Origin of the sequence: Variovorax sp. PvP013 (assembly GCF_050435945.1) — a bacterium.
Lineage (GTDB): Bacteria > Pseudomonadota > Gammaproteobacteria > Burkholderiales > Burkholderiaceae_C > Variovorax.
The window spans coordinates 55641-166839 of sequence record NZ_JBNDLF010000001.1 but is presented as its reverse complement, the minus strand read 5'-3'; the positions used below and the strand labels follow the sequence as shown (position 1 = coordinate 166839).

At 71.4% G+C, this 111199-nt stretch carries 110 protein-coding genes and 1 pseudogene (2 of these 111 only partly in view); 60 read left to right on the top strand and 51 right to left on the bottom strand.

Annotated features, from left to right (window positions below; translation table 11 throughout):
* From ABID77_RS00835 to ABID77_RS00820, 4 genes are all read right to left on the bottom strand, one after another.
* On the bottom strand, positions 1-125 hold the beginning of the coding sequence (locus ABID77_RS00835; RefSeq protein WP_429589536.1) for a TonB-dependent siderophore receptor. The gene continues 2119 nt to the left of window position 1, outside the view; only the first 125 of its 2244 coding nucleotides appear in the window; its start codon is at positions 123-125; its stop codon lies off the left edge, out of view.
* Positions 126-382: 257 nt separating this feature from the next.
* A complete protein-coding gene (locus ABID77_RS00830) occupies positions 383-769 on the bottom strand; it encodes a VOC family protein (protein WP_429589533.1) in 387 nt (128 codons plus the stop codon).
* 99 nt (positions 770-868) lie between these two features.
* Positions 869-1504, bottom strand: coding sequence for a response regulator (locus ABID77_RS00825; RefSeq protein WP_429589530.1), 636 nt, complete (start codon positions 1502-1504; stop codon positions 869-871).
* Positions 1501-2304 carry a sensor histidine kinase gene (locus ABID77_RS00820; protein WP_429589527.1) on the bottom strand — a complete coding sequence of 268 codons (804 nt, stop codon included), beginning with the start codon at positions 2302-2304 and terminating at the stop codon, positions 1501-1503. The genes ABID77_RS00825 and ABID77_RS00820 overlap by 4 nt, the downstream gene beginning before the upstream one ends.
* 299 nt (positions 2305-2603) lie before the next feature.
* On the opposite strand from ABID77_RS00820, the gene ABID77_RS00815 reads away from it, so the two are divergent.
* From ABID77_RS00815 to ABID77_RS00790, 6 genes are all read left to right on the top strand, one after another.
* Complete coding sequence (locus tag ABID77_RS00815; RefSeq protein ID WP_429589524.1) at positions 2604-4079, top strand: sensor histidine kinase; 1476 nt, start codon at positions 2604-2606, stop codon at positions 4077-4079.
* A complete protein-coding gene (locus ABID77_RS00810; protein ID WP_429589521.1) occupies positions 4064-5461 on the top strand; it encodes a sigma-54-dependent transcriptional regulator in 1398 nt (465 codons plus the stop codon). Before ABID77_RS00815 ends, ABID77_RS00810 begins: the two co-directional genes overlap by 16 nt.
* An 80-nt stretch (positions 5462-5541) precedes the next feature.
* On the top strand, positions 5542-6708 hold the full coding sequence (locus tag ABID77_RS00805) for an SLC13 family permease (protein ID WP_429589518.1): 1167 nt from the start codon (positions 5542-5544) through the stop codon (positions 6706-6708).
* A 212-nt stretch (positions 6709-6920) separates the two neighbouring features.
* Positions 6921-7994: a hypothetical protein gene (locus ABID77_RS00800; RefSeq protein WP_429589515.1), complete on the top strand. Its 1074-nt coding sequence runs from the start codon at positions 6921-6923 to the stop codon at positions 7992-7994.
* A 66-nt stretch (positions 7995-8060) separates the two neighbouring features.
* Complete coding sequence (locus ABID77_RS00795) at positions 8061-8720, top strand: hypothetical protein (RefSeq protein WP_429589512.1); 660 nt, start codon at positions 8061-8063, stop codon at positions 8718-8720.
* 20 nt (positions 8721-8740) lie between these two features.
* Positions 8741-10021: an MFS transporter gene (locus ABID77_RS00790; protein ID WP_429589509.1), complete on the top strand. Its 1281-nt coding sequence runs from the start codon at positions 8741-8743 to the stop codon at positions 10019-10021.
* Here the strand turns inward: ABID77_RS00790 and ABID77_RS00785 are convergent.
* A complete protein-coding gene (locus ABID77_RS00785) occupies positions 10012-12270 on the bottom strand; it encodes a putative bifunctional diguanylate cyclase/phosphodiesterase (RefSeq protein ID WP_429589506.1) in 2259 nt (752 codons plus the stop codon). The genes ABID77_RS00790 and ABID77_RS00785 overlap by 10 nt on opposite strands.
* Before the next feature lie 108 nt (positions 12271-12378).
* On the opposite strand from ABID77_RS00785, the gene ABID77_RS00780 reads away from it, so the two are divergent.
* The 4 genes from ABID77_RS00780 to ABID77_RS00765 all read left to right on the top strand — a co-directional run bounded on the left by ABID77_RS00780 (position 12379) and on the right by ABID77_RS00765 (position 16058).
* The gene (locus ABID77_RS00780) at positions 12379-13374 is read left to right on the top strand and encodes a Bug family tripartite tricarboxylate transporter substrate binding protein (protein WP_429589503.1); all 996 of its coding nucleotides are present in this window, start codon (positions 12379-12381) and stop codon (positions 13372-13374) included.
* Positions 13375-13456: 82 nt separating this feature from the next.
* On the top strand, positions 13457-14002 hold the full coding sequence (locus tag ABID77_RS00775) for a hypothetical protein (RefSeq protein ID WP_429589500.1): 546 nt from the start codon (positions 13457-13459) through the stop codon (positions 14000-14002).
* On the top strand, positions 13989-14672 hold the full coding sequence (locus ABID77_RS00770; RefSeq protein ID WP_429589497.1) for a hypothetical protein: 684 nt from the start codon (positions 13989-13991) through the stop codon (positions 14670-14672). Before ABID77_RS00775 ends, ABID77_RS00770 begins: the two co-directional genes overlap by 14 nt.
* Before the next feature lie 33 nt (positions 14673-14705).
* Positions 14706-16058 carry an FAD-dependent oxidoreductase gene (locus tag ABID77_RS00765; RefSeq protein ID WP_429589494.1) on the top strand — a complete coding sequence of 451 codons (1353 nt, stop codon included), beginning with the start codon at positions 14706-14708 and terminating at the stop codon, positions 16056-16058.
* Positions 16059-16089: 31 nt separating this feature from the next.
* On the opposite strand, the gene ABID77_RS00760 is transcribed toward ABID77_RS00765, so the two are convergent.
* Together ABID77_RS00760 and ABID77_RS00755 are read right to left on the bottom strand one after the other, a co-directional pair.
* On the bottom strand, positions 16090-16803 hold the full coding sequence (locus ABID77_RS00760) for a DUF899 family protein (RefSeq protein ID WP_429589491.1): 714 nt from the start codon (positions 16801-16803) through the stop codon (positions 16090-16092).
* A gap of 68 nt (positions 16804-16871) precedes the next feature.
* A complete protein-coding gene (locus ABID77_RS00755; protein ID WP_429589488.1) occupies positions 16872-17567 on the bottom strand; it encodes an alpha/beta fold hydrolase in 696 nt (231 codons plus the stop codon).
* Here ABID77_RS00755 and ABID77_RS00750 point away from each other — a divergent pair.
* The 5 genes from ABID77_RS00750 to ABID77_RS00730 all read left to right on the top strand — a co-directional run bounded on the left by ABID77_RS00750 (position 17566) and on the right by ABID77_RS00730 (position 20320).
* Positions 17566-17715: a hypothetical protein gene (locus ABID77_RS00750; RefSeq protein ID WP_429589485.1), complete on the top strand. Its 150-nt coding sequence runs from the start codon at positions 17566-17568 to the stop codon at positions 17713-17715. The two genes, ABID77_RS00755 and ABID77_RS00750, sit on opposite strands and share 2 nt — an antisense overlap.
* The gene (gene maiA / locus ABID77_RS00745; RefSeq protein ID WP_429589482.1) at positions 17712-18419 is read left to right on the top strand and encodes a maleylacetoacetate isomerase; all 708 of its coding nucleotides are present in this window, start codon (positions 17712-17714) and stop codon (positions 18417-18419) included. The genes ABID77_RS00750 and maiA overlap by 4 nt, the downstream gene beginning before the upstream one ends.
* Before the next feature lie 167 nt (positions 18420-18586).
* Positions 18587-19432 carry an alpha/beta fold hydrolase gene (locus ABID77_RS00740; protein WP_429589479.1) on the top strand — a complete coding sequence of 282 codons (846 nt, stop codon included), beginning with the start codon at positions 18587-18589 and terminating at the stop codon, positions 19430-19432.
* Positions 19429-19770, top strand: a complete 342-nt coding sequence (locus ABID77_RS00735) for a cupin domain-containing protein (protein WP_429589476.1) — start codon at positions 19429-19431, stop codon at positions 19768-19770. Before ABID77_RS00740 ends, ABID77_RS00735 begins: the two co-directional genes overlap by 4 nt.
* A 4-nt stretch (positions 19771-19774) precedes the next feature.
* Positions 19775-20320 (top strand): GNAT family N-acetyltransferase, encoded by a 546-nt coding sequence (locus ABID77_RS00730; RefSeq protein ID WP_429589473.1) that lies wholly within the window; start codon positions 19775-19777, stop codon positions 20318-20320.
* Between the two features lie 11 nt (positions 20321-20331).
* Here ABID77_RS00730 and ABID77_RS00725 read toward each other — a convergent pair whose 3' ends face one another.
* Both ABID77_RS00725 and ABID77_RS00720 read right to left on the bottom strand, forming a co-directional pair.
* A complete protein-coding gene (locus ABID77_RS00725) occupies positions 20332-20907 on the bottom strand; it encodes an ATP-binding cassette domain-containing protein (protein ID WP_429589470.1) in 576 nt (191 codons plus the stop codon).
* Positions 20908-20963: 56 nt separating this feature from the next.
* Positions 20964-22184 carry a hypothetical protein gene (locus ABID77_RS00720; protein WP_429589467.1) on the bottom strand — a complete coding sequence of 407 codons (1221 nt, stop codon included), beginning with the start codon at positions 22182-22184 and terminating at the stop codon, positions 20964-20966.
* Positions 22185-22538: 354 nt separating this feature from the next.
* Here ABID77_RS00720 and ABID77_RS00715 point away from each other — a divergent pair, with 354 nt between their 5' ends.
* Complete coding sequence (locus tag ABID77_RS00715; RefSeq protein WP_429589464.1) at positions 22539-23018, top strand: VOC family protein; 480 nt, start codon at positions 22539-22541, stop codon at positions 23016-23018.
* A gap of 142 nt (positions 23019-23160) precedes the next feature.
* The gene (locus ABID77_RS00710; RefSeq protein WP_429589461.1) at positions 23161-23742 is read left to right on the top strand and encodes a sugar O-acetyltransferase; all 582 of its coding nucleotides are present in this window, start codon (positions 23161-23163) and stop codon (positions 23740-23742) included.
* 58 nt (positions 23743-23800) lie between these two features.
* Here the strand turns inward: ABID77_RS00710 and ABID77_RS00705 are convergent, their stop codons facing one another.
* The 10 genes from ABID77_RS00705 to ABID77_RS00660 form a co-directional block, all read right to left on the bottom strand.
* Entirely contained in the window at positions 23801-24415 is a 615-nt protein-coding gene (locus ABID77_RS00705) for a TetR/AcrR family transcriptional regulator (protein ID WP_429589459.1), read from the bottom strand.
* Between the two features lie 23 nt (positions 24416-24438).
* Positions 24439-25143, bottom strand: a complete 705-nt coding sequence (locus tag ABID77_RS00700; RefSeq protein ID WP_429589456.1) for a glutathione S-transferase family protein — start codon at positions 25141-25143, stop codon at positions 24439-24441.
* Between the two features lie 209 nt (positions 25144-25352).
* On the bottom strand, positions 25353-26300 hold the full coding sequence (locus ABID77_RS00695) for a 2-hydroxyacid dehydrogenase (RefSeq protein ID WP_429589453.1): 948 nt from the start codon (positions 26298-26300) through the stop codon (positions 25353-25355).
* Positions 26301-26350: 50 nt separating this feature from the next.
* Positions 26351-27352: a tripartite tricarboxylate transporter substrate binding protein gene (locus ABID77_RS00690; RefSeq protein ID WP_429589450.1), complete on the bottom strand. Its 1002-nt coding sequence runs from the start codon at positions 27350-27352 to the stop codon at positions 26351-26353.
* A 2-nt stretch (positions 27353-27354) separates the two neighbouring features.
* Entirely contained in the window at positions 27355-28083 is a 729-nt protein-coding gene (locus tag ABID77_RS00685; RefSeq protein WP_429589447.1) for a ribonuclease activity regulator RraA, read from the bottom strand.
* Between the two features lie 128 nt (positions 28084-28211).
* Positions 28212-29234 (bottom strand): Bug family tripartite tricarboxylate transporter substrate binding protein, encoded by a 1023-nt coding sequence (locus ABID77_RS00680; protein ID WP_429589444.1) that lies wholly within the window; start codon positions 29232-29234, stop codon positions 28212-28214.
* 29 nt (positions 29235-29263) lie between these two features.
* A complete protein-coding gene (locus tag ABID77_RS00675) occupies positions 29264-30298 on the bottom strand; it encodes a Bug family tripartite tricarboxylate transporter substrate binding protein (protein ID WP_429589441.1) in 1035 nt (344 codons plus the stop codon).
* A 54-nt stretch (positions 30299-30352) separates the two neighbouring features.
* Positions 30353-32137: an L-arabinonate dehydratase gene (gene araD, locus ABID77_RS00670; RefSeq protein WP_429589438.1), complete on the bottom strand. Its 1785-nt coding sequence runs from the start codon at positions 32135-32137 to the stop codon at positions 30353-30355.
* 308 nt (positions 32138-32445) lie between these two features.
* Complete coding sequence (locus ABID77_RS00665) at positions 32446-33528, bottom strand: LacI family DNA-binding transcriptional regulator (protein WP_429589435.1); 1083 nt, start codon at positions 33526-33528, stop codon at positions 32446-32448.
* Positions 33525-35966 carry a PAS domain S-box protein gene (locus ABID77_RS00660; RefSeq protein WP_429589432.1) on the bottom strand — a complete coding sequence of 814 codons (2442 nt, stop codon included), beginning with the start codon at positions 35964-35966 and terminating at the stop codon, positions 33525-33527. Before ABID77_RS00660 ends, ABID77_RS00665 begins: the two co-directional genes overlap by 4 nt.
* Before the next feature lie 145 nt (positions 35967-36111).
* On the opposite strand from ABID77_RS00660, the gene ABID77_RS00655 reads away from it, so the two are divergent.
* Positions 36112-36516, top strand: a complete 405-nt coding sequence (locus tag ABID77_RS00655) for a transporter substrate-binding domain-containing protein (RefSeq protein ID WP_429589429.1) — start codon at positions 36112-36114, stop codon at positions 36514-36516.
* A complete protein-coding gene (locus ABID77_RS00650) occupies positions 36513-37811 on the top strand; it encodes an acetyl-CoA hydrolase/transferase family protein (RefSeq protein WP_429589426.1) in 1299 nt (432 codons plus the stop codon). Before ABID77_RS00655 ends, ABID77_RS00650 begins: the two co-directional genes overlap by 4 nt.
* Positions 37812-37824: 13 nt before the next feature.
* Here the strand turns inward: ABID77_RS00650 and chrA are convergent, their stop codons facing one another.
* Complete coding sequence (gene chrA, locus ABID77_RS00645) at positions 37825-39093, bottom strand: chromate efflux transporter (RefSeq protein ID WP_429589423.1); 1269 nt, start codon at positions 39091-39093, stop codon at positions 37825-37827.
* A gap of 278 nt (positions 39094-39371) precedes the next feature.
* On the opposite strand from chrA, the gene ABID77_RS00640 reads away from it, so the two are divergent.
* The 3 genes and pseudogenes from ABID77_RS00640 (at position 39372) to ABID77_RS00630 (ending at position 42336) form a co-directional block, all read left to right on the top strand.
* Complete coding sequence (locus ABID77_RS00640; protein ID WP_429589420.1) at positions 39372-39641, top strand: hypothetical protein; 270 nt, start codon at positions 39372-39374, stop codon at positions 39639-39641.
* Positions 39642-39706: 65 nt separating this feature from the next.
* Positions 39707-41279 (top strand): annotated as a pseudogene (locus ABID77_RS00635) (M20/M25/M40 family metallo-hydrolase).
* Positions 41280-41322: 43 nt separating this feature from the next.
* Entirely contained in the window at positions 41323-42336 is a 1014-nt protein-coding gene (locus ABID77_RS00630) for a 2-hydroxyacid dehydrogenase (protein WP_429589417.1), read from the top strand.
* A 55-nt stretch (positions 42337-42391) separates the two neighbouring features.
* Here the strand turns inward: ABID77_RS00630 and ABID77_RS00625 are convergent, their stop codons facing one another.
* The 6 genes from ABID77_RS00625 to ABID77_RS00600 form a co-directional block, all read right to left on the bottom strand.
* Complete coding sequence (locus ABID77_RS00625; protein ID WP_429589414.1) at positions 42392-43375, bottom strand: Bug family tripartite tricarboxylate transporter substrate binding protein; 984 nt, start codon at positions 43373-43375, stop codon at positions 42392-42394.
* Positions 43376-43477: 102 nt separating this feature from the next.
* Positions 43478-43978: a nucleoside deaminase gene (locus tag ABID77_RS00620; RefSeq protein WP_429589411.1), complete on the bottom strand. Its 501-nt coding sequence runs from the start codon at positions 43976-43978 to the stop codon at positions 43478-43480.
* 34 nt (positions 43979-44012) lie between these two features.
* A complete protein-coding gene (locus ABID77_RS00615) occupies positions 44013-44864 on the bottom strand; it encodes a class I SAM-dependent methyltransferase (protein WP_429589408.1) in 852 nt (283 codons plus the stop codon).
* Entirely contained in the window at positions 44861-45787 is a 927-nt protein-coding gene (locus ABID77_RS00610; RefSeq protein ID WP_429589405.1) for a substrate-binding domain-containing protein, read from the bottom strand. The genes ABID77_RS00615 and ABID77_RS00610 overlap by 4 nt, the downstream gene beginning before the upstream one ends.
* Positions 45788-45899: 112 nt before the next feature.
* Complete coding sequence (locus ABID77_RS00605; protein WP_429589402.1) at positions 45900-46661, bottom strand: SDR family NAD(P)-dependent oxidoreductase; 762 nt, start codon at positions 46659-46661, stop codon at positions 45900-45902.
* Positions 46662-46683: 22 nt separating this feature from the next.
* Complete coding sequence (locus ABID77_RS00600; RefSeq protein ID WP_429589399.1) at positions 46684-48123, bottom strand: mannitol dehydrogenase family protein; 1440 nt, start codon at positions 48121-48123, stop codon at positions 46684-46686.
* Between the two features lie 127 nt (positions 48124-48250).
* Here ABID77_RS00600 and ABID77_RS00595 point away from each other — a divergent pair, with 127 nt between their 5' ends.
* The 7 genes from ABID77_RS00595 to manD all read left to right on the top strand — a co-directional run bounded on the left by ABID77_RS00595 (position 48251) and on the right by manD (position 54352).
* Positions 48251-48985 carry a FadR/GntR family transcriptional regulator gene (locus tag ABID77_RS00595; protein ID WP_429589397.1) on the top strand — a complete coding sequence of 245 codons (735 nt, stop codon included), beginning with the start codon at positions 48251-48253 and terminating at the stop codon, positions 48983-48985.
* Positions 48986-49158: 173 nt separating this feature from the next.
* Positions 49159-50007 carry a substrate-binding periplasmic protein gene (locus tag ABID77_RS00590; protein WP_429589394.1) on the top strand — a complete coding sequence of 283 codons (849 nt, stop codon included), beginning with the start codon at positions 49159-49161 and terminating at the stop codon, positions 50005-50007.
* Between the two features lie 84 nt (positions 50008-50091).
* Positions 50092-50943, top strand: a complete 852-nt coding sequence (locus ABID77_RS00585) for a substrate-binding periplasmic protein (protein ID WP_429589391.1) — start codon at positions 50092-50094, stop codon at positions 50941-50943.
* Positions 50944-50965: 22 nt separating this feature from the next.
* Positions 50966-51631: an amino acid ABC transporter permease gene (locus tag ABID77_RS00580; RefSeq protein ID WP_429589388.1), complete on the top strand. Its 666-nt coding sequence runs from the start codon at positions 50966-50968 to the stop codon at positions 51629-51631.
* Complete coding sequence (locus tag ABID77_RS00575; protein WP_429589386.1) at positions 51628-52287, top strand: amino acid ABC transporter permease; 660 nt, start codon at positions 51628-51630, stop codon at positions 52285-52287. Before ABID77_RS00580 ends, ABID77_RS00575 begins: the two co-directional genes overlap by 4 nt.
* A complete protein-coding gene (locus ABID77_RS00570) occupies positions 52284-53066 on the top strand; it encodes an amino acid ABC transporter ATP-binding protein (RefSeq protein ID WP_429589383.1) in 783 nt (260 codons plus the stop codon). The genes ABID77_RS00575 and ABID77_RS00570 overlap by 4 nt, the downstream gene beginning before the upstream one ends.
* Before the next feature lie 71 nt (positions 53067-53137).
* Positions 53138-54352 carry a D-mannonate dehydratase ManD gene (manD, locus tag ABID77_RS00565; protein ID WP_429589380.1) on the top strand — a complete coding sequence of 405 codons (1215 nt, stop codon included), beginning with the start codon at positions 53138-53140 and terminating at the stop codon, positions 54350-54352.
* A 52-nt stretch (positions 54353-54404) separates the two neighbouring features.
* Here the strand turns inward: manD and ABID77_RS00560 are convergent, their stop codons facing one another.
* Both ABID77_RS00560 and ABID77_RS00555 read right to left on the bottom strand, forming a co-directional pair.
* On the bottom strand, positions 54405-55406 hold the full coding sequence (locus ABID77_RS00560; RefSeq protein ID WP_429589377.1) for an NADP-dependent oxidoreductase: 1002 nt from the start codon (positions 55404-55406) through the stop codon (positions 54405-54407).
* Between the two features lie 114 nt (positions 55407-55520).
* Positions 55521-56354 carry an SDR family NAD(P)-dependent oxidoreductase gene (locus tag ABID77_RS00555; protein WP_429589373.1) on the bottom strand — a complete coding sequence of 278 codons (834 nt, stop codon included), beginning with the start codon at positions 56352-56354 and terminating at the stop codon, positions 55521-55523.
* Between the two features lie 131 nt (positions 56355-56485).
* Between ABID77_RS00555 and ABID77_RS00550 the strand changes: the two genes are divergently transcribed.
* Positions 56486-57118, top strand: a complete 633-nt coding sequence (locus tag ABID77_RS00550) for a TetR/AcrR family transcriptional regulator (protein ID WP_429589370.1) — start codon at positions 56486-56488, stop codon at positions 57116-57118.
* Between the two features lie 66 nt (positions 57119-57184).
* Here ABID77_RS00550 and ABID77_RS00545 read toward each other — a convergent pair whose 3' ends face one another.
* The 5 genes from ABID77_RS00545 to ABID77_RS00525 are packed head-to-tail and all read right to left on the bottom strand — an operon-like array spanning position 57185 to position 63344.
* The gene (locus ABID77_RS00545; protein WP_429589367.1) at positions 57185-57502 is read right to left on the bottom strand and encodes a hypothetical protein; all 318 of its coding nucleotides are present in this window, start codon (positions 57500-57502) and stop codon (positions 57185-57187) included.
* A 16-nt stretch (positions 57503-57518) separates the two neighbouring features.
* Positions 57519-59420 carry a TRAP transporter large permease subunit gene (locus tag ABID77_RS00540; RefSeq protein WP_429589363.1) on the bottom strand — a complete coding sequence of 634 codons (1902 nt, stop codon included), beginning with the start codon at positions 59418-59420 and terminating at the stop codon, positions 57519-57521.
* A 43-nt stretch (positions 59421-59463) separates the two neighbouring features.
* Entirely contained in the window at positions 59464-60477 is a 1014-nt protein-coding gene (locus ABID77_RS00535; RefSeq protein ID WP_429589360.1) for a TRAP transporter substrate-binding protein, read from the bottom strand.
* Between the two features lie 33 nt (positions 60478-60510).
* The gene (locus tag ABID77_RS00530) at positions 60511-62178 is read right to left on the bottom strand and encodes an acyl-CoA synthetase (protein ID WP_429589357.1); all 1668 of its coding nucleotides are present in this window, start codon (positions 62176-62178) and stop codon (positions 60511-60513) included.
* Complete coding sequence (locus ABID77_RS00525) at positions 62175-63344, bottom strand: acetyl-CoA acetyltransferase (RefSeq protein WP_429589354.1); 1170 nt, start codon at positions 63342-63344, stop codon at positions 62175-62177. The genes ABID77_RS00530 and ABID77_RS00525 overlap by 4 nt, the downstream gene beginning before the upstream one ends.
* A gap of 133 nt (positions 63345-63477) precedes the next feature.
* Between ABID77_RS00525 and ABID77_RS00520 the strand changes: the two genes are divergently transcribed.
* The 5 genes from ABID77_RS00520 (at position 63478) to ABID77_RS00500 (ending at position 68403) form a co-directional block, all read left to right on the top strand.
* Positions 63478-64308 carry an IclR family transcriptional regulator gene (locus ABID77_RS00520; RefSeq protein ID WP_429589351.1) on the top strand — a complete coding sequence of 277 codons (831 nt, stop codon included), beginning with the start codon at positions 63478-63480 and terminating at the stop codon, positions 64306-64308.
* A gap of 76 nt (positions 64309-64384) precedes the next feature.
* Positions 64385-65182, top strand: coding sequence for an SDR family NAD(P)-dependent oxidoreductase (locus ABID77_RS00515; RefSeq protein WP_429589348.1), 798 nt, complete (start codon positions 64385-64387; stop codon positions 65180-65182).
* Between the two features lie 20 nt (positions 65183-65202).
* Positions 65203-66075, top strand: coding sequence for a PCC domain-containing protein (locus ABID77_RS00510; RefSeq protein WP_429589345.1), 873 nt, complete (start codon positions 65203-65205; stop codon positions 66073-66075).
* Between the two features lie 111 nt (positions 66076-66186).
* Positions 66187-66945 (top strand): extracellular solute-binding protein, encoded by a 759-nt coding sequence (locus ABID77_RS00505; protein ID WP_429589342.1) that lies wholly within the window; start codon positions 66187-66189, stop codon positions 66943-66945.
* A 6-nt stretch (positions 66946-66951) separates the two neighbouring features.
* The gene (locus ABID77_RS00500) at positions 66952-68403 is read left to right on the top strand and encodes a DHA2 family efflux MFS transporter permease subunit (protein WP_429589338.1); all 1452 of its coding nucleotides are present in this window, start codon (positions 66952-66954) and stop codon (positions 68401-68403) included.
* On the opposite strand, the gene ABID77_RS00495 is transcribed toward ABID77_RS00500, so the two are convergent.
* From ABID77_RS00495 to ABID77_RS00470, 6 genes are all read right to left on the bottom strand, one after another.
* On the bottom strand, positions 68375-69460 hold the full coding sequence (locus tag ABID77_RS00495; RefSeq protein ID WP_429589335.1) for an SDR family oxidoreductase: 1086 nt from the start codon (positions 69458-69460) through the stop codon (positions 68375-68377). The genes ABID77_RS00500 and ABID77_RS00495 overlap by 29 nt on opposite strands.
* A gap of 253 nt (positions 69461-69713) precedes the next feature.
* Positions 69714-70502 (bottom strand): zeta toxin family protein, encoded by a 789-nt coding sequence (locus ABID77_RS00490; RefSeq protein ID WP_429589332.1) that lies wholly within the window; start codon positions 70500-70502, stop codon positions 69714-69716.
* Positions 70503-70521: 19 nt separating this feature from the next.
* Entirely contained in the window at positions 70522-70776 is a 255-nt protein-coding gene (locus ABID77_RS00485; protein WP_429589329.1) for a hypothetical protein, read from the bottom strand.
* A 75-nt stretch (positions 70777-70851) separates the two neighbouring features.
* Positions 70852-71883, bottom strand: a complete 1032-nt coding sequence (locus ABID77_RS00480; RefSeq protein ID WP_429589326.1) for an L-idonate 5-dehydrogenase — start codon at positions 71881-71883, stop codon at positions 70852-70854.
* Positions 71884-71912: 29 nt separating this feature from the next.
* Complete coding sequence (locus ABID77_RS00475; protein ID WP_429589323.1) at positions 71913-72695, bottom strand: SDR family oxidoreductase; 783 nt, start codon at positions 72693-72695, stop codon at positions 71913-71915.
* On the bottom strand, positions 72692-73735 hold the full coding sequence (locus tag ABID77_RS00470) for a 2-hydroxyacid dehydrogenase (RefSeq protein WP_429589319.1): 1044 nt from the start codon (positions 73733-73735) through the stop codon (positions 72692-72694). The genes ABID77_RS00475 and ABID77_RS00470 overlap by 4 nt, the downstream gene beginning before the upstream one ends.
* 216 nt (positions 73736-73951) lie before the next feature.
* Here ABID77_RS00470 and ABID77_RS00465 point away from each other — a divergent pair, with 216 nt between their 5' ends.
* Positions 73952-74941, top strand: coding sequence for an SAM-dependent methyltransferase (locus tag ABID77_RS00465; protein WP_429589316.1), 990 nt, complete (start codon positions 73952-73954; stop codon positions 74939-74941).
* Here ABID77_RS00465 and ABID77_RS00460 read toward each other — a convergent pair.
* On the bottom strand, positions 74938-75612 hold the full coding sequence (locus ABID77_RS00460) for an RraA family protein (protein WP_429589312.1): 675 nt from the start codon (positions 75610-75612) through the stop codon (positions 74938-74940). The two genes, ABID77_RS00465 and ABID77_RS00460, sit on opposite strands and share 4 nt — an antisense overlap.
* Before the next feature lie 40 nt (positions 75613-75652).
* Positions 75653-76861 (bottom strand): aspartate transaminase, encoded by a 1209-nt coding sequence (locus ABID77_RS00455; protein WP_429589309.1) that lies wholly within the window; start codon positions 76859-76861, stop codon positions 75653-75655.
* 192 nt (positions 76862-77053) lie between these two features.
* Between ABID77_RS00455 and nac the strand changes: the two genes are divergently transcribed.
* A complete protein-coding gene (gene nac / locus ABID77_RS00450) occupies positions 77054-77992 on the top strand; it encodes a nitrogen assimilation transcriptional regulator NAC (protein WP_429589306.1) in 939 nt (312 codons plus the stop codon).
* 33 nt (positions 77993-78025) lie between these two features.
* Here nac and ABID77_RS00445 read toward each other — a convergent pair whose 3' ends face one another.
* Positions 78026-79780: a methyl-accepting chemotaxis protein gene (locus ABID77_RS00445; RefSeq protein ID WP_429589303.1), complete on the bottom strand. Its 1755-nt coding sequence runs from the start codon at positions 79778-79780 to the stop codon at positions 78026-78028.
* A 365-nt stretch (positions 79781-80145) separates the two neighbouring features.
* Here ABID77_RS00445 and ABID77_RS00440 point away from each other — a divergent pair, with 365 nt between their 5' ends.
* The 20 genes from ABID77_RS00440 to ABID77_RS00345 all read left to right on the top strand — a co-directional run bounded on the left by ABID77_RS00440 (position 80146) and on the right by ABID77_RS00345 (position 98929).
* Positions 80146-80622 (top strand): acetyl-CoA carboxylase biotin carboxyl carrier protein, encoded by a 477-nt coding sequence (locus ABID77_RS00440; protein ID WP_429589300.1) that lies wholly within the window; start codon positions 80146-80148, stop codon positions 80620-80622.
* 4 nt (positions 80623-80626) lie between these two features.
* A complete protein-coding gene (gene accC, locus ABID77_RS00435) occupies positions 80627-81991 on the top strand; it encodes an acetyl-CoA carboxylase biotin carboxylase subunit (RefSeq protein ID WP_429589297.1) in 1365 nt (454 codons plus the stop codon).
* On the top strand, positions 81988-82659 hold the full coding sequence (gene pxpB / locus ABID77_RS00430) for a 5-oxoprolinase subunit PxpB (protein WP_429589294.1): 672 nt from the start codon (positions 81988-81990) through the stop codon (positions 82657-82659). The genes accC and pxpB overlap by 4 nt, the downstream gene beginning before the upstream one ends.
* Positions 82656-83684, top strand: coding sequence for a biotin-dependent carboxyltransferase family protein (locus ABID77_RS00425; protein ID WP_429589291.1), 1029 nt, complete (start codon positions 82656-82658; stop codon positions 83682-83684). The genes pxpB and ABID77_RS00425 overlap by 4 nt, the downstream gene beginning before the upstream one ends.
* Before the next feature lies 1 nt (position 83685).
* Positions 83686-84147: a biotin/lipoyl-containing protein gene (locus ABID77_RS00420; RefSeq protein ID WP_429589288.1), complete on the top strand. Its 462-nt coding sequence runs from the start codon at positions 83686-83688 to the stop codon at positions 84145-84147.
* 22 nt (positions 84148-84169) lie between these two features.
* Positions 84170-84934, top strand: coding sequence for a LamB/YcsF family protein (locus ABID77_RS00415; protein WP_429589285.1), 765 nt, complete (start codon positions 84170-84172; stop codon positions 84932-84934).
* Positions 84935-85112: 178 nt separating this feature from the next.
* On the top strand, positions 85113-85865 hold the full coding sequence (locus tag ABID77_RS00410; protein ID WP_429589282.1) for an SDR family oxidoreductase: 753 nt from the start codon (positions 85113-85115) through the stop codon (positions 85863-85865).
* Positions 85866-85904: 39 nt separating this feature from the next.
* The gene (locus tag ABID77_RS00405) at positions 85905-86606 is read left to right on the top strand and encodes an amino acid ABC transporter permease (RefSeq protein ID WP_429589279.1); all 702 of its coding nucleotides are present in this window, start codon (positions 85905-85907) and stop codon (positions 86604-86606) included.
* A 13-nt stretch (positions 86607-86619) separates the two neighbouring features.
* Entirely contained in the window at positions 86620-87375 is a 756-nt protein-coding gene (locus ABID77_RS00400; RefSeq protein ID WP_429589276.1) for an amino acid ABC transporter permease, read from the top strand.
* Positions 87376-87498: 123 nt separating this feature from the next.
* Positions 87499-88233, top strand: a complete 735-nt coding sequence (locus tag ABID77_RS00395) for an amino acid ABC transporter ATP-binding protein (protein WP_429593200.1) — start codon at positions 87499-87501, stop codon at positions 88231-88233.
* Between the two features lie 52 nt (positions 88234-88285).
* The gene (locus tag ABID77_RS00390) at positions 88286-89128 is read left to right on the top strand and encodes an ABC transporter substrate-binding protein (protein ID WP_429589273.1); all 843 of its coding nucleotides are present in this window, start codon (positions 88286-88288) and stop codon (positions 89126-89128) included.
* A 109-nt stretch (positions 89129-89237) separates the two neighbouring features.
* Complete coding sequence (locus tag ABID77_RS00385; protein ID WP_429589270.1) at positions 89238-89861, top strand: biliverdin-producing heme oxygenase; 624 nt, start codon at positions 89238-89240, stop codon at positions 89859-89861.
* Entirely contained in the window at positions 89858-92080 is a 2223-nt protein-coding gene (locus tag ABID77_RS00380) for an ATP-binding protein (RefSeq protein WP_429589267.1), read from the top strand. Before ABID77_RS00385 ends, ABID77_RS00380 begins: the two co-directional genes overlap by 4 nt.
* 229 nt (positions 92081-92309) lie before the next feature.
* Entirely contained in the window at positions 92310-93251 is a 942-nt protein-coding gene (locus tag ABID77_RS00375; RefSeq protein WP_429589264.1) for a dihydrodipicolinate synthase family protein, read from the top strand.
* Positions 93252-93304: 53 nt separating this feature from the next.
* Positions 93305-94438 carry a branched-chain amino acid ABC transporter substrate-binding protein gene (locus ABID77_RS00370; RefSeq protein WP_429589261.1) on the top strand — a complete coding sequence of 378 codons (1134 nt, stop codon included), beginning with the start codon at positions 93305-93307 and terminating at the stop codon, positions 94436-94438.
* A gap of 14 nt (positions 94439-94452) precedes the next feature.
* The gene (locus ABID77_RS00365; RefSeq protein WP_429589257.1) at positions 94453-95397 is read left to right on the top strand and encodes a 4-hydroxyproline epimerase; all 945 of its coding nucleotides are present in this window, start codon (positions 94453-94455) and stop codon (positions 95395-95397) included.
* 5 nt (positions 95398-95402) lie between these two features.
* Complete coding sequence (locus ABID77_RS00360; RefSeq protein ID WP_429589253.1) at positions 95403-96503, top strand: NAD(P)/FAD-dependent oxidoreductase; 1101 nt, start codon at positions 95403-95405, stop codon at positions 96501-96503.
* Complete coding sequence (locus ABID77_RS00355; protein ID WP_429589250.1) at positions 96500-96799, top strand: (2Fe-2S)-binding protein; 300 nt, start codon at positions 96500-96502, stop codon at positions 96797-96799. The genes ABID77_RS00360 and ABID77_RS00355 overlap by 4 nt, the downstream gene beginning before the upstream one ends.
* On the top strand, positions 96796-98103 hold the full coding sequence (locus tag ABID77_RS00350) for an FAD-dependent oxidoreductase (protein WP_429589247.1): 1308 nt from the start codon (positions 96796-96798) through the stop codon (positions 98101-98103). The genes ABID77_RS00355 and ABID77_RS00350 overlap by 4 nt, the downstream gene beginning before the upstream one ends.
* Positions 98104-98248: 145 nt before the next feature.
* Positions 98249-98929, top strand: a complete 681-nt coding sequence (locus tag ABID77_RS00345; protein ID WP_429589243.1) for a GntR family transcriptional regulator — start codon at positions 98249-98251, stop codon at positions 98927-98929.
* Between the two features lie 149 nt (positions 98930-99078).
* On the opposite strand, the gene ABID77_RS00340 is transcribed toward ABID77_RS00345, so the two are convergent.
* The 8 genes from ABID77_RS00340 to ABID77_RS00305 all read right to left on the bottom strand — a co-directional run bounded on the left by ABID77_RS00340 (position 99079) and on the right by ABID77_RS00305 (position 108662).
* Positions 99079-100293 carry a YbfB/YjiJ family MFS transporter gene (locus ABID77_RS00340; RefSeq protein WP_429589240.1) on the bottom strand — a complete coding sequence of 405 codons (1215 nt, stop codon included), beginning with the start codon at positions 100291-100293 and terminating at the stop codon, positions 99079-99081.
* A 79-nt stretch (positions 100294-100372) separates the two neighbouring features.
* Positions 100373-104017, bottom strand: coding sequence for an AAA family ATPase (locus tag ABID77_RS00335; RefSeq protein ID WP_429589237.1), 3645 nt, complete (start codon positions 104015-104017; stop codon positions 100373-100375).
* 46 nt (positions 104018-104063) lie between these two features.
* Positions 104064-105323 (bottom strand): metallophosphoesterase family protein, encoded by a 1260-nt coding sequence (locus ABID77_RS00330; RefSeq protein WP_429589233.1) that lies wholly within the window; start codon positions 105321-105323, stop codon positions 104064-104066.
* A 225-nt stretch (positions 105324-105548) separates the two neighbouring features.
* Positions 105549-106016, bottom strand: coding sequence for a DUF6691 family protein (locus ABID77_RS00325; RefSeq protein WP_429589230.1), 468 nt, complete (start codon positions 106014-106016; stop codon positions 105549-105551).
* Positions 106003-106416: a YeeE/YedE family protein gene (locus ABID77_RS00320; protein WP_429589227.1), complete on the bottom strand. Its 414-nt coding sequence runs from the start codon at positions 106414-106416 to the stop codon at positions 106003-106005. Before ABID77_RS00320 ends, ABID77_RS00325 begins: the two co-directional genes overlap by 14 nt.
* Positions 106413-107708: an O-acetylhomoserine aminocarboxypropyltransferase/cysteine synthase family protein gene (locus tag ABID77_RS00315; RefSeq protein ID WP_429589224.1), complete on the bottom strand. Its 1296-nt coding sequence runs from the start codon at positions 107706-107708 to the stop codon at positions 106413-106415. The genes ABID77_RS00320 and ABID77_RS00315 overlap by 4 nt, the downstream gene beginning before the upstream one ends.
* A 70-nt stretch (positions 107709-107778) precedes the next feature.
* A complete protein-coding gene (locus ABID77_RS00310; protein WP_429589221.1) occupies positions 107779-108030 on the bottom strand; it encodes a hypothetical protein in 252 nt (83 codons plus the stop codon).
* 443 nt (positions 108031-108473) lie between these two features.
* Entirely contained in the window at positions 108474-108662 is a 189-nt protein-coding gene (locus ABID77_RS00305; RefSeq protein WP_429589218.1) for a DUF2158 domain-containing protein, read from the bottom strand.
* 74 nt (positions 108663-108736) lie between these two features.
* On the opposite strand from ABID77_RS00305, the gene ABID77_RS00300 reads away from it, so the two are divergent.
* Entirely contained in the window at positions 108737-109072 is a 336-nt protein-coding gene (locus tag ABID77_RS00300) for a hypothetical protein (protein WP_429589216.1), read from the top strand.
* Positions 109073-109986: 914 nt separating this feature from the next.
* Here the strand turns inward: ABID77_RS00300 and ABID77_RS00295 are convergent.
* Positions 109987-110346: a helix-turn-helix domain-containing protein gene (locus ABID77_RS00295; RefSeq protein WP_429589213.1), complete on the bottom strand. Its 360-nt coding sequence runs from the start codon at positions 110344-110346 to the stop codon at positions 109987-109989.
* Between the two features lie 103 nt (positions 110347-110449).
* Here ABID77_RS00295 and ABID77_RS00290 point away from each other — a divergent pair, with 103 nt between their 5' ends.
* Positions 110450-110959, top strand: coding sequence for a hypothetical protein (locus tag ABID77_RS00290; protein WP_429589210.1), 510 nt, complete (start codon positions 110450-110452; stop codon positions 110957-110959).
* Between the two features lie 231 nt (positions 110960-111190).
* On the top strand, positions 111191-111199 hold the 5' end (the start) of the coding sequence (locus ABID77_RS00285) for a hypothetical protein (protein WP_429589207.1). 207 nt of this gene lie beyond the right edge of the window; only the first 9 of its 216 coding nucleotides appear in the window; the start codon lies at positions 111191-111193; the stop codon falls past the right edge of the window.

The window sequence follows — 111199 nt, the reverse complement described above, 5'->3', positions numbered from 1 at the left end:
AGGCCGGCGACCGCCAGCGCCAGCGTGCCGAGCCGGAACACGCGCTTGGCGGGCAGCGTCGAAGGCGGGCGGGCGGCGCGTCGGAAGGAACGGCGGGAGGAAGGTCGGGAAAGGCGTGTCGTCATGCGGCGGGTCCTGTGGCGGCGGGGTTCATGCCGCTGGACTCGGAAACGCTCGCGCGACGTCACGTCGCGCGGGGAGCAAGCGAGCCAACGGCTGGAAGGCTGGCTGCACCGGGGGTGACCCCTGCCGGTCGGACGACCGGAACGCGATGTGGCTGGAAACGGAAATTGTAATTTGCTCCCGGATTCACCGATCCGGGCGGGGCACGCTTCCCGACTTCAGGCGCCGTGAAGCGGTCGTCGTCGGGCGGGCCCGGTGCCTAGCGGAAGATCGCGCAGAGCTTGTTGCCGTCCGGGTCGCGCACGTAGGCCAGGTGCATCGGCCCCATGCCGCCGTCGCGCGGGCCGGGCGGCTCCTCGATCGAGGTGCCGCCGTGGGCGACCGCGACGTCGTGGAAGCGCTGCAGCTGCTCGGGCGAGCCGCACTTGAAGCCGATGGTGCCGCCGTTGGCCGGGGTCGCCGTCTGGCCGTCGATCGGCTGGCTGACGCCGAAGCTGTTGCCGGCATGCCGCCAGAAGAGCCGGACGTGGCCGGAGGCGGCCGTGTTGCGCACCGCCGGACCCGCGCCGAGCACGCCGAGCACGGCGTCGTAGAAGCGCTGGGACCGTTCGATGTCGTTCGATCCGACCATGACGTGGTTGAACATGCCGATGTCTCTCTTTCCTGTTCGTTGGAGGGGATTCGCGGCCCGCGTCGTCGCGGGCTTTTTCAGTATGGCATCCGGCCCGCGCGACCGCGCCCCTGCTCAGACCAGCTGGTTGCGGATCGCATAGACCGTGACGGCCGCGTTGTTGGGCAGGTTGAGCTTCTCCAGCACGCGCGAGCGGTAGACGCTGACGGTCTTCGGGCTGAGCTTGAGTTCCTCGGCGATGTCCGACAGGCGCTTGCCCGAGGCGATCATGGTCAATGTCTGCAGCTCGCGGTCGGAGAGCACCGAATGCGCCAGCGTGTTCTCCTGCGCCGGGCGCGACACCGTCTCGGCCAGCATCTGCGCCACCTCCGGCGTGACGTACTTGCGCCCCTGCGCCACCAGGCGCGTGGCGGTGATCAGCTCGGCGGGGTCGCCGCTCTTGCTGACGTAGCCATGGGCGCCGGCCTTCAGGCAGCGGATCGCGTACTGCTCCTCGGGAAACATCGAGACCACCAGCACCCGCACCGCCGACTCGGCATCGGCCAGCGCCGACAGCACCTCCAGCCCGCCGCGCCCCGGCAGGGCCAGGTCGAGCAGCAGCACGTCGCAGTGGACGTGGCGCAGCAGCTCGCGCACCTCCGCGTAGCTCGCCGCCTCGCCCGTCACCCGCACGTCGACGGCCTCCTGCAGGGTCTGTCGAATGCCGCGACGCACCAGGGCATGGTCGTCGCAAATCACCACATCGATCATCCGGGTCTCCCATCCACGCCGTGCGCTTCCTCGTCGTCGTACTCGTCGCCATCGTCCGCCCCCCTGCGCGGCGGCGCGGGCATCGTCAACCGCACCGCCGTGCCCCGGCCCGAGCGGCTGTCGACGGCGAGGTCCCCGCCGGCGTCGCGGGCGCGTTCGGCCAGTCCGCGCAGGCCGAAGCCGCCGCCGGCGACCGGATCGCCCTCGTGCCCGCGGGATTCCGGCGCCGTGCCGAGGTCGAAGCCGGGGCCGTCGTCGCGCACCTCCAGCCACATCGACGCGGCGTCGCGGCCGGACGACAGGGTCACGGCGCTGCCGGGTGCGTGGCGCGCGACATTGGCCAGCGCCTCCTGCACCGTCCGGTAGACCGCCAGCCGCGCGGGCGCCGGCAGGGCGTCGAAGTCCGACGACACCTCGAAGGCCACTGGCCGCCCGTGGCGCTGCTCGAAGCCGCGCACCAGCGCGCGCAGCGCCGGCATCAGGTCCTCCGACAGGTCGGGCGGGTACAGGCCCCAGACCAGGCGCTGGGTCGCGGCCATCGCCTGGCGCAGCGCCTCGTGCGCCGAGGCGACGTGCGCCGCCGCCTCGGCATGGTCGGGGTGGCGCGCCACCCAGGCCAGGTCGAAATGCGCCGCGCCCAGCGCGCTGCCGATGTCGTCGTGGATCTCGCGCGCCAGCGCGCTGCGCTGGGCTTCCAGGAGATCCTGCACGACGCCGGGCACGAGGTCGTCCACGCCCCGCGCCGCCATCGGCAGGACGGCCGGCAGGTGAGGAAACGGCGTGGGGAGGGACCTCGGCATCGTGGCGGGATGATAGTTGACGAATGTAACCAACCTTGTCAGAAAACGACGGCGAGCATGCGCTCACCTCGCATGCGGCGCAGGCGCGCGAACGCGGCGTCCCGCATCGCCGTTCGTCGAGGGGCCGGGCTCGCGGCCGTCCCCGGCACCGCCGGAGTTCGTCGGGCTTCCCGCGATGACGGCTGACGGTGCGGATCGCATCGCCTCGGCTATGGTGCCGCCCACCCGGCTCCGGCACCCCGCCGAGCCGGTCGGCACCACAACTCCAAGAACGCCGCCTGCGCGGCACCGAACGTCCCATGAGATCCCTGCGCGGCCAACTGGTCTTCTTCTGGCTGCTCCTGCTGGGCGTGTGCGCGGCCCTGGCGGTCGTGATGGTCACGCTCTACCGCAGCAGCGTCGGCGTGCAGATCGCCACCGGCAGCGCCGTCGCCGAACGCGCCTGCCGCGAGATCGCGACGCGCTATGCCCGCTCCCTGCCGGCCCCCCTGCCCGCGCGGCCGCAGCTCGACCTGCTGCAGGTGCTGCTGCAGCTGGTGCTGCTGGAGGCGCCGCAGGTCGAGGGCGGCGTCTGGCAGGTGGCCGACGGCCTGGTGGCCTATGCCTATCCGACCTACGAAGGCGGCGGCGCGAAGCGCGACATCCCGGCGGCCGAGCAGCCGCTGATCGTCGAGACCGCCCGGCAGGCCGCGCGCACGCGACAGGCGCGGACCGACGTCGTGCGCGGCAGCCGCGAGGCCCTGATCGTCACGGCCTGCCCGCTGGCCGCGACCGGCGACGACCTGGCCGCCTGGACCATGACGCGCACCCACGCCGGCGCGCTGGACGCCCAGGCCAGCGTGCGCGCCGGCCTGGTCGCGCTGATGGCGGCGGTGATCGTCTCCGGGCTCTGGCTGGGGCTGATCCTGCGGCGCGGCCTGCGCCACGTGCAGCGGCTCGAGGCGAGCCTGGCGCGGGCCGAGGGCGACGTGGTGCCAGTGCTGGAGGCGACCGGCGTGCGCGAGCTCGACCGCATCGTCGACGGCTTCAACCGCTACCGCCTGCGCTTCGAGGAGGCACGCGCGACCCTGCGCGAGGCCGCCCGCCAGCGCAGCCGCGACCAGCGCCTGGCCGCGCTCGGCCGCATGACCGGCGGCATCGCCCACGAGATCCGCAACCCCATCGCCGCCATGCGGCTGAAGGCCGAGAACGCCCTGGCCGGCACGCCCGCGCGCCAGCCGGACGCCCTGCGCGCCATCGTCGGCCAGATCGACCGGCTCGAAGGCCTGGTGCAGAGCCTGCTGGGCCTGGTGCAGCCGCTGGTGCTGGCGCCGCGCGCGGTCGCGCTGCCGGCCTGGCTCGACGAGCGCGCGGCGGCGGTCGAGGCGCGCGCGACCGCCGCGGGCGTCGAGGTGGTCGTGCGGCACGACGGCCCGGCCACGGCCGTGTTCGATCCGATGCACGTGGCGCGCGCCGTCGACAACCTGCTGGACAACGCGGTGCGCCACACCCCGCGCGGCGGCCGGGTCGTGCTGGCGGCGTCGCGCGACGATGCCGCCGCGACGGGCCCCGCCCCGGCGCCGCTGCGGCTGCGCGTCGACGACACCGGCGCCGGCGTGGACGAGGCCCTGCAGTCGCAGCTCTTCGAGCCCTTCGCCACCGGCCGCGCCGACGGTACCGGCCTCGGTCTGGCGCTGGCACGCGAGGTGGCGCTGGCCCACGGCGGCGACCTGCGCCACATCGCGCTCGACCCCGGCACCCGATTCGAACTGGAGATCCCATGGCGCGCCTCCTGATCGTCGACGACGACACCGCCTTCCGCGAGACGCTGGCCGAGACGCTGCAGTCCCTCGGCCACGACACCGTCGAGGCCGGGAGCGGCCACGCCGCGCTCGACGTCCTGCGCGGCGGCGGCGCGCGCTTCGACGCCGTCTTCCTCGACCACCGCATGCCCGGCCTGGACGGCCTGCAGACGCTGTCGGCCATGCGCTCGACGCTCGCGCGGGTGCCGCCGGTGATCGTGCTGACGGCCTACGCGAGCGGCGCCAACACCATCGAGGCGATGCGCCTGGGTGCCTTCGACCACCTGGCCAAGCCGATCCGCCGCGACGCCGTGGCCGAGGTGCTGGCGCGTGTCCTGCGGGTGGAGACCGGCGAGCCGGCCGGCCGGCCGGCACCCACCGATGGCGATGCCGACGGCGAAGCGCCCGACGAACTGATCGGCCCGAGCGCGGCGATGCGCGAGGTGCACAAGCGCATCGGCATGGCCGCGGCCAGCGCGGCGCCGGTGCTGGTGCTGGGCGAGACCGGCACCGGCAAGGAGATGGTGGCGCGCGCCCTGCACCGCCATTCGGACCGCGCCGGCGCGCCCTTCGTGGCCATCAACTGCTCGGCCATCCCGAAGGAGCTGCTGGAGAGCGAACTCTTCGGCCACGTGCGCGGCGCCTTCACCGGCGCCACCGGCGAGCGCGCCGGCTGCTTCCGCGCGGCCGACGGCGGCGTGCTGCTGCTCGACGAGATCGGCGACATGGCGCTGGACGTGCAGGCCAAGATCCTGCGCGCGCTGCAGGAGGGCGAGGTGACGCCGCTGGGCAGCCACCGCACCGTGAAGGTCGACGTGCGCGTGGTCGCGGCCACGCACCGCGACCTGGCCGCCGCCGTGCGCGACGGACGGTTCCGGCAGGACCTGCTCTACCGGCTCGACGTGCTGTCGATCCGCGTGCCACCCCTGCGCGAGCGGCGCGACGACATCGCGGCGCTGGCCGGGCACTTCCTGCGCCGCGCCGCCGCGCCGGACGCGCCCAAGGTGCTGTCCGAGGGCGCGGTGCGCCGGCTCGTGGGCCACGGCTGGCCGGGCAACGTGCGCGAACTGCGCAACGTCATGGCGCGCTGCCAGGCCCTGGTGCGTCATCCGGTGATCGGCGCGGCCGACCTGCCCTTCGACGCCGATGGATCGCCCTCGCCAGCCCCGCCGCCGGGCGCGGGCGGGACGGCGTCCGGCGCGCTGCCGGCCGAGTGGCTCGGCGGCGAGCTGCCGGCCGCCGTCGAGCGCCTGGAGCGCCTGCTGATCGCCGACGCGCTGGGCCGCGCGCAGGGCAACCGCGCCGAGGCCGCGCGGCGCCTGGGCATCCACCGCCAGCTGCTCTACCGGAAGATCGCGCAGTACGGGCTCGAATGACCGGAGCGCCGACCCACCGCCACGCCGCCGACATCGCCATCGCTTCCAATCGCCCCCTTCTCGTTTCCGCCTCGCATCCCATGACCGATTCCGCCGCCACCGCCGACCCTGCCCGCTCCGCGACCTCCGCGTCCGCCCCGGACCCCGCCGAGGGCGAGGCGCCGCCCGGCGGCAACGGCCTCCTGTGGGTGCTGGTGGCGGTGGCGGTCGTCTTCGCCCTGCTGCGCCCGCGCGCCCCGCTCGACTACGTGAGGCTGGTCGACTGGCAGACCGTCGGCGCGCTGGCCGGATTGCTGGCGATCACGCAGGGCGTGGAGAAGAGCGGCATGCTGCAGGCGACCGCGCAGCGGCTGCTCGCGCGCGTCACCAGCCTGCGCGCCCTGGCGCTGCTGCTGGTGGGGGCGGCCGCCGTGCTCTCGGCCCTGGTCACCAACGACGTCAGCCTGTTCCTGCTGGTGCCGCTCACGCGCGTGCTGGCCACCCAGGCGCACCTGCCGCTGGCCCGGCTGGTGGTGCTGGAGGCGCTGGCGGTGAACGCCGGCTCGGCCCTCACGCCGATCGGCAACCCGCAGAACCTCTACCTCTGGCACCGCTCGGGCGACAGCTTCGTCGGCTTCATGGGGATGATGGCGCCGACCGTGGCGATCGTCCTGTTCTGGCTCTTCGTCGCCACCTGGCTGCTGGTGCCGAAGACGCCGGTGACCCTGCGCGCGGGCACCGAGGCGGCCGGCGTGCAGCCCCGGCTGCTGACGCTCGCGGGCGCGCTGTTCCTCGTCTTCGTGGTCGCGCTCGACCGGCACTGGCTGCTCGCCGGCCTGGGGATCGTCTTCGGTGCCTTCCTGCTGCTGTACCCGCGCGTGCTGCGCGGGGTGGACTGGGCGCTGCTGGCGATCATCGCGCTGATGTTCGTCGACCTGCGCCAGCTCGGCGAGCTGCCGGTCGTCGCCGGGCTGCTGCACCAGTGGCCGATCGCCGAGGGCTGGCACGCCTACCTGGCGGCCATCGCCGCCTCGCAGGTGATCAGCAACGTGCCCGCCGCGATCCTGCTCGACGGCCCGGTGCGCGACCTGCCGGCCCTGGCCGCGGGCGTGACGGTCGGCGGCTTCGGCTGCGTGCTGGGCTCGCTGGCCAACCTGATCGCGCTGCGCCTGGCGCGGGTGCCCCACGGACTGCGCGAATTCCACAGGATCAGCATCCCGTTCCTGCTGGTGTGCGCGGCATCGGCGGTGTGGCTGCGGATGGGCTGAGGCGGCTCGGATGCCGACGACAGGGCGCCCGCGGAAGCCACCGGCGGAGGTCCGCCGGAGGTCCGGCGAACGTCCGGAAAACGGACGTTCGGTTGTCCGCGTTTCATGCAGCCGCGCGGTTCGAAACGACGCAAGTCGTTGATCCACAAGGAAACGTCCGCTGGCACGAAGCGTGAGAGTGTGAAGTACGTCACATCCAAAGGAGTTCTTCCATGCGACCGTCCCTTCGTCCCGCCGCCTTCGCGGCCCTGATCCTCCTCGGCGCCGGCACCCTGGCCCAGCAGGCCTTCGCCGACGCGCCCACGCCCGACACCCCGCCGGCCCCGATGTCGTCGGCCACGACGCCACCCCCGCCGCCCGCCGGTGCCGACGCCCCCCGTGGCCGCGCCGAGCGCGCCGACCCTGCCGGTCCCGCCGGCCGACCCGCACCGGCCGACCGCATGGGCCGCGCCGGTCCCGCCGACGGCGCCGCGCCGGCCGACCGCCCGGGTCGTGCCGGCCCTGCCGGCCGCGCCACGCCGCCGCCCGCCCCCACGGCCGATGCCGGCGCGCGGATGCCGGTCCTCACCGGCCGCGTGCAGCGCTGGCTGGTCAATCCCAACGGCGAGGTCGACGGCCTGCTGCTGGCCGACGGCACGCAGGTGGCCTTCCCGCCGCACCTGTCGGCCGCCGCGCAGCAGTTGCTCAAGCCGGGCGACGGCGTGCGCGTGGCCGGCTGGCGCACGCCCGACGCGCCGGTGGTGCGCGCCTCGAGCCTGACGGCGACGGCCAGCGGCCGCAGCCTGGCCGACACGCCGGCCTCCGCCAGCCCGCCGCCCCCGGCGCCGCGCGACCCCGGCGCGCTCACCGCCATGAGCGGCAGCGGCCGGATCGCCCGGCTGCTCCACACCGGCCGGGGCGACGTCAACGGCGTGATCCTGGACGACGGCCTGATCGTGCGCTTCCCGCCGCACGTCGGCGCCGAGCTGGCGTCCTCGCTGCAGCCGGGCGCCACGATCAGCGCCAAGGGCTGGGGCAGCCGCGGCGCCCAGGGCCGCGCCTTCGAGGCGACGGCCATCGGCACCACGGCCGCCGACATGCGCGAGGTCTTCGCCGGTCCGGGCCGCGCGCCCGGCGCGCCGCGCGGCCCCGGCGCCGCGGGCGGTCCGCGCGCTCCCAGTGCGCCGGGCGCCGCGGCGGCTCCCGACGCACCCCGCCCCGCCCCGCAGGCCGGCGCCGTGCCGCCGCCTCCGCCGGGCGCGCCGTCCGCATCGAACGTGCCGGTCGCACCACCGGCCGGCGCCTGAGCCGCCGCCGTGCCGCTCCCCGTTTCCCGCTTCCCCCGCTTCATGTTCACCTCCCCGAAAGCTCCCATGCCCCACACCCGCGACCCCATCGCAGCCCTCGATGCCCAGGAGGCGCACGACGCCGAACGGGCCCTGAAGGCCCGTGACGCCCAGCCCGATCCCGAGGGCGGAACCGAAGCCGAGACCGAGGCCGCCGACGCCGTCGACGTCTGGGCCGTCGAAGGCGTCTTCCAGCAGCTGGTCTACAGCCCGAAGGGCGCCGTCGAAGGCGTGCTGATCGACACCGACGGCATTCCGACCCAGTTCGTCACCGACCCGCACGACGCGCCGACCACCGAGCTCCTCGCGGCCCTGAAGCCCGGTCAGACGCTGGTGCTCGAAGGCATCGACGCCGGTCCGTCCCCGAAGGGCGAATCGCCGCACGCGGTCTACCGGTTCGAGCGCCTGGCCGCCGTCGACGGCCGGCCGCCCGAGCCGGCGCCGCCGCACGCCAGCGTCTCCGGCAAGGTGGTGCGCCTGAACCACGCCCGCCACGGCGCGCCCAACGGCGTGCTGCTCGACAGCGGCGACTTCGTGCACACCCGGCCCGACGGCTTCGAGACGCTGGGCTTGAAGGTCGGCGACACGCTGGAGGCCGAAGGCCCCGCCCGGCCGCTGGCCACCGGCACCGGCCGCGTGATCGAGGCGCACCGCGCCAACGGCCACGCCCTCGCCCCCCGTCGCTGACGACACCCGAGGAGCCCGCCATGGCCGCCACGCGCGATCGATCGTCCTCCCTGCTGGCACTCACGATGCTGGCCTTCTTCATGGCCGACGTGCGCGACGGGCTCGGTCCGTTCCTCGCGACCTACCTGCAGGAGAACCACGTCCGCCAGGACCTGATCGGCTACACCATGACCGCCGGCGGCCTGGCCGCCGTGGCCATGACGCCGTTCGCCGGCGCCTGGGTCGACCGCTCGACGGCCAAGCGCGCCATGACGGCGGCCTCCGGCGTCGCCGTCCTGGCGGCCAGCGCGCTGGCCTTCACGACGCTGTCGGCGCCGCTGCTGATCGCCTCGCAGATCGTCACCGGCCTCGCGGGCGCGCTGCTGGCGGCGGCGCTGGCGGCGCTGACGCTGGGCCTGGCGCGCTCGGAGGGCTTCAAGCACCAGACCGGCCGCAACGAGGCCTTCAGCCACGCCGGCAACATGATCTCGGCCGTCGGCGCCGGCGCGGTCGCGCACCTCTTCGGCGCGCCGTGGATGCTGGCCGTGATGGGCGCGATGACGCTCGGCGCGCTGCTGGCGGTGCGCACCATCCGCGCCGAGGACATCGACCACGAGGCCGCGCGCGGCGACGAGCCGCAGGACCCGCCGCCCGAGCCGACGGCCACCGACCCGCAGGGCCACGAGCGCATCGGCGCGCTGCTGAAGAACAAGGGATTGCTGCTGTTCGCGCTGACGCTGGCCTTCTTCCACCTGGGCAACGCCGCGATGCTGCCGCTGATCAACCAGCGCCTGGCCGCCACGGTGGCCGACTCGGCGCCGCTCCTGTGGACCGGCATCGCCATCGTGGTCGCGCAGCTCACCATGATCCCGGTGGCGCTGTGGGTGTCGCGCAGCAAGCGTTTCGACGTCGCCTGGTTCGTCTACGCCGCGATCCTGGTGCTGCCGCTGCGCGGCGCGCTGGCCTATGCCTTCGCCAGCCAGTGGAACAACATCCCGGTGCAGATCCTCGACGGCCTGGCCGCCGGCGCCATGGGCGTGGCGACGCCGCTGCTGGTGCAGCGCTACGTGCGCGGCAGCGGCCGCTTCAACACCGCGCTGGGCTTCGTCATGACGCTGCAGGGCGTCGGCGCGGCGCTCAGTCCGGGCATCGCCAACGTCATCGTCGGCGCCGAGGGGCGCTTCGGCCTGGCCTTCATGTGCCTGGCCGGCGCGGCCCTGCTGGCGCTGCCGGCGTTCTGGCTGGCCCAGCGCGGCGCGCCGTCGCAGGCGCCGGCCGACGCCGGCGCCGCGGTCGCGCGCGGCGCCGCCCCTCAGGCCTGAACGGCGGCGGCGGATTCGAGTTCGGGTTCGGGCGCCGGCAGCGCGGCGAGGAATGCCGGTGCCGGCAGCGCGGCGGGCGACCGCGGCGCGCCGAGCGACCACAGCGCCATGGCGCCCGCCGTCATCGGCCGGGCGTAGAGGAAGCCCTGGAACTCGTCGCAGCCCATGGCCGCCAGGATGTCGTGCTGCGCCTGGCGCTCGACGCCCTCGGCCACCACCCGCAGGCCCAGGGCGTGCGCCAGCCGGATCACCGCCTCGACCACCGGGCGCGAATCCTCCCGGGTGTCGAGGTCGGCGACGAAGCTGCGGTCGATCTTGAGCTGGCGCGCGGGCAACTGGCGCAGGTAGCTCAGGCTCGAATAGCCGGTGCCGAAGTCGTCGATCGACAGGAAGACGCCGATGCCTTCGAGCCCCTGGAAGGTGCGCTGCGTGGCCGCGATGTCCTCCATCGCGACCGACTCCGTGATCTCGCACATCAGGCGCGCGGCCGGCACGTCGTGGCGCAGGAGCGACCGCTCGATGCGCTGCGCCAGGCCGCTCTCGCGCAACTGCAGCACCGACAGGTTGACCGCCACGTTCAGGTGCAGGCCCTCGGCGCGCCAGGCCGCGATCTGCCGGCAGGCCTCGTCGATGATCCAGTCGCCCAGGCGCACGATGAGGCCGAAGCGCTCGGCCAGGCCGATGAACTCCAGCGGCGCGAGCATCCCGCGCTCCGGGTGGTTCCAGCGCACCAGCGCCTCCACGCTGTCGACCCGCCCGGTGGCGCCGTCGAGCTTGGGCTGGTAGTGCAGCTCGAACTGGCCGAGGTCGACCGCGCGGCGCAGGTCGCTCTGCAGTTCCAGCTGGCTGTGCGCGTCGGCCCCCATGTACGACTCGAAGATCGCGTAGTTGCCGCCGCCGGTGCGCTTGGCCGCGTACATGGCCGCGTCGGCGTTGGCGATGAGCTTGTCGGCCTCGCCCTCGAGCGGGTGGATCACGATGCCGATCGAGCAGGCGATCTGCACCTGCTTGTCCAGCACCTCGAAGGGCGCCGACAGGCTCGCCAGGATGGCGTTGGCCGCCTGCGCGCAGTCGGCGACGTCCTGGATGCCTTCGAGCAGCACCAGGAACTCGTCGCCGCCGATGCGCGCGACCGTGTCGCCCTCGCGCGCGAGCGAGCGCAGGCGATCGGCCGTGGCGCTCAGGATGCGGTCGCCGGCGACGTGGCCGAACGAGTCGTTGACCGGCTTGAAGCCGTCGAGGTCGATGAACAGCACGGCGATGCGCTCCTCGATCTGCAGCTGGTTGGCGCGCGCCATGCGCCGCAGCGCGTGGTTCAGGCGGTCCTCGAACAGCACCCGGTTGGGCAGGCCGGTGAGCGCGTCGGTGAAGGCGCGCCGCGAGAGCTCGGCGTTGGCCGACTGCAGCTGCGCGTTCGATTCCTCCAGCGAGCGCGACAGGCGCCGCGCCACCACCTGCAGCCGCGCCTCCAGCAGCGAGGTGAACAGCGTGCCGCCCAGCAGCAGGCACGAGGCCACCACCACCAAGCCCGTGAGGCCGGCGCCGCTCAGGGCGTCGGCGCTGCGGCACACCGAGCCGACCGGGAAGCTCGCCGCCGCCATGCCGGTGTAGTGCATGCCGCAGACCGCCAGGCCCATCACCAGCGCGGCCAGCAGCTGCACGCCCAGGCGCCGCTCCTGGCGCTGCCGCACCAGCGCGAAGATGCCCATCGCCGCCGCCGAGGTGCCCACCGCGATCGCCGCCGACAGCGCGACCGTGCCCCGGTCCCAGACGATGCCCGGCGCCATGTCGAGCGCGGCCATGCCCGCATAGTGCATGGCGCAGATGCCCGCGCCCATCGCCAGCGAGGCGATGCCCAGCCGCTTGACGCTGAAGTCCTTCTGGCTCGACACCCACAGCGCGATGCCGGAGGCGGCCACCGCCACGGCCCAGGACGCCAGCGTGAGGTTGCCGGCGAAGCCCAGCCGGATCGGCAGCGAGAAGCCCAGCATGCCGACGAAGTGCATCGCCCAGATGCCGGTGCCCATGGCGACCGAGCCGACCGCCCACCAGACCTTGTCGAGGCGGTCGTCGGCACGGCGCACGCGCTGGGCCAGGTCGAGCGCGACGAAGGCCGCCAGGGTGGCGATCAGCAGCGAGGCCGCGACGATCCACGGGTCGTGGCCGGTCGGGAGGTAGGGCGAAGGTGAGTTCACAATTGCCGAGGATACCGTTTGTATCCAAATGTCAAAAGGGAAATCCCCCGGCATCGCGACCCATCGTGTGCGGTTCTCTACGATGACGGCCTTTCCGATCGACGCGACGCCGACGCCGCATCGATCGCCATCGACCCTCTTCGACGCCGCCACGGATCCCGCATGGACCTCCTTCCTCCCTCCCGCGCACGCCGCGCCGTGCTCGCCGCCGGCCTCCTCGGCCTGGCCGCCCCGGCCTTCTCGCAATCCGCCGCCGCGCAACCCGCCGCCTGGCCGACGCGCCCGGTGCGCCTCCTGGTGGGCTTTCCCGGCGGCTCCACGCCCGACATCGCCGCCCGCGTGCTGGCCGAGCCGCTGTCCCGGGCCCTGGGCCAGCCGGTGGTGGTGGACAACAAGCCGGGCGCCTCCGGCAACATCGCGGCCGACGCCGTGGCCAAGGCCACCGACGACCACACCCTGGGCATCGTCATCAACGGCAACCTCACGTCGTCGAAGATGCTCTATCCCCGGCTGCCCTACGACCCGGCGAAGGACTTCACCGAGCTGTCGCTGATCGCCACCGCGCCGCTGATGCTGGTGGCCGCCGGCGACGTTCCCGCCGGCCGGGACTTCCTGGCGGCCGCCCGCGCCTCCGGCACGAAGTGGAACTACGGCTCGGTGGGCGTCGGCTCGGTCGGCCACCTGGGCATGGAGCTGCTGAAGGACCGCGTGTCCGGCCTGGACGCCCAGCACGTGCCCTACGCCGGCAATCCGCAGGTGGTGACGGCCATGATCGGCGGCCAGGTGCAGCTGGCCCTGGTGCCGCCGGCCATCGCCATCCCGCAGGTCAGGGCCGGCAAGCTCCGTGCCATCGGCCTGACCAGCGGCCGCAGCACCCTGGCGCCCGAGTACCCACCCCTGACCGATCTGGGCGTGCGCGACTTCGACCTGGAGGTGTGGACCGCCCTGCTCGGCCCCGCCGGTCTGTCGAACGCCGCCAAGGCCCGCATCACCCGCGAGATCGCCGTCGTCATGAAGAACCCCGAGGTGCGCCAGCAGCTCTTCGACAAGGGCTGGCAACCGGTCGGCACCTCGCCCGAGGGCCTGCGCGCGCGCGTGCGGCAAGAGGCGGCGATCATGGGGCGGATCATCCAGGCGCGGGGGATCACGCTGCAGTGAGGGCGAGGGATCGGCGGCGCCTTGCGGAACGGCCGGTCCTCGGCGATATTCGCAATTCGCGAATCAAGAATATGGCGGCTGCATGGATGTCAAACCGCAGGATCTTCTCGTGCTGCTGAAGGTGGCGGCACATCCACCCCAGCGCTGGACCTATGCCGCGCTCGGCACGGCCCTGGCCATGAGCGCATCGGAGGTACACGCCAGCGTGCGGCGTGCCGTGGCCAGCGGGCTGGCCGTGGCACCGTCGCGCGGCGAATGGTCCCCGGTGCGTCCAAGCCTGCTGGAGTTCATGGTGCATGGCGTGCGCTACGTCTGGCCGGTCACCGTGGGCCCGGTCAAGCGCGGCGTGCCGACCTCCTTCGGCATCGAGCCGCTGTCCAGCCAACTGACGGCGGCACCGGGCGAGGCGCCGGTTTGGGCGCACCCCTCGGGCAGTGCCAAAGGACCCACGTGGTCGCCGCTGTATCGCACGGCCGCGCAGGCCGCGCTGGCCGATCCGGCCCTGCACCGCCTGCTGGCGTTGCTCGATGCCTTGCGTGCTGGTCGCAGCCGCGAACGCGCACTGGCTGCTCAATTCATGCAAGCCGCATTGACGGCCGAACCCGCGCAAGCCGATGCGCTCCGCTGACCCGAACTTGGCGCAGTTGCGTCGCATCGCCAAGGCCCTGGGCGATCTGCGCGAGCAGATGGTCTTCGTGGGCGGCGCGGTGGCCGGCCTGCTGGTGACCGATCCGCTGGCCGATGGCGTACGCGCCACGCGGGACGTGGATGCGGTGGTCAACGCGGACTGGCTCGGCTTCCACCGCATCGAGGAGCGGATGGCGCAACTCGGCTTCATGCGCGACGCGGGCAGCGAAGTGATCTGTCGCTGGATCCACAAGGCCTCGGGCCTGCTGTTCGACCTGATGCCGGTCCAGCCCGAGGTGCTGGGTTTTTCCAATCGCTGGTATCCCTATGCGGTGGAGACGGCGGAACCGGTGGATCTGGGCGAGGGCATCGTCATCCGCCTGGTCAGTGCCGTGGCTTTCGTGGCGACCAAGCTGGAAGCCTTCGCCCATCGTGGCGGTGGAGACTTCCTGACGAGCCATGATCTGGAAGACGTCATGAACATCGTCGACGGGCGCGAGGAACTGGTGGTGGAAATGGCAGCAGCGCCCGAGGCGTTGAGAAGCGCGTTGTCTTCCTCGCTGGCCACGCTGCTGGCGCACCCGGATTTCGCGAACGTACTTCCAGGGTTGATCGCCGAGCCGGAACGCGCGGACTTGGTGATGGGCCGCCTGAGGAGGCTGAGCCGATAAGCGAACTTCGCCCGAGCGCCACTGAACATTCCCATGAACACCACCCACCTCCCCGAACCCGCCCGCCTGCTCCCCGTCTTCGGCGAATACGACGTGGTCGTCGTCGGCGGCGGCCCGGCCGGGCTGGCGGCCGCGACCAGCGCGGCGCGCCATGGCGCGCGCACCCTGCTGGTCGAGCGCTACGGCTTCCTCGGCGGCATGGGCACCGCCGGCGGCGTCACCAACTTCGCCGGGCTCTACGCCCGCCACGACGGCGCGATGCGCCAGGTGGTGCACGGCGTGGTCGACGAGCTGTTCGAGCGCCTGGAGGCGCTCGGCGGCCTGAACCGGCCGCAGGACGGCATGCAGGGCCGCATCCGCGTGCGCTCCTACGACACCTCGGCCTACAAGTGCGCCGCCGACGGCCTGCTGCTCGCGGCCGGCGTCGAACTGCTGTTCCACGCCCACGCGGCGGCGGTGCTGATGGACGGCGCGCGCATCGCGGCGCTGGTGGTGGAGACCAAGTCCGGCCGCCAGGCGATCCGCGCCGGGGTCGTCGTCGACGCCTCGGGCGACGCCGACGTGGCGGCCTTCGCCGGCGTGCCGCACGCGGTGGGCGACGGCCACGGCAGCGGGCTGTTTCCGACCACGATGTTCCGCGTCGGCCATGTCGATGCCGAGGCGGCGCTGGCGGCGGTGGGCGAGTTCAAGGCCATCAACGACGTGATGGAGCGCGTCCAGCGCGAGCATCCCGGCCGCTACCGCTTCCCGCGCCAGGGCGCGATCCTGCGGCCGCAGATCGAGCCGTCCGAATGGCGCGCCAACGTCACGCAGCTGAAGAACGCGCAGGGCCGCGCCATGAACGGCGTCGACGCGCGCGAACTCTCGGCCGGCGAGGTCGAGGGCCGGCGCCAGATCGTCGACTACTTCGCCTTCCTGCGCGAGCAGGTCGACGGCTTCGCCGACGCGCGCATCGTCGAGATCGCGCCGCAGGTGGGCATCCGCGAGACGCGTCGCATCGACGGGCTCTACGCCCTGAGCGGCGAGGACATCGTCGGCTCGGCGCGCTTTCCCGACGCCATCGGCGTCAACGGCTGGCCGATGGAACTGCACGCCGACGGCGGCGTGGAATGGCGCTTCCCGCGCGACGCCGACCGCGCCTTCAACGACCTGCCGTGGCGCATGCTGGTGCCCCGGGGCGTGGACAACCTGCTGGTGGCGGGCCGCTGCGCGTCGATGACGCACGAGGGCCAGTCGGCCGCGCGGGCGAGCGGCGCCTGCTTCGCGATGGGCCAGGCGGCCGGCACGGCGGCGGCGCACGCCGGGCGCGCGCCGTTGCGCGAGGTCGACACGGCACTGCTGCGCGAGCGTCTGCGCGCCGACGGGGTCTGGCTGCCGGACGCCTGACGCTCCGGCAGCTCGACGACGGCCCGACGGATCAGTCGTCGAGCTTCGGATACCAGCCGTCGCCGCGTCCGCCCGGCGTCAGGTCGAGGAGGTTCCACAGCGGCGTCGGGTCCGGGGCGCCGCGTGGGTCCTGGCCGGGGTCGGCGGTGCCGCCCAGCTCGGAGCCCCAGAAGTGGCGCACCGTGCCGTCGCGCCGCTCCCAGACGTCGAGCGCGGGCATCTCGCTGCCGTCGGGAAGGAGGCCGCGGTAGTCGCGCGCGAAGTCGTCGCCGACGGTGGCGTAGAAGCGCAGGTTGCGCCAGCCGCGTTCGCGCGCGTGCGCCATCTGGCGCGCCACCGGCGAGCGGCCGATGACCGCGAAGGCGACGCGCTGCGCGAGGTGGCGCACCGGCACGTCGAGCGCGCCGAGGAACGACGTGCACATCGGGCAGGCCCGCTCGCGCTCGGGGCCGAACATCCAGAAGTACGTCACCAGCGTGTCGTGCGCGCCGAACAGGTCGGCCAGTCCGACCTCCCGGTCGCGCTCGTCGACGAAGCGGTAATCGCGCGCCGCCCCGCCCGGCGGCAAGGCGCGACGCAGGGCCGCCACGCGCTCGATGTGGCGCCGCAGCTCGATCTCCTCGGCCAGCAGCGCGGTGCGCGCCGCCCGGTAGGCGGGGCTGTCGTTCGGATAGGGCCGGCTCGCCTCGGCGGCGAGTTCGGCGGCCGGTTTCAGGGACTCCGGGGGTGTCGATGCGGTGGTCACGGCACAACTCCTCGCCTCGGTGCGTCGGTCCCCGGTGCCCGATCTCCGAGGGACCGATCGGCGGGGCGTCAGAGGCCCGCGTCGTCCAGCAGGCGCTGGAACCGCGCGGCGGACTCGGCGGGCTTCTCCAGTGTCGGCAGGTGGCCGCAGGCGGTCAACACCTCGAAGCGGGCCCGGGGCAGGCCCTCGGCGAGCGCGCGGCCGACCGCCACCGGCGCGAGCGCGTCCTCCTCGCCCCACAGCACCAGCGCGGGCATCGTCAGTTCGCCCAGGCGCGAGGCGACCTCGTCGCGCGAGCCCGTGGCGCGCGCCTGCGCGGCGCCGGCCGCGCCGCCCACGCGCGCGGCCATGGCCTTGAAGGCGGCGGCCTCGGCCGTGGCTTCCTTGCGCACCACCAGGCCGGCGAGCAGGTCGAACACGGCCTCGGGCGTGGCTTCGAGTCCGCCGGCGAGGTCGGGGCCGCCGGCCTGCGGCGCGGCCGGGTTGCAGCCCATCAGCCACAGCGCCACGACGCGCTCCGGCGCGGCCAGCGCGACCTGCAATGCCAGGTTGCCGCCATAGGAGGTGCCGACCAGCACGAAGCGCTCGGGCGCGCGCGCCAGGATGTCGGCGGCGCTGTCCGCCAGGCTGGGTTTCGGCGACATCAGCACGTGCGCATCGATGCGATCGCCCAGGCGGTCGACGACGTCGCGGTAGAGCCCGTCGTCGCACAGGAGCGCGGGAATCAGGACGACGGGCACTGAGGGGGAGGAAGAAGTGTTCATGGAAGAGGCTTTGGGTGAAAAAATCGCCGTGATCGTCGATGCGATCGACTCGTTTGTCGCCTCGCGACCCGGCACCGGGCAAGCCGTCCTTCACCCGCTGCGCTTGTCGTCGTCCTTCCAGAACCTCACAGGAACACGCCCCCCATGACATCCCCCGACCACGCCGTCGACATCGACATCGACACCGACCGCTTCGAGCTCTACTCGTACTGGCGCACCTCCGCCACCTACCGCGTGCGCGTCGCCTTCAACCTCAAGGGCGTGAAGCCGAAGGAACACGACGTCGACATCGACGGCGGCGAACATCGCGGCGAGGCCTTCCTGAAGATCAACCCGATGGCCGCGATCCCGGCGCTGATCGACCACGGCCCCGGCCAGCCGTCGACGCCGTTGACGCAGTCGCAGGCGATCCTCGAATTCCTGGAGGAGACCTACCCCGAGCCCCCGCTGCTGCCGGCCGACGCCCACGGCCGCGCCCGCGTGCGCTCGCTGTCGGCTCTGCTCGCGGCCGACACCCATCCGCTCATCACGCCGCGCATCAAGAAGTACCTGACGACCACCGGCGGCTTCGACGACGCCGCCTGGCGCGCGTGGCAGATCCACTGGTTCGGCACCGGCCTGCGCGCGCTGGAGCAGCGCCTCGCGAACGAACCCGGCACCGGCCGCTTCTGCCACGGCGACACGCCCGGCATGGCCGACATCTGCCTGGCCAGCGTGGTCGCCGTGATGCGCGTGTTCAAGATCGAGATCGAGGGCATCCCGACGGTCATGCGGATCATGGCGGCGTGCGAAGCGCTGGATGCCTTCGCCAAGGCCGATCCCCTGAAGCAGGCCGGCGCACCGGGGCAGTAGCTCACCCCCAGTCTTCGCGCACTGCGTGTCGCTTCGCCAACCCCCTTCCAGGGGGCGATACCTGGGGACCGGCGGAGCCGGTTCCCCGGTATCCCCGGCTTAATGCAGTACTTCGGTTTCTCTGGTTTCATCGCGTTTGCAACCCACCTTTCTGAAGGAGACCTTCCATGCCCCGAATCAAGATCGCCGCCCCGACGGGCGAGCCCGTCGAACTGCACTACGAGGACCACGGCAACGGCCGGCCGGTCGTGCTGATCCACGGCTGGCCGCTGAGCGGGCGGTCGTGGGAAGCGCAGATGGGCGCGCTGGTCGAGGCCGGCCACCGGGTCATCGCCTACGACCGGCGCGGTTTCGGCGCCTCGTCGCAGCCGTGGTCGGGCTACGACTACGACACCTTCGCCGCCGACCTCGACGCCCTGCTCACGCAGCTCGACGTCACCGGCGCCACGCTGGTGGGCTTCTCCATGGGCGGCGGCGAGGTCGCGCGCTACGTGGCCAAGTACGGCACCGCGCGCATCGCCGGCGCCGTGTTCGCGGGCGCCGTGCCGCCCTACCTCTACAAGAGCGAGGACAACCCCGACGGCGGTCTCGACGACGCCACCATCGGACAGTTCGAGACCGGCGTGAAGACCGACCGCCTGGCCTTCCTGGAGGACTTCTCGAAGAACTTCTTCGGCGTCGACGGCAAGCTGCTGGTGAGCGAGCCGATGCGCCAGTACGCCGTGCGCATCGCCTCGACCGCCTCGCCCAAGGGCACGCTGGACTGCATCGCCGCCTTCGGCCGCACCGACTTCCGCGACGACCTGAAGCAGTTCGGCGACCTGCCCACGCTGGTCATCCATGGCGACAGCGACGCCATCGTGCCCTTCGAGGTCAGCGGCAAGCGCACGCACGAAGCGATTCCCGGCAGCACGCTGGCATTGATCGAGGGCGCGCCGCACGGCTTCAACGTGTCGCACGCCGAGGAATTCAACGCGCACCTGCTCGCCTTCCTGGGAAAGCTGCCGCAATGACGACCGCGACGACCACCACCCCTCATCCCGCCGCCGCGACGGGCGTCGGCGCCATGGACCGCACCGACTTCAAAGTCTTCGAGTCCCAGGCGCTGGCCGCCGGCTACGACGAGGCCCTGGTGCGCCCCTGGGCGCCCAATGCCGTCATCGAGCACCACGCGCACCCCTTCGACGCCGACGCGGTGGTCACCGAGGGCGAGATGTGGCTGACCTGCGGCGACGAGACGCGCCACCTGCGGCCGGGCGACACCTTCCAGTTGCCGAACGGCACGCCGCACGCGGAGCGCTACGGGCCGGAAGGCGCGGTCTACTGGGTGGCGCGGCGCAATCCGCGGTGACGCGATGTCGGACGTCCACGACGGCGAGGGCTCGCGCAGGTCGTCCGGTGAAGAAGGCATGAAGATTCGTCGGTTCAGGCCCGGTGACGAGACGGCACTGTTCCGTGTCCACGTCACCGCCATCCGCGAGATCGCCGCTCGCGACTACACGCCCGAGCAGATCGAGGCCTGGCTGCCCATGGACACGGACATGGACGCGTGGGCCGGACGCATGCGAGCGCTGCGGCCTTTCGTCGCCGAACTGGTGGGTGAGATCGTCGGCTATGCGGATCTTCAACCCGACGGGCTCATCGATCACTTCTACGTGTCGGGCGACCATCCGCGCCGGGGCATCGGGACGCGGTTGATGACGCGCATCCACGAAGAGGCCTGCGTGCTCGGTCTGACGGCATTGACTTCCCATGTGAGCAGGACGGCCGAGCCGTTCTTCGCGCTCCATGGATTCCGGGTGGTCGAGCGGCGTTTTCCGACGAGGCGTGGGGTGGTGCTGGAAAACGCGTCGATGCGCAAGAGACTGCAGCAGCACGACGACGGGCGTGATGCCCACTGAACGCCTTCGACTCAGACGACGCGACCGGCGGACTGCAAGCTGGCGAACGGAATGACGTCCGCGCCGACGGCACGGGCGAAATCGGCGTCGTGCGTCGACATGACGACCACGGCGGTCTCCCGCAACGCCAGCAGTTCGTCGACGAGCACGCCGCGGGTCACGCGGTCCAATGCATTGCTGGGCTCGTCCATCAGAACCACCGAGGGATTCCCGATCCATGCGGCGGCGAGCAGCATCTTCTTCTGCGTGCCGAGGGACATCTGGCCGAACCGCGTCCGAAGGTGCGGCTCCAGGCCGAAGCCTTCGACCAGCGCGTCGACCCGTTCGTCGACGCGCGTGCGCTTCGCCCGGGCGACCAGGTCCAGCAGGTCGCGTCCGAGCATGAATGGATAGACCGGACAGTCGTCGGGGACGAAGGCGAGCCGCTCCTTCGCACGCTCCGGGTTCGTCAGCAGGTCGTGACCGTCGATCGTCACCGTCCCGGCATCGGGCGCCTGGACACCCGCCAGGATCGTCAGGAGCGTCGACTTCCCGATGCCGTTGGGTCCATGCAGGGCATGTATCCCGGGCGCGAAGACGTGGTTCATGCGATCCAGCACCTTTCGCCCGGCGAATGCTTTCGAGATGTCGTCGATGCGAAGCGTCATGGGGTTCGGGCAATCAGGAGGTTGGCGGCTGCGAATGTCCAGCCCGCGGAAAGCAGTGTGCTGGTCACCACGGCGTGGCGCCTGGAGAAGCGCTGAGGAACACGAAGCAACGCGACGAGCAGGAGGAAGCTCGCGACGGCGGCCACCGCGATTCGTCCGGACACGCCGGCGTCGATCCGCAGCGATGCCGCCAGCACGATCGCGAACGGCAGGGCGAAGCCCATGACGGCCGTCGTGTCCACGCGCATCCACCACCAGGTCCGAAGCGGCAGTGCGGCCATGTAAGGATGCGCGGCCTCGTGAGCCAGTTGGAGGGGCTGGTACAAGCCGCTGATCGCCAGCGCCAGGACGCCGAAGGCGATCAGCACCAGGGGGAGGCATCGGCCGTCGAAATCCCAAACGCTCATCAGGCCATGGGCCGCGAAGGTGACGAGCAGGCAGCAGAAGAAGGTGCCGAGCGTCGCCGGCCGGTTCTGGCCGTACAGGATGCCTAACGCCAGGCGGTCGCCCGGCGGCAGGATGCGGACAGCGCCGCCCAGACGTCGCCGTCCCCAAACCGTCAGTCCGACCATGATGAGCGAAAGGCCGCGTGGCGGCGCCGGCACATCGGTCAGCAGGGCGCGGATCGAGATGGCGACGGTCGGCACCATCAGCGCGATCGTCCATTCCGCTGGCAGTCCCAGCAGGAACGCGGTCCACAGGTCCACGGCCAGCAGTGCCGTCCATGCACGTCCGCGGCCGTCCAGGACCGCATGCTGGGCGCACCATTGCGTCGCAAGGAGGAACGCGATCAGCAGGGCACCGCGTACGGCATCTGCTGCCGCGACGCCCGGCATGCCGAGTGCGATACCCGCGGCCAAGAAGGGAATGAGCAAGGGCGTGTTGCCGACCAGGAGCACGACGGAGTCCAGGCGCCGCCGTGAGGAGGCCGGGATGGGAAGCGATTGCAGGTAGCGTGCGAACGGCCCGCCTCGGAGCTGGTCCTGCTGCATCAGCGCCCACAGCATCCAGCAGCCTTGCCACAGGCCGATGACGAACAGACGCCACGGCACGCCGTGGCCCGGGTCGAGCAGCACCAGGACCGGATAGGACGCCACGCCCAACAGTGATCCACCCACGGGCACCAGCGTTCCGGTCAGCAGCAGGATGATCTGCCAACGTCGAAGCAATACCAATGCGGTGGCCTCGCTGTACCACCGCAGGCGCATCGCCAGCAACCGCCCCATCATTCAGAGACTCGCCGTCGCCGAATGCCACCGACGATGGCGCTGCAAGCTCCATCCCGTGATCTCGACTGCCATGTCTTCTCGATCCTTCCCACGTTCCGCCCTCGATCGCCCGGGCCAAGCCGCGGATTCTGCCCGAGGGGTGGAGGGGTGGACGGCTGGTTCCGGCCCGGACGCGGTCTTCGGTGCAGCCGGATCCGCGGCGAGTCCGCGCGCTATCGCAAATCCCTAAATACGTCGACGACACCGATCGCCAGAATCGAAAGCCCGGCAACGTCCGGGCATTGGAGCCTTCCCACGCGGCGGCGCCGTCCTCCGCATGTCCACCTCTGCAGGAGACACCCCATGACCCCCAAGAACACCCTCTGCCTCTGGTTCGACGGCACCGCCGCCGAGGCCGCCGCGTTCTACGCGGCGACCTTCCCCGACAGCGCCGTCGGCGCCGTGACCCGGGCACCCGGTGACTTTCCGGCCGGCGCGGAAGGCGACGTGCTGGTGGTCGAGTTCACCGTCGTCGGCATTCCCTGCATCGGTCTCAACGGCGGGCCGCAGTTCAAGCACAGCGAGGCCTTCTCCTTCCAGATCGCGACCGACGACCAGGCCGAGACCGACCGGCTGTGGAACGCCATCGTCGGCGACGGCGGCCAGGAGAGCGAGTGCGGCTGGTGCAAGGACCGGTGGGGGCTGTCGTGGCAGATCACGCCGCGCGTGCTGACCGAGACGATGGCCGGGCCGGACCGGGCGGCGGCCAAGCGGGTGTTCGACGCGATGATGACGATGCGGAAGATCGACGTCGCGGCGATCGAGGCGGCGCGGGCGGGTTGAGGTTCGCCGGCCGTTCGAGCGCCGCGGCCCTCACCCTGCCCTCTCCCGCAGGGAGAGGGAAAAGACGCAGCCCGATGCGGCGTGTCGGGCTTTCATCCATTCATCCATCCATCCATCCATCGTTCCTCGACGAGAGCGCTTCATGACCCAGCACACCACCGACCCGACACCCCTCGCCGCCACCCAGAAACAGAGGATGCTCGCCGGCGAGCTCTACGACGCCGGCGACGAGGAGATCCAGGCCGATCTGGCGGCCACGCGCGAGTGGCTGGTGCGCTACAACGCCGCGCTGGGCATGGACTCGGCGGACCGCCGCGTGCTGCTGGCCGAGCGCTTCGGCGCGGTGGGCGACGGCTCGACCGTCCGGCCGCCCTTCCATTGCGACTACGGCTTCAACGTCGAGCTCGGCGCCGGGGTGTTCCTGAACTTCGGCTGCGTGATCCTGGACGTGGTGAAGGTCGCCATCGGCGACAAGACGCAGATCGGCCCCAACGTGCAGATCCTGACGGCGGACCATCCGAGGAGCGCGGCCGAGCGCGAGGCCGGGCTGGAGTTCGGCCGGCCGATCCGCATCGGGCGCAACGTGTGGATCGGCGGCGGCGCGATCCTGCTGCCGGGCATCACGGTCGGCGACGACGCGGTGATCGGCGCGGGCAGCGTGGTCACGCGCGACGTGCCGGCCGGCACCACGGTGGTCGGCAACCCGGCGCGCGTGCGGGGTTGAGGGTTCCGCTGGCCGCGCGGCGCATGGCGCCCGGGGACGCCGCCGCCGGTGCCTCGCGCTAGGCCGGCAAGAGGCCGGCCACGCGGTAGCTGTCGACGAGGGCGTCGAACAGCGCGATGTCCGAGCGGCCCCGGGCGAGCATCTGCGCACCGGCGACCGCCGCGAAGATCGCGCGCGCGCGCGCTTCGGCGGCGTCCGCCTCGCACACCTTCGCGGCCACCAGCAGCCGGCCGAGCCAGGCGATGTTCACGTCGGCGAACAACCGGATCTCCGACCGGACCTCGGCCGGCAGGTTGTCGGTTTCCGCCGCCATGACGCTGCCCAGGCAGAGCCGGTTGTCGGCTTCCAGGGAGCGACGGAAGATTTCCGGGAACCGGCCGAGCGCGTCGATCGGACGGGGGCTTTCCTCCGCGATCGCCTCCAGCGCGGCGGCACCGTCCTCCCAGTACCGCCGGGCGACCGCCGTGGCCAGGTCGGCCTTGCCGGGAAAGTGGTAGTAGATGCTGGCCGCCTTGATCCCCACCTCCTCGGCGAGTTCGCGCAGCTTCAGGCCGCCGTAGCCGTGCAGCTGCGCCCTCCGCTTGGCGCTCAGCAGGATCGCTTCGCGGGCGTTGGGGTTCGCGTCGCGCCACTGTGCTCGGGGCGGCGGCGAGGGAGGGGTGCGAGGCGCCATGCGATCGACTCGGACAAAGGCGGTTATTTCGCCCGCGCATCCAGTTCCGGGATGCCGCTCTGGCCGTCGGCATAGGCGGCCTGGAAGGCGGGGCGCTGCTGCCAGCGCTTCCAGTAGGCGTCCAGGAACTCGAAGCGTTCGTCCAGCGGCGTGGCGTTGACGGGGAACTTGGAGAAGGCGATCGCGGTGCACAGCGTCGTGTCCGAGAAGGTCGGCGCGTCGCCGCCGATCAGCCATTCGCGGCCGTCGGACAGGTGCCGGTCGACCAGCGCGGCGTGCGCCACGGCCTCCTTGCGGCAGTGCTCGCCCCAGGCGTCGTTCTTCGTCATCTCGAGCTTGAAGCCGAGGCCGGTGTGCAGCACGTGGAAGGCCGTGGTGATGCGATAGAGGATGTGGACCCAGATGCGGTTGTCCCACATGCTGTCCAGGCCCTGCTCCAGCGCGCTCTCGCCCATGATCTTCCGGCCGGGATAGGCTTGGTCGAGGTAGCGGGCGATAGCGGCCGTCTCGGACAGCGTGGAACCGTCCGCCAGCCGGAGCGTCGGCGTCTCGCCCCAGGGATTCATCTTCAGGTGACGCCAGCCGCGCTGCTCGCCCCCCGGTGCCATGTCGTAGACGGTCTCGTCGAAGTGGTGGGCGATGCCCTTCTCGTGCATGAACAGGCGCAGGCGTTGCGGATTCGGGAATGCCGAGGGCGAGGTGAAGAGAGCCAGGGAGTCAGCGGACATGGGGTGGTCGGAGAAGTTTGCGGGGAACGTGCGGAGGGCGTACCTGCCTAACAGCAGTTAGGCGAATGTAGCGGACTCTTCCGTCCCTGTCCACCGGGCCCGACGCGCGTCGCACCGACGGTCGTCCGGGCTTCGCGTCGCCGACGACGCCGGGGTCCGTGGCGACGGACCGCAACGTCGATGCCGACGACGGGTCCGGTTCGCCGGCCTCAGGCGGCCGCGCTGACCATCGGCTTCCCGGCCAGGAAGGCGGCCAGGTTGTCCTCCACGCGCTGCGCCATGGCGGCGCGGGTCTCGTGCGTGTTGCTCGCCAGGTGCGGCAGCAGCACGACGTTGTCGAGCGCGAACAGGGCCTCGGGCACGTTCGGCTCGTCCTCGAAGACGTCGAGGCCGGCGCCGGCGATGCGCTTGTGTTGCAGGGCCTCGACCAGCGCCGCCTCGTCGACCACCGTGCCGCGCGAGATGTTGACCAGGTAGCCCCGCGGGCCGAGCGCGTCGAGGATCTTGCGCGAGACCAGGCCGCGCGTCTCGGCGCCTCCGGCGCTGGCGATCACCAGGAAGTCGGCCCACCCGGCCAGCGCCTCGAGCGAGTCGGCGTACACGAAGTCGACGTCGTCGAGCTCGCGGCGGTTGTGGTAGCGCACCTCCATGTCGAAGCCCGAGGCGCGGCGCGCGATCACGCGGCCGATGCGTCCCATGCCCAGGATGCCGAGCTTCTTGCCCGAGACCTTCGTCGCCAGCGGGAACGGGCCCTTCTTCCAGTCGCCCCGGCGCACGAAGCGGTCGGATTCGGTGATGCGGCGCGCCACGTCCATGACCAGCGCGAAGGCGGTGTCGGCGACGCAGTCGTTGAGCACGTCGGGCGTGTAGCCGACCGCGATGCCGCGCGCGCGCGCCGCGTCGAGGTCGATGGCGTCGAGGCCGACGCCGAAGCTGGAGATGACCTTCAGCGCCGGCAGCGCCGCGATCGTCTCGGCGTCGGCGCCGAAGCGCGCCGAGGTAACGAGCGCCGTGAACTCGCCGCCGCGCGCGGCCAGGAAGGCCTTCGGATCGGCCTCGTTCCACAGGCCGTGGACGTCGTAGGTCTCGGCGAGACGGGCTTCGAGGGCGGGCAGCAGCCGGCCGTGCTGGAGGACGCGGGTCTTGGGAGTGGTCATGGAAGGAGGTTCGGGAATGGATGGTTCGACGGGCACGTCGCGTGGGGTTCCTACTCCGGCTGGATGCCGGCGTTCTTCGCCACCCTGGCCCACTTGACCATCTCGGTGCCGATGAAGTCGCCGAACTGCCTGGGCGTGCCGCCGCCGGGTTCGATGCCGTTGTCCTGCAGCGTCTTGCGCACGTCGGGCATGGCGAGGATCCTGTTCACCTCGGCGTTGAGCCTGGCGACGGTGGCCGCCGGCGTGCCGGCCGGCGCGAGCAGGCCGCCCCAGGTGCTGGTCTCGTAGCCGGCGATGCCGGCCTCCTGCATGGTCGGCACGTCGGGCAGCACCGACGAGCGCCTGGCCGTCGTCACGGCCAGCGCGCGCAGGCGGCCGGCCTTGATCTGCACGTTGGCCGCGGCCACGGTGTCGAACATCAGCGAGGTGCGCCCGCTGACGAGGTCGGGGTGCGCGAGCGTGCTGCCCTTGTAGGGCACGTGCGTGAGGTCCAGCCCGGTCATGCTCTTGAACAGCTCGCCCGAGAAGTGCGGCGCGCCGCCGTTGCCGCTCGACGCGAAGGACAGCTTGCCGGGGTTGGCCTTGCCGTAGGCGATCAGCTCCGCCACCGACTTCACCGGCAGTTCCGGCGAGACGATCAGCACCAGCGGCACGACGTGCGTCAGCGCCACGGGCTCGAAGCCCTTGACGGTGTCGAAGGGCAGCTTCTTCACCATGCTCGGGTTGATGGCGTGGCTGCTGGCCACCAATGCCAGCATGTGGCCGTCCGGCGGGCTCTTGGCGACCAGGTCGGTGCCGATGATGCCGGTGGCGCCGGCGCGGTTGTCCACCACCACCGGCTGGCCCCAGGCCTCGGTCAGCTTCTGGCCGATGAGCCGCGCGGCCAGGTCGATGGCGCCGCCGGGCGAGGCCGGCACGACGATGGTGATCTGCTTGGTCGGGTAGGCGGCGGGGCCGGCGGCCGGCGCGGTCTGCGCGATGGCGGTCGGCATGCCGGCGAGGGCCAGCACGGCGGCGGCGGAAGCGGCGGCGACGAGGGTGCGGCGGCGCATGCTCAGATCCCCTTGGCCTGGCGCCAGACGTCGAACGCGGCGCGCGTCTCGGCGTTGGGCGGGTAGGTGCCGGCGAGCCTCGCGCCGCCCTCGACGCGTTCCAGCACGAAGGCTTCCATCTTCTCCTGCTCGACGGCGTCGCGCGCGACCTCCTCGGCCAGGTGCGACGGGATCACGACCACGCCTTCGTCGTCGCCGACGATCACGTCCCCCGGGTACACCGCCACGCCGCCGCAGCCCACCGGCACGTTGAGGTCGATGGCGTGGTGGTGGATCAGGTTCAGCGGCGCGCTGCCGCCCGCGCAGTAGACGGGGAAGTCCATCCGCGAGATCGGACCGCTGTCGCGCACCGGGCCGTCGGAGACCAGGCCGGCGGCGCCGCGCACCTTCAGCCGCGTCGTCAGGATCTGCCCGCCGGAGGCCACGCGCGTCTCGCCGCGGCAGTCGATCACCAGCACGTGGCCCTCGGGCACGCTCTCGATGCCCTTGCGCTGCGGGTGGTTCGGGTCGTCGAAGGCGCTGATCTGGTCGAGGTCCTCGCGCGCCGGGATGTTGCGCATCGTGAAGGCCGGCCCGACCAGGTTGCCCCCGCTGGGCGTCGTCAGCCGCGCGACGCCCTGCAGGTAGACGTTGCGGAAGCCCCGCTTGAACAGCTGCGTGCACAGGGTCGCCACGCTCACGTGGCGCAGGCGTTCGCGGGTCTCGTCGGAAAGGGCGGTCGGTTCGGTCATGGTGGCAAGGCTCGAAGAGGGTTGAGAGATGTGATGCGGGAACAGCGCGGAACCGGCTTCGCCGGGCCGCTGCTGTTGCCCCCCGGAGGGGGTTGGCGAAGCGACACGCAGTGCGCGAAGACTGGGGGTCAGTCGGGACTGGCTCCGGATTTACGGACCAGTTCGCCCCAGCGGGGAATTTCTTTTTGCATCAATGCCGCCAGCTGCGCCGGCGAGCCGGCCACCACGTCCATGCCGAACTGGTCGGCCAGCTTGGCCTTGACGTCGGGCATCTGCAGGATCTTCGCGATCTCGCTCGACAGGCGCTGCGCGATCGGCGCGGGGAGGTTCTTCGGCGCGTAGACCGCCTGCCACGACGCCATGTCGAAGCCCGGCACGCCGGCCTCCTGCATCGTCGGCAGCTGCGGCACCAGCGCCATGCGCTTGGCGGACGTCACCGCCAGCAGCTTCAGCTTGCCGGCCTGCACCAGCGGCAGCGCGGCGGTGACCTGGTCGAACATGAACGCGACCTGCCCCGACGACACGTCCAGCATGGCCGGCGGCGTGCCCTTGTACGGGATGTGCGTGAGCTTCACGCCGATGGCCTCGGCCAGCATCTCGCCGGCCAGGTGCGTCGAGGTGCCGGCGCCCGACGAGGCGAAGGTGCGCTTGGTCGGGTCCTTCTTCAGCAGCGCGATCAGCCCGGCCACCGAGTCGACGCCCAGGTTGGGGTCGACGATCAGCACGTTGGGCAGGAAGGCCACCAGCGAGATCGGCTCGAAGTCCTTCACCGGGTCGTAGGGCAGGTTCTTGTACAGGCTGGCGTTGATGGCGTGCGTGCTGATGGTGCCGCCGAAGAGCGTGTAGCCGTCGGGCTTGGCCTTGGCGACGTAGGTCGCGCCGACGGCGCCGGCCGCGCCCGGGCGGTTGTCCACCACCACCGGCTGGCCCAGCGCCTCGCCCAGCTTCTGCGCGACGACGCGGCCGATGACGTCGGTCGAGCCGCCGGGCGTGAACGGCACGACGTAGGTGATGGCGCGCGTCGGCCAGGCGGCGGCGTCGGCCTGCGCGAACGCGGCGAGCGGCACGGCCGGCAGCGCGGCGAGCGCGGCGCCGGCGCGCAGGACGGCGCGGCGGCCGATGACGGAGGACGGCATGGAGGGTGTGTGCATGGGGGCGACGATGGGGTGGGAGACGGGGTTCACTCGACCTTGACGCCGCGCGTCTTGATCACCTGGCCATAGCGCTGCTTGTCGGCGTCGATGGTCTTCTGCAGTTCCGCCGGCGTGCCGCCGCGCGGCGTGGCGCCCTGGGCGATCAGGGCCTGCTGCATGTCGGGCAGCGCCACCACGTCGCGGACGTCGGCCGAGACCCGGTCGAGCAGCGCCTGCGGCGTGCCGGCCGGCGCCAGCAGCGCGACCCACGAGCCCGACTCGGCGTTGGGCACGCCCAGTTCGGCCAGCGTGGGCACGTCGGGCATGGCCGGCGAGCGCTGCGCGCTGGTCACGGCCAGGGCGCGCAGCTTGCCGGCCTTGACGTAGCCCGAGGTCTCCAGGATCGAGGCGAACAGCATGTCGACGTGGCCCGCCATCAGGTCGGCCATGGCCGGGCCGCCGCCCTTGTAGGGCACGTGCACGAACTTCACGCCCGCGGCCTGCTGGAAGATCTCCGCCGTCAGGTGCGGCGAGCCGCCGCTGCCGGAGCTGGCATAGGTGAACTTGTCGGGCTCGGCCTTGGCCAGCGCGATCAGCTCCTTGGGCGTCTTCGCCGGCACCTTCGGATTGACGACGAAGGCGAAGGGCAGCTCGGCGAACAGCGACACCGGCGCGAAGGCGCGGTCGGCGTCGTAGGGCATCTTGTAGAGCGACGGGTTGATCGACTGCGTGCCGACGTTGCCGATGAGCATCGTGTAGCCGTCGGGTTTGGCCTTGGCGACGGCCTCCGCGCCCACCAGCCCGCCCGCGCCGGTGCGGTTGTCCACCACCACCGACTGGCCCCACTTCTGCCCGAGCCGCGTGGCCAGCAAGCGCGCGGCGATGTCGGTGCCGCCGCCGGGCGCGAACGGGACCACGAAGGTCACCGGGCGCGTCGGCCAGGGCGCGGGCTGGGCGGCGGCCGGGCGCGGCCCGACGCCGCACAGCAGCGCGGCGGCGGCCAGCGGCAGCAGCGCCAGGGCCCGGCGCACGCGCGGCGCCGGGCGGTGGGCGGCCGGGGAATGGAGGGAGGTCTTCGCCATGGGTCGTCGTCCTTTTCGGGGGTCTCGGTGTCTCGTCGTCGGGTCGACGAACCGTCAGTGGATGTCCGGCTCGCCCCGGCCGGCCGGCACGGCCCGCGCGGTCTCCGCGCCCTGGCCGTCCGGCGCCGCCGGCTCGACGTAGTCCGGCGCCAGGAAGTCGAAGTCGCAGCCGCTGTCGGCCTGCTGCACGTGCTTGAGGAACATCACGCCGTAGCCGCGGCCGAACTTCGGGATGGGCTTCTTCCACTCGGCGCGGCGGCGCGCGATCTCCTCGTCGCTCACGGCCATGTCGATGCGGCGGGCGTCGACGTCGAGCGTCACCAAGTCGCCGTCGCGCACCAGCGCCAGCGGGCCGCCGACGTGCGACTCGGGCGTCACGTGCAGCACGCAGGCGCCGTAGCTGGTGCCGCTCATGCGGGCGTCGCTGATGCGCACCATGTCGCGCACGCCCTCCTTCAGCAGCTTCTGCGGGATCGGCAGCTGGCCCCATTCGGGCATGCCCGGCGCGCCCTGCGGGCCGGCGCTCTGCAGCACGATGACGCTGTCCTTCGTGATGTCGAGGTCCGGCAGGTCGATGCGCGCGGCGAGGTCGTCGTAGTTGCGGAACACCACCGCCGCTCCGGTGTGGCGGCGCAGGTGCTGCTCCATCGCGGCGGGCTTGATGACGGCGCCGTCGGGCGCGAGGTTGCCGCGCAGCACGGCCAGGCCGCCGCTCTCCAGCAGGGCCCGTTCGCGCGGGCGGATGACGTCGGCGTCGTAGACCTCGGCGCCGGCGATGTTCTCGCCCAGTGTCCTGCCGTTGCAGGTCATCTGGCCGCCGTCGATGAGGTCGCCCATGCCGGCGAGGAAGGCGCGCAGGCCGCCGGCGTAGTAGAAATCCTCCATCAGGTACTTGCCGCCGGGGCGCAGGTTGGCCGTGACGGGCGTCTCGCGCGCCAGCTCGTCGAAGCGCGCCAGGTCCAGCGGCACGCCGGCGCGCCGCGCCATCGCGATCAGGTGGACGATGGCGTTGGTCGAGCCGCCCAGGCCCAGCACGGCCTTGACGGCGTTGTCGAAGGACGCGGCCGTCAGGAAGTCCAGCGGCTTCAAGTCCTCCCACACCATCTCGACGATGCGCTTGCCCGAGTGCGTGGCCATCATGGCGTGGCGCGAATCGGGCGCCGGAATGGACGAAGCGCCCGGCAGCGTCAGGCCCAGGGCCTCGGTCGCGCTCATCATGGTGCTGGCCGTGCCCATGGTCATGCAGGTGCCGGGCGAGCGCGCGATGCCGTCCTCCACGTCCTGCCAGTCGTCCTCGGTGATGTTGCCGGCGCGCAGCTCGGCCCAGTACTTCCAGGTGTCGGAGCCCGAGCCGAGCACCTTGCCCTTGTAGTCGCCGCGCAGCATCGGCCCGGCGGGCACGAAGATGGTCGGCAGGTTGTTGGCCAACGCGCCCATCACCAGCCCCGGCGTCGTCTTGTCGCAGCCGCCCATGAGCACCACGCCGTCGGCCGGATAGGAGCGGATCAGTTCCTCCGCCTCCATGGCCAGCAGGTTGCGGTAGAGCATGGTGGTCGGTTTCTGGAACGCCTCGCCCAGGCTCATCGCCGGGATCTCCACCGGGAAGCCGCCCGCCTGCCAGACGCCGCGCTTGACCTCCTCCACCCGCTGCTTGAAGTGCGTGTGGCAGGAGTTCATGTCGCTCCAGGTGTTGAGGATGGCGATCACCGGCTTGCCGAGGTAGTCGTCGCGGCTGAAGCCCATCTGCGCCGTGCGCGAGCGATGGCCGAAGCTGCGCAGGTCCTTGACGCCGTACCAGCGGTGCGAGCGGAGGTCTTCGGGTGTCTTGCGTGAGGTCATGGGGAGGGAGAGGAAAAGGCCCGGCGGATCGTCCGCCATCGGATGTTAGCGCTGTCATTCGATCTTAAGCAGGAACCATCGCATTCACTCACCGGGTTTTCCAGGGGTCGGATCCGAGGCCGCCCGCCTCGCCCTTGGGGAGCCATCGACTCCCCCGAACTCAACGGCAGACCGTTAGCAGATTGGCTTCAGAACCGTCACAACGCCATGCCAGAAGTACCGTGGAGCCGGCTCCGCCGGGCCGCCGGTGCTGCCCTCGGAAGGGGGTGGGCGCTGCTACGCGAAGCGAGCAAGCCTGGGGGCGAGCCTCATGCGCTGTCGCGTGCAACGACGGAGAAGCCCAGGTCCACGACCTTCGGCGCCACCTCCCGCCCCTCCGCCCGCTCGACGATGCACAGCGCCGCCCGCCGGCCGATGGCCGTGCCGTCGATGCGCACGGTGGTGATGGCCGGGTGCGCGTGGCGCGCGAAGGCCAGGTCGCCGAAGCCGATCACGCCGACGTCGTCCGGCACGCGCAGGCCGCGCGCCTGCGCCTCGGTGATCACGCCGTGGGCCAGCACGTCGGAGCTGCAGGCCAGCGCGTCGATGGCCACGCCGTTGTCCAGCAGCTCCGCCAGGGCCGAGCGCCCCGCCCCCAGCGTGGTGGGCGCCGGCACGCGGTGGACGGGCAGCGACAGGGATTCGCCCGCTTCCGCCGACGCCGACCCGGTCTCGGAGACGGCCTCGGCCCGCAGCAACCGCCGCCACGCCTGCTCGAAGCCCGCGCGCCGCAGGTCGGCCCGCCGGTCGTCGCCGGTGACGATGGCCGGCCGGCGATAGCCCCGGCGGTGCAGGAATTCCGCCGTCGCCGCGCCGACCTCCTCGTGCGAGAAGCCCACCAGCATGTCGATCGGCGTCGGCGTCAGGTCCCAGGTCTCCACCACCGGGATGCCCGAGGCCAGCAGGCGCCGCCGCCCCGCGGCCGAATGCATGATCCCCGTGAGCACGATGCCGTCGGGCCGGCGCCCGACGATGGCGTCGATCAGCGCGTCCTCGCGCGAGCGGTCGTAGCCGCTCTGCCCCAGCATCAGCTGGTAGCCGCGCTCGGCCAGGGTCTCGGTCAGCGCCTGGACGGTCTCCAGGAACACCGGCCCGGCGATGGTCGGCACCAGCGCCGCCACCAGCCGGCTGCGGTTGGACGCCAGCCCGCCGGCGAGCAGGTTGGGCACGTAGCCGGTCTGCGCCACCGCCAGCCGCACCTTCTCGCGCGTCTCGGGCGACACCCGATCGGGTGTGTTGAGCGCGCGCGAGACCGTGATGGCGGAGACGCCGGCGAGGCGGGAGACGTCGGCGAGGGTGACGCCGCCGCTGCCACGGCGCGGCGCGCGGCCGGCGGGGAGCGACGCGCTCAACGCGGCCCCGCGCCCGGCGCCGGCCCCGCGTCGATCAGCGCCTTGATCGTCGCGCCCAGCGTCTCGATCGGGAACGGCTTGGTCAGCACGTGCATGCCCGGCTCGAGCCGCCCGCCGCCCAGCACGCTGGTCTCGGCGTAGCCGGTGATGAACAGCACCTTCAGGTCGGGGCGCCGCACGCGCGCGGCGTCGGCCATCTGGCGGCCGTTCATGCCGCCGGGCAGGCCAACGTCGGTGACCAGCAGGTCGATGCGCGCGCCGGATTGCAGCAGCTTCAGGCCCGCCGCGCTGTCCTCCGCCTCCAGCGCCACGTAGCCGAGGTCCTCCAGCACCTCCCCCACCAGCATCCGCACCGAGGGCTCGTCGTCCACCACCAGCACCGTCTGGCCCTCGCGGGCGCGCGCGGCGTCGGTGGGCGCCGGGGTGGCGTCGTCGCCGTCGGCCTCGCCGTGGTGGCGCGGCATGTACAGCCACACGCGGGTGCCCCGCCCCACCTCGGACTGGATGCTCACCTGCCCGCCCGACTGCTGCGCGAAGCCGTGGATCATCGACAGCCCGAGCCCCGTGCCCTCGCCGATCGGCTTGGTCGTGAAGAAGGGCTCGAACACCCGCGCCACCACGTCGGGCGGCATGCCGGTGCCGGTGTCGGTCACGCACAGCGAGAGGTAGGGCCCTTCGGGCAGGTCGTGCGCGGCGGCGGCGGCGGCGTCCAATGCCACGTTGGCGGTCTCGATCGCGATGCGCCCGCCGTCGGGCATGGCGTCGCGCGCGTTGATGCACAGGTTGAGCAGCGCGTTCTCCAGCTGGCCCGGATCGATCAGCGCCGGCCAGAGTCCGGCCGAGCCGACCACCTCCAGCGTGATGGCCGGTCCGATCGTGCGGCGCACCAGTTCCTCCATGCCGCTGATGAGCTGGTTGACGTTGGTCGGCTTGGGCGTGAGGGTCTGCCGGCGCGAGAACGCGAGCAGCCGGTGGGTGAGTCCGGCCGCGCGCCGGGTCGCGCCCTGGGCCACCTGGATGTAGCGGTCGAGGTCGTCGAAACGGCCCTGCCGGGCGCGCACCTTCATCAGCTCCAGCGAGCCGGAGATGCCCGCGAGCAGGTTGTTGAAGTCGTGCGCCAGCCCGCCGGTGAGCTGGCCGACCGCCTCCATCTTCTGCGACTGGCGCAGCTGCTCCTCGGCGCGCATGAGCTCGGTGGTGCGCTCGACCACGCGCTGCTCCAGCGTCTCGTTGAGCGCGCGCAGCGCCGCCGCGTTGCGGTCGCGTTCCTCCTGCAGGGCGCGGCGCTCCTGGACGTCGAGCAGCACACCCGGGAAACGCAGCGGCGTGCCGTCCTCGGCGTGGTCGACGCGGCCGTTGGCCTCGATCCAGTAGTAGCGGCCGTCGACGCGGCGCACCCGGTACTGGTGGGCGTAGGCGCCGCCGCGCCGGACCGCCTCGTCGATGGCGGCGGCGAGTCCGGGCTTGTCGTCGGGGTGGACGGTGGCCACCACCTCCTCCAGGCTCAGGCCGGTGCGGCCGAGCTCGGGGTCGAGGCCGAAGGCCGTCGCGAAGGCCTCGTCGACGGTGAAGCAGTCGGTCGGCAGGTCCCAGTGCCAGGTGCCGATGATCGCCCCCGCCGCCAGCGCGAGCTGCACGCGCTCGGCGTTCTCGCGGGCGATCGCCTCGCTCGCGCGAAGGCGTTCCTGCGCCGTGCGCCGCTCCGTGACGTCGTTGAAGAAGATCGCGATCTGGCGCTCGGCGGGTTCCCCCACGCGGATGGCGCGCACGTCGAACCAACGCTGGAAGGCCTTGGCGTAACTCTCGAAGTTCGCCGGCTCACCGGTCCAGGCGACGTGCCCGTAGGTGTCGAACCAGAAGCGCTCCAGGTCGGGCGCGAACTCGGTCACCCACTTGCCCCGCAGGTTGACGCCGGCCTGGCGCTCGAAGGCGGGGTTGGCCTCGATGAAGCGGTAGTCCACCGGCCGGTCGGCCTCGTCGAACTTCACCTCCACGATGGCGAAGGCGGTCTCGACCGTCTCCAGCAGCGTCCGGAAACGGTCCTGGAACTCGCGCAGCTGCCGGCCGTCCTCGTGCTGGCGCGTGCGGTCGCGCAGGATCTTGACGTAGCCGCGGTGCGTGCCGGCCTCGTCGCGCAGCGGCATCAGCTCGCCGGAGGCCCAGAAGCGGCTGTCGTCGCGGCGCACGTGCCAGCGTTCGTCGCTGGCCCGGCCCTGGACGGTCGCCAGCCGCATCTCCTCGCGCGGGCGGTCGCGGGCCCGGTCCTCGGCGGTGAAGAGGCGCTCGACCGACGCGCCGACCATCTCCTCGGCGCGCCAGCCGAAGATGTTCTGCGCGCCCCGGTTCCAGTCGGTGACCCGGCCCTCCAGGTCCGTGACGACGATCGCGAAATCGATGGCGCTTTCGATGACTTGCTGGAGGTGATGGCGCGCGGGCATGGGGTGGGTGGCGGGGCCTGGGGTGCGTTGCGGGAGCGGGACGGCGGGGGTGGCGGTTTGTACACCAGCGCCGGCGAGGCGGACGTCGGCGCCCGCGCCCGGATCGCGACGGCATGGGACGGCACGACGGAGCCACGCCATCGACATGGCGAACCACGTCGTGGCCAGGGCCGAGCCGGTGCCCGTCGCCAGCGCCAACCGCATCCCGTGCCCGCCGACCGGCAAGGTCGACATCGTCCTGTCCACGCTGGGCAGGACGCCCGAGCGCGAGCGGGTGATCGACTTCGCCCGTTCGTGCTCGCCCTTCTTCCAGGCCGTGTGCACGCCCAGGGGCATGCCTCGCGCGGCAGAACCCCGGCCTGAACGCCGGATACAAGCTGCCGCCGAAGGACAGCCCAGCCGCAACGGCGACGTCGACAAGCTCTCGACCAAGTGGCTCGGGCGGCCGGCGGGCGACCTGCCGGTCTGGGCCAGGCCGTCGCCCTCGGCGGCCGATGCGCGAAACCACGCATCGACACCCGGCCTGTCTTCGTCGAAGAATGGTCCATGAATCCATTCCATTCGATGTACCTCGAAAAGCGCATGTCCGCCGCCGACGCGGCGGGCCTGGTGCGCGACGGCGACGCCATCGTCGTGCCCACCGGGGTCGGCGAGCCGCCGATGCTCCTGGCGGCGCTGTCCGAGCGGCGCCTCGAACTGCGCGACGTCCGGGTCAGCCAGATCCTGGCGATGCGCAAGTACGCCTACCTCGACCCCGCGACCACCGCGCACGTGCGCCACGTGGCCTACTTCTTCGGCGGCGCCACGCGCGCCGGCGGCCAGGCGGGCTGGGTCGACTTCATCCCCAACCACTTCTCCGAGATCCCGGCGCAGATTGAGCGCGGCCGGATCGGCGCCGACGTGGTCTTCAGCCTGGCCTCGCCGATGGACGCCGAGGGCAACTTCGCGCTCAGCCTGGGGGCCGACTACACCATGGCGGCGGTGGCCAAGGCGCGGGCGGTGGTGCTGGAGGTGAACCCGAACGTGCCCTTCGCCTTCGGCGACTGCCACGTCCACGTCTCGCGGGTCGCGGCGCTGGTGGAGGACGCGTCGCCGGTGCTGGAGGTGGGCCTGCCGAGCATCGGCCCGGTGCAGGTGGCGATCGCCAAGCATGTCGCCGACATGATCGAGGACGGCTCGACCCTGCAGATCGGCTACGGCGGCATCCCCGACGCGGTGGTCATGCAGCTCGCGCACAAGCGCGACCTGGGCATCCACACCGAGATGATCGGCGACGGCATCCTCTCGCTGGTCGAGTGCGGCGCGGTCACCAACAGCCGCAAGAACCACCATCCGGGGAAGATGGTGGCGACCTTCGCGCTGGGCTCGCGGCGGCTCTACGACTTCATGCACCGCAACCCGATGCTGGAGATGCACCCGGCCAACGTCACCAACGACCCGATGCTCGCCGGCCTCAACGACCGGCTGGTGGCCATCAACGCCACGCTGCAGGTCGACCTGCTGGGCCAGTGCGGCTCCGAGAGCCTGGGCTCGGCGCCCTTCTCCGGCACCGGCGGGCAGGCCGACTTCACCCGCGCGGCCAACCGCTCGCGCGGCGGCAAGGCCTTCATCGTGCTGCCCTCGACGGCGCGCCAAGACACCCTCTCGCGCATCGTCCCGGTGCTCGCGCCGGGCACGCACGTCACCACCAGCAAGAACGACGTCGACCACGTCGTGACCGAATACGGCGTCGCGCAGCTGCGCGGCAAGTCGGCGAAGCAACGGGCGGCGGCGCTCATCGGCATCGCCCACCCGGCGTTCCGCGACGCGCTCGCGGCGCAGGCGCGGATGCTGCACCTGCTCTGAGAGCCGGGGGCGATCAGCCGCCCAGCATCCATCCCGTCGCCGCCGCCAGCGCGACGACCACGACGGGCGACACCCGGCCGACCACCAGCAGCCCGAACGCCGCGAGCCCCAGCGCGACGTCGGCGTTCGAGCGGATGGCGCCGGTCCACACCGGGTCGTACAGCGCCGCCAGCAGCACGCCGACGACGGCCGCGTTGACGCCCGCCAGCGCGCGCCGCGCGCCCTCGCGCCGGCGCAGCGACTCCCAGTACGGCAGGGCGCCCGCCACCAGCAGGAAGGCCGGGACGAAGGTGACCGCCAGCAAGGCGAGCCCGCCGGCCCAGCCGCCGAACGGATGCGGCATGACGGCGCCCAGGTAGGCGCTGAAGGTGAACAGCGGTCCCGGCACCGCCTGCGCCGCGCCGTAGCCGGCGAGGAAGACGTCGTTCGACACCCAGCCGCCGGGCACGACGCCGGCCTGCAGCAGGGGCAGCACCACGTGCCCGCCGCCGAAGACCAGCGCGCCGGCGCGGTAGAAGTCGGCCACGACGCCCAGCGCCGGCGACGCCAGCGCCGTGGCCGCCAGCGGCAGCGCGACCAGCAGCGCGGCGAACAGGCCGAGCAGCAGGCCGCCGGTGCGCCGGCCCGGGCCGGCGGCGCCCGCGCCGTCCGCAGGTTGCGATGCCGATGCCGAAGCGCCGGACCGCGGCAGCCACCGGCCCGCGAGACCGCCCGCGACGATGGCGGCGATCTGCCCGCTCGCCGTCGGCAGCATGAGCACGCCGATGGCGGCGGCGATGGCGAGGCCCGCGCGCGGCCGGTCCGGGCACAGCGACCGCGCCATGCCCCACACCGCCTGCGCGACGATGGCGACCGCGACGACCTTCAGCCCGTGGACGGCGCCCGACTGCGCCAGCGCCTGCCAGCGCGCGATCCCGGCCGCGAACAGGATCAGCGCCACGGCCGAGGGCGCCGTGAAGCCCAGCCACGCCGCCAGCGCCCCTCCCCAGCCGGCGCGCCGCAGCCCGATCGCCATGCCGACCTGGCTGCTCGCCGGCCCGGGCAGGAACTGGCACAGCGCCACCAGGTCCGAGTAGCGCGCGTCGTCGAGCCAGCGGCGGCGCTCGACGAACTCGGCGCGGAAATAGCCCAGATGCGCCACCGGCCCGCCGAAGGAGGTCAGGCCGAGCCGGAGGAAGGCGAGCAGGACCTCGATCACCGTGCCGCGCGCGGCGGAATCGTCGCCGGGGATGGCGTCGCCGTCGGCGGCGGGCGGCAAGGTCGCGGGATCGGAGGACGGCATGGGAATCCGGTGAGGACGGTGCGTTCGACGCGCCGGATGGCGGGCCGCTCGGCATCGATTCTCGGAGATCGCAAGGGCCGGCGCGGCGCCGTGGCGATGCCGTGGCGATGCCGCGGCGACGATGCGGCCCGTGCCTCCCCGACCCGGAACCTGCTTTCCTGCGGACACATCAGCTTTCAGATGACACGGGTCAGCGACGACTCCTCGTGAAAATTCCCGTCGCGGTGCCAGCCGGCATCGACGACCCAACGACCCACGATTCCGAAGAGGTGGTCCCCATGAACAAAAGCATCCTCGCCCTCGCGGCCATCGGCATCGCCTCCACCCTCGCCGCGTGCGACGTCAAGAAGACCGCCGAGGGCAACGTCACGCTGCCCAAGTACGAGAAGACCCAGTCGGGCGACGTCACCCTGCCCAAGTACGACGTCACGGCGCCCAAGGTCGAGGTGACCGAGGAGAAGAAGGTCGTCACCGTGCCCACGGTCAAGACCGAGGAGAAGGTCATCGAGGTGCCCAAGGTCACGGTCACGCCGGCCAAGGACCGCTGAGGCCGTCGCGGACCCGGGCGGCGCGGTCCCGCGTCGCCACGGGCGTCGGGGCGTATCCTGGGTCGATGACCCGCCCATTCCGCCCTCTCCACCTCTTTCGTCCCACCCTTCCCGCCGCGCTCGCCGCGCTGGTCCTGACGCTCGGCGCCACCCACGCGTCGCGGGCCGCCGAACTCGCGCCCGCCGACGCCGCGACGTTCGCGCAGGCCACCTACCGCGACTACTTCGACCTCCTCGCCCTGCCCAACGACGCCATCGTCCCGGCCGACGTGCGCAAGAACGTCGACTGGCTCGAAGCCGCCTTCCGCCGGCGCGGCTTCGCGACGCGGCAGCTGGCCAACGACGGCAAGCCGATGCTGTTCGCCGAACTGCCCGGCGCCGACCCGGCGCGCAGGACGGTGCTGTTCTACATGCATCTCGACGGCCAGCCGGTGATCCCCGCCCAGTGGGCCCAGAAGAGCCCGTGGACGCCGGTGCTCAAGCAGCGCGACGCCCAGGGCGAGTGGCGGGAGATCGACGCCGCCGCGCTGCTCGACGCCCGGGCCGCGTTCGATCCGGAATGGCGCGTGTTCGGCCGCTCCTCGGCCGACGACAAGGCGCCGATCATGATGTTCCTGGCCGCCATCGACGCGCTCAAGGCCCGGGGCGCGGCCGCCGGCGTCAACGTCAAGGTCCTGCTCGACAGCGAGGAGGAGAAGGGCTCGCCCACCATCGGCAAGGTGATGCAGGCGAACCTCGCGCTGCTGCGCACCGACGCCATCGTCATCCACGACGGCCCCATGCACGCCACCAACCGGCCGACGCTGATCTTCGGCAACCGGGGCGCGGCGGCGGCGCGGCTGACGGTCTACGGCGCCAAGGTGCCGCTGCACAGCGGGCACTACGGCAACTACGCGCCCAACCCGGCGCAGCGGCTGGCGACATTGCTGGCGTCGATGAAGGACGACACCGGCCGCGTCACCGTCCCCGGCTACTACGACCGCGTGAAGCTCGGCGAGGCCGAGCGCCGCATCATGGCCGCCGTGCCCGACGACGAGGCCGCGATGCGCCGCCGCCTGGGCATCGCCCGGGCCGACGCCGTCGGCGCCAACTACCAGGAGGCGATGCAGTACCCCTCGCTCAACGTGCGCGGCATGGCCTCGGCGGCGGTGGGCGACAAGGTGGCCAACATCGTGCCCGACCAGGCCGTGGCCGATCTCGACCTGCGCACCACGCCCGACTCCGACGCGAAGTACCTCGGCGGCCTGATCGAGGCCCACCTGCGCAAGCAGGGCTATCACCTGGTGCCCGGCGCGCCGAGCGACGAGGACCGCGCCCGCCACGACCGGCTCGCCACCTTCACCTACCAGACCGGCGGCTCCGACGCGGCCGGCACGCCGATCGACTCGGCCGTCGGCGCCTGGGCCTACGGCGCCATGACCGAGGCCTTCGGCCGCGCCCGAGCCGGTGCGCATCCGCATGATGGGCGGCACCGTGCCCACGGCCGAGATCGTGGAGGCGCTGCGCGTGCCCTTCGCCATCGTGCCGCTGGTCAACGCCGACAACAACCAGCACGCGGCCAACGAGAACATGCGCATGGGCAACTACGTCGACGGCATCCGCACGATCTACAGCCTGCTGACGAGCCCGTTGCGCTGAAGAACCCGTCCCGATCGACATCACGCCTCACGCAAGGACCTCCATGACCCGAACCGCCGTCTTCAGCGCCCGTGCCTACGACCGGCGCTTCCTCGACGAGGCCATGGCGCGCCATGCCGACGCCGAGCGCAGCGAACTCGTCCACGTCGAGGCCACGCTCGGTCCCGACACCGCGGTGCTGGCACGGGACTGTGACGCGGTCTGCGTGTTCGTCAACGACCGCCTGGATGCGCCCACGCTGGCCGCCCTGCACGCATCGGGCGTGCGCGCCGTGCTGCTGCGCTGCGCCGGCTTCAACAACGTCGACATGGCCGCCGCCGCGCGGCTGGACTTCTTCGTGGCGCGGGTGCCGGCCTACTCGCCCGAGGCCGTCGCGGAGCACACCCTGGCGCTGGTCATGACGCTCAACCGCCACACGCATCGTGCCTTCAACCGCGTGCGCGAGGGCAACTTCATGCTCGAGGGACTGCTGGGCACGACCCTGCACGGCAAGACCGTCGGCGTAGTGGGCACAGGGCGCATCGGCCTGGCCACGGCGCGCATCCTGCACGGCATGGGCTGCCGGGTGCTGGGCTGCGATCCGACGCCCTCGGCTGCGTTCGAGGACCTGGGCCGGATGGTGCCGCTCGACGTCCTGCTGGCCGAGTCCGACGTCGTGACGCTGCACTGCCCGCTGACCGAGGCCACGCGGCACCTGATCGACGCCCGCGCGCTGGCGACGATGAAGCCGGGCGCGATGCTAGTCAACACCTCGCGCGGCGCGCTGATCGACACCGGCGCGGTCATCGACGCGCTTAAGTCGCGCCGGCTCGGCCAGCTGGCGATCGACGTCTACGAACAGGAGAGCGAACTGTTCTTCCAGGACCACTCGGGCGAGATCATCGACGACGAGGTATTCCGGCGCCTGATGAGCTTTCCCAACGTGCTGGTGACGGGCCACCAGGGCTTCTTCACCGTGGAGGCGCTGCGCGAAATCGCCGAGGTGACGCTGCGCAACCTGCGCTGCTTCATCGACGGCACCGCCTGCGCCAACGCCGTGACCGCGCCGACGCCGTGACGCCCCGGGGCGGCCGACCCGGGACCTGGCCCCGACGCGACGCCCCGCCCGCGCCTCACATCCGGATGCCGGCGGCCTTGACCGCCGGGCCGAGCGTGTCGACCTGCTGCCTGACGAAGGCACCGAACTGCGCCGTCGTCTCCGGCCGGGCGACGATGCCCAGCTCGGCCGTCTTCTTCTGCACCTCCGGCATCGCCAGCACCTCGTTGCAGGCGGCGTGCAGGCGCGCGACGACGTCGGCGGGCAGCTTCGCGGGGCCGGAGAGGCCGAAGAAGTTCTCCAGCACCAGCTTCGGCTGGCCCACCTCGGCGATGGTCGGCACGTCGGGCAGCAGCGGCGAGCGCTGCGCGCCGGTGACGGCCAGCGGCACCAGCTGGCCGGACTTGAAGAACGGCACGTAGGCGGTCACGACGTCGATGCCCACGGGAATGGTGTTGGCGATCAGGTCGGTGGTCATCGGCGCGCCGCCGCGGTAGGGCACGTGCACCATCTGGATGCCGGTCGCCTTCTTCAGCAGTTCGCCGTGGATGTGGCCGATGGAGCCGGGGCCGCCGGAGCCGAACTCGATCTGGCCGTCCTTGCGCGCCTTCTTCTCGAAGTCGGCGTACGACGCGATGCCCGAGGGCTTGCTCGCCATGAGGACGAGCGGCGCGCCGCCGAAGTAGGCGATGTGCGTGAAGGCCTCGACCGGGTCGTAGGGCTGCTTCTCCAGCGCGAAGGGACCGAGCGCGATCGGCGTGCTGTTCGACAGCATCAGCGTGTAGCCGTCGGCCGCCGCCGCCGCGACCTGCGCGCCGCCGATGGTGCCGCCGGCGCCCGGCTTGTTGTCGACCACCACCGCCTGGCCGAGCCTGCGCGCGAGCTGCTCGGCCACCACCCGCGCCAGCACGTCGCTGGCGCCGCCGGGCGGGAAGGTCACGACGATCTTGACGGGCCGGTCGGGCCATTGCGCGAAGGCGGGCAGCGCGGCGGCGGCCGTGCCGGCGGCGAGCGTCCTCAGGACATGGCGGCGCGAGATGGACGGGAGGTGGAAGTTCATGGCGGGAGCTGGTGAGGTGGTTCGACGTCGCGCCGCACGCGCGGCGCGCCGGTCCGGACCGAAGCAGGAACCGCGCCCGCGCGACCCCGCGCGGCGCCTGCCTCAGCCGCCCGAGATCGCGCGCCAGGCCTCGTACAGGTCCTCGTCGGCCTCGTCGCGCACCGGCAGGCCGACGAGCCGGGTCTCGCGCCGCGCCGGCGGGCGCGCGATCTCGTCGTAGCCGCGCATCGCCGACAGGCCGTACGCCGCGCCGGTCTCCTCGTCGTAGGCGTAGTACACCGCCGCGACGCCGGCCAGGTGCATCGCGGCCAGGCACATCGCGCAGGGAAAGCCGCTCGCGTAGACGACGCAGCCGCTCAGGTCGGTGCCGCCCAGGGCGCGGGCCGCCGCGCGCACGGCCTGCATCTCGGCGTGGGCCGAGGGATCGCACAGCGCCTCGACCTCGTTGACGGCGCGCGCCAGCACCTGCCCTCGGCGCACGAGGACGGCGCCGAACGGCCAGGTGCGCCGCTCGCGCACGTTGCCCATCGCCAGGCGGATGGCGTCGCGCAGGTGGACCGCGTGGCTTGCGTGGTCGGCGGGTTCGTCGCGGTGCGGGGTCATGCCGGTCTCCTCGTGTCGGATGGATCGAAACGGATCAGGGCGCCTTGCGAAACACCACGACGTGCTGCCACGGCAGGCCCGGCGCGGTGCGCTCCCAGGTCAGGGCCTGGACCTCGGCCTCGCGGCGGATCTGGGCCTCGCTCATCTTGTGCAGGGTCTTGATCGGCACGGCCGGGTCCTCGGCGCGGTACTCGACGAAGACCACGCGGCCGCCCGGCTTCAGGGCGCGCACGATGCTCGCGAGCACCTCGTGCGGGCGGGCGAGTTCGTGATACACGTCCACCATGACCGCCAGGTCGACCGAGCCGGGCGCGAGGCGCACGTCGGTCTCGGTGCCGAGCGACGGCTCGATGTTGGCCAGCCCTTCCCGCCTGGCCGCCTGGCCGAGCAGCGCGACCATCTCGGGCTGGACGTCCACCGCCAGCACCCGGCCCGAGGGCGCCACCGCGCGCGCCATGCGCCGCGACAGGTAGCCGGTGCCGGCGCCGACGTCGGCGACCACCAGGCCGGGGCGCAGGTCGAGCAGGCGCAGCAGCACGTCGGTGCGCTCTTCCTTCTCGCGCTCCTCGCGCTCCAGCCAGGCCGCGCCCTGCCAGCCCATGACCCGCGAGATCTCGCGCCCCATGTAGCGCCGGCCGATGCCGTCGGCGCTCGGCGGCGCGGCGGTGTAGCGATCGGCCGGGGCGGCGGACCCCGCCTCGGCCGGTGGCGCGGCCGGCGACGCGACCGCGCCCCGGGCCGGCGCGATCGACGGCGCGAGCAGCAGCGCGGCGATCAGCCCCCAGCCCGCGAGGCCCGGCGAGGCGGGCGAACGGGGCGACCCCGGCGGGCGGCCCTCGGCCGGCGGTGCCGGGCGAGGACCGGGCGAGGCGGCGCGTTCCATCATCGCGCCGGCATCGCCGCCGGCACCGCGGGCATCGCCGGCGCCGCCACCGGCTTCTTCGCCGGTTCCAGCCCGCTCTTGCGGATGACGGGCTCGGCCGCCGACGAGGTGAAGTACGCGATCATCTCCTTGGCCGCCTGCGGCTGGCGCGCCGTGGTGGCGATGCCGGCGGAGAACACCGTCATGCGCTGCACCTCGGGCGGCAGCACGCCGATGAAGTCGGCGCCGGCCACCGGCAGCAGTTCGCTGACCTGCTGCAGGCCCAGGGCGGCGTCGCCGCGCGCCACCACGGTGGCCACGCGCTCGCTCAGGATGCGCTGGCTCTTGGGCTTGACCTGCGCCTCCAGGCCCAGGTTCTTCAGCATCTCGGTCTCGTAGTAGGTGCCGCTGGCGCTGGCCGAATAGGCGATCGACGGTGCCGCCAGCAGCGTGCGCTTGAGGGCCTCGACGGTGCTGATGTCCGGCCGGGGCGCGCCCTTCTTCACCGACATGCCGATGAGCGAGTTCACCAGGTCGACCTGGCTGCCCGCCACCACCTTGCCCTGCGCGACCAGCGCGTCGAGCGCCGGGCGCGCCAGGATCACCACGTCCACCGGCTCGCCGCGCGCCATGCGGCTGGGGATCGAGTCGGTCGCGCCGCCCATCGACGAGCCGTAGGCCGTCTTGACCACGCTGCCGCTCAGGCGCTCGTAGGCCGGACGCAGTTCGTCGTACGCGGCGGCGAAGCCCCCGGAGGTCATGACGTTGATCTCGGTGGTGACCGGCACCGGCGCGATCGGCGCCGAGGTCGGCTTGACGACGCCGGCGCAGCCCGCGAGCGCGAGGGCGGCGAGCCAGACGGCGGCGCGGCGGGTGACGGGCGCGAGGCGCGAGGCGATGGGTGACGCGGTGGTGGCGACGTCGCGTTCGGAATCGGAAGGCTGCATGGGATGTCTCGACAGGGAGGTTGGAAGTGCGCCCATGCTAGGCCGCCAGCCTGTCATTCAGCCATCAACGGCCTCGGGGTTATCACCGAGTCCACCCACCGGTGCCGCGGGCTCAGTCGAACTGCAGGCCGCCGTTGAGATCGAGCACTTCGCCGGTGATGAAGCCGCTCAGCGGATGCGCCAGGAACAGCACGCTGTGGGCCAGTTCCTCCAGCTCGCAGAAGCGGCCGACCGGGATCTTCGCGCGCAGCTCGGCCTGGCGCTCGGGGCTCACCTGCTCGGTCAGCATCTGCGTCTTGACGAAGGTCGGCGCCAGGGCGTTGCAGGTGACGCCGAAGGCGGCGTACTCGCGCGCGAAGCTGAAGGTCAGCGAGACCACGCCGCCCTTGCTCGCGGCGTACGCCGGCACCGGCGACAGGCCGCCGGTCTTGGCGCCGAAGGACGCCATGTTGACGATGCGCCCGAAGCCGCGCGCCTTCATGCCCGGCGCCACGCGCTGGCTGACGAAGAAGACGCCGTCGAGGTTCACGCGCAGCGTCTTGTGCCACAACGCGGGCGTGGTCTGCTCGCAGTTGGCGTAGGCCAGGAAGCCGGCGTTGTTGACGCAGACGTCGATGCGGCCGAAATGCGCCTCGACCTCGCCGCACACGGCCTGCACCTGCGCCTGGTCGCTCACGTCCATGACGAAGCAGGCCAGCCGGTCGCCGTGGTCGGCCAGGGCCTCGGCGACGGCGTCGGTGCGCAGGTCGGTGGCGGCGACGCGGTAGCCGGCATCGAGCAGGGCGCGGGCGATGGCCAGGCCCATGCCGGCGTTGGCGCCGGTCACGAGCGCGACCTGGTCGGCGATGGCGGGGGTGTCGAAGGGGTTCTTCATGGCGATGGGCTTTCTCGTGCTTTCAGGTTCGTTCGTCGGACGCGGCGAGTTCGGCCAGCGCGGTGCCGACGTCCGTGGCCTGGATGCGGCCGAGCCAGTGGGCGACGCGCGAGGTCCAGCGCGGGTCGTCGGCGAGGTCGGTGCCCCAGACCTCGGGCACGGCCGTCAATGCGCGCACCGTGCCGGCGGCATCGCCCCGGTGGCGCAGCGCGACCGCGTGCAGCGCGGCGCCGCGCGGGTCGGCGATCTCGTAGGGTTCGCCCCGCTCGTCGGTGCCCAGCAGATAGCGGAACCAGACGGCCGTGGCGAAGGCCAGCGGCTCGACGCCCCGCCCCGCCGCCAGCGACTCGCGCAGGGTCGGCCCCCAGCGCAGCGGGATCTTCAGCGAGCTGTCGCCGGCGATCTGGTGGACGCGGTGGCGCAGCGCCGGATTGGCGAAACGCTCGAGCAGCGCGTCGCGGTAGGCCGCACCGCCGGGGCGCGTCAGCAGCGGCATGACCACGCGCGTCATGTAGCCGTGCACGAAGTCGCGCACCGCCGGCATCGCCACGCCGTCGGACACGGTCGGCCAGCCCTGCACGGCGCCGATCAGCGCCAGCGCGGTGTGGCTGCCGTTGAGCATGCGCAGCTTGGCGTCCTCGAACGGCTTGACGTCGTCGACCACCGTGACGCCGGCGGCGGCCAGCACGTCGGCGTCGGCCGGATCGGCGAAACGCCGCTCGATCACCCACTCCCAGAACGCCTCGGTGGCCAGCGCGCCGGCGTCCGACACGCCCAGCGCGGCGGCGGCATCGTCGCGCTGCCGGTCGGTGGCGGCCGGCACGATGCGGTCGACCATGCTGTTGGGGAAGGCGCAGCGGGCGTCGATCCAGTCGGCCAGCGCGGCGTCGCCCCGGCGCGCCGCCGCGTCCAGGCACAGGCGCCGCAGCCGGTGGCCGTTGTCCGAGAGGTTGTCGCACGAGGCGATGGTCAATCCGCCCTGCCCGGCCGCGCGGCGCGCGGCCAGGCCGTCGACCAGCAGGTCGGCCAGCGGCTCGCCGTAGCCCTTCTCGGTGACGGTGAGCGTGACCCAGCGCGTGGCCGGCGCGGCCAGGGCCTCGACGACGCGCTGCGGCTCGCGCGCGGCGACGCAGGTGCGCAGCAGCGAACCGACCACCTGCCAGCGCGCGCCGGCGCGGTCGGCGATCTGCACGGCGTAGAGCCCGTCCTGCGCCGCCAGCGCGTCGGCCAGGCCGGTGCTGCGCATGGCCACGCCCAGCACGCCCCAGCGCGGGTCGCCGCCCTGCAGGAGGCGGTCGAACACCAGCGCCTGGTGGGCACGGTGGAAGGCGCCCAGGCCGAGGTGGACGACGCCGGGCACGAGCGCCGCGCGGTCGCAGGTCGGCAGCGTCGCGCGGTCGGTCGCGGTGTCGGACATGGCGGCGCCGGCGTTCGCCAGCCAGACGGCATCGAGTGAATTCATGGGCAACTGGATCGATGAAGAGCCACCGATTGGACGACCGGACCCACCCATCCACGATCGTGGTAAACCACTATTTCGCTCGATTGGCTTACCAATTCAAAATTGGTCCAACCAATCAGGACACGCCATGGTGCTTCATCTCATCCGGCCCGACGACGACGTCGACAACGCGCCCAAGCCCGCCGACCGCTCCTACCAACGGCTGGCCACGCAGCTGCTCGCGCTGATCGCCCAGGGCGAATTCAAGGTCGGCGAGCGCCTGCCGTCGGAACGCGCCCTGGCCGAGCGCTTCGACGTCAGCCGCACGTCGGTGCGCGAGGCGACCATCGCGCTGGAGCTGCAGGGCGTGGTGGAGGTGCGCGGCGGCTCGGGCATCTACGTGACGCAGGCCACGGCGACGCCGATCGCGCAGAACGCCTTCGTGCCGGCCACCGAGCCCGGCCCGATCGAACTGCTGCGGGCGCGCTGCCTGATCGAATCGGAGATCGCCGCGCTGGCCGCCGAGACCCGCAAGGACCGCGACCTCGACCTCATCTTCTCGGCCCTGGCCGACATGCGCGAGACCATGGACGACAAGGAGAAGAACGAGGCGGCCGACGAACTGTTCCACCTGCGCATCGCCGAGTCGACCGGCAACAGCGTGCTGCTGCAGATGGTGACGGGCATGTGGGCGCAGTCGAAGGGCCCGGTGTGGACCCGGATGGAGGGGCATTTCCACACGCCCGACCTGCGCCTGGCCTCGCACGCCGACCACCAGCGCATCTTCAAGGCCCTGCTGGGACGCGACCCGGTCGCCGCCCGCACCGCCATGCGTGCCCACCTGGAGCGCGTCATCGGCGAATTCGCCCAGGCCTGGCGGTAGGGACCACCCCCAGGCTTGCGCGCTTCGCGTCGCAGCGCCCACCCCCTTCGAGGGGGCGACAACGGCGGACTGGCGGAGCCAGTTCCGCGGTGTCTCTGGCAGGAGGGTGCGGGGGTTGGGTGGATGGGCATTGCGCACCGGTCGGGATTTCGAAGGCACACAAGGAGACGAGCATGAGAAAAGCAACGAGACAAGGCAGCGTCGTCGGGCACGCGCTCGCGGGCCTCGCGCTGGCCGCGGCCGGCGCCGCGGCCTGGGCGCAGACCCCACCGCCGCCCGGCGCCAGCCCGCGCATCGACGCCATCCGCAAGGCCGGCGAGCTGCGCGTGGGGGTGCTGCAGAACACGCCCTGGCTCAACGAGAACACCACCGGCAACGGGCCGGCCTGGGACGGCCCGGCCTGGCTGCTGGCGACCGAGTACGCGCGGCTGCTGGGCGTGACGCTGCGTCCCGTCGCCGTGTCGCACGAGACCAAGGTGCCGGTGCTCGCGGCCAACCAGGTCGACATGACGATCAGCCCGCTGGGCGAGACGCCCGAGCGCCTGAAGGTGGTCGACTTCGTCATCTACTCGACCACCAGCGTGTGCATGTTCGGCCGCGCCGGCAACGAGAAGCTGGCCAAGGCGGCCTCGGTCGACGACCTCGACCGCCCCGACATCACCATCGCCTACTTCACCGGCGGCGCCGAGGAGAACTGGGTCAAGGAGCGTTTCCCGAAGGCGAAGCTGCGTGCCGTCGCGAGTTCGGGCGCCACCGCGCCGGTCGAAGAGATCATGGCCAAGAGGGCCGACGCGGCACCGATCAACCGGGTCCCGTGGGTGAGCCTGAACAGGAAGGTCAAGGGGCTGGTGGTCTACCCGAAGGACAACAACTGCCAGGACAGCCAGGAGAAGGCCTCGCCGGTGGGCCTGGCGGTCGACAAGAACCAGGGCGTCTACCTCGACTGGCTGCGCAGCGTGGAGAAGACCCTGCAGGGCGCGCTCACCGCCGACGAGCGACGCATCGTCGAGAACATCAAGTAGCCGCCCGCGATCCGCGGCGTCCCGCCGCCCAGCGCGATGCCTGTCCGCATCGCATCGACATTCCAAGACAACCGGAGACCCGACATGCAGCACCCGAACACCTTCCGCCCCGGCGCCCTCAGAGCCCTCGTCGTCGCCGCGCTGCTCGCCGGCACGTCGCTCGCCGCCGTGGCCCAGACGCCGCCCCCGCCCGGCGCCAGCCCGCGCATCGACGCCATCCGCAAGGCCGGCGTGCTGCGCGTGGGCGTGGTCAACAACCCGCCGTGGCTGGCGCAGAACACCACCGGCGAGGGCGAGCCGTGGTCGGGGCCGTCGTGGACGCTCGGCAAGGAGTTCGCCAAGCTGCTGGGCGTGAGGATCGAGCCGGTGCCGGTGAGCCACGAGACCAAGGTGCCGGCGCTGATCGCCAACCAGATGGACATCATGATCGGCCCGCTCAACCAGAACGCGGAGCGCTCCAAGATCATCGACTTCGTGACCTTCTCCAGCACCGGCGTGTGCATGTTCGGCCGCGCCGACAACCCGAAGTTCACCAGCGCGAAAACGCTGCAGGACTTCAACCGGCCGGAGATCACGATGGCCTACTTCTCCGGCGCCGGCGAGGAGCCGCTGGTGCGCGAGCAGTTCCCCAACGCCAAGCTGCGCGGCGTGGCCAACTCCGGCTCGGTCGCGCCGATCGAGGAGGTCATGGCCGGGCGTTCCGACGTCGCGCCGCTCAACCGCATGCTGTGGCCCAACATCAGCAGGAAGGTCAAGGGCCTCGCCGTGTTCCCGAAGGAGAACAACTGCCAGGACAGCAAGATCTTCGAGATCAAGACCGGCATGGGCGTGAACAAGAACGAGCCGGCCTACCTGGACTGGCTGCGCGAGGTCGAGAAGCGCATGCAGCCCGCGCTCGCGGCCGAGGAAGCGCGCATGACGCAGAACCTGAAGTGAGTCCCGCGCGCGCGGCACGCCCATGGACATCGACCTCTCACCGCTGACCGAGAACTGGCGCTTCTTCGCCAGCGGCTTCGGCGTGACCATCGCGCTGAGCGTGGTCAGCGCGATCACCAGCCTCCTCACGGGCCTGGTGATCGCCCTGCTGCGCCTGTACGGGCCGCGCTGGCTCGGCGTCGTGCTGACCTTCTACGTCGACACCATGCGCGCCATCCCGGTGCTGGTGGTGCTGGTGTGGATCTACTTCGCCTTCCCGATCCTGGCGGGCGTGACCTTCCCGCCGTTCTGGGCGGCGCTGGTGGCGCTCACGCTGCACATCGCGGCCTACGCCTCGGAGATCATCCGCGCGGGCATCGAGTCGATCCGTCCCGGCCAGACCCGCGCCGGCCTGGCCATCGGCATGTCGCGCGCGCAGATCCTGCGCAAGATCGTGCTGCCGCAGGCCACGATCCGCATGCTGCCGGCCTTCGGCTCGGTGCTCACCATGGCCATCAAGGACACCGCCATCGCCACCGTCATCGCGGTGCCGGAGCTGATGCACCGCGCCGAGACCGTCGCCGGCCAGAGCTACCGCCCGGTGGAGGTGTTCACCTTCGTGATGGTCCTGTACTTCCTGCTGCTGTTCCCGGTCACGCGCGTCGTCGACCGGCTCTACCAGCGGCTCGCCCACCTGGGACGCTCATGACGCTCGACTGGAACGTGGTCTGGACCCACCGCGACGCGCTGCTCCACGGCGTCGCGCTGACCATCGGCCTGACGGTGGCGACGATGCTGCTGGCCGTGCCCGGGGGCATCCTGCTGGCGCTGATGCGCCTGTCGTCGAACCGGCTCGTGAGCGACGCCGCGCTGTGGTTCGTCGAGTTCTTCCGCAACCTGCCGCTGATCCTGGTCATCTACTGGGCCTTCTACGTCATGCCCATGGCCTTCGACGTGCAGTTCTCGGCCCTCACGACCGCCCTCGTGGCGCTGGTGCTCAACGTCTCGGCCTACAACGCCGAGACCTTCCGCGCCGGCATCAACTCGATCCGCAAGGGCCAGATGGAAGCCGCGCTGGCGATGGGCATGTCGCGCCGCCAGGCGATGTTCAAGGTCGTGATCCCGCAGGCGGCGCGCCGCATCCTGCCGGTGGTCGCGAGCACCTGGATCTCGCTGTTCAAGGACACCTCGCTGGTCTCGGTCATCGCCGTGGGCGAGCTGGCCTACACCGCCATGCAGATCCGCGCGCAGAGCTTCCGCGTGCTGGAGATGCTCACCGCCATGGCCGTCCTGTACTGGCTCATGGGCTATCCGCAGGCCAAGCTGGTCGACTGGATCCACAGGAAATACGGAGTCAAGGAATGAACGGTCCCGCCGCCACCGCCGCCCGCAAGGGCGCGAACCAGCCGCCGGTGCTGGTCTACGAGAACGTGCGCAAGCTCTACGGCGACTTCGTCGCCCTGAACGGCGTCTCGCTGCAGGTCAACAAGGGCGAGGTGATGTGCCTGATCGGCCCGTCGGGCTCGGGCAAGTCGACCCTCCTGCGCTGCACCAACGCCCTGGAGACCCTGAACGGTGGCCGCGTGCTGCTCGACGGCGTGCCGTTGCCGGCCAAAGAGTCCGAGGTGCGCAAGGTGCGCCAGCGCATGGGCATGGTGTTCCAGAGCTTCGAGCTGTTCCCGCACAAGTCGGCGCTGGACAACGTCGCCATGGGCCCGATCACGGTGCTGGGCATGGACGAGGCGCGGGCGAAGCAGCGCGCGATGGCGCTGCTCGACAAGGTCGGGCTGGCCGCCAAGGCGGGCAACTTCCCGGCCAACCTCTCGGGCGGCCAGCAGCAGCGCGTGGCCATCGCGCGCGCGCTGGCGATGGAGCCGGAGGTGATGCTGTTCGACGAGCCGACCTCCGCGCTCGACCCCGAGACCGTCGGCGAGGTGCTCAACGTGATGAAGAAGCTCGCCGAGGAAGGCATGACGATGATCGTCGTGACGCACGAGATGAGCTTCGCCCAGCGCGTGGCCAACTGGGTGGTGGTGTTCGAGAACGGCGCGATCCTGGAGGAGGGCCCGCCCGGGCAGATCTTCGACCACCCGACCGTGGCGCGCACGCGCGACTTCCTGGGCCACCTCGGCTGGAACGGCTGAACGACCCGACCGCGCCGCCCCGCCCCGCTCCGCCTCACGGCACCGCCCTCCTTCCCCTGCGATCTTCACCCATGAAAATCACCAACGCCCGCGTCATCGTCTGCAGCCCCGGCCGCAACTTCGTCACCCTGAAGATCGAGACCGACGAGGGCCTCACCGGCATCGGCGACGCCACGCTCAACGGCCGCGAGCTGGCCGTCGCGGCCTACCTGACGGAGCACGTCGTGCCCTGCCTGATCGGGCGCGACGCGCACGCCATCGAGGACCTCTGGCAGTACCTCTACAAGGGCGCCTACTGGCGGCGCGGGCCGGTGACGATGAGCGCCATCGCCGCCGTCGACACCGCGCTGTGGGACATCAAGGCCAAGGCCGCCGGCCTGCCGCTCTACCAGCTGCTGGGCGGAGCGAGCCGCACCGGCGTGATGGTCTACGGCCACGCCAACGGAACCGACATCGAGCACACCGTCGACGAGGTGCTGCGCTACGCCGACATGGGCTACAAGGCGATCCGCGCGCAGAGCGGCGTGCCGGGCCTGGACAAGGTCTACGGCATCGGCAAGGCCGGCGCCAAGGTCTACGACCCGGCCGACGCCAGCCTGCCGGGCGAGCACGACTGGTCGAGCGAGAAGTACCTGCGCTTCGCGCCGAAGCTGTTCGAGCGCATCCGCGAGAAGCTGGGCTTCGAGCACCACCTGCTGCACGACGTGCACCACCGCCTCACGCCCATCGAGGCGGCGCGCTTGGGCAAGTCGCTCGAGCCGTGCAGCCTGTTCTGGATCGAGGACCCGACGCCGGCCGAGAACCAGGAAGCCTTCCGCCTGATCCGCCAGCACACCACCACGCCGATCGCCGTGGGCGAGGTCTTCAACAGCCTGTGGGACTGCAAGGACCTGATCGAGCACCAGCTGATCGACTACATCCGCGCGACGGTCGTGCACGCCGGCGGCATCACGCACCTGCGCCGCATCGCCGACCTGGCCGCCATCTACCAGGTGCGCACCGGCTGCCACGGCGCCACCGACCTGTCGCCGGTGTGCATGGGCGCGGCATTGCACTTCGACCTCTGGGTGCCCAACTTCGGCATCCAGGAGTACATGGCGCACACCGAGGAGACCGACGCCGTCTTCCCTCATGCCTACACCTTCGACCGGGGCATGCTGCACCCGGGCGAGGCGCCGGGCCACGGCGTCGAGATCGACGAGGCGCTGGCCGCCAAGTACCCCTACGAGCGCAAGTACCTGCCGGTCAACCGGCTGCAGCACGACGGGACGCTCTGGAACTGGTAGGCCGCCCACCGGCGAGGGGGAAAGCCGTGGCGTGTCCTGAAGAACCAGCGACTCACTCCATCTCGACGACGATCTTTCCTTTGGCTCGTCCGCGGGCCAGGTACGCCAGTGCGTCCTCGGCCCGCTCGAAAGGGAAGATCGTGTCCACGACCGGCCGCACACGCTCCGCCTGCAGGAGTTCGCCGATCTGCCCGAGCTGGTGGCCATCGGGGCGGACGAACAGAAAGGTGTAGTCGATGCCCCGCCTCGTCGAAAGCCCGATCGTTTTTCGACTCATGAGCCGGAACACCAGCGTCAAGACGGGATTCAGCTTCCGGGACCTGGCGAACGCGGCGTCCGGAGGACCGACGAGCGAGACGATCCTGCCGCCAGGCCTCAGGATGCCGATGGCTCTGGCCACCGTGTCGCCTCCGACCGTGGCGAGCACCACGTCGTGATCCTCCAGCACGGTCTCGAACCGCTGCCGCCCGTAGTCGATGATCTCGTCGGCACCCAGGCCGCGCACCAGTTCGATGCCACCGGTGCCGACCGTGGTCGACACGTGGGCGCCGAAGTGTTTTGCCAACTGGATGGCGAAGGTGCCGACGCCGCCCGACCCTGCCGGAATGAACACCTTCTGCCCCGCTTCCATCCCGGCGCGCTCCTTCAGGGCTTGCCAGGCAGTCAATCCGACCATCGGGATGGAAGCCGCCTGCGCGAAGCTCAGGTTCGAGGGCTTGAAAGCGGCAGCGCGTTCCGACACCACGGTGAATTCGGCGAGCGAACCCGTCCCCGAATCGAACACACTGGCGAAGATCGCATCGCCCGGCTTGAAGCGGGTCACGCGATGGCCTGTCTCCACCACCACGCCGGCGAGATCGCTGCCGAGCGTGGCGGGCAGGTCGACGCGCAGCAAGGACTTGAACGTGCCTTTCGGAATCATGTTGTCGATCGGATTCAACCCCGCGGCATGAACCCGGACGAGCAACTCATCGGGCCCCGGCGCGGGCCGGGGAATCTCGTCGAACCCGATGCCGGGCGACTTGCCGTAACGCTTGAATGTCAGTGCCTTCATGATCTTGGTCGAGGTGGGTCGTCGGCGGGTCGCGGGACCGACTGGAGCTCCGGGCCCGGGGATGGCGTCGTGGCCGGCCCGTGCCCACCGCCGGGTCGGACGCGGTGATCTCGATCAGGCCCGCGTCCGGTAACGCTCGGCGGCATGGGCTTGCCGGACGTCCGACAGCAGCCCCTGGCGCGCGCCGTCGAGCGCGTCCCAGCGTCCGGCCACGTGCAGCGGCGGGATCGTCACCCGCTCGCGGCGGTCGAAACCGACCAGGGCTGCATCGACCAGTTCACCCACGTCCATCAGGTCGGCCATCGCATCGACGTCGATGCCGGCGCGTCCCCAGATCTCGGTGCGCGTGCCGGCAGGCAGCACTGCCTGCACGTAGACGCCCCTGGGCGAGAGTTCCAGTTCGAGGCCCTGCGACAGGAACAGCACGAAGGCCTTGGTGGCGCCGTAGATCGACATGCCGTATTCCGGCGCGAAGCCCACCACCGAGCCGATGTTGACGATCGCGCCGGCCCCGGCTTCCATGAAACGCGGTGCCACGGCGGCGGCCAGCCGCGTCGGCGCCGTGGCGTTGAGCATGATCAGGCGCTCGATGTCCTGGGCGGTCTGCCGCGCGAAACCACCGGACTGCGCCATGCCGGCGTTGTTGATCAGGATCCCGATCCGGGCATCGTCCCGCAGTCGGTCCTCGACGACGGCGATGTCGGTCGACCGGGTCAGGTCGGCCCGTAGCACCTCGACGGTCACGCCGCAGTCGCTGCGCAGGCGCGAAGCCGAAGCCGCCAGACGCGCCTCGTCGCGCGCGACGAGCACGAGGTCGTGGCCACGGCGCGCGAAGCGCTCGGCATAGGCGGCGCCGATGCCGCTGGAGGCACCGGTGACGAGGACGGTGGATCGCGCGAGCGTCGGGCCGCCCGGGCCGGAGGATTCCAGAAGCGTTTTTGGGGTCATGTCGTTCGATTTCCGTGGTGGACGTGGAGTCAATGATTACGAACAACATCTAAAAAGTCAATGCTTTGATGACGATCGACATCAATGTATAGTGATCCCTTCCGCTGGCATCCAACCATTTCAAAGGAACGATGAAGGTCACCAAGGCACAGGCACAGGCCAATCGGGCCCATGTGGTGGAAACGGCATCCGCCCTGTTTCGGGAGCGCGGCTACGACGGCGTCGGTGTCGCCGACCTGATGGCCGCCGCCGGGTTCACCCATGGCGGCTTCTACAAGCAGTTCCGCTCCAAGGCCGACCTGATGGCGGAGTCGGCCGCCTGCGGCATCGCGCAGACGGCGGCGCTGAGCGCCGGAGCGGACCTGCGGACGTTCGTGCGGCACTATCTCGCGCGCGAGCACCGCGACGCGCGCGCGACCGGTTGCACCATGGCCGCGCTGGGGGCGGACGCCGCGCGTCAGCCGGAAACGGTCCGGGCCACGTTCGCTGCCGGCATCGAGAGCCTGCTGGCCGCGCTCGAGTCGGAAGGTGGCTCGGCCGATGCCGAGAACCCTGCGAACGCGGGTCACAGGCGTGCCGACGCGCTCGACCTGCTGGCCCACGTGGTTGGCGCCATCGTCATGTCGCGCGCCTGTCCGGACGATTCGCCGCTGGCCGACGAAATCCTCTCGGCATGCCGCGACAAGATCCTCGCCTCGCTGGATTCTTCGCTCGCCCCGGCCAGCGAGCCTGGGCGCGACGACGCACTGCCCACCCGTTCCTAGGACCGGTCGACGGGCCACCGCGCAACGGCACGCTCCGGAGCAGGCCGGCTCGTCGTCCGGGCCCGCTCAGTCCGCCCCGTCCGACCCGTCCCCGAACGCGGCCAGCAGCTCGTCGGCGAAGCGCCGCGAGCCGGTCAGCGTCAGCGCGACCGCGTGCCAGCCGCCCTCCTCCACGACGACCTGCAGGTCGTCGTCCCAGTCCATGCCCTCGTCGACCGGACCGTGCGTGTGCGGAAAACGCTCGCCGGCCCAGTCGAGCACCCGCCGCACCTCGGCCATCACGTCGGCGTGCCGCGCCGCGGGCGTGGCGGCCAGCGCCTCCAGGGTGACGACACCGTCGGCGTCATCGCTCCGGTCGAAGGAAAGGTAGCGCAGGGGGCTCATGGCGCGCGGGACGCGGCTACAGCACGCCGGTGGAGATCGCCGGCACGGCGGCGATGACGATCAGCCCGACGATGAGCGCCACGATGTAGGGCCAGATGGCGCCCATGGCCTCGTCGGGCGAGACGTTGCCGATGCGGCAGGCGATGTAGAAGCCCACGCCCACCGGCGGCATCATCAGGCCGATGTTCATGGCCACCACCACGACCATGGCGTAGTGGACGTCGTTGATGTGGAGGGCGCGGGCGATGGGGAACATCAGCGGCGCCATCAGCAGCAGCGCCGGCAGGCCCTCGAGCACGCAGCCCAGCGCCAGGAACAGGACGATGGTCACCGCCATGAAGCCCCAGGCGCCGCCGGGCAGTTGGGTCATGAAGCCGGCGATGGACTGGGCCACGCCCGACTGCGTGATGGCCCAGGCCATCGCCAGCGCGGTGCCCAGGATCATCAGCACCGCGCCGCTGAGGGCGGCCGTCTCCACCAGCATGGCGTAGAACCGGCGCGCGCCGATGCCGCCGTAGAGCACCATGCCGATCGCCATCGCGTAGAGCACGGCGATGGTCGAGACCTCGGTGGCGGTGGCCACGCCGCCGCCCACCGCGCCGCGGATGAGGAAGGGCAGCACCAGCGCCGGGCCGGCGACCAGCAGCGACTTGCCGATGGTGCCGAGCGAGGCGCGCCGCACGCCGCCCAGGTCCTCCTTGCGCGCCTTCCAGCGCGCGAGCACGGCCAGGGCGACCAGCAGCACCGCCGCCACCGTCACGCCGGCCTGGAACAGCCCGGCGATGGACACGCCGGCCACCGAGCCGAGCACGATCAGCACGATGCTCGGGGGCACCGTGTCGGCCATGGCCGCGCCGGTGGACAGCAGCGCGATCATCTCCTTGGGTTTCTGGCCGCGGCGCTTCATCTCGGGGAACAGCGCCGGCGCCACGGTGGCCATGTCCGACACCTTGGAGCCGGAGATGCCCGAGACGATGAACAGCGAGCCCAGCAGCACGTACTGCATGCCCCCGCGCACGTGGCCGATGAGCGAGGCCAGGAACTCGATGATCGCCTTGCCCATGCCGGTGGCGTCGAGCACGCAGCCCAGCAGCACGAAGATCGGCACCGACACCAGGATCATGCTGGACATGCCCTCGTCCATGCGGCCGATCACGACGTCGATCGGGATCTGCGTGCTGAAGGCCAGGAAGCTCACCGTGCCGATGCCGAAGCAGAACGCGATCGGCACGCCGGCGAGCAGCGAGACGCCCACGAAGCCGATCAGGAACAGGGCGATGTTGAGGTTGCCCAGGTCGCCAATGGCCGGCGCCAGCCACCAGCACAGCGCGCCCACGCCCGCCACCGCCGCCGCGGCCACGGCGAGTTCGGCCGCCGCGCACTGGCGCCAGGCCTGCGCGAGCACGGTCAGCAGCATGGCGCCGATGCCGAAGGCGATGGCCGCCACGCGGAAGCTGTTGGGGATGTCGAGCGCCGGCAGCGACACGATCCATTCGCTGTGGACGTACTCGACGGCCGGTCGCACCAGCGCGCCCAGGAAGGCGGCCACCACCAGCAGCCCGAAGGCGTTGACGTACCCCTGCGCCCCGGGCGGCAGCTTCTGCAGGAAGATGGTGAGGCGCAGGTGCTCGTTGCGGTGGATGGCGATGACCGAGCCGAGCATGGCCAGCCACAGGAAGCAGATCGACACCACCTCGTCGATCCAGACCACGGAGATCGAGAACAGGTAGCGCGCGCAGACGCCCGTGAGCATCAGCACGATGATCGCCGCGGCCAGCGCGGCCCCGGCCATCTCCACCGGGCGCACGAGGAAGCCGCTCGCCGGCGCGGCCGGCGCCACCAGGTCGTCGGGCAGGATGAAGGCGGCGGCCGGGTCGCTGGCGGGAAGGGGGGCGGCGGTGGTGCTGGTGCGGGTCATGGCGGATGCGGACGGTGCGGCCGGGACGGCCGGGCGGCTGGCTTCAGGCGAGCTTGCCGGTGTATTTCTCGAGCAGCGCCCAGGCGTCGTCGCCGAACTTCTTCTTCCACTCCTCGTAGAACTTGGCCTCGCGCAGCTTGGCGCGGAAGACCTCGGCGTTGGTGGCGTTGAACTCCATGCCCTTGGCCTTGAGGTCGGCCGTCAGGCTGTCGTTGAGCTTCCTGACCTCCGCGCGCTGCTTGAGGCCGGCCTCGGCGACGTGGTGGGCGACGATCTCGCGCAGGTCGGCGGGCAGCCGGTCCACCGCGCGCTTGTTGCCCAGGAACCAGAAGCCGTCCCACATGTGGTTGGTGACCGAGCAGTACTTCTGCACCTCGTTGAGCTTGGCCGTGGCCACGATGGCCAGCGGGTTCTCCTGGCCGTCGACGATCTTGGTCTGCAGGGCGGTGTAGACCTCGGCGAAGTTGATGGTGGTGGGCGAGGCGTCGAAGGCCTTGAACATCGAGACCCAGAACGGGCTGGGCGGCACGCGCATCTTCATGCCCTTCAGGTCTTCCGGCTTGGTGATGGGGCGCGTGCTGGTGGTCATCTGGCGATAGCCGTTGTCCCAGATCTTGTCGAAGGCCACGAGCGTGCCGGTGGCCGCGATCTGCTTGCGCACGTGGGCGCCGAGCTCGCCGTCCATGGCGGCCCAGACCTGGTCGTAGTCCTTGAACGCGAAGCCCACGCCGCTGATCTGCGCCGAGGGCACCAGCGTGCCCAGGATCAGCGGCGAGAGCGTGAAGAACTCGAGCGCGCCGTTGCGCAGCTGCGAGAGCATGTCGGTGTCGGTGCCCAGCTGGCTGCTGGGGAACACCTTGATGTCGACCCGGCCCTTGGTGTCGGCCAGGATCCTGCCAACCATCTCGTTGGCGCTGACGTTGAGCGGGTGGGTGATGGGCAGGTTGTTGCCGAACTTCATCGTGAATTCGGCCTTCTGCGCGCGCGCCAGGGGCGCGAGGGTCGGCAGGGCCAGGGCGGCGGAGCCGGCGAGCAGGGTGCGGCGGTTGAGTTGCATGGGGTTGTCTCCTCGGTTGGATGTCATGGGGGATCAGGCGGTCGGCGGCTCGACGAAATCGCCGCGCTCCACGAGCAGCCGGCGCACGTCCTTCTTCACGATCTTGCCGTAGCCCGACTTGGGCAGCGCGTCCCAGAAGAACACGCGGTGCGGCCAGCGGTAGCGCGCCAGCCGGCCCTCCAGGAAGGCCGGCAGCGCGGCGGCGTCCAGGGGTTCCACGCCCGGCGCGCGCACGATCACCGCGGCCCCGACCTCGCCCCACTTGGGATCGGGCAGGCCCAGCACGGCGACCTCGGCGATGCCGGGGTGGGCGAGCAGGACCTCCTCGACCTCGCGCGGGTAGACGTTGGAGCCGCCGGAAATGTACATGTCCGACTCGCGCCCGGTGATGTGGAGCAGGCCGCGCGCGTCCATCCGCCCCAGGTCGCCGGTGTGGAACCAGCCGCCGCGCAGCGCCTTGGCCGTGGCCTGCGGATCGCCGTGGTAGCCGCCGAAGACGGCCGGACCCCGGCAGCAGATCTCGCCGACCTCGCCGACGGGCAGCGGTCGCAGCCCGGCGTCCAGGATGGCGACCTCCATGCCGGTGCGCGGCCGGCCGCAGGCGCCGACGTTGGCGTCGGGCGAGGCGTCGTCGGCGTCGTGCATCTCGCGCGGCAGCACGGTGATGCAGCCGGTCACCTCGCCCAGGCCGAAGTACTGCACCAGCACCGGCCCCAGCGTCCGCAGGGCGCGCTTCTGGTCGGCGCGGTACATGGGCGCGCCGGCGTAGACCACGTAGCGCAGCGAGCCGTGGTCGTGCGCGTGGACCGACGGGTGCTCGACCAGGATCTTGACGATGGTCGGCACCGTGAACAGGTTGGTCACGCGGTGGCGCTCCACCAGCGCCCAGACGACCGCCGGGTCGAGCTTCTCCGAGGGCAGCAGCACCGTGGCCGCGCCGCGCGCGACGTTGAGCAGCGCGTGGATGCCCGCGCCGTGCGAGAGCGGTGCCACGGCGATCGAGCAGTCGCGCTCGGTCGTGCCCGGGATCAGGTCGGCCAGGTGGTTGGTGACCACGAAGGCCATCTGGCCGTGCGTCAGGATGCCGGCCTTGGGCTTGCCGGTGGTGCCCGAGGTGTAGAAGAACCACAGCGGATCGTCGGCGCGCACCGCGGCCTCGGGCACCGACCGGCCCAGGCCGCCCGCGACCAGGGCCTCGTAGTCGTGCTCGCCGGCGCGCGGGGCGCCGATCGCGATCACTTCGCGCAGCACGGGCGAGGCGGCGCGCACGGCGTCGGCGTGGGCCGCGAAGTCGGACTCCACGATCATGGCCACCGCTCCGCTGGAAGCGCCGAGGTAGGCGACCTCGCCGGGCGTGAGCCGGAAGTTGGTCGGCACCCAGACGCAGCCCAGCCTGAAGGCGGCCCAGCCGCACTCGAAGAGCTGGCGGTTGTTGCGCGAGTGCACGAGGATCGCGTCGCCCCGGCGCAGGCCGAGCCCGTGCAGCGCGTGGGCCAGGGCGTCGACGCGGCGGTCGATCTCGGCCCAGGTCCATTGCCGGTCGCCCTGGATCAGCCCCGGCCGGTCCGGATGCAGCCGGGCGGTCTGCGCGAGCAGCTGGGCCAGGTTGCAGGCATGCGGGCTGCCGGTCGCCGAGGCGGACGGCGACGACGACAGCGCGTCGTTCGAGGCCGCCGGGTCGGCGGCCAGCACCGCGCTCATGCCGTCGCCTCCAGCACGCTGAGGTAGTTGGCCACCGCCGCGCCGCCCATGTTGAAGACCGCGCCCAGCCCGGCGCGCGTCACCTGCATGTCGCCGGCGGTGCCGGAGAGCTGCATCGCGGCCATGACGTGCTGCGACACCCCGGTCGCGCCGATCGGATGGCCGCGCGACTTGAGCCCGCCCGATGGATTGACCGGCAGCCGGCCGTCGGCGCGGCTGACGCCGTCGAGGATCACGCGGGCGCCCTCGCCGTGCGGCGCCAGGCCCATGGCCTCGTACTCCAGCAGCTCGGCGACGGTGAAGCAGTCGTGCGTCTCGACGAAGTGCAGGTCCTCCAGGCGCGCGCCGGCGGCGTCGAGCCCGCGTTGCCATGCCAACGCTGCGCCCTCGAAACGCGTCGGGTCGCGCATCGACAGCGGCAGGAATTCGTTGACCTGGGTGCGCGAGCGCCAGCGCACGGCCGGCACCCGGGCGCCCGTGACCGGGGCCATCGACACCACCAGCGCGGCGGCGCCGTCGGACACCAGCGAGCAGTCCGAGCGCTTGAGCGGCCCGGCCACGAAGGGGTTCTTGTCGGAAGGCTGGCGGCAGAAGTCGAAACCCAGGTCGCGCTTCATGTGCGCCCACGGGTTGCGCACGCCGTTGGCGTGGTTCTTGGCCGAGATCGCCGCCAGGGCGTCGGACTGGTCGCCGAAGCGCTCGAAGTAGGTCGAGGCGATGGTGCCGAAGACGCCCGCGAAGCCCCCCGGCGTGTCGCCCTCCTCCCGCACGTAGGAGCAGCGCAGCAGCACCTCGCCGATCTGCGCGTTGGGCAGGGTGTTCATCTTCTCCAGGCCCACCACCAGCGCATGGCGCATGCGGCCGCTGGCCACCGCGTCGAGCGCGGCCCAGATGGCGGCCGAGCCGGTCGCGCAGGCGTTCTCCAGCCGCACCGACGGCGTGTGGCGGAACTCCGGGAACGCCAGCGCCGCCAGCGCGCCGCTGAAGTCCTGGCGCAGGAAGCCGCCGTTGAAATGGCCGACGAAGACGCCGTCGATGTCCGCCGGGGCCAGTCCGGCGGTGTCGAGCGCGCCCTGCGCCGCCTCGCGGAAGAGGTCCTGCGCCTCCACCGCGTCGTGCTTGCCGAAGGGGGTGTGCCCCCATCCGATGATGTGTGCCTGGGTCATGAGGGTTCACTATGTGGACTGGCGGATACGGGATCGCCCCAGCCCTGGGTTGGCGATGCCAGGAACGATAATGAAGATCGACCGCCGGCCACCCCCAGGCTTTCCTTCAACCGCCGACAAAGAGGTTCAACATATGGACCAGATGATCCGGGTAAGCCCGGACCCCCTGGCCGCGCCCGACCTCACGGCGGGCGCGCAGACGCTGCGCCGCGGCCTGGCGGTGCTGCGCCTGCTGACCCGCGTGGGTCCCGGCGGCCTGCGCATGACCGAGATCGTGCGCCGGCTCGACCTGCCCAAGGCCACGGTGGTGCGCCTGACCCGCACCCTGCTCGACGAGGGCTTCGTCATGCACGAGCGCGGCTCGGGCGCCTACCGGCTGGGCCCCGAGGCCTTCGCCGTCGGTCTGGCGGCCGAGCCCAGCTACGCCCTGCAGCGCCTGGCCGCGCCCACACTGCGCGCGTTGGCGCTGGAGTCGGGCGACACGGTCTTCTTCGGCGTGCTGCACGGCATCGAGAGCATCTGCCTGTCGCGCGACGAGGGCGACTTCCCGATCCGCAACCAGCTCGTGAAGCCGGGCGACCGCTTCCCGCTGGGCGTGGGCGCGGGCGCGCTGGCCACGCTGGCGGCGCTCTCGGACGAGGCGGTGCGCGACATCCTGGCGCGCAACGCCGCGCTGCGCTCGGCGCACTACCCGCGCTGCACCGACGACGCCCTGCTCGCGCTGGTGCGCGAGACCCGCGCGCGCGGCTACTGCGTGAACCCGGGGCTGGTGCTGGAGAGCGCCTGGGCGGTGGGCGTGCCCGTCTACGACGCCAACGGCCGCACGGTCGGCTCCATCAGCATCGCCGCCATCGAGCAGCGCCTGGGACCGGCGCGCGCGGCGCAGCTGGGCAACCGGCTCATGCAGGCCAGCCAGGCGCTCACGCGGATGCTCGCCACCGGCGGCATGCCCGAGGACGCCTGAACGCGGCGCGGACGCGTCCCCGGCATCGCGCGGCATCGCCGCGGCCCCCTCATTTTTTCAACGGAGACAGACTGACATGGCATCGAAAGACACTTCATCCTCCCCCGTCGCGGTGGTCACGGGCGGCGCGCGCGGCATCGGCCTGGCCATCGCCGAATGGTTCCTGGAACGGGACCATCGCGTCGCCCTGCTCGACGTCGACGCCGCCACGCTGGACGCCACGGCCACCCGCCTGGCCGATGCGGACCGCGTGCTGGCCGTGTCCTGCGACGTCTCGGACCCGGCGCAGGTGCAGGCCGCCGTCGACCGCGTCGCGCAGGCCTTCGGCCGCATCGACGCGCTGGTCAACAACGCCGGCGTGGCGGTGTTCAAGCCGATCGGCGAGACCTCCTTCGCCGAGTGGCGCCAGGTGCTGTCGGTCAACCTCGACGGCGCCTTCCTCTGCGCCCAGGCCTGCGTGCCGCACATGCTGCGCGGCGGCCGCGGCGGCGCGATCGTCAACATCGCCTCCATCTCCGGCCTGCGCGCCAGCACGCTGCGCGTGGCCTACGGCACCAGCAAGGCGGCGCTGATCCAGCTCACCAAGCAGCAGGCGGTGGAGCTGGGCACCGTGGGCATCCGCGCCAACGTCGTCGCGCCCGGCCCGGTGGAGACCGAGATGGCCAAGCTGGTCCACAGCGTGGCGATCCGCTCGGACTACCACGACGTGATCCCGCTGGAGCGCTACGGCACCGTGCAGGAGATCGCCGCGGCCGTGGGCTTCCTGTGCAGCCCCGCCGCCAGCTACATCAACGGCCAGGTGCTGGCCGTCGACGGCGGCTTCGAGGCCGCCGGCGTGGGCCTGCCGACGCTGCGCAAGACCGCGCGCGGCTGAGCCCGGAGCGGCGCCCCTCCATGACCATGCGCAGCATCCGGCACTTCGGGCCGCGCGACGCGCGGCGGCTGCAGGCCGTCGAATGCCGGCTGAGCCACGCCGCGCTGGCGCTGCCGGGCGACGCCGACCTGCTCGGCGCGCTGGCCGACGCGGTGGCGCGGCACGGCGCGCGCAGCGCCGTCTGCACCCTGCGGGGCGGCACCTTCTCGCACCTGGGCTTCGTGATGCCGGCGCTCTCGCGCGATGCGGAACACGCCGTCTACTACAGCGAGCGCCACCTGCCCGCCGTGCCGGTGACGCTGGAGTCGGGCACGGTCACCGTCGGCCTGCGCGAGGGCCGGCCCTGGTTCCACTGCCACGGCGTCTGGCGCGACGCCGGCGGCCGGCGCCTGGCCGGCCACGTGCTGCCCGACCAGGCCCGCATCGCCGAGCCCGTCGCGGCGTCGATATGGCTGCTGCACGGCGCCGACTACGTCGTCGGCCGCGACGCCGAGACCCGCTTCGACCTGTTCCAGCCCGTGGCGCGCGACACGCCCACGGGCCACGGCACCGCCGCTTTCGCGCTACAGGTGCGGCCCAACGAGGACATCTGCCACGCGCTGGAGGCGCAGTGCGCCGCGCGCGGCGTCGCCCGTGCGCGCGTGCGCGGCGGCGTCGGCAGCCTGGTCGGCGCGATGTTCGACGACGGCCGCGTCGTCGAGCCCTTCGTCACCGAGGTGCTGGTGCACGACGGCCGGCTCGCCCCCGGCGCCGACGGCGCGCCCTGCGCCGCGCTGGACGTGAGCGTCGTCGACCACACCGGCGGCCTCGCGCGCGGCCGGCTCGCGCGCGGGTGCAACCCGGTGCTGGTGACCTTCGAGCTGGTGGTCGAGCCGGTGGCGCCCGGCGCCTGAGGTGCCCGGCGAAGCCGCGCCTCCCGCAGACCGCGCCGGCCGGCGCCGCTACAGTCGATGACCGTTCGCGGCGTCTCGCCCCCATAGAAACCATTTCCCACGGAGCCTTCCATGCGCCGCCTCCTCGCCCCCCTCCTGATCGCCCTGGGCGCCCTCGCCGCCCAGGCCCATGCCGACGACATCAAGGTGCTGACCGCCGGCGCCTTCAAGCAGGTCGTGGTGGCGGCGGTGCCGGCGTTCGAGGCCCGCACCGGGCACCGGGTGGAAGTGCAGAACGACACCGCCGGGGCCTTGTCCAGGCGCATCGCCGCCGGCGAGCGCTTCGACGTGCTGATGCTCACGCCGGCGCTGCTCAAGCCGCTGGGCGAGAGCGGTCGCGTGGCGGCCGACAGCATCGCGCCCTTGGCCAAGGTCGGCATCGGCGTGGCGGTGAAGGCCGGCGCGCCGATGCCGAGGATCGCCACGGTGGAGGAGTTCAAGCAGGCCTTGCTCGACGCACGCCGCGTGGCCTACATCGACCCGGCCTCGGGTGGCTCCAGCGGCATCTACCTCGACGGCCTGTTCCAGCGCCTGGGCATCGCCGACGCCGTCAAGGCCAAGGCGGTGCTGGTGCCCGGCGGCCTGGTCGCCGAGCGGCTGGTCACGGGCGAGGCCGACCTGGCGGTGCACCAGGTCAGCGAGATCCTGCCGGTGGCCGGCGCGACGCTGGTCGGCGCGCTGCCCGAGTCGATCCAGAACTACACCACCTACGCCGGCGCCGTCGCGGCCGACAGCGCCCACGCCGACGCGGCGCGCGCCTTCCTCGCCACGCTGACCGCGCCGGAGGCCGCCGCGACGCTGCGCGCCAAGGGCATGCAGCCGGCGCGCTGAAGACCCATGAGCGCCCCGCCCGACACGGCGCCGTCGCCGACGCCGCCGCCCGCCGTCGATCCCCGGCGCGGCCGCCTGATCGCCCTGCTGGTGGCCGCCGCGTTCTTCATGGAGAACCTCGACGCCACCGTCATCACCACGGCGGTGCCGGCGATGGCGCGGAGCTTCGGCGTGGCGCCGGTGGCGCTGTCGGTGGGCATCAGCGCCTACCTGCTGGCGCTGGCGGTGTTCATCCCGGTCAGCGGCTGGGTGGCCGACCGCTTCGGCGCGCGCCGGGTGTTCGCCGGCGCGGTGCTGCTGTTCACGCTGGCCTCGATCGCCTGCGGCCTCTCGCAGAGCCTGCCGGTGTTCGTCGCCGCGCGCGTCGCGCAGGGCATCGGCGGCGCGCTGATGGTGCCGGTGGGCCGGCTGGTGGTGCTGCGCAGCACGCCCAAGCGCGACCTGGTCAAGGCCATCGCCACGCTGACCTGGCCCGGCCTGGCGGCGCCGGTGCTGGGGCCGCCGCTGGGCGGCTGGATCGCCAGCACCTGGAGCTGGCACTGGATCTTCCTGCTCAACGTGCCGCTGGGCGCCGTGGCGCTGGTGCTGGCGCTGCGCTGGATCGACGACACGCCCGGAGCGCGCCGGCCGTTCGACGGCCTCGGCTTCGCGGCCAGCGGCATCGGACTGGCGGCGTTGATGTACGGGCTCGACCTGTGGAGCCACGCCCCGGTCGACCGGCCGCTCGCCCTCGCCTTCACCGCCGGCGGACTGGGCGCGCTGGCCTTCGCGCTGTGGCACCTGCGGCGCGCGGCGCATCCGCTGGTCGACCTGTCGGCCTTCGGCGTGCGGACCTTCCGCGTGTCGGTGGTCGGCGGCTCGCTGTTCCGCATCGCGATCAGCACGGCGCCGTTCCTGCTGCCGCTGATGTTCCAGCTCGCCTTCGGCCTGGGCATGGTGACCTCGGGCTTCCTGATGCTGGCGCTGTTCGCGGGCAACCTGGGCATGAAGCCGGCCACCGGCTTCGTGCTGCGGCGCCTGGGATTCCGCGGCGCGCTGCTCGTCAACGGCGTGCTGGTGGCGCTCGGCTTCGTCGCCTGCGCCCTGCTCTCGCCGACCACGCCGCTGCCGGCGATGGTGGCGGTGCTGGTGTTCTGCGGCATGTGCCGCTCGATGCAGTTCACCGCGCTCAACACGCTCGCCTTCTGCGACACCAGCCCGGCGCAGACCGGCGGCGCGACGACGCTCTACAGCATGTTCCAGCAGCTCGGCGCGGGCATCGGCGTGGCCTTCGGCGCCATCGCGCTGAACGTCACCGAGCGCTTCACCGGCCACGCCGGCCACCCGGGCGTGACGGACTTCCGCATCGCGCTGGGCGCCGTGGCCGTGCTGGCGCTGCTGGCCCTGATCGACATGGCGCGGCTGCCGCCGGATGCGGGCGACGAGGTGGTCAGCCGGCGCGCGGCAACGGCGGGATGATCCGCTCGGCCTCCAGCCGCGCGAACAGGTCGTCGAAGGCGTCGGGCGTGCTCTGGTAGCCGGTGAAGCCGGCCTTGCGGCTCTTGCCCATGTCGGCGAGCACCTCCATCGGCCGGCCGAGGTCGGCGTCGGTGTGCCACCACGACGCCAGCTTGCCGAGGTCGGCCTCGCGCAGGCCGTGGCGCCGCGCGATGTCGGCCCAGGCGGCGACGGCCTCGTCGCCCATGCGGTCGGCCAGCGGGCGCACCACGCCGTCGAAGGGCGCGGCCTCGATGCCGAAGCGCTCGGCGATGCGCGGCCACATCCACTGCCAGCGGAACACGTCGCCGTCGACGACGTTGAAGTCCTGGTCGCGCGCCGACTCGCTGGTCGCCGCCCAGGTCAGGTGGCGCGCCAGCAGGCGGGCGTCGGTCATGTCGGTCAGGCCGTTCCATTGCGCGGCCGAGCCTGGGAAGACGAAGGGTCGGCCGGTCTCGCGGCACAGCGTGGCGTAGACCGCCAGCGTCACGCCCATGTTCATCGCGTTGCCGACGGCGTAGCCGATGATGGTGTGCGGGCGATGCACGCTCCAGCCGAAGCCGTGGCGCGCGGCGGCCTCGAACAACCGGTCCTCCTGTTCGTAGTAGAAGTTGTCGACCGGCTGGCGGCCCTGCTCCTCGCGGAACGGCGTGACCGGCACCGCGCCGGTGGCGTAGGCCTCGAACGGACCGAGGTAGTGCTTCAGGCCGGTGACCAGCGCCGCGTGACCGCCCTTCAACGACGACCCGATGGCGTCGAGCACGTTGCCCACCATGGCGCCGTTGACGCGGATGTTCTCCTTCTCGGTGGCCTGCCGGGCCCAGGCGGTGAAGAACACGCGGTCGACATCGAGACCGACGAGCGCGGCGCGCAGCTCGTCGGGCCGGGTCAGGTCGGCGACCAGCGGCAGGCAGCCGTCGGGCACCGCGGTGCGACCGCGCGAGAGGCCGTGGACGGTCCAGCCCTGGTTCAGGAGATGTTCGGAGAGCGCGCGGCCGATGACGCCGCTGATGCCGATGACGAGGGCTTTGTGGGACATGGGGAAAACCCTTCCTTTTGGATGCAAAGGTGGAGGGTAGGCGGTCGGGGGAGGCCTGTGATCGGGAGGGCCTCTTTCGACTGCCGAGCCGATGTCTTCGAAGCGGATGCGTCGCGTCCACAGGCCTCTGTCTCTGCTTGGGCAAGTGGCTGCAAGCCTGCGCCTTCAGCGCTCGGAACGCATCTCCGCATCGAAGTTGGCCTTGCGGTCTGTCAATGAATGGTGTCTGAAAACATGCATGTCAAAGCTCGGCTCAAGTGAAAGCCTTCCAGAGATCGGTGCGCAGGAGCCAGGGATTGATGAGGCTGGAAGCGAGTTCGATCGTCTGGTAATCGGTGATCTCGGCGAGGAGTTTGTGCCTGGAGCCTGAGTTGTCGAAGATGTAGGCACGATCGGCGACCTCGCAGGCCGGGGTCATCAGAGCGATCGATTTGTGGTACCGCTCGATCACCTTGTCGTCGTCGACCCGGTGGCCGCCCTGCAGCACACGCCGTCGCACGCGGTCGATGTTGATGTCGGGGTCGTCCGTCGCCACGAAATAGAGATAGACGCGATACCCGCGCGCCCGTGCTTCCTTCATGAATTCGATCTTCGAGGGGTGGGACATCACGGTCTCGAAAGTGAAGGTCCGGCCCGCTGCAAGCAGTTCCTGCCGAATGGCTTCCGCCAGCGCCGCAGCCAGGTATGAGTCGTGCGGAGCGGGTACCCACAGCCTCATCGCATCGTCGAGCGTGAGGCCCGAGAGCAACGCCGGCAGGTCGAGCTTTTCTTCAAGTCCGAACGTCTGGAGGCTTCGCTTGATCCGTTTCAAGGCAGCGGCAGCCTCTCCACCGATGCCCAGCTGACGCAAGTCCAGGAATCCCCGTGCGACCTTGAGATCGCGCTCGATCTCGTCGGCGTTGACGAAGACGCCAATCCACTGGGGCTTCAGTTCGGACTTGATGGTGCTCTTGCCGGACCCGTTGGGGCCGGCAAGCACCCGGAGCCGAGGCTGCGCCGTCGTCGACCGGATCGGCTTGGCGGCCTTGGCCTTGGCGGCCATTGGTTCGCTTTCGACAGGCCTACTTGACACGCCTGAGGACGGTGCCTGGCTTGACGCGCTTCCCCAGCGGCAAATCCTTGAGGACCGTGATGCTGCCATCGCGCTTTCGCTCGACCAGTTGGCCGTTGCTGGTCTTCACGGTGACGGCGCCGGTCCGCTCCAGCGTCGTCCGGTAGGCTTCATGGCCGGCCTTCGCCGCGAGCCGTGGGATACGTCGTTCCGCGATCTGCATCCCTCGTTCGGTGAGGGTGTTCCGACTGGTAGGGGTCGCCATGGATGTCCAATGAAGCTTGGTCGGGCCAGTCTAACAGTGGCCCCCGGGACTGGGACTGACCCCAGCCATCCGCCCTCAATCGAAATTCAACAACACCTTCATCGCCCGCGACCGGTCCGCCGCCAGCGCGAAGGCGCGCGCCGAGTCGCGGTACGACAGCGTCGCCGAGATGAGCGGCTTGACGTCCACCAGCCCCTTGTTGAGCAGTTCCACCGCCACCGCGAACTCCTCGTGGAAGCGGAAGGCGCCGCGCAGGTCGAACTCCTTGGCGACGATGACGTTGATCGGCAACGTCATCTCGCCGCCCAGGCCGATCTGCACGATCACGCCGCGCGGGCGCAGCGCCTCGAAGGCGCCGACGAGCGCGCGCGCGTTGCCGCTGGCCTCGAACAGGACGTCGAAGCTGCCCTTGTCGGCCGTGAAGCGCTTCAGGCCCTCGGGCTCCTCGGCGACGTTGACGACCTCGTCGGCGCCCACCTTGAGCGCCTTGCCCAGGGTGTGCGCGCCGACGTCGGTGGCCACGATGTGGCTCGCTCCGGCACGGCGCGCGGCGACGATCGCCAGTGCGCCGATCGGGCCGCAACCCGTGACCAGCACGCGCTTGCCCAGCAGCGGCCCGGCGCGGCGCACCGCGTGCAGCGCCACCGACAGCGGCTCGGCCATGGCGCCCTCGCCGTCGCTGACCGAATCGGCCAGCCGGTGCGCCTGCCAGTGCTCGACCACGATCTCCTGGCGGAAGGCGCCCTGCACGTGCGGGTTGCGCATGGCGCTGCCGTAGTAGCGCATGTCCAGGCAGTGGTTCTGCAGGCCCTGCTGGCAGTACGTGCACAGGCCGCAGGGCCGGCTCGGGCTGATGGCGACGCGCTCGCCGGCGGCGAACGACGTCTGCGGTCCGGCCTCGGCGACGACGCCGGCGACCTCGTGGCCCAGCACCATCGGCTCCTGGATGCGCACGGTGCCGAAGCCGCCATGCTGGTAGTAGTGCAGGTCGGAGCCGCAGATGCCGCCGCAGCGCACGCGCACGCGCAGCTGGCCGGGGCCGACCTCGGGGGTGTCGATCGGCTCGACGCGCAGGTCGCCGGGGGCGTGGATGACGAGAGCTTCCATGGGGGGTGTCGTGTCCGGTTCGTTGGGATTCAGAGCGTGGCGGTGACGCCGCCGTCCACGTACAGCACGTGGCCGTTGACGAAGCTGGCGGCGTCGCTCGCCAGGAACACGGCCGCGCCGGCCAGCTCCTCGACGTCGCCCCAGCGGCGCGACGGCGTGCGTCCGACCAGCCATTTCGTGAAGTCGACGTCGTGGACCAGCTTCTCGGTCAGCTCGGTCTTGAAGTAGCCCGGGCCGATGCCGTTGACCTGCAGCCCGTGCGGGCCCCAGTCGATGGCCATGCCCTTGGTGAGCATCTTCACCGCGCCCTTGCTGGCGGTGTAGGGCGCGATGCCGGGGCGGCCCAGCTCGCTCTGCACCGAGCAGATGTTGATGATCTTGCCGCGCCCGCGCGGGATCATGTGGTTGGCCACCGCCTTGCCGACCAGGAACACGCTGTCGAGGTTGGTGCGCATCAGCTCGTGCCAGTCGGCCTCGGCGAAGCCTTCGAGCGGGCCGCGGCGCTGCATGCCGGCGTTGTTCACCAGGATGTCGATGGCGCCGATGTCGGCCTCGATGCCGGCGACGGCGGCGTTCACGGCGGCACCGTCGGTGACGTCGAAGACGGCGGTGCGGATGTCGGCCGCCCCGCCCTCGCGCAGCGTGACGGCGGCCGCGTCGAGCTTGGCGGCGTTGCGGCCGTTGAGGATCACGCGCGCGCCGGCGCTGGCCAGCGCGCGCGCCAGACCGAAGCCGATGCCCGAGCCGGAGCCGGTGACCAGCGCCGTGCGCCCGGTGAGATCGAAGCTTCTGAGGATGGATGCGGGAGTCACGATGCGGTGCCTTCGGAAGTCGATGCGGACGGGGATGCGGATGCGGAGGCGGCCAGCACCTCGGGGTTGATCGGCGTCGGCGGCCGCCCCGGCGTCGCGCCGAGGCCGAGCGCGGCGACCAGGTTGTCCACGGCCAGCGTGCCCATGGCGCGGCGGGTGCGGATCGAGGCGCTGCCGATGTGCGCGGTCAGCACCACGTTGGGCAGGTCCAGCAGCGCGGGATTGACGCGCGGCTCGCCCTCGAAGACGTCCAGCCCGGCCGCGGCGAGGGTGCCCGCGCGCAGCGCCTCGGCCAATGCCGCGTCGTCGACGATGCCGCCGCGCGCGATGTTGACCAGCGTCGCGGTCGGCTTCATGCGCGCCAGCTCCGCCGCGCCGATGGCGTGGTGCGAGGACGCCGAGTACGGCAGCACCAGCACCAGGTGGTCGGCCCGGGCCAGCAGTTCGTCCTTGCCGACGTAGCGCGCGCCGGACTCGGCCTCCAGCGCCGGGTCGAGCCGCGAGCGGTTGTGATAGATCACCGGCATGTCGAAGCCGCGCGCGCCGCGCCGCGCGACGGCGCGGCCGATGGCGCCCATGCCCAGGATGCCCAGCGTCGCGCCGTGCACCTCGGCGCCGGCGAACTGGTCGTGGATGCCGGTCTTGGTCCACTCGCCGCGGCGCACGAAGCGCTCGGACTCGGTGACGCGGCGCGCCGTCGCCATCAGCAACGCGAAGCCGAGGTCGGCCGTGGTCTCGGTCAGCACGCCGGGCGTGTTGGTCGCCAGCACGCCGCGCGCGGTGCAGGCGGGCACGTCGATGTGGTTGTAGCCCACGCCGACGCTGCAGACGAACTTCAGTTGCGGGCAGGCGTCGAGCAGTTCGGCGTCGATGCGGTCGCTGCCGTGGGCCACCATGCCGGTCTTGCCCCGCAGGCGCTCGATCAGCTCGGCCCGGCTCCAGAGCGCGTCGTCGGGGTTGTCGGTGACGTCGGCGTGGGCGCGCAGGCGCTCGACGACGTCGGGAAAGGTGGCGCGGGTGACCAGGACGGAGGGGCGCATCGGGGTTTGTCTCCAGGATGTCGAAAGCGACGACCTTAAGCACGCGCCGCGCGTCTGCAAAGAGGAAATCCATCTGATGCCATGCGAATTACCGATGCGACCCCGCGCGTCCGATCGCCCCCGGGTCCGGCGTCGTGGGGGCATCGACACGCCGGATCGACGCCCGTGTCGCCAGAATCCCTGCATCCCGCATCGCCACCCATCGGAACGACCTTCATGACGATCACCTCCCAGGCACGCCATCGGCGTCGCACGCTCACCCTGGCCGGCCTGCTGGCGCTGGCCTGCACCGGCGCCGCGGCGCAACCGGAGACCGCCGCCGTCCCCGCGCCGCGCCGCGGCCAGGCCGGCAAGGACGTCGTCTGGATCGCCACGCCGGACGCGGCGGTCGACCGCATGCTGCGCATGGCCGAGGTGCGCGCCGCCGACCGGGTGGTGGACCTGGGCGCGGGCGACGGCCGGATCGCCATCGCCGCCGGCCGCGACTTCGGCGCGCGCGCGACCGGGCTGGAGTTCGATGCCGACCTGGTCGCGCTGTCCGCCCGGCGCGCGCGAGAGGCCGGCGTGGCCGGGCGGGTCGACTTCCGGCGCGCGGACATCTTCGCCACCGACTTCGCCGACGCCACCGTGGTCACGATGTACCTGCTGCCGGAACTCAACCTGCGGCTGCGGCCGGTGCTGTTCCGCATGGCGCCGGGCACGCGCGTGGTGTCGCACTCGTTCACCATGGGCGACTGGCGGCCCGACGAGACGTCCACCGTTGGCAACGCCGCGCTCCACCTCTGGCGGGTGCCGGCGAACGCGGCGGGCGTCTGGCGCGTGCGGGCGCCCTCGCCCGCCGCCGCCGTCCTTGGCGACGCGCCATCGAGCGCGAGCGCTCCGGGCGTTCCCGCCACGCCCGGCGAGTTCCGGTTCTCCCAGCGGTTCCAGCAGATCGAGGGCGACGCGTCGTTCGGCCCGCTGACGGCGGGCGCGGTCCGCCCGGTGCTCGCCGGCGACGCGTTGAGCTTCGCCGTGCGCGACGGCGACGGCGCCCTGCTGCAGGTGCGAGCGCGCATCGCGGGCGACCGCATGACCGGCACGCTGGCGCGCGAGACCGGCGCGGCCCTGGCCTTCGACGCCGAGCGCGTGGGCGACGCCCCGCCCATCGACGGCGTGGAGGCCACCCAGGCCGAGCGCGACGCCGCCGTGCGGGTGCTCAATTAGTTGTTGCAGCGCGCCTCCAGCGCATCGATGAAGGCGCGGCTCCAGCGGCCCTCCTTCATGGCGCGGATGGTCTCGGCCTCGGCGTCGAGGTGGGCGCGGGCGCGCACGATGAGGTCCTCGACGCCCGTCTGCGGGATGGCCAGCAGGCCGTCCATGTCGCCCACCACGATGTCGCCGGGGTTGACCACCATGCCGCCGACGGAGACCGGCACGTTGATCTCGCCCGGGCCATCCTTGTACGGGCCGCGATGCGTGACGCCGCGCGCGTAGATCGGGAAATCGCGCTCGGCGATCTCGGCGACGTCGCGGATCGCGCCGTCGATGACCAGCCCCACCACGCCGATGGTGGCGGCGTAGAACGACAGGATGCCGCCGACCACCGCGTTGTTGAGGTCGCCGCCGGCATCGACGACGAGCACGTCGCCGGGCCGGCAGAACTCCAGCGCGCGCAGGTAGGTCAGGTTGTCGCCGCCGCGCGAGCGCGCCGTGACGGCCGTGCCGGCCATCGTCTTCGCGCCGACGCGGTGGTGGGGCCGCAGGCACGAGGTACCGATGTTGCGGTGCATGTTGTCGCTCACCGCCGCCACGGGCAGTTCGCGCAGGGCGGCGAGCACGCCCTCGTCGGCGGCCGTGGCCGAGGGGTTCTTGCGGATGGCTCTGTAGGTGGTCATGGGAGTCCGGAATTCGTCGGGTTGGAAGGCGGCGGCCCGTTCAGCGCAGGGCGGAGATCGCGCGGGCCATGCGGGCGCAGCCTTCCTCCAGGATGTCGATCGACGTCGCGATCGACAGCCGGAAGTACGGCGACAGGCCGTAGGCCGTGCCGGCGACGACGGCCACGCCCTCGCTCTCGAGCAGGTACATCACCAGGTCGCCGTCCTCGGCGATGGTCCTGCCCTCGGGCGTGGTCCTGCCGATGGTGCCGGCGCAGTTGACGTAGAGATAGAAGGCGCCGTCGGGCGAGCGGCAGCTCAGGCCGGGGATGGCGTTGATCAGGGCCAGCGTGCGGTCGCGGCGCTGCTTGTAGACCGCCACGCTCTCGGCGACGAAGCCCTGGTCGCCCGAGAGCGCCGCGGCGGCCGCCGCCTGGCTGATCGAGCAGCAGTTGCCGGTCGACTGCGACAGCAGCTTGTCCAGCGCGGCCACCAGGTCGCGCGGGCCGGCGACGTAGCCGATGCGCCAGCCGGTCATGGCGTAGGTCTTGGACACGCCGTTGACCACCAGCGTGCGGTCGCGCAGTTCCGGCGCCGCCTGCAGCAGGTGCGCGGTGGGCTGGCCGTCGAAGCGGATGTGCTCGTAGATGTCGTCGGTCATCACCAGCACGTGCGGATGGCGCGCGAGCACGTCGGCCAGCGCCCGGTACTCGGCGTGCGTGTAGGCCGCGCCGGTCGGGTTGCTCGGCGAGTTGATCAGCAGCCAGCGCGTGCGCGGCGTGATGGCCGCCTCCAGCTGCGCCGGCGAGAGCTTGAAGCCCTGCGACTCCGGGCAGGCCACGGTCACGGGCACGCCGTCGGAGGCCAGCACCATGTCGGGGTACGACACCCAGTAGGGTGCCGGCACGATGACCTCGTCGCCCGGCTCCAGGGTGATGGAGAAGGCGCTGTAGATCGCGCTCTTGGCGCCGCTGGTGACGATGATCTCGTTCATCTCGTAGGCGAGGTCGTTCTCGCGCCGGAGCTTGTCGACGATGGCTTGGCGCAGCTCGACCGTGCCGGCCATCAGCGTGTAGCGCGTCGCGCCGCGGTTCATGGCGGCGGCGGCGGCCTGGCGGATGTGCAGCGGCGTGTCGAAGTCGGGCTCGCCCACCACCAGGTTGACGATCGATCGGCCCTGGCGGCGCAGCTCGTTGGCGCGGTCGGCCGCGGAGGTGCTGGGCGAGGGCTTGATGCGCCGGACGCGGGCGGCGATGCGGGACGGGGTCACGGGCGGTTCCTTGGGGAGCGGGGGATGGGCGCAACGGTACGCAGATCGCCCTCGCGGGGCCAAGACGAGTTCGTTCTGGTCGTATAGGAAGCGCTTATGGCGCGCGGCCGTCGACCCTCGCCGCCCTGCGGGCAATGCCGGTGGTGACGCCGCGCGCCGGCTGCTAGGCTCGACTTTTGCGTGGAGACCGGCGTGAACCTCAGACGCCTCAAGTATTTCGTCAAGATCGTGGACATCGGCAGCCTGACGCAGGCCGCCGAGGTGCTCTTCATCGCCCAGCCGGCCCTGAGCCAGCAGCTCGCCACCCTGGAGGGCGAGGTGCGCCAGCAGCTGCTGGTGCGCACCAAGCGCGGCGTCACGCCGACTGAGGCGGGCAAGGTGCTCTACCGCCACGCGCAGATCATCCTGCGCCAGTGCGAGCAGGCGCGCGTGGACATGGAGGCCACCGGCATGGGCCTGTCGGGCGCGGTGTCGGTCGGGCTGGCGCCGGGCACGGCGGCCTCGGCCCTGTCGCTGCCATTGCTGCGCACCGTGCGGGCGCGGCATCCGGGCATCGTGCTCTACCTCAACGAGAACTACGGCACCACGCTGAGCGAACTCATCATGAACGGCCGCATGGACCTGGCCGTGCTCTACGGCAGCAAGGCGATCCACGGCCTCTCCTTCCTGCCGCTGCTCAAGGAGCCGCTGATGCTGGTCGGCCCGGCCGCCATGCCCGCGCCCGCGCAGCCGGTGCGGCTGGCCGACCTGGGCGAGGTCGAGCTGCTGCTGCCGCGCCCCTACAACGTGGTGCGCAAGCTGGTCGACGAGGCCTTCGCGCGCCACGGCAAGGCGCCGCGCGTGGTAGCGGAGATCGAGTCGGCCTTCACGCTCACCGCCGCCATCGCCGACGGCCTGGGCGCGACCATCCTGCCGGCGTCGATGGCGCGCGAGCTGGTGGCGTCCTGCGGCGCCTGGCAGTTCGCCATCGTCGACCCGGTGATGGAGGCGCCGCTGGCGCTGTGCCAGTCGGACCACCTGCCGCTCTCGGAGCCGGCCGCGGCGGTCAAGAGCATCCTGCTCGAGCTGGTGGTCGACCTCGCCGACCGCTTCGCCTCCACGCCGGAACCCGCACTGGCCGCCTTGTCATAGGACACGCCTCCAGGCCCGGCCGACCGGTCGCGATCAGAACGCCTCCCAGCCCAATTCCCCGTCCTTCGCGGCCGCGATGCTGGCGACAAGGGGCGGCCGGACCGGCTCGACCGCCGCTCGCACGGATGCGGGTCTGGCTGCCGGCCTCGTCCCGGCGACCCGCCGGGCAGCGGCGGACCGGCCCGCGTCGCTGGTCCCGGGGGCCGGCGTCGCCGGCGTGGAACCGGAAACCGGCGCGAACGACACGGCGTCGTCGAGCTGGAACGTCGAGACCACCTGCGTCAGGCTGGCCGCCTGGGCCTTCAACGAATCCGCGGCCGCGGCGGACTGTTCGACGAGCGCGGCGTTCTGCTGCGTCACCCGGTCCATCTCGTGCACGGCGACGCTGATCTGGGCGATGCCGTCGCTCTGTTCGCTGGATGCCACCGAGATCTCGTCGATGATGCGGGCGACGCGTTTGACTGCCGTCAGGAGTTCCTCCATGGTGCGGCCGGCGTCGTCGGCCAGCGCCGTGCCGCCCTCGACGCGCCGGGTCGAGTCCTCGATCAGGACCTTGATGTCCTTGGCCGCCACCGCGCTGCGCTGGGCCAGGCTGCGCACCTCGGAGGCCACGACCGCGAAGCCCCGGCCCTGCTCGCCGGCGCGCGCGGCCTCCACGGCCGCGTTCAAGGCCAGGATGTTGGTCTGGAAGGCGATGCCCTCGATCACGCTGATGATGTCGCCGACCTTGCGGGAGCTCGCACTGATGCCCTGCATGTTCTCCACCATGCGGGCGAAGTTGGTGCTGCCCAGATCGGCCACCTGCGCGGCGTCGACGGCCAGCTGCCGCGCCTCCATCGCGCTCGCGGCGTTGTGCTTGACCGTCGCCGTGAGCTGCTCGACGCTGGCGGCGGTCTCCTCCAGCGCCCCGGCCTGCTGCTCGGTGCGTCGCGACAGATCGTTGTTGCCCACGGCGATTTCGCGGACGCCGATGTCGATGAGACGGGTGCCGTTCCTGATCTTCGCGACGGTCTGGGCCAGATCGAGCTTCATCCTGGAGATGGTCCACAGCAAGCTGTGGGCGTCGCCCGCGCGCAGGACCACCTCGCCGGTCAGGTCGCCCTTGGCGACGCGCGTGGCGACACCGGCGGCGTAGGCCGGCTCGCCGCCGAGCGACGACAGGATGCTGCGGGTCAGGCGCCAGGCGAGCAGGCCCATCGTGGCCACCGCGGCCAGGAGGATGGTCAGCACCTTCCAGGCGGAATTCCAGAACGCGGCGTCGATGTCGTCGGTGAAGAAGCCCGTGCCGATCCACCAGTTCCAGGCCGGCGAAGGCACCACGCCGTTGATCTTCGGCACGAGGTCCGTGCCGTTGGGCCGCTTGACCAGCAGCGTGACCAGGCCGACGTGGTCGCGCGCGATCGCCTCGGCATAGGCTTCGCCGTCGGACCGGCCGTCGGTGGTCTTCGCCTGGCTCTGCGGGATGGTGCCCACGAGACTCTTGTTCGGATGGACCTGCTGCATGCCGTCCGGGTTGCGGACCCAGTAGTAGCTCTTGCCGTCGTTGTTCAGGTGGCCGAGCGCCGACTTGGCCGCCGCCTGGGCCTGCTCACGGCTCAGGGTGCCGCCGCGCTCCAGCGCCTGGTAGTGATTGACCATGTTCTCGGCCATCAGCAGCATGTTGACGATCTGCGCCCGACGGTCCTCGAGCATGGCGTTCTTCAGGTTGTAGAGGGAAAAGATACTCAGCAAGGTCAATCCGGCCAGGGCGGCGACGGCGAGACTCACGAGGCGGGTGGACAGTTTCACGACTGGTTTCGGTAAGGTTGGTAGGTTGGGGAAAAACAGCTGCGATCCACGCGGCCGGCCACCTTCCCGAGGCTGACGGCCCGTCCCGCATCCAGCCGAAAGCGTTCAGTGCATCACGTCACTATCGGCAGCTTCGAGGAAAACTGAAGCGGCACGGCATCCAGGATCGCATCGCCCGCCGGGCTTGCGCGCCGCCACCACCGACCGGTGTCCATCACGTCGTCATAAGCCGCCCTTATCCCGGCACAGCCATTCCGTCTTTGGGTTTCCGGGGCGCGGCAGTTACCTTTCACCTCGGCCGCTGTCCGCGCGTTCGCTGAACGCGGGCGGCCCGCACGAAGGTCGCGCAGCCGCCGGGGAAAGCCATGAACCAGGAACAGATCAAGATGCTCATCGACGCCTTCGCGGCGTCGGACCTGTCGATGCTGGAGTTCAGCGAGAACGGCTGCACGCTGCGGCTGGCGCGCCGGGGCGCGGCGCTGCCGGCGGCCGGCGGCGCGGCGTCGGCACCGGTGGTCGCCGCTCCCGTCCCCGCTCCCGCCGCCGACGCGGCCGCCGTCACCGCCGCGGACGACACCACCGCAGCGCCGCCGCCCGGACCCGCGCCGACCGCCGACGTCACGGCCCCGCTCTACGGCGTGGTGCACCTGCGCCCGGCGCCGGGCGAGCCCGATTTCGTTCAGGCCGGCGAAGCGGTCGAGGCCGGCCGGACGCTGTGCGTCGTCGAGGCGATGAAGGTCTTCAACGAGGTCCACGCCCCGCGCGGCGCGACGATCGCCTCGGTCCTGGTGGAGAGCGGCCAGGAGGTCGACGCCGGCCAGGTCCTGTTCCGGCTGGGCTGACGCGATGCCCGCGCCCTTCGACACCGTCCTCATCGCCAACCGCGGCGAGATCGCCCTGCGCATCCAGCGCGCCTGCCGCGGCCTGGGCCTGCGCACCGTGGTCGCGCATTCCGAGGCCGACCGCGACGCCGTCTACGTCGCCCAGGCCGACCAGGCCCTGTGCATCGGCCCGGCCGCGCCGGGACGCAGCTACCTGAACCAGACGGCGCTGCTGTTCGCCGCCGAGGTGAGCGGCGCCCAGGCCATCCATCCGGGCTACGGCTTCCTGTCGGAGAACGCGGGCTTCGCCGAGCGCGTCGAGCGCGCCGGCCTGACCTTCGTCGGCCCCAGCGCGGCGGCCATCCGCACGATGGGCGACAAGGTCGCGGCCAAGCGCGCCATGCGCGAGGCCGGCGTGCCCTGCGTGCCCGGCCCCGACACCGCCCTGCCCGAGGACCCGGACGCCGTGCGCGCCCTGGCGCGCGACATCGGCTACCCGGTGATCGTGAAGGCGGCCGGCGGCGGCGGCGGGCGCGGCATGCGCGTGGTGGAGGCCGAGGCCGGCCTGCTCGACGCCCTGGCGCTCACGCGCGAGGAAGCGCGCCGGGCCTTCGGCAACCCCGAGGTCTACATCGAGAAGTTCCTGCTGCACCCGCGCCACGTCGAGATCCAGGTGCTGGCCGACAGCCACGGCGCCGCCGTGTGGCTCGGCAGCCGCGACTGCTCGCTGCAGCGGCGCCACCAGAAGGTGATCGAGGAGGCGCCCGCGCCCGGCATCGACCCGGCGCTGATCGCCGAGGTGGGCGAGCGCTGCGCGGCGGCCTGCCGGCGCATCGGCTACTGCGGCGTGGGCACCTTCGAATTCCTCTACGAGCGCGGCGCCTTCTATTTCATCGAGATGAACACGCGCCTGCAGGTCGAGCATCCGGTGACGGAGGCGACCACCGGCATCGACATCGTGCAGCAGCAGTTGCGCGTGGCGCGCGGCGAGGCGCTGGCCTTCGCGCAGGCGGACGTCCCGTGCCGCGGCCATTCGATCGAGTGCCGCGTCAACGCCGAGGACCCGGCCACCTTCGCGCCCTCGCCGGGCCTCATCACCGGCTGGCGGGTGCCCGGCGGCTTCGGCGTGCGGGTGGACAGCCACGCCCACGCCGGCTACCGCGTGCCGCCCCACTACGACTCGATGATCGCCAAGCTGATCGTGCACGGCACCGACCGCGCCGACGCCCTCGCCCGCATGCGGCTCGCGCTGTCGGAGATGCTCGTCGACGGCATCGCCACCAACCTCGCCCTGCACCGCGAGCTGGTCGACGACGCGGGCTTCGCCGCCGGCGGCGTCGACATCCACCACCTCGAACGCTGGCTCGCAGCCCGGAGCGCCGCCCGATGAACATCGCCCTCGCGCGCCAGCCCGCGATCAGCCTGCTGGGCACCACCGCGCTCCTGTTCGAGCCCCCCGGCGAGGGCATGACCCTGCCCGTGCAGCAGCGCATCTGGGCGCTGGCCGAGACGACCGGATCCTGGCCGGAGGTGCGCGAGGCCGTGCCCGGCATGAACAACCTGATGCTGGCCTTCGAGCGGCCGCCGCGCGACCTCGCCGCGCTGGCGGCGCGCCTGGTCGACGCCTGGCACGCGACGCGGCCGCTGCCGCTGGCGGGCCGCGTGGTCGAGCTGCCGGTGGTCTACGGCGGCGCCGGCGGCCCGCACCTGGCCGACGTGGTGGCGCACACGGGCCTGTCGATCGACGAGATCGTCGCGCGCCACAGTGCCCCGCTCTACCCGGTCTACGCGCTGGGCAGCCACCCGGGCTACTGCTACCTCGGCGGCATGGACGAGCGCATCGCCACGCCACGGCGCCGGGTGCCGGTGGTGAGCATCCCGGGCGGCGCGGTCTCCATCGGCGGGGCGCAGACCGGCGTCTCGGCCTCGGCCGGGCCGAGCGGCTGGAACACCATCGGCAGCACGTCGATGCGTTTCTTCGACGCCGCCGCCGAGCCGCCCGCCGCGCTGCGGCCGGGCGATTTCATCCGCTTCCACGTGCAAGGCGTCGTCCGATGATCGAGGTGCTCTCTTCCGCCGCCCTGGCCTCCGTGCAGGACCTGGGCCGCACCGGCGGCCTGCGCTGGGGCGTGGGCACCGCCGGCGCCATGGACGACCTGGCGCTGGCCGCGGGCAACCTGCTGCTGGGCAACGCGCCCGGCGCCGCCGCCGTCGAGATCCCGGTGTTCCCGTTCGAGGTGCGCTTCACCGCCGACTGCGTCTTCGCGCTGACCGGCGCCGACTGCGCCGCGCGGCTCGACGCCGCCGCGCTGCTGCCGTGGTGGACGCACCGGGCCCGCGCCGGGCAGGTGCTGACGCTGGGCCTGCCGCAGGGCGGCGCCCGGCGCGCCAGCCGCGCCATGCTGTGCGTGGCCGGCGGCATCGACGTGCCATTGGCGCTGGGCTCGCGCAGCACCCAGCTGCGCGGCGCCTTCGGCGGCCACGAGGGCCGGGCGCTGCGGCGCGGCGACGTGCTGAGGGCCGGCGCGACGGCCGATGGCGGCGACGCCGCCGGACCGGCCACGGCGCCGCACGGCTTCGGCCTGGTGCCGCCCGCGCTGGCCCTGCCGCTGGCGGTGGACGGCCTGCCCGCCGTGCGCGTGCTGCCGGGCGCCGAGTACCCGGCGTTCGAGGAGGCCTCGCGCGAGGCCTTCTGGCGCACGCCCTGGAAGATCACCGCGCAGAGCGATCGCTACGGCTTCCGCCTCGACGGCGAGGCGCTGCGCCCGATCGCGCCGATGGAACTGCGCTCCCACGGCATCGTGCCCGGCGTGATCCAGGTGCCGCACGGCGGCCAGCCGATCGTGCAGATGCGCGACGCCCAGCCCTCGGGCGGCTATCCCAAGTTCGGCACCGTGATCGAGGCCGACCTGTGGCGACTCGGGCAGGCGCCCATCGGCAGCCGCGTGCGCTTCGTCGAGGTCGACTGGGCGCAGGCCCTGGCCGCGCTCGACGAGAAGGCCGCCTGGCTCGACGGCGTCGCCCGGCTGGTGGCGCTGCACCGCGCCGCCGCCATCGCCTCCACCGCTTCCCCGAGGACCTGACATGGACGCCGCACGACGCATCGCGCAACTGGGCGACTGGCTCGCGCCCACCGACATCGCGGTGCTGGAATTCACCACGCCCGACCTGCGCATCCGGCTCGACCGGGACGTTCCACCGGCCGCCGGTCCCGCGACGGCGAGGGCGGCCGGGCGCAATGGCGCGGCGCCCACGCCAGGGGCCGACGGAGCGACCGGGAAGAGCGACGGCCATCGGGCGGATCGGCCGGGCGCCTCGGTCGTCGCGGCGCACTCCGTCGGCGTCTTCCTCGACACCCACCCGCTCGCCACCGCGCCGCTCGCGGCCGTCGGCGCGCGGGTCGCCGCCGGCCAGCCGATCGGCCTGCTGCGCATCGGCGCGCTGCTGCTGCCGGTCGCCGCGCCGGTCGACGGCGTCGTCGCGCGCGTGCTCGCCACGCCCGGCGAGGCCGTCGGCCACGGCACGCCCCTGTTCGCCCTGACATGAACCCCACCCCCGGAGCCTCCGCATGGACATCGATCTGAACGCCGACCTCGGCGAGGGCTACGGCCCGTGGCGCATGGGCGAGGACGAGGCCCTGCTCGACATCGTCTCCTCGGCCAACGTGGCCTGCGGCTTCCACGCCGGCGACCCGGTCATCATGGACCGCACGGTACGCCGGGCACGCGAGCGCGGCGTCGACATCGGCGCGCACGTGGGCTTCCCGGACCTGGCGGGCTTCGGCCGCCGGCCGCTGCAGATGGACATCGGCGAGCTCGTCGCCCACGTCGTCTACCAGCTCGGCGCCCTGGCCGGCGTGGCGCGCGTGGCGGGCTGCCGCATGACGCACATGAGCTTCCACGGCGCGCTGGGCAACATGGCCGCGGCCGACGCCGCGCTGGCCGGGCCGCTGGTGCGCGCGGTGGCGGACTTCGACCCGACATTGATCGTCAGCTCCTCGGCCAGCCACGCCATCGAGGATGCCGCCGCGCGCTGCGGCCTGCGCGTGGCCACCACCTTCCTGGCCGACCGCGCCTGCACCGACGACGGCCTGCTGGTGCCGCGCCGGCTCGAGGGCGCCGTCATCCACGACCGCGACACCGTGCTCGCGCGCGTGCGCCAGCTGCTCGACGACGGCACCGTCACCAGCTACACCGGCGGCCGCCTGCCGATGCAGGTCCACTCGATCCTGCTGCACGGCGACACGCCCGGCGCCGTCGAGCTCGCGCGCGCCGTGCGCGAGGTGGTCGAGGCCGCCGGCCGCGTCGTGCCGATCTCGCGCCAGCGGGCCTGACGGCCGGAAAGACGCGCCAGCACGAGGCGCGCCGGCACGCCATTGGTGCCGACCCTGAGCCACGTGCACGGCTTCGGGGCGACATAAGGGCGTCTTATCGCTCCACAGACAAACCGTCTTGGCCTTGCCGTTCGCCCCTGGCTACATTGAATCCACCGCTTCCCAAGGAACCCCTGAAATGCCATTCGCCGACTACAAGACCGCACTCGTCACGGGCGCCTCCTCGGGCATCGGCGCGGCCACGGTCGAGCGCCTGCGCGGCGAGGGCCTCGAGGTCCACGCGCTGGCGCGCAACGCCGCCAACCTCGACGAGCTCGCGCGCCGCACCGGCTGCATCCCGCACGCGCTGGACGTGAGCGACACCGCCGGCCTCGCACGCCTGGCCGCCGAGGTGCCCTTCGACATCCTCGTCAACAACGCCGGCGTCGACCGTCCCGGCTCGATCCTCAAGGCCGACGCCGAGGGCATCGACCTGCTGGTGGACGTCAACCTGCGCGCCGTGCTGCACCTGTGCCGGCTGGTGGTGCCGGGCATGGTGGCGCGCGACCGCGGCCACGTGGTCAACATCAGCTCCATCGCCGGGGCCTACAACTTCGGCGGCAACAGCACCTACCACGCGACCAAGGCGGCGGTGAGCATGCTGTCGCGCCAGCTGCGCATCGACTGCTTCGGCAAGCGCGTGCGCGTCACCGAGATCTGTCCGGGCCGCGTCGCCACGGACATCTTCGCCCACGTCCACGGCAATCCGGAGGAGATGCACAAGCGCTTCATCGAGGGCTTCGAGCTGCCGCAGGCGAGCGACATCGCCGGAGCCATCGCCTTCGCCATCGCGGCGCCGGTGTCGATGAACGTCGGCCACATGGAGATCACGCCGACGCTGCAGGTGCCCGGCGGCCTCTCCACCGCCCGGCCCGAGACGGCGCAGGCCTGAGCCGCCCCGACCGACGACCCACCCCCACCGGCCGCGCGCATGAAAGACTTCGACCTCCTGGCGATCCTGCTCAAGCCGGAGTTCGGCGCCATGCTGCTGCACGGCCTGGACATGACGCTGCGCATCGCCGCCGGTTCCTGGCTGCTGGCGATGTCGCTGGCGATGGTGCTGCTGACGGTGCGGCTGCTGCCCAACGTGGTCGCCGAGCGCGCGGTGGCGGCCTATGTCTCCTACCACCGCAACGTGCCCACGCTGGTGCAGCTGATGCTGTGGTACTTCGGCATCGTCAGCCTGCTGCCCGAGGGCCTGCAGACCTGGATGTCCGAGCACAACGCCGAGGCGCTGGTGTCGGTGGTGGCGCTGGGCCTGTGCCAGGCGGCCTACTTCAGCGAGGACCTGCGCTCCGGCCTGCGCTCGATCCCCGCCGGCCAGACCGAGGCGGCGCGCGCGCTCGGCCACGGCTACGTCGGCTCGATGCGCCACGTGATGCTGCCCCAGGCGCTGCGCAACGCGGTGCCGGCGCTGGTCAACCACAGCGTGTCGCTGTTCAAGAACTCCAGCCTGGCGATGGCCATCGGCGTGGCCGAGCTGACGCACGCGGTCAAGGAGATCGAGAGCCAGAGCTTCCGCACCTTCGAGGCCTACAGCGTGGCCACGGTGCTCTACCTGGTGGTGTCGCTGGGCATCATGGCCGTCGGCGGGATGCTGGCGAAACGCTACCGCATCGTCGGCGCGCGCTGAAGGGATCACGTCCATGCTCGACATCCTCCAGATCCTGCGCGACAACTGGCTGCTGCTGCTCATCGGGCAGTACCCGAGCGGGCCGCTCGGCGGCATCGCGGCGACGCTGATCCTCTCGGTGCTGGGCATCGTGCTGGCCTTCCCGCTGTCGGTGCTGCTGGCGCTGGCGCGGCTGTCGCCCTGGCGCGTGCTGAGCTGGCCGGCCGCCGTGCTGGTCTACGTGGTGCGCGGCGTTCCGCTGCTGATGGTGATCCTGTGGGTCTACTTCCTGGTGCCGATCCTGGTCGGGCGCGAGATCTCCGGCTTCACGACCATGCTGTGCACGCTGGTCATCTACGAGGGCGCCTACCTCTCCGAGGTGGTGCGCGCCGGCATCCTGGCCCTGCCCAGGGGGCAGACCGAGGCGGCCCGCGCGCTCGGCCACAGCCACCTCGGCACGATGTGGGCGGTGGTGCTGCCGCAGGCGCTCTACAACATGCTGCCCAGCATGCTCAGCCAGTTCATCTCCACCATCAAGGAGACCACGCTGGGCTATGTCATCAACGTGCAGGAACTCACCTTCGCGGCCAACCAGATCAACAACCAGCTGCTGACCAAGCCGTTCCAGGTCTTCTTCCTGCTGGCGATGACCTACTTCGTGGTGTGCTTCAGCCTCACCCAGCTCGCGGGCTGGCTGGAGCGGCGCATCGCCCGCAAGCGCCGCGGCGCCGCGCACGTGGCGCCGACGACGGCCTCCGAGGCGCCGCTGCCCGTCGCCGCCAACGGCTGACGCACCCGACCCCGACCGCCCCACGGAGCGAAGACTCCCGGCCCCCACAGAACGACACGAGACGAAACCATGCCCATCCCCTCCCCCACCGCCGGCGCGGCGACGCCCGGCCAGGACGATCCCATGATTCTGTTCAACCGTGTCGACAAGTGGTATGGCGACTACCACGCGCTCACCGACATCAGCGCCGAGGTCAGGAAGGGCGAGGTGGTGGTGATCTGCGGCCCGTCGGGCTCGGGCAAGTCGACGCTCATCCGCACCGTCAACCGGCTCGAGGAGATCCGCTCCGGCCAGCTGCTGTTCGACGGCCACGACATCCACGCGCCGATGAGCGCGCCGGCCCTCAACAAGCTGCGCAGCCGCATCGGCTTCGTGTTCCAGAGCTTCAACCTGTTCCCGCACCTGTCGGTGCTGGAGAACGTGACACTGTCGCCGGTGCGCGTGCTGGGCCTGCGCCGCGGCGAGGCCAAGGCGCGCGCCATGCAGCTGCTCGACCGCGTCGGCCTGACCAACAAGGCCGGTGCCTACCCGGCCCAGCTCTCGGGCGGCCAGCAGCAGCGCGTGGCCATCGCCCGCGCCCTGGCGATGGAGCCGCCGGCGATGCTGTTCGACGAACCCACCAGCGCGCTCGACCCCGAGATGGTCGGCGAGGTGCTCTCCGTGATGCGCGGCCTGGCCGACGACGGCATGACCATGATGTGCGTCACCCACGAGATGAACTTCGCGCGCGACGTCGCCGACCGCGTCTGGTTCATGGACGCCGGCCAGATCCTGGAGGACGACACGCCCGAGGCGTTCTTCGGCCATCCGAAGCATCCGCGCGCGCAGCGCTTCCTGTCCGACCTGCGCGCGCACTGAACCCCTTCCGTTCCTCGACCCTTTCTTCCGACCATCCTTCCAGGAGCCTTCCATGTCCCGTCCGACCGTGTTCCGACTCGCCACCCTCGCCTGCGCCCTCGGCCTCGCATCGCTCGCCGCCCAGGCCGACCAGTGGGACGACATCGCCCAGCGCAAGGAGCTCAAGTGCGGCACCTTCGCCGACGTGCCGCCCTTCGCCGCCCCGGACCCAAAGACGCGCGAGATGGTCGGCTTCGACGTCGACCTGTGCAACGCCATCGCCAGGCAGCTGGGCGTGGCGGCCAAGGTCACGCCGCTGTCGGTGGAGGCCCGCGTGCCCGAGGTCAAGCTCGGCCGCGTCGACATCACCGTCGCCAACCTGGCCTACACCAAGAGCCGCGGCGAGCAGATCCAGTTCAGCGACCCCTACTACATCGCCAAGGAGATGCTGGCGGTGAAGGCGAGCGATCCGGGCACCACCAAGGCCGACTTCAAGGGCAAGCGCCTGAGCTCGACCAAGGGTTCGACCTCGGAGCTGTCGATCAAGATGAACGGTTCCGACCCGGTCACCTTCCAGGACACCGGCTCGGCCTTCATGGCGGTGCAGCAGAACAAGTCGGTCGGCATGGTGGCCAACACCATGACCATCACCAAGCTGGTCAACCAGTCCAAGACCGGCGGCGTCGAGCTCAAGATGATCAAGGACCCGATGGTGCTGCAGCCCATCGGCGTGGGCATGAAGAAGGACGAGCCGGCGCTGCTGGCCAAGGTCAACGCCGCCCTCTACGCGCTCGACAAGGACGGCGAGATCGACCGCCTCTGGGCCAAGTGGCTCGGCCCGAACACCGAGTACAAGCTCACCCGCGACGAGAAGGTCGCGCCGCTGGCGAGCCTGACGTTCGAACTGTTGCCTTAAACGCCGGCACGGCGTCGGGTCGATCGGCGCGCGTGCCCTGCGGGAGGGTCCGGATGGGCATAATTTGACACTTCCTCCATCGGCGCCCGGCGCCTCCGGCCACCCCTCCATGAATGCTCCGTTGACGCAGGTCGACATCCTTCGCCCCCTTCGGGACGCCAGCGGTGCGCTGCACCACGCGCTCGACTCGCAGCTGGCCATCGCGCGCGACGACGCCTCGCTCGACGACTACCTGGGTCACCTGCGCAGCCTGCGCCCCTGGCTGAGCGACATCCGCCGTGCGCTGGCCGCGCCGGGCGACGCGGCGCTCGACCAAGCCGCCCGGCGCATCGACGACCGGCTCGCGGCGCTGGACCTGGACCTGGCGTCCGACGACGGGACGGCCGCCGCGCGACCGCAGGGCACCGCCGCATCGTCCGCCTTCGTCGAGGAAGCCACGCGCGAACCCGCCTTCGCCTGGGGCCTGGCCTACGTGGTCGAGGGCTCCCAGCTCGGCGGCGCCGTGATGCACCGGCGCCTGGCCCCGCGCCTGGCGCCCCATCCGCTGCGCTACTTCGTGGTCGACGGCCTGGGCGCGCGCTGGCGCGAATTCGTCGCCCAGCTCGGCGCGGCGCTGGGCGACGACCCCGCCGCCGTGGCCGCCGCCCAGCGCGGCGCCGTGGCCGCCTTCGAGCGCCTGCTCGCGCGCTGCGGACTCGGCCTGCCGCCGGCCGCACCGGAGGCCGCGTCGTGAGCGTGGCGAGCGTCCCGGACGCCGCTCCGCTCACGCTGGCGACGGTCAACCTGGAGAACTGCGACCAGGAACCGATCCACATCCCCGGCTTCGTGCAGCCGCACGGCGTGCTGCTGGCGCTGGACCTCGAAGGCCGGCTGACGCACGCGAGCCGCAACGCACGCACGGTCTTCCCGGCCCTGCCGGCGCTGGGCCGGCCGCTGCTGCCGGGCCACCTGGGCGACGACGAAGCGCTGCGCGAACCGCTCGAGCGCCTGCGCGAGGAGGCCGCCGCCGGCGGCGACGAGGTCGCGCCGCTGGCGTTGGAGATGAACGTCGCCGAGGCCGTCTTCGACGTCGTGATCCACGCCTTCGGGCGGCGCGTGATCGTCGAGTTCGAGCGCCGCGACCCCGACCACGACGCGCTCGCGAGCTTCGCCCTGATGGCGCACCGCAGCATGGGCCGGCTGCGCAACCGGCGCGACATCGCCACCTTGCTCGACGACGCCGTCACGGTGGTGCGCGAGCTCACCGGCTTCGACCGCGTGATGGCCTACCGCTTCCACCACGACGACAGCGGCGAGGTGGTGGCCGAGGCGCGCGCCGACACGCTCGATCCCTACCTCGCGCGGCGCTTCCCCACCGCCGACATCCCGGCGCAGGCACGGCGGCTCTACATCATCAACACGCTGCGCCTGATCGCCGACGTGCGCGACGAGCAGGTGCCCGTCGACGCCGTGGCCGGCGACCTCGCCCCGCTCGACCTGAGCCACTCGGTGCTGCGCAGCGTCTCGCCGATCCACATCGAGTACCTGAAGAACATCAACGTCGCCGCCTCGATGAGCGTGTCGATCGTCGTCGGCGGCCGGCTCTGGGGCCTGATCGCCTGCCACCACCACACGGCGCACCGCGTGCCCTACGCGATCCGCATGGCCTGCGACGTGCTCTCGCAGATGGTGTCGGCCTCGGTGCAGACGGCGCTCGAGCGCGCCGGCGCCACGCGCCGCTCGCAGGCCGCCGACGTGCGCTCCAAGCTGGTCGACGTGATCCTGCACGGCGACGACATCGCCGCGGGCATGGGCGAGCTGGGCCGCAACATGCAGCACGCCATCGCCAACGACGGCGTGCTGTTCGCGCACTCGGGCAAGCTGGTGGACGACGGCTCGCTGCCGCGCGAGGCCGCCGCGCAGCTCATGCGCTGGCTCGACGAGCAGCGCGACGACCTGGTCGCCGTGAGCGAGCGCACCGCGCTGCCGGCGGCCGTCGGCGACGCCATCCGGCCCTTCTGCGGCGTGCTGGCGCTGCGCTTCGACCCGGTGCACCACGGCCTGTTCGTGTTCCTGCGCCGCGAGCAGGTCGAGACCATCACCTGGAGCGGCCCGCCCGACAAGGTCGGGCGCGTCGGCCCGCTGGGGGCGCGGCTGACCCCGGGCGGCTCCTTCGCCGAATGGCGCCAGGTCGTCGAGGGCACGGCCGTGCCGTGGGACGAGCACGACCTCGCCATCGCGCGCCAGCTGCTCGACGAGCTCGGCCGCGCCACCTCGGCGCGCGGCGCCGAGATGGAACGCGCCCGCGCCCGGCTGCTGGCCGTGCTGGGCCACGACCTGCGCGATCCGCTCCAGACCATCAGCATGGCCGCGCGGATCATCGAGCACGGCGACCCCGGCTCGCGCGTCGGCCAGCGCATCAGCTCCTCCACCGGCCGCATGGACCGCATGATCACGCAGGTGCTCGACATGAGCCGGCTCCACGGCGGCCTGGGCCTGGGGCTGCGGCGCGTCGAATGCGACCTGGCGGCGCTGGTGCGCAACATCGTCGAGGACGCGGCCATCGCCCACCCGCAGCTCGCGATCCGGGCCTCGCTGCCGCCCGCGCTGGCGGCCACGGTCGACCCGGACCGCTTCACGCAAGTCGTGAGCAACCTGCTGGGCAACGCGCGCCACCACGGCGCGCTGGGCGAGCCGATCACCATCGAGCTGGCCGAGGAGGACGGCATGGTGCGCTTCGCCGTCGCCAACCGGGCCGCGCCGATTCCCGAGGAGGCGGCGCGCATCCTGTTCCAGCCGCTGAAGGAACGCTCGGTGGGTAACGAGCGCAACCCGAGCGGGCTCGGCCTGGGCCTCTACATCGCCAGCGAGATCGTCAAGGGCCACCAGGGCACCCTACAGTACGGCTACCGCGACGAGCAGGTGGTCTTCACGGTGCGCTTCCCGCGGGACCTCCCGGCCACCGACGCCTGAGCCCGAGGGCACCGCCGCGGAGCCGGCGCACCACGCGCGCGCATCGCGGACCGGGGGTGGGGCTCGAAGGCGTGCACCGTCGGCGCATCGGCCACGGACCGCCGTTCCCCTGACACCGAAACGGCTGGCACACAACCTGCTTGATACCCTGAAAACATATCCACGATATCTCGCTAATATATTTGGACAGTTCTCCCAGTCCCGCATCCAGCAAGCAAGGAACCGACCCGTGACCGCACGCCCGACGACCACCGCCGCCACCGCTCCCCGCTGGCAAGGCATCTTCCCCGCCATCACCACCAAGTTCCACCCCGACGAGCGCATCGACGCCGAGGGCACCGCGCGCCACATCGACTTCCAGATCCGCAACGGCATCCACGGCCTGGTCACCTGCGGCTCCCTGGGCGAGGCGAGCACCCTCTCCCTGGAGGAGAAGCTCACCGTCGCCAGAATCGCCCTGGAGGCCGCCGACGGCCGCATCCCCGTGCTCGCCAACGTCTCGGAGACCCGCACCGCCGAGGCCCTGCGCTACATCGAGGGCGCCAACGCTCTGGGCGTGGCCGGCTTCATGGTCATGCCCTCGGTCATCTACGTGGCCGACGCGCGAGAAGCCATGCAGAACGTGCGCACCATGGCCGAGGCCGCCCAGCGGCCCGTCATGGTCTACAACAACCCCGTGGCCTACCGCGTCGACCTCAAGCCCGAGCACATGCTCGCGTTGGCCGACTGCGAGTGGATCGTCGCCGTCAAGGAGAGCACCGACGACGTCCGGCGCATCACCGACCTCAGGAACCTGCTGGGCAACCGCTACCAGATCTTCTGCGGCGTGGACGACCTCGCCTACGAGGCGCTCGCGCTCGGCGCGGACGGCCTGCTCGCCGGGGTGGGCTGCGCCTTCCCGCGCGAGACCGTCGCGCTCTACGACCTGATGAAGGAAGGCCGCTTCGCCGAGGCCCTGGCGCTCTACCAGTGGATGACGCCGATGCTGCACCTGGACGTCTCCACCAAGCTGGTGCAGAACCTCAAGCTCATCGACCTGCTCGTGGGCGTGGGCACCGAGCACATGCGCAAGCCCCGCCTGCCCCTGGTCGGCGAGGAGCGCGCATTCATCGAGAAGATCGTGGAAAAGGCGCTCGCGAGCCGGCCGGCGCAATATCGCTCGGTCGACTGACCGTCGCACCGTCGTTCCGTCCCTTCCCCACCGCATCCATCCCAGGAGAAAGCATGAAGACTCACACGAAACTGGTTCCGCTCTTCGGTCTGATCGCATGGGCCCTCGCCGGCCCCGCGAGCGCGCAGGAGCAGGTCGTGAAGATCGGCCACAGCGGCCCGCTGTCGGGTCCGAACGCCTTCGCGGGCAAGGACAACGAGAACGGCATCCGTCTGGCCGTCGAGGAACTCAACGCGAAGAAGATGACCGTCGCCGGCAGGACGCTGAAGTTCGAACTCGTGTCGGAAGACGACCAGTGCGACGCCAAGACCGGCGTGAGCGTGGCGCAGAAGTTCGTCGACGACGGCGTCAAGTTCGTCATGGGCCCGTACTGCTCTGGCGTGGCCATCCCGGCCTCGCGCATCTACGCCGACGGCGGTGCCCTGGTGTCGACCGTGGGCACCAACCCCAAGGTCACGCAGGGCGGCCACAAGAACCTGTTCCGCATCATCGCCAGCGACAACCAGATCGGCGGCGCCATGGCGGTGTACGCGGCCAAGGTGCTCAACGTGAAGAAGGTCGGCGTGATCGACGACCGCACCGCCTTCGGCCAGGGCCTGGCCGAGGAGTTCACCAAGGAGGCGAAGAACCAGGGCCTCGCGGTGGTCGCGCAGGAGTTCACCACCGACAAGGCGGTCGACTTCTCGGCGATCCTGACCAACATGAAGGCCAAGGCGCCCGAGGCGATCTTCTTCGGCGGCTACGCCCCGCAGGCCGCCCCCATGGCGCGCCAGATGAAGCAGCTGGGCGTGCAGGCCAAGCTGCTGGGCGGCGACACCGTGTGCAGCCCGGCGACCGGCAAGCTCGGCGGCGACGCCGTCAACGACCTGGTGTTCTGCGCCCAGGGCGGCTCCATGCTGGAGAAGGCCGAGACCGGCCCCGCCTTCAAGGCCAGGTTCAAGCAGCGCTTCAACGCCGATGCCGACGCCTATGCCGCGTCCTACTACGACCAGGTGATGTTCATCGCCCAGTCGATGCAGAAGGCCGGCGCCATCGATCCCGACAAGGTCGGCGCGGAACTCCACAAGGCCACCTACAAGGGCGTGGCCGCGACCTACAGCTACGACGACAAGGGCAACATGAAACAGGCGCCGATCACGGTGTTCACGTTCAGGAACGCGGCGCCGGTGCCGCTGGCGAGCTACTGAACGGAGGACGACGCATGCGACGCATCGAGGTCATCGACTCGCACACCGGCGGCGAGCCCACCCGGCTGGTCGTCGGCGGCTTTCCCGATCTGGGCGGCGGCGGCATGGCCGAGCGCTGCGCCGTGCTGGCGCGCGACCACGACGCCTGGCGTCGCGCCACCGTGCTGGAGCCGCGCGGCAGCGACGTCGTCGTCGGCGCCCTGCTGTGCGAGCCGGTCGCGCCCGATGCCGCCGCCGGCGTGATCTTCTTCAACAACAGCGGCTACCTCGGCATGTGCGGCCACGGCACCATCGGCCTGGTCGTCACGCTGGCCCACATGGGGCGCATCGGCCCCGGCGAGCACCGCATCGAGACCCCGGTGGGCACCGTCACCGCCACCCTGCACGACGACGGCGCCGTGAGCGTGCGCAACGTGCCGGCCTGGCGATACCGGCGGCAGGTCGCGGTCGAGCTCGCCGGACACGGCACGGTGCACGGCGACGTCGCCTGGGGCGGCAACTGGTTCTTCCTGGTCGGCGAGGACGCGCACGGCCGGGCCGTCGACAGCGCCCACCTGGCCGACCTCACGGCCTATGCCGGCGCGCTGCGCCGGGCGCTGGCCGCGCAGGGCGTCACCGGCGCCGACGGCGCCGAGATCGACCACGTCGAGCTGTTCGCGCCGGACGATGCGGCCGACAGCCGCAACTTCGTGCTGTGCCCGGGCAACGCCTACGACCGCTCGCCCTGCGGCACCGGCACCAGCGCCAAGATCGCCTGCCTGGCCGCCGACGGCAAGCTGGCGCCGGGCGAGGTCTGGCACCAGGCCAGCGTGATCGGCAGCCGCTTCGAGGCCAGCTACGCGCCGGGCGACGAACCCGGCCGCGTGACCCCGACCATCAAGGGCCGCGCGCACGTCAGCGCCGAGGCCACGCTGCTGATCCAGGCCGACGATCCGTTCGGCTGGGGCATCCGGCTCTGAGGCCCATGGACGCGGACGTCATCGTCGTCGGCGCCGGCATCGTCGGCGCGGCCTGCGCGCAGGCCCTGGCGCGCGTCGGGTTGCGCGTGCTGGTGCTCGACGACCGGCGCGGCGGCGCCACGGCGGCGGGCATGGGCCACCTCGTCGTGATGGACGACAACCCGGCCGAACTCGCCCTCAGCCTGCACTCGCTGGACCTGTGGCGCGGCCTCGCGCCGGGCCTGCCGCGCGGCTGCGACTACCGCGACAGCGGCACGCTGTGGGTCGCCGCCGACGACGCCGAGATGGCCGAGGCCGAGCGCAAGCAGCGCCGGCTCGCCGACCACGGCGTGGCGAGCGAGCTGCTCGACCGGGACGCCCTGCGCGCCGCCGAGCCGGCCCTGCGCCCCGGCCTCGCGGGTGCCCTGCGCGTGCCGGGCGACGGCGTGGTCTACGCCCCGGCCGCCGCCGAGTGGATGCTGCTGCAGGACGGCGCGCGCATCCGCGTCGAGCACGCGGAGGTGACGCGCCTGGAAGGCACGCGGCTGCAGTTGCGCGACGGCTCGTGGCGCGGCGCGCCGCGCATCCTGCTGGCCAACGGCATCCACGCCACCGCGCTGTGCCCGGAGCTCGCCCTGCGGCCCAAGAAGGGCCACCTGCTCATCACGGACCGCCACCCCGGCACGGTGACGCACCAGCTCGTCGAGCTGGGCTACGTCACCAGCGCGCACCACAGCGAGGGCGACTCGGTCGCCTTCAACGTCCAGCCCCGGCCGACCGGCCAGCTGCTGGTGGGCTCGTCGCGCCAGTTCGACACCACCGACTTGAGCGTGGAGCCGGCGATGCTCGCGCGCATGCTGCGGCGCGCGCTCGACTACCTGCCCGGCCTGGGCGACCTGAGCGCGGTGCGCACCTGGACCGGCCTGCGCGCCGCCACGCCCGACGGCCTGCCGCTGCTGGGCGCGCACGCCGGGCGCGAGGGCGTCTGGCTGGCGCTCGGCCACGAAGGCCTGGGCGTGACGACGGCGCCGGCCAGCGGGCGGCTCGTCGCCGCGCTGATGACCGGCCGCACGCCGCCCATCGACCCCGCGCCCTACCAGCCCTGCCGCCTGATGGAGACCGCATGACCCCCGCGATCGCGACCGTGACCCTGGTCGTCGACGGCCGCCCGGTGGCGGTCGAGGCCGGCCTGTCCGTGGCGGCGGCGCTCGCCCGGGCGGGCGACGGCATCACCCGCACCAGCGTCTCGGGCATGGCGCGCGCGCCCCTGTGCGGCATGGGCGTCTGCCAGGAATGCCGCGTCGACATCGACGGGCGGCGGATGCTGGCCTGCCAGACCACGTGCCGCGACGGCATGGCCGTCACGACCCGCCTGCCGCACCCCGCGCGCCAGGCGCATCACCTCCCCGGCACCACGCCATGACAGAGAACACCCCCGTGGCGCACTGCGACCTCCTGATCGTCGGCGCCGGACCGGCCGGCATGGCCGCCGCCGTGGCCGCCGCGCCCAGCGGCGCGTCCATCGTGCTGATCGACGACAACCCGGCCCCCGGCGGCCAGATCTGGCGCGACGGCCCGCGCGCGAGCCCGCCGCCCGAGGCCCGCCGGCTGCGCGCTGCGCTGGCGCGCTGCGTCAACGTGCGCGTGTGCAGCGGCACGCGCGTGGCGGCGGCCCCGGCACCGGGCCATCTGCTGCTCGAGGACGCCGAGCGCGGCTGGCTGCTGCGCTACGCGAAGCTGATCCTGTGCACCGGCGCGCGCGAGCTGCTGCTGCCCTTTCCCGGCTGGACCCTGCCCGGCGTGACCGGCGCAGGCGGCCTGCAGGCGCTCGTCAAGGGCGGCCTGCCGGTGGCCGGCGAACGCGTCGTGATCGCCGGCAGCGGCCCGTTGCTGCTCGCCGCCGCCGCCACGGCCGTCCAGGCCGGCGCGCGGGTGCCGCGCATCGCCGAGCAGGCCCCGCTCGCGGAACTCGCCCGCTTCGCCCTGCAGATGGCCCGCTGGCCGGGCAAGGCCCGCCAGGCCGCCACGCTCTTCAAGTTGAGCTACCGGACGCACAGCCACGTGCTGGCGGCGACGGGCGACGGCCGGGTCGAATCGGTGCGCCTGCGGCGCGGCGACGGCACGATCGAGGAGATCGCCTGCGACCGCGTGGCCAACGGCTTCGGCCTGGTGCCCAATACCGAACTGGGGCAGCTGCTCGGCTGCGACATCGTCGCGCGCCAGGGCGCGCCCGCGCTGGCGATCGACGCGAACCAGCGCACCCGCCTGGCGGGCGTCTACGCGGCGGGCGAATGCACCGGCGTCGGCGGCAGCGAGCGCGCGCTGGTGCAGGGGTCGATGGCCGGTCTGCATGCCGTGGGCCTCGCGGCCCGGGCCGACGCCCTGCGCCCGGAGCTGGCCCGCTGGGATGCCTTCGCCGCGCGCCTGCACCGCTGCTTCGCGCTCGACGAGGCCCTGCGCGCCCTGCCGGCACCCGACACCCTCGTGTGCCGCTGCGAGGACGTGCCGCACGGCGCGCTCGCCGGTCGCCGGGGCTGGGTCGACGCCAAGCTGCACACGCGCTGCGGCATGGGTGCCTGCCAGGGCCGCGTCTGCGGCGCGGCGACGCGGTTCATGTTCGGCTGGACGCCGCCCGCGCCGCGCCCGCCGCTGTTCCCGGTGCGCGTGAGCACCTTGGCCATCCCCGTGCCGCCGGCCGCGCCCACGGCCGACTGGCCGGCGGATTGAACCCCTCGCCCGCGACCGGATGCCGAGGCACGCCGTTGATGCGAACCGCGCCCTGCACCGATACTCTGCGGCCTCGCCCGATGCGGCCGGGCCGACGGCGGACGCTCCCGCATCCGCCGCATCGAATCGGCCGAGAGACCACGCCATGCCCGCTCCGACATCCACCACGATCACTCCGCCCCGCCCGCCGCCCAAGCGCCGGGCCGCCGACCTCGCCTACGACGCGATCGAGACGCTGATCTCGACCCTGCAGCTCGAGCCCGGCAGCCCGGTGGTCGAGGCCGAACTTGCCGAGCGCACCGGCCTGGGCCGCACGCCGGTGCGCGAGGCGCTCATGCGCATGGTGTCGATCGGCCTGATCGACCAGCAGCTGCGCCGTGGCCTCCTGGTCTCGACCATCGACCTGGCCGACCACCTCGACGTGATCCAGACCCGGCGCGCGCTCGAGGGCCTGATCGCCGCCTGTTCGGCCCGGCGCGCCACCGCGCTGCAGCGCAAGGCCATCCTGCGCTGCGCCGAGAAGATGGTGCGCGCCGCCGCGCGCGACAGCCTGGCCGACTACATGGCCGCCGACCACGAACTCGACCACGTCAACCACCAGGCCTGCCGCAACATGTCGGCCGTCAACGCCGTGGTGCCGCTGGCCATCAAGTGCCGCCGCTTCTGGTACGCCTACCAGCACGCCGGCGAGATCGTCGAGGGCGCCGAAGCGCACCTCGCGCTCGCCCAGGGCATCTCCACCGGCGACGAGGCCGCCGCGGTCGCCGGCGCCGACCGCCTGATGGACTACCTCGAACGCTTCGCGCGGCAGGTCATCGACAGCTAGGGCGGGACACCATCGGCGCTACAGGCGCCCCGCTTCGACGTCGGCGCGCGACAGATCGTTGGCTCGCGTCTGCCAGCCGTGATCGGTGTCACTTCGAAGAGAGTTGTCTTCATAGGCATGGCATGAGTAATCGAAGCCAGGCCCCACGCCTAGCCACGGCGTAACGCCCGCTGCCGCGACGCCAGCGCGGCGCCCGTCCACAGCGCCACGGCCGAGAACATCAGCCCGCGCTGCAGTCCGCCGGGGCCGTCGGCGATCCACCCCACGATCATCGGCCCGACGATCTGGCTGGCGGCGAAGACGACGGTGAAGGCGCTGATGCCGGTCGCCCACTGCGCGGGTGCCGCGTTGTGCCGCACGAGCGCCGTGGTGGACGCCACGACCGACAGGAACACCGCGCCGAACAGCAGACCGGAAGCCAGCACCATCGGCCAGGCCGACGTCACGGCGGGCACCACCGTCGCCAGGCCCGCCAGGGCGTTCAGGAACGCCAGCGCCCGGCCGCCGCGCGATCGGTCCAGCAGGCCCGCCCAGATGCGCGAGGACGCCACCACCGCCACGCCGAGCAGGGCATAGAACAGCGTGATGCGGGCCGGCGACACGCCCTGCTCGCGCAGCAGCGCGACGACGAAGGTCATGTAGCCGATGTAGCCCATGCCGAACATCGCGTAGCCCGCCAGGCCGAAACCGAAGTCGCGCCAGCGGAACGGCACCGCGGGCCCGGCGGCGCCGGTCGCTCCCGGCGCCGCACCGACGTCCTTCAGCGCCCGCGCCGGCCACGCCAGCACCGCCGTGGCCGCCAGGCAGGCCGCTGCCAGTCCCCACCAGGCCCAGGTCCAGGCGTGCGCCTGCGCGCGCTGCGTGGCAGCGTCCAGCAATGCCGGCACCAGGAGCGCCGACAGCAGGATGCCCAGGCCGGTGCCCCCGTAGTACAGCCCGAGCAGGAAGCCGCCGCGCCGCGGCTGCAAGGCGCTCAGGCGCGCCGCCAGCAATCCGCCCGCGATGAACAGGAACGCGCTGGAGACACCGGCCAGCAGGCGTTGCGCCAGCAACGGCGCCGCGGCGGTGAAGAACCCGCTCAGGCCCATGAACAGGCTCGAGAGCGAGGCGCCGGCGATCGTCAGGCCCGAGGGACCGAAGCGCGCCATCAGGCGGGGCGTGACCAGGGCGCCGAGCAGGTAGCCCAGCGCGTTGGCCGTGTTCATCGCCCCCGCCAGGGTGTAGGACCACTGCAGGTCGGCACGCATGGGCGGCAGCAGCAGGCCGTAGGCGAAGCGCGTCACGCCCAGCGACACGGCCGCGCCGAGCGACAGGGCGAGGGCCAGCGGGAGGTACGGCAGGTCGGGAGCGCAGGCGTGTCTCATCGTCGATGGTCCTTGGTTTCCAGGTCGGCTCGCCGATCCCGCGCCGGCGCTCCGGGCGCCGACGACGCGAATGCCGCCGCTACAGCGCCACCACGTTCACGTCGTCGCCGAAGACGCGCCGCACCGTCGGCACCAGGTGGTCGTGGTGGCTCAGGAAGATGACCTGAGTGCGGGTCGAGAGATCGGCCAGCGCCTCCAGGCCGGCCTCGGAGCGGCCGTCGTCGTAGTTGATGAACAGGTCGTCGGCGATGAAGGGCATGGCGTGGCTCTGGGCCAGGTGCATCTCCAGCGCCGCCAGCCGCAGGGCGAGGTAGAGCTGGTCGCGCGTGCCGTCGCTCATGCCGGGGATCGGCACCACTTGGCCGTCGGCGCGCAGGCCGTGCAGCGTGAGCGGGTCGCTGTCGAAGTCGACCGACAGCTTCTGGAACGAGCCGCGCGTGAGCCCCGCGAAGATGGCGCCGGCGCGGCCGAGCAGCGGTCCCTGGCGCGTCTCGCGGTAGCGGTCGATGGCCCACTTCAGCAGCCGCGAGGCGGTGTGCACGCGCACGTAGCGCTCGGCCGCGTCGGCCATCTCGGCCAGGGCGTTCTGGCGCTGCGACTCGGCGCGCGCCGCGTCGTCCTGGCCGGCGATCCGCGACAGCGCGGCCTCGGCCTGCGTGATGCGCACCGTGAGCGCGTCCTGCGCCTGGCGCGCGTCGTCGAGCTGCGCCGAGAGTTCGGCCCGGCGCGCGGGGATCTGCGCGGCGTCGACGGCGGCGACCTCGGCCTCCAGCGCGTCGATCGACAGGCCGTCGCCGCCCTCCTCGACGCTGCGCAACGCGGCCTCGACGGCCAGCGCGAGCTCGCGCCGGCGGTCCGAGCGCGCGATGAGCGCGCGCAGGCGTTCGTGGCGCTCGGCGTCGACGTCGGCGTCGTCGTCCTCGTCTCGCCCCGCACCTGCCGCCGCGTCGTCGCCCTCCCCTTCATCCGTGGACCATTCACCGTCCGCGGTGCGTGCGCTCCCGCCCGCAGGCCGGTCTCCCGCCAGGGGGCCGTCCGGCGACGGCGCGAGGCGCGCCAGCCCCAGCAGGGGCGCGACCATGGCGCGCGCACGCGCCACGCCGGCGGCGGCGTCGCGCGCCTGCGCCTCGCGCGCCGCGCCCTCCTCGCGCAGCCGCTCGGCCTCCCGGTGGGCGTCGCGCGCCTCGCCCAGGCGCGCGGCCAGTTCGACCGCCGCGGCGCCGCGCTCGCGCCCGCCCAGTTCCGGCGCGACGGCGGCCACCACGGCGGCGGTCTCGGCGTCGAAGTCGGCCAGGTCGCGGCGCATGGCGTCGACGCGCTGATGGCGCAGGTCGCGGATGCTGTCGAGCCGGCCCTCGATGGCCGCGATCGCCTCCAGCGCGCCCTCGGCGCCCGCCACGTCGATGCGGCCGGCCGCCACGTCCCCGTCCTCGCCGTCCTCGGCGAGCCCAATGCCGCGCACGGCGACGCGCCAGTCGGCGTGCCAGGCGTCGAGCGCCGCGCGGGCCTGCGCCGCCGCGTCGCGCTGGCGTCCGAGCGCGGCGGCGAGCGACGCCTGCTGGCGCGCCAGCTCCTCGGCGCGGGCGCGGGTCTCGGTGGCGCGCTCGACGGCGTCGCCGGCCAGCACGAGGGTGACGCCCAGCGGCGCGGCCGGGTCGAACGCGATGCCGGCGCCGCCGAGCGCGGCCTGCAGGGCGGCCGACGCGGCGTCGCGCGCGGCGCGGCCGGCGGCCAGGACGCGCGCCACGTCGGCGCGCGCGGCGTCGGCGCGCAGCACGCGCTCGCGCGCCGTGCGCCAGGCCTCGACGTCGCGCAGCGCCAGGCCGTCCAGGCCCAGGACCGACGCGGCGGCGCACCAGTCGGCGGCGTCGGTGTCGCACCGCGCGCGCTGCGCGGCCAAGCGCGCGGCGGTCTCGTCGAGCTGCAGCTGCAGGCGTTCCAGCGCGTCGATGCGCGACTGCAGCTCGCTCGCCTCCCGCGCCTTGTCGTGGCGCTGGTCGGCCAGGGCGTCGGCGTGCCGCAGTTGGGTCTCGAAGCCGGCACCGGCCCCGGGCAGGACGGCAGCGCCCGAGCGGATGTCGCTCCAGGCCGCGTCGCGTCGCGCCCGCGCCTCGGCGAGTTCGGCCTGGCCGACCGGTTGGTGCGTCCGGCGGTACTGGGCGATGCCCAGGCGCGCCAGTTCGGCCTGCGCATGCAGGTCGGCACGGCGCTCGTCGAGGGTCTTGACGGCCAGCGCGTCGTCGGCCTGGCGTCGCAGGCGCTCGCGGACGTCGGCCTCGGACGGCAGGGCCAGCGCGCGCAGCGCAGCCGGCTCGGACGGCTGCGTGCCCAGCGCGGCGCGCGCCGTCGCCAGCTCGCGCTCGGCCGAGCGCAGCAGGGCCTCGTCGCGTGCCAGGGCGGCATCGGTGTCGCCGAGCGCGCGCGCCTCGGCCAGCGCGACGCGCAGCACCGGCGGCACGCTGGAGACCGACAGCACGCGCCGCTGCGCCTCGAGCGCGGCGTGCTCGGCCTCCTTGTCGGCCAGGGCGGCCTCGGCGGCGCGGCAGGCCTGGTCGAGCACCGCGAAACGCCGGGCCAGCGCGACGACCGCCGCGCGGCGCGGCAGGGACGGCAGGCGCGCGGCGAGCGCGTCGGCGTCGACGACCGGCCAGCCCAGTTGGCGCGCCCGCGCGGCGGCCTGCTGCCAGTGGACGTCGATCTCCGCCAGGCGACGTTCGATGTCGCGGTCGTGGTGGCGCACCTGCTGCGCCCGCGCGGCCAGGACCTCGATGTCGGCCGCGTGGCGCAGCAGGCGCTCGTCGGGGCGGATCGCTCCGCGCCGCGCGCGCAGCTCGGCGGCCTGGGCCTCGAACAGTGCGTGGTCGCGCCGGGCGGCGGCCAGCGCGAGCTGGGCCTGCGCCAGCCGCGCGGCGGCATCGGCCGGCAGTTCGACGACCGCGCCGAGCGCGCGCAGCTCGGCACCGGTCTCGCGCCACTGGCGCAGCGCGCCGGCCACGCGGCGCACGCGCTCCAGCCGCAGGCGCTCGGTCTCCAGTTCGCGCTGGCGCTGGCGCAATTGGGCGCGCTGTCCGGTCAGTTCGTCGAGCGCGCGGCGGCCGTCGACCCAGTCCTTGGTGCGGACGGTCGACTGCTTGAGCGCGGCGTCGGCCTGCGCCAGCCGGTCGGCGGCAGCGTAGTAGGCGCGGCCGCCGGCCTTGCGCACGCCCCACAGGCCGTCGGCCTCGCTCTCCAGCTGCTCGCGCACCGCCCCCAGCCCACCGATGCCCGCGGCCGACTGGAACAGCATCTGGCCGATGTCGTCGGCGCTGTCGAGGATGCTGCGGCCGCCCTTGACCAGGCGCGGGTGGTCGAGGCCGAACATCTGGTCGAAGAAGCCGCGCTCGGTGCCGCCGAGGAAGGTGGCCAGCGCGGCGTCGGACAGCGGCTGGCCGCCGGGGCCGAGCAGCGACTTGGCGCGCGCCTTGGTCCGCACGACGTCGATCGCCTCGCCGGCGTGGACCAGCGTGGCGCCCAGGCGCATCTCGGCCTTGGCGTGGAGGAAGTCGTAGGTCGAGCGGGTCTCGATGCCGTAGAGCAGGTCGAGGATGGCGCTGCGGGTGGTCGACTTGCCGGCCTCGTTGGCGCCGACGACGAGGTGGAAGTCGCGCGTGGCGCCGGCCGGGAAGGCCAGGCCGCGGTCGGTGAACTTGCCGTAGCGGAGCAGGTCGAGTCGCTGGATGCGCATGGGGATCGGTCGGTGGGTCGGTCGGCGTCGTGGGCGGCGCGGTCGGTCAGTTGGCCTGGGCCAGGCGCGCCAGCAGGCCCGGCGTGACGGCGCGGACCAGACCGGCCACGTCGCCGGCGCGGATCGCCTCGAACTCCGGTACCGCCTCGGTCAGCTCGGCCGGCGCCTTGCCGGTGAGCTGCTGCAGGTCGTCCGCCAGGCTGCGCAGGAAAGCCTCGTCGAGCGCCACGTCCGCCAGCAGCGCCTGCAGGTCGGCGATGGCGTCGGAGCGCTCGCGCACCTGCGTCGCGTCGGCCGGCGGCGCGGTCTCGACGCGCACCTTCTCGATCCAGAGCCGGTCGCCGCCCAGGATGGCGGCCTGCGCCAGCAGTTCCTCGCGCAGCTGGTGGTAGCGGCCGAAGAGCTCGCCGTGCGCGGCGCTGCGCCCGGTGACGGTCACGCGCACCGACAGCGGCTTGCGGTCGCCCTGGCGCGCCAGCAGGTCTTGGAGCGCCCGGCCGGCCAGCGCGACCACGCCGTCGAGGTCGGCGGCCCCGGCGACGTCGACCTCCAGGCGCTCCCAGCGCAGCACGTCGACGATCAGCCGTTCGACCGCCACGATGCCCGAGGCGTCGGCGGTCACCAGCACGGCGCCGCGCGGCCCGGTCTCGCGGATGTGGCGGCCCTGCAGGTTGCCCGGGAACACCACCCACGCCGGCTCGCGCTGCAGCACTGCGTGCTCGTGGACGTGGCCGAGCGCCCAGTAGTCGTAGCCGCGCGCGTTCAGCTCGGCGAGCGAGCACGGCGCGTAGCGCGCGTGCGCGGCGTCGCCCTCCAGCGCGGTGTGCAGCACGCCGACGTTGAGCCAGCCGGCCACCGGATCGGGGTAGCCCACGGCCAGGTTCTCCAGCGTCGCCGCGTCCTTGAAGCTGCGCCCGTGCAGGGCCACGCGCAGGGCGTCGATGCGGAAGGTCTGGGCGCGGCGGGTGTCGAAGACGTGGACGTTGGGCGGAAAGCCCAGGCGGCGCGTCATCTCGCTCTCGGCGTCGTGGTTGCCGTAGAGCAGGTAGACCGGGATGCCGGCCTGGTGCAGCCGGCCCATCTCGCGCACGAAGAAGTGCCCGGTGTTGAAGTCGCGCCAGGCGCCGTCGTAGAGATCGCCGGCGATGACGAGGAAATCGACCACCAGCTCGATCGCCTCGTTGACGAGGTTCGTGAAGGCGTCCCGCGTGGCGTTGCGCAGGGCCTCGACCGGGGCGTTCTGGTAGGCGGCGAGACCGCGCAGGGGACTGTCGAGGTGGATGTCGGCGGCGTGGATGAATCTCATGGTGTGGGTGTCTTTATAGCGTCTGGCCGGCGTCGAACCGGACCCGCGCTGCGACGATGTCGGCGTGGCGCCGGTCGGCCCAGGCCAGCCGCGGCTTCGGGGGTCCGAGGAGCCGCGGTGCGTTCCGCGCGACGCCGTCGTTCGGCGACCCCGTCAGGCCGCGAAGTGACGGCCGACGCCGACGAAGAAAGATGCCGAGAAGTACGTGCTTCTGCGAACCGCTGCTCAAAGCCCGGGAGCACGTCCCGTCGGGCGACGCGAGAAGGTGACGATGCCGAGGCCCGCGGCCAGCGCCGCGACGAAGGCGAGCGCGGTCGGCACGCCCTGCGCCGCCACCACGAGCGCCGGTCCCGGACACAGGCCGACCAGCCCCCAGCCCAGGCCGAACAGGACGCTGCCGCCCACCAGCGGCAGCGTGACGCGGCTGCGCCCGGGCAGCTGCAGCGGCGCGCCCGCCAGCGTGCGGCCGTGCCGCCGCGCCCGGGCGAAGGCCGGCGCGGCCACGAGGATCGCACCGCCCATCACGAAGGCGAGCGAGGGATTCCAGGTCTCGCCGGCGACGTCGAGAAAACCCAGGACGTTGGCCGGATCGCTCATGCCCGAGACGATCAGCCCGCTGCCGAACAGGATGCCGGCCAGCAGCGCCCACAGGACCGACGCCGCCCCGTTGTCACGGCCTTCAACCGACGACATGGCGCGCCACGTACACGGTGAGGCCGGCGGTGGCCGTGAAGACCAGCGTCGCCACCAGCGAGCGCTTCGACAGGTTGGCCAGGCCGCACACCCCGTGGCCGCTGGTGCAGCCCGACGCCCAGCCGGTGCCCAGTCCGACCAGGAGGCCGGCGACGATCACCGTCGCCGGACCGCCCGGCACGGCCGGCGCCGCGTGCCCGCCCGCCACACCCCGGGCCAGCGCCGGCAGCAGCAGTCCCGCCAGGAAGGCCAGGCGCCAGCCGCGCGGTCCGGCGTCGAATGCGAGCAGGCGACCCAGAATGCCGCTGATGCCGGCGATGCGGCCGTTCGCCAGCAGCAGCACGGCCGCCGCCGCGCCGATCAGCAGGCCGCCACCGAGTGCCTGCAGGGCACTGCTCACGCGGCGGCCCGCAGCGCCTGGTCGAGGTCGGCGATCAGGTCGTCGATGTGCTCGATGCCCACCGACAGGCGCACCGTCTCCTCGGTCACGCCGGCGCGGGCCAGCTCCTCGGGCGAGAGCTGCCGGTGCGTGGTCGACGCCGGGTGCGTGGCGAGCGAGCGCACGTCGCCGATGTTGACCAGGCGCGTGAAGAGCCGCAGCGCGTCCAGGAAGCGTGCCCCGCCCTCGCGGCCGCTGCCGATGCCGAAGGTGAGCACGCCGCTGGAACGGCCGCCGAGGTACTTCCGCGCCAGGGCATGGTCGGGATGGTCGGGCAGTCCGGCGTAGTTGACCCAGGTCACGGCGGGGCTCTCCCGCAGGTGCCGGGCCACCGCCAGCGCGTTGTCCGTGATGCGCTCCATGCGCAGGGCCAGCGTCTCGATGCCCTGCAGGATCAGGAAGGCGTTGAACGGGGAGATCGCCGCGCCCGTGTTGCGCAGCGGCACGACGCGGGCGCGGCCGATGTAGGCCGCCGGGCCCAGGGCCTCGGTGTAGACCACGCCGTGATAGCTGACGTCGGGCTCGTTCAGGCGCCGGAAGCGCGCCTTGTGCTCGGCCCACGGGAACTTGCCCGAATCGACGATGGCGCCACCGATGCTGGTGCCGTGGCCGCCCAGGTACTTGGTCAGCGAATGCACCACGATGTCCGCGCCGTGCTCGATCGGCCGGCTCAGGTACGGCGAGGGCACGGTGTTGTCGACGATCAGCGGCACGCCGTGGCGGTGCGCGATCTCGGCGACGGCCGCGATGTCGGTGACGTTGCCCGCAGGATTGCCCAGCGACTCGACGAACACCGCCTTGGTGCGGTCGTCGATCAGCGGCTCGAAGCTGGCCGGATCGCGGTGATCGGCGAAACGCGTCGTGATGCCGTACTGCGGCAGCGTGTGCGCGAACAGGTTGTAGGTGCCGCCGTAGAGCGCGGTGCTGCTGACGATGTTGTCGCCGGCCTCGGCGATGGTCTGGATCGCGTAGGTGACGGCGGCCTGCCCAGAGGCCACCGCCAGCGCGGCGATGCCGCCCTCGAGCGCGGCCACGCGCTGCTCCAGCACGTCCTGCGTCGGGTTGTTGATGCGGCTGTAGATGTGGCCCGGCACCTTGAGGTCGAACAGGTCGGCGCCGTGCTGCGCGCTGTCGAAGGCATAGGCCACGGTCTGGTAGATCGGCGGCGCCACGGCGCGCGTGGTCGGTTCGGGCGAGTAGCCGGCATGCACCGACAGGGTCTCGAATCTCCAGTGTTTCTCGGGCGTCGGCATCGCTGGGTCATCTTTCTTGACTGGGTCGGGAATGGGCGTCGTTCGGGGGACTGGATTCGATGCGGCCGGATCACGGCTTGGCGAGGACCACGGCATCGACGTTCCTGCTCTCGAAGGCGGCGCGATCGACGGCCGGGACCGGCTGGGACCGTGTGGACGTCTTCTGCACCGTCCGGGCGTGCGCCGAGGTCGCGCTGAGGAAGCTGCCGATCAGCGCCGCGGCGCAGACCACCAGCACGCTGATCGCGAGATTGAGCAGGGACTGCCAGAAGGAGCCACCCGGCGGGTCGAGCTCGAAGTCTTCGGTGGGTACGGGCACCATGGAGATTCCTGGAATGTCGAACGAGAAACGGAAGACGTGCGATTGTCGGAACGCAGGACCGTCAGGGGAACGACTGTTAAGTCAGATGCATATGGCGGGCCGCATCGATTCGACAGGTCGCCGCGAATTCTCTGGACGCGGGCTGCATCCGCCAACGAACGGATGCGAGTTTGCAGATGCGGTTTTCTTGGGATGCGGTCGCCGGAATCACTTTCAGTACCGCGGAGGACGGTGTCCGCGAAAGCGCTGGCGAAGGAAAGGAAGCGGCCCGATCGAGACTTCGGGCGATGCGATGCGCCAAAGAAAAATGGGTCACATCATTGCTGATGTGACCCATGGATCTGGCGGAGTGGACGGGACTGCCCAAACCGTTGTAAGTCGTTGATTTTGCTAGGTGTGGTAGCAAAAACACTCGGAAAACCCGAGTGCACTAATGATACCAGTTAGATGGTTTCAAAACTCATCATGGGCGGCTCATACTTTTTGAGAACCACCACAGGATAAACCTGCTCCTTATGATTGGCTTTGTCCTGCCAAACACATAAGGCGTTCTCATCCTCGACCCACGCTACTGTCATGGCAACCCCACCAGACTTAAGTACCACCTCATCACCGGCTTTGATATCACTCATGGTTTTCCTAGGTTAAAACTACTCGTCATCCAAGTAGCCAAATGCTATTATATTCTGAATTTTGTGGAGATCTCATGGCGGACATCAGCAAAGAAGACAAGAAACGCATCAAAGCGCTAGCATCCGAAGGTGTCACTATTACAGACATTTGGACTCAAATGAAGGCAACATATCCAAAGGCCGAATACGTGGATGTTTATTGGATCGTTTATGGCTCTGGAGGTCAAAGTGCACTAGGTGTTAAAAGAACAATAACCAATAGAATTAACGAACTTAACAACCTCAAGGAAGATAAGAAAAGATTTAAAGAAATTCTTTACGAAATCAATGAATTGGTAAATCAGCTTTATTATAATCACTTAGAAAGCAGAACCAAGCTCGCAAAAATCCGGGAAGCACTGGGGGAGTAACAATAATGCTGAAATTTTTCGCGACTGCAATAGTTATATTTTTCGCGGGCGCCCTAGCATACGTTATTCCACCAGGAATTGCAGGAAGACTAGCGGATAGCGGTGTTTATTATTGGATCCCTTTGCTTGCAGGCTATTTTTGGATAATGATGGTCACTTTTTTTATTATCAAAGAAGTCTGAAAGAAAAAACCCGCAAAATAGAACCCAAAAGGTGATTGCAATACTCATGCCTATATCAGTCGTCTTAATTCTCATAAATCCTCCTTGACAATGTATAAATTAAAGGCAAATTACATCCTGTCAAGTGCACTGACGCGTTTTAACAAAAAATTTAAGGACATAAATAAACCGTAGTTTTTTTAGGGTTGACAAACAAATAAAAATGATTTATCTTTGATTACTTTATTTATGCGTCAATGTATTTGCAATTCTTCTTCAGGAACTTTTTCTCTGCAAAAATCGTTCTCGATTCGATAAATTTATGAGCGTCTTGATCAAATATTGCTAGCAGAGGAACCCCTAAATTAAATCTAACTGCATGGGGTTGGGGCAGTACAAGAAAGTTTGAAGCCAAAAGCGATTTTGGCAAGTGGTCAGAATGGATTTAGTAGCAAAGCCACAGGGAAGACAATCACCAGACCCCGCTACTGTGAGATAGGCCTCACGAACTGGAAAGTTGAAGACAGTCTATTTGCTCTTCACTCGTGCTATGTGGTAGCTATCACACGCCGACAAAGTCCCAATCCGGATTTTTTAAAAATCGCGGGTTAGGGTGAAACTTTGTCGTACCGTGTGATAGCACGGGTAAGACAAAGCTCCCAAAGAACAAGTTCCGGTTATTTTTTTATTTGGATTTCGTTTGATAAAAATCAAAGTTCTCCATTTCAAATAAGAGAATAAAAAGTGGCGCGATCAGTTTTTCTCGTTTTTCTTCATCAGATGCGCATGCGAGCGCTCTAAGAGTTCTAGCACATATTCCCTATCCGTTCGATCTAGCTCGCCAAGCATTGCCGCGATAGATCGAGCACCATCCATCGGCGCGTTCGTTACTCTACCGAGAAACGCATCGACAGAGCATCCAAAGAGTTCAGCGAACTCTACGAGCCTCGACAGAGACGGGACAACGGCACCCCGCTCCATGCGCGAGATGGCAGCCGGACCGATCTGCAACGCTTCGGCCACAGCCTCCTGTGTCAGCCCTACTGCTGCTCTTTGACGTCCAATGGCAGCGCCAACAGCCTTCGCAAGCTGCTGCTCAGCTTCTGAGTCCACATCAACCTCCTACTAAACCTAGATGGTTCAGGTAGTACCTCTTGACGCCAAGGCCTCAAAGGGTTCAACTAGACCCATCAGGTTCATGTCTTAGGAGAGACACATGCAGAGCAGTTTCAGCAGGGCATACGATCGGCAAGTCGATGCCAAAGGGTTTATCACGATCAATTATCAAGCTCAACGCTTTGGGGCTCGTGGCACTTTCTGGGCTGGCTGGCTGATGCTGTGGGCAGGTATTCCTGCATCGTGTGCGCTCACATCGCCCATTGTTTTGTTAACTAGCAAGCGCAATGAGATGATCACATATCCACTTTGGATGCTCGCTGCATCGTTAATTCTTGTTTTCATTAGCAAAAAATTTGTCAAAACTGCGAGCGCACTCGAAATTCAACCAAACGTTGGTTTATTTTTTGAAGGAAAACAACTGCCTTACTCTGAAATTGACGACATTGGAACTGCGAGTGACGCACAAGCTAAATCTTACGTGTACGCCAACACCAACGGCAGAGAAGTAAAAATCACGAAGTACGTGCCCAGAGAACTTGCTGACGCCATCAAAAAAGAAATCATGCAAGAGGGCGGCCACTGGACGACAACGAAAACGATTACTTAAAATAAAAAATGGCTATGGCCGAAGCTTTTGAGGCGCTAATTTTGTCTAGACTGTGACATAGAGAATTTGACTTTTTATTTTTTTGCTATATGTTAATTAATAACTAGCAAAGAACATATGGTAAATTGAGAACACTACGTTGAAAATGGGCGAAAAGGCGGATTAGCAAGATCCAAAAAATACTGGAATAAAATAAAGCATGCAATAACTTTGTTTGTGAAATTCCCTGACATGGCGCAG

Bases quoted from the DNA above. Each gene is read 5' to 3' on its own strand.
- ABID77_RS00505 (WP_429589342.1), top strand. From the start codon at position 66,187: ATGCGCCGCCTCCTCGCCCCCCTCCTGATCGCCCTGGGCGCCCTCGCC.
- ABID77_RS00795 (WP_429589512.1), top strand. From the start codon at position 8,061: ATGCCCCACACCCGCGACCCCATCGCAGCCCTCGATGCCCAGGAGGCG.
- ABID77_RS00530 (WP_429589357.1), bottom strand. From the start codon at position 62,178: ATGAGCGCGGTGCTGGCCGCCGACCCGGCGGCCTCGAACGACGCGCTG.
- ABID77_RS00460 (WP_429589312.1), bottom strand. From the start codon at position 75,612: ATGACCACCTACAGAGCCATCCGCAAGAACCCCTCGGCCACGGCCGCC.
- ABID77_RS00655 (WP_429589429.1), top strand. From the start codon at position 36,112: ATGGCGAACCACGTCGTGGCCAGGGCCGAGCCGGTGCCCGTCGCCAGC.
- ABID77_RS00695 (WP_429589453.1), bottom strand. From the start codon at position 26,300: ATGACCACTCCCAAGACCCGCGTCCTCCAGCACGGCCGGCTGCTGCCC.
- ABID77_RS00480 (WP_429589326.1), bottom strand. From the start codon at position 71,883: ATGGAAGCTCTCGTCATCCACGCCCCCGGCGACCTGCGCGTCGAGCCG.
- ABID77_RS00465 (WP_429589316.1), top strand. From the start codon at position 73,952: ATGACGATCACCTCCCAGGCACGCCATCGGCGTCGCACGCTCACCCTG.
- ABID77_RS00680 (WP_429589444.1), bottom strand. From the start codon at position 29,234: ATGCACACACCCTCCATGCCGTCCTCCGTCATCGGCCGCCGCGCCGTC.
- ABID77_RS00740 (WP_429589479.1), top strand. From the start codon at position 18,587: ATGCCCCGAATCAAGATCGCCGCCCCGACGGGCGAGCCCGTCGAACTG.
- ABID77_RS00400 (WP_429589276.1), top strand. From the start codon at position 86,620: ATGCTCGACATCCTCCAGATCCTGCGCGACAACTGGCTGCTGCTGCTC.
- ABID77_RS00490 (WP_429589332.1), bottom strand. From the start codon at position 70,502: ATGGCCGCCAAGGCCAAGGCCGCCAAGCCGATCCGGTCGACGACGGCG.
- ABID77_RS00770 (WP_429589497.1), top strand. From the start codon at position 13,989: ATGCGCTCCGCTGACCCGAACTTGGCGCAGTTGCGTCGCATCGCCAAG.
- ABID77_RS00440 (WP_429589300.1), top strand. From the start codon at position 80,146: ATGAACCAGGAACAGATCAAGATGCTCATCGACGCCTTCGCGGCGTCG.
- ABID77_RS00780 (WP_429589503.1), top strand. From the start codon at position 12,379: ATGGACCTCCTTCCTCCCTCCCGCGCACGCCGCGCCGTGCTCGCCGCC.
- ABID77_RS00710 (WP_429589461.1), top strand. From the start codon at position 23,161: ATGACCCAGCACACCACCGACCCGACACCCCTCGCCGCCACCCAGAAA.
- ABID77_RS00410 (WP_429589282.1), top strand. From the start codon at position 85,113: ATGCCATTCGCCGACTACAAGACCGCACTCGTCACGGGCGCCTCCTCG.
- ABID77_RS00810 (WP_429589521.1), top strand. From the start codon at position 4,064: ATGGCGCGCCTCCTGATCGTCGACGACGACACCGCCTTCCGCGAGACG.
- ABID77_RS00640 (WP_429589420.1), top strand. From the start codon at position 39,372: ATGAACAAAAGCATCCTCGCCCTCGCGGCCATCGGCATCGCCTCCACC.
- ABID77_RS00715 (WP_429589464.1), top strand. From the start codon at position 22,539: ATGACCCCCAAGAACACCCTCTGCCTCTGGTTCGACGGCACCGCCGCC.
- maiA (WP_429589482.1), top strand. From the start codon at position 17,712: ATGACATCCCCCGACCACGCCGTCGACATCGACATCGACACCGACCGC.
- ABID77_RS00605 (WP_429589402.1), bottom strand. From the start codon at position 46,661: ATGAAGAACCCCTTCGACACCCCCGCCATCGCCGACCAGGTCGCGCTC.
- ABID77_RS00290 (WP_429589210.1), top strand. From the start codon at position 110,450: ATGCAGAGCAGTTTCAGCAGGGCATACGATCGGCAAGTCGATGCCAAA.
- ABID77_RS00305 (WP_429589218.1), bottom strand. From the start codon at position 108,662: ATGAGTGATATCAAAGCCGGTGATGAGGTGGTACTTAAGTCTGGTGGG.
- ABID77_RS00575 (WP_429589386.1), top strand. From the start codon at position 51,628: ATGACGCTCGACTGGAACGTGGTCTGGACCCACCGCGACGCGCTGCTC.
- ABID77_RS00820 (WP_429589527.1), bottom strand. From the start codon at position 2,304: ATGCCGAGGTCCCTCCCCACGCCGTTTCCTCACCTGCCGGCCGTCCTG.
- ABID77_RS00365 (WP_429589257.1), top strand. From the start codon at position 94,453: ATGCGACGCATCGAGGTCATCGACTCGCACACCGGCGGCGAGCCCACC.
- ABID77_RS00825 (WP_429589530.1), bottom strand. From the start codon at position 1,504: ATGATCGATGTGGTGATTTGCGACGACCATGCCCTGGTGCGTCGCGGC.
- ABID77_RS00730 (WP_429589473.1), top strand. From the start codon at position 19,775: ATGTCGGACGTCCACGACGGCGAGGGCTCGCGCAGGTCGTCCGGTGAA.
- ABID77_RS00625 (WP_429589414.1), bottom strand. From the start codon at position 43,375: ATGAACTTCCACCTCCCGTCCATCTCGCGCCGCCATGTCCTGAGGACG.
- ABID77_RS00360 (WP_429589253.1), top strand. From the start codon at position 95,403: ATGGACGCGGACGTCATCGTCGTCGGCGCCGGCATCGTCGGCGCGGCC.
- ABID77_RS00775 (WP_429589500.1), top strand. From the start codon at position 13,457: ATGGATGTCAAACCGCAGGATCTTCTCGTGCTGCTGAAGGTGGCGGCA.
- ABID77_RS00805 (WP_429589518.1), top strand. From the start codon at position 5,542: ATGACCGATTCCGCCGCCACCGCCGACCCTGCCCGCTCCGCGACCTCC.
- ABID77_RS00550 (WP_429589370.1), top strand. From the start codon at position 56,486: ATGAAGGTCACCAAGGCACAGGCACAGGCCAATCGGGCCCATGTGGTG.
- ABID77_RS00705 (WP_429589459.1), bottom strand. From the start codon at position 24,415: ATGGCGCCTCGCACCCCTCCCTCGCCGCCGCCCCGAGCACAGTGGCGC.
- pxpB (WP_429589294.1), top strand. From the start codon at position 81,988: ATGAACATCGCCCTCGCGCGCCAGCCCGCGATCAGCCTGCTGGGCACC.
- accC (WP_429589297.1), top strand. From the start codon at position 80,627: ATGCCCGCGCCCTTCGACACCGTCCTCATCGCCAACCGCGGCGAGATC.
- ABID77_RS00600 (WP_429589399.1), bottom strand. From the start codon at position 48,123: ATGAATTCACTCGATGCCGTCTGGCTGGCGAACGCCGGCGCCGCCATG.
- ABID77_RS00800 (WP_429589515.1), top strand. From the start codon at position 6,921: ATGCGACCGTCCCTTCGTCCCGCCGCCTTCGCGGCCCTGATCCTCCTC.
- ABID77_RS00585 (WP_429589391.1), top strand. From the start codon at position 50,092: ATGCAGCACCCGAACACCTTCCGCCCCGGCGCCCTCAGAGCCCTCGTC.
- ABID77_RS00355 (WP_429589250.1), top strand. From the start codon at position 96,500: ATGACCCCCGCGATCGCGACCGTGACCCTGGTCGTCGACGGCCGCCCG.
- ABID77_RS00620 (WP_429589411.1), bottom strand. From the start codon at position 43,978: ATGACCCCGCACCGCGACGAACCCGCCGACCACGCAAGCCACGCGGTC.
- ABID77_RS00595 (WP_429589397.1), top strand. From the start codon at position 48,251: ATGGTGCTTCATCTCATCCGGCCCGACGACGACGTCGACAACGCGCCC.
- ABID77_RS00650 (WP_429589426.1), top strand. From the start codon at position 36,513: ATGAATCCATTCCATTCGATGTACCTCGAAAAGCGCATGTCCGCCGCC.
- araD (WP_429589438.1), bottom strand. From the start codon at position 32,137: ATGACCTCACGCAAGACACCCGAAGACCTCCGCTCGCACCGCTGGTAC.
- ABID77_RS00560 (WP_429589377.1), bottom strand. From the start codon at position 55,406: ATGAAGGCACTGACATTCAAGCGTTACGGCAAGTCGCCCGGCATCGGG.
- ABID77_RS00610 (WP_429589405.1), bottom strand. From the start codon at position 45,787: ATGCAGCCTTCCGATTCCGAACGCGACGTCGCCACCACCGCGTCACCC.
- ABID77_RS00830 (WP_429589533.1), bottom strand. From the start codon at position 769: ATGTTCAACCACGTCATGGTCGGATCGAACGACATCGAACGGTCCCAG.
- ABID77_RS00390 (WP_429589273.1), top strand. From the start codon at position 88,286: ATGTCCCGTCCGACCGTGTTCCGACTCGCCACCCTCGCCTGCGCCCTC.
- ABID77_RS00630 (WP_429589417.1), top strand. From the start codon at position 41,323: ATGACCCGAACCGCCGTCTTCAGCGCCCGTGCCTACGACCGGCGCTTC.
- ABID77_RS00420 (WP_429589288.1), top strand. From the start codon at position 83,686: ATGGACGCCGCACGACGCATCGCGCAACTGGGCGACTGGCTCGCGCCC.
- ABID77_RS00500 (WP_429589338.1), top strand. From the start codon at position 66,952: ATGAGCGCCCCGCCCGACACGGCGCCGTCGCCGACGCCGCCGCCCGCC.
- ABID77_RS00315 (WP_429589224.1), bottom strand. From the start codon at position 107,708: ATGCCGACGCCCGAGAAACACTGGAGATTCGAGACCCTGTCGGTGCAT.
- ABID77_RS00725 (WP_429589470.1), bottom strand. From the start codon at position 20,907: ATGAACCACGTCTTCGCGCCCGGGATACATGCCCTGCATGGACCCAAC.
- ABID77_RS00515 (WP_429589348.1), top strand. From the start codon at position 64,385: ATGGCATCGAAAGACACTTCATCCTCCCCCGTCGCGGTGGTCACGGGC.
- ABID77_RS00335 (WP_429589237.1), bottom strand. From the start codon at position 104,017: ATGCGCATCCAGCGACTCGACCTGCTCCGCTACGGCAAGTTCACCGAC.
- ABID77_RS00545 (WP_429589367.1), bottom strand. From the start codon at position 57,502: ATGAGCCCCCTGCGCTACCTTTCCTTCGACCGGAGCGATGACGCCGAC.
- ABID77_RS00590 (WP_429589394.1), top strand. From the start codon at position 49,159: ATGAGAAAAGCAACGAGACAAGGCAGCGTCGTCGGGCACGCGCTCGCG.
- ABID77_RS00540 (WP_429589363.1), bottom strand. From the start codon at position 59,420: ATGACCCGCACCAGCACCACCGCCGCCCCCCTTCCCGCCAGCGACCCG.
- ABID77_RS00570 (WP_429589383.1), top strand. From the start codon at position 52,284: ATGAACGGTCCCGCCGCCACCGCCGCCCGCAAGGGCGCGAACCAGCCG.
- ABID77_RS00555 (WP_429589373.1), bottom strand. From the start codon at position 56,354: ATGACCCCAAAAACGCTTCTGGAATCCTCCGGCCCGGGCGGCCCGACG.
- ABID77_RS00755 (WP_429589488.1), bottom strand. From the start codon at position 17,567: ATGAACACTTCTTCCTCCCCCTCAGTGCCCGTCGTCCTGATTCCCGCG.
- ABID77_RS00310 (WP_429589221.1), bottom strand. From the start codon at position 108,030: ATGGTGCCCGTACCCACCGAAGACTTCGAGCTCGACCCGCCGGGTGGC.
- ABID77_RS00340 (WP_429589240.1), bottom strand. From the start codon at position 100,293: ATGAGACACGCCTGCGCTCCCGACCTGCCGTACCTCCCGCTGGCCCTC.
- ABID77_RS00495 (WP_429589335.1), bottom strand. From the start codon at position 69,460: ATGTCCCACAAAGCCCTCGTCATCGGCATCAGCGGCGTCATCGGCCGC.
- ABID77_RS00405 (WP_429589279.1), top strand. From the start codon at position 85,905: ATGAAAGACTTCGACCTCCTGGCGATCCTGCTCAAGCCGGAGTTCGGC.
- ABID77_RS00395 (WP_429593200.1), top strand. From the start codon at position 87,499: ATGATTCTGTTCAACCGTGTCGACAAGTGGTATGGCGACTACCACGCG.
- ABID77_RS00690 (WP_429589450.1), bottom strand. From the start codon at position 27,352: ATGCGCCGCCGCACCCTCGTCGCCGCCGCTTCCGCCGCCGCCGTGCTG.
- ABID77_RS00520 (WP_429589351.1), top strand. From the start codon at position 63,478: ATGGACCAGATGATCCGGGTAAGCCCGGACCCCCTGGCCGCGCCCGAC.
- manD (WP_429589380.1), top strand. From the start codon at position 53,138: ATGAAAATCACCAACGCCCGCGTCATCGTCTGCAGCCCCGGCCGCAAC.
- chrA (WP_429589423.1), bottom strand. From the start codon at position 39,093: ATGCCGTCCTCCGATCCCGCGACCTTGCCGCCCGCCGCCGACGGCGAC.
- ABID77_RS00510 (WP_429589345.1), top strand. From the start codon at position 65,203: ATGACCATGCGCAGCATCCGGCACTTCGGGCCGCGCGACGCGCGGCGG.
- ABID77_RS00765 (WP_429589494.1), top strand. From the start codon at position 14,706: ATGAACACCACCCACCTCCCCGAACCCGCCCGCCTGCTCCCCGTCTTC.
- ABID77_RS00425 (WP_429589291.1), top strand. From the start codon at position 82,656: ATGATCGAGGTGCTCTCTTCCGCCGCCCTGGCCTCCGTGCAGGACCTG.
- ABID77_RS00330 (WP_429589233.1), bottom strand. From the start codon at position 105,323: ATGAGATTCATCCACGCCGCCGACATCCACCTCGACAGTCCCCTGCGC.
- ABID77_RS00485 (WP_429589329.1), bottom strand. From the start codon at position 70,776: ATGGCGACCCCTACCAGTCGGAACACCCTCACCGAACGAGGGATGCAG.
- ABID77_RS00815 (WP_429589524.1), top strand. From the start codon at position 2,604: ATGAGATCCCTGCGCGGCCAACTGGTCTTCTTCTGGCTGCTCCTGCTG.
- ABID77_RS00535 (WP_429589360.1), bottom strand. From the start codon at position 60,477: ATGCAACTCAACCGCCGCACCCTGCTCGCCGGCTCCGCCGCCCTGGCC.
- ABID77_RS00750 (WP_429589485.1), top strand. From the start codon at position 17,566: ATGGAAGAGGCTTTGGGTGAAAAAATCGCCGTGATCGTCGATGCGATC.
- ABID77_RS00735 (WP_429589476.1), top strand. From the start codon at position 19,429: ATGACGACCGCGACGACCACCACCCCTCATCCCGCCGCCGCGACGGGC.
- ABID77_RS00350 (WP_429589247.1), top strand. From the start codon at position 96,796: ATGACAGAGAACACCCCCGTGGCGCACTGCGACCTCCTGATCGTCGGC.
- ABID77_RS00385 (WP_429589270.1), top strand. From the start codon at position 89,238: ATGAATGCTCCGTTGACGCAGGTCGACATCCTTCGCCCCCTTCGGGAC.
- ABID77_RS00370 (WP_429589261.1), top strand. From the start codon at position 93,305: ATGAAGACTCACACGAAACTGGTTCCGCTCTTCGGTCTGATCGCATGG.
- ABID77_RS00580 (WP_429589388.1), top strand. From the start codon at position 50,966: ATGGACATCGACCTCTCACCGCTGACCGAGAACTGGCGCTTCTTCGCC.
- ABID77_RS00785 (WP_429589506.1), bottom strand. From the start codon at position 12,270: ATGCCGGGGGATTTCCCTTTTGACATTTGGATACAAACGGTATCCTCG.
- ABID77_RS00685 (WP_429589447.1), bottom strand. From the start codon at position 28,083: ATGACCGAACCGACCGCCCTTTCCGACGAGACCCGCGAACGCCTGCGC.
- ABID77_RS00300 (WP_429589216.1), top strand. From the start codon at position 108,737: ATGGCGGACATCAGCAAAGAAGACAAGAAACGCATCAAAGCGCTAGCA.
- ABID77_RS00675 (WP_429589441.1), bottom strand. From the start codon at position 30,298: ATGGCGAAGACCTCCCTCCATTCCCCGGCCGCCCACCGCCCGGCGCCG.
- ABID77_RS00470 (WP_429589319.1), bottom strand. From the start codon at position 73,735: ATGCGCCCCTCCGTCCTGGTCACCCGCGCCACCTTTCCCGACGTCGTC.
- ABID77_RS00525 (WP_429589354.1), bottom strand. From the start codon at position 63,344: ATGACCCAGGCACACATCATCGGATGGGGGCACACCCCCTTCGGCAAG.
- ABID77_RS00415 (WP_429589285.1), top strand. From the start codon at position 84,170: ATGGACATCGATCTGAACGCCGACCTCGGCGAGGGCTACGGCCCGTGG.
- ABID77_RS00325 (WP_429589230.1), bottom strand. From the start codon at position 106,016: ATGTCGTCGGTTGAAGGCCGTGACAACGGGGCGGCGTCGGTCCTGTGG.
- ABID77_RS00615 (WP_429589408.1), bottom strand. From the start codon at position 44,864: ATGATGGAACGCGCCGCCTCGCCCGGTCCTCGCCCGGCACCGCCGGCC.
- ABID77_RS00700 (WP_429589456.1), bottom strand. From the start codon at position 25,143: ATGTCCGCTGACTCCCTGGCTCTCTTCACCTCGCCCTCGGCATTCCCG.
- ABID77_RS00660 (WP_429589432.1), bottom strand. From the start codon at position 35,966: ATGCCCGCGCGCCATCACCTCCAGCAAGTCATCGAAAGCGCCATCGAT.
- ABID77_RS00790 (WP_429589509.1), top strand. From the start codon at position 8,741: ATGGCCGCCACGCGCGATCGATCGTCCTCCCTGCTGGCACTCACGATG.
- ABID77_RS00345 (WP_429589243.1), top strand. From the start codon at position 98,249: ATGCCCGCTCCGACATCCACCACGATCACTCCGCCCCGCCCGCCGCCC.